Origin of the sequence: Pseudoalteromonas sp. RB2-MNA-CIBAN-0110 (assembly GCF_040309305.1) — a bacterium.
Classification (GTDB): Bacteria; Pseudomonadota; Gammaproteobacteria; order Enterobacterales; family Alteromonadaceae; genus Pseudoalteromonas; species Pseudoalteromonas arctica.
Genome location: NZ_JBEOOQ010000004.1, coordinates 57,672 through 142,645 on the forward strand (window position 1 = coordinate 57,672; position 84,974 = coordinate 142,645).

Below are 84,974 nucleotides of genomic sequence, written 5' to 3' on the forward strand. Positions count from 1 at the left end.
AATAATTGATATCGATGAAAAGAGCATGCAAGAACAAGGACGCTTTCCTTGGAGTCGCTCAAAAGTAGCTGACCTTGTTACAAAGCTTACTGATGCAGGTGTTATTGTTATTGCATTCGATATATTTTTTTCTGAACAGGAAGAAAACCCTGTTACAAAAATTATGTCTGAAATTCCTGATTTATCAAAAAAGTACACCATCCCCTTTGCTGAAATTACTAAACAAGTCGATGCAGACACAAAACTAGCAAGCGCATTATCTAAAAATGATACTGTTCTTGGTTTTTTATTAATTGATGAACAACTCACTAATCAAAACTTGCCAGCTAAAAGCAGTGTTGTATGGGCAAATGCGGATCATACTAATTCACAGATAAACCAGTTTCCTGGTGCTATTGTAAATATTCCTCAGTTACAAAATGCTACAACGGGTACCGGTTTTATCAATGCACATAGCGATGAAGATGGCTTTATACGTAAAGCAGCTCTTATAAATCGAGTTGGCAATAAGCTCTACCCTTCTTTAGCACTTGAAGTTGCTCGACTTTATACCCTTGCTGAAAACATAGAAACTCGTTCCAATATATTAGATGGTATAACGTTATTCGAAGGTATAAAGTTTCAAGATAAGTGGATTCAAACTGATGAATATGGGCAAATATTAATTCCTTACAAAGGGCGTGCACATAGCTTCCCTTATTATTCGGCTACCGATATTTTGACCAAAAAAATTGGTTTAGAGGAATTAGAAGGCACAGTATCCTTTATTGGCACATCGGCAATTGGACTCGCTGATTTAAGATCAACACCTGTTGGTTTACAGTATCCCGGTGTTGAGGTACATGCCAATATATTTGAAGGGTTAATGCACCCAGAGCTACTGCCATCTAAACCTAATTGGTCACTGGGAGCAAGCTTACTCATCATTGCATTAACGGGTAGCGTACTGTCGTTTTTTAGCCACGGTAAGAGCGCACGTTTTATTATTGTTTTGTCTCTTACAGTCACAAGTGTCGTTATATTTTTAAACGTTTATTTATGGTCAGTGCAAAAAATTAGTTTACCTTTATTAATGCCCCTTTTACTCATCATTATATTAGCGGGTTATTACATCATTGTTGGTTCTATCGCTGAAATGAAACATAGCCGAAAAATAAAATCTATGTTTGACCAATATATGCCTCCTGAGCGTATAAATCAGATGATACTACAGGGTAAAAGTTTATCTCAAAAAAGTGAGCGAAAAAATATGACGGTGTTGTTTGCCGACATTCGTAGTTTCACTTCAGTATCAGAAAATATGTCGCCTCATCAGTTAAGTGAATATTTAAACGAATATCTTACGGCTATTACCAAAATCATATTTGATCATAACGGAACTATTGATAAGTACGTAGGCGATATGGTGATGGCATTTTGGAATGCTCCACTAAAAGATGAAAACCACGCTCGCCATGGTGTTGAAGCCGCAATGGGTATGATTAACGGGTTAACGCAAGTAAATCAGTTATTTGCAGAAAACAATCAGCCTGCAATAAAAATAGGTATCGGTTTAAGTACTGGCGATATGAATGTAGGTGATATGGGTTCGGTTTACCGTAAAGCCTATACAGTTCTTGGTGATACTGTTAATTTAGGTGCTAGAGTAGAAAGCTTGACCAAGTTTTATGGCGTAGCTATTCTTGTTACAGAAGAAACGGTGAAGGAATGCCCTCATATTTCATTTCGTTTAATAGATAAAGTGCAAGTTGTCGGAAAAACAACGGCTGTACTGTTGTTTGAGCCTATAAACTTTACAGATAAGCTCGATGAAGAACAGTTAAATGAAGTTAAAAAATCACAGCAGGCCATGACGCTTTTTTATAATAAAAACTGGCCACAAGCGCTTAGCTTATTTAAAGAACTACACAGCACGACCCTATTTAGCTCTGACGTTTATACCATTTTTATCGAACGTATTAAGGGCACTGATTTGCAAACACTAGCTAAGGATTGGAATGGTGCCTTCAAACATACTAAAAAGTAGTAAACATATGCGACAGCACATTAAAGACAAAACAAACCTTCAGCATTTTATCGATATTAGTATTAGGCTAACAACAGAAAAAAACTCGTCTAAGTTACTTGATGAAATACTGCAAGTTGTGATGTCGATAGCAAATTCTGATGCTGGCAGCATTTACTCTATTACCCCAAACAAACAACTCAAGTTTGAAACGGTAATAAATAAGTCATTAAATCTTTATTTAGGTGGCACTTTAGGGAGCCCTGTAGATTTTCCTAATATAGATCTTTTTATTGATGGCAAACCAAACGAAACAGCTATTGTTGCCCACTCTGCAAATTCTGGCGAAGTGATTAACATTCCTGACGTGTATGATGCCCTGCCCTTTGATATGAGCGCAGCTCGCAAAATGGATGCCCGCACGGGTTACCGCTCTGAGTCCATGCTAACAATTCCTTTAAAAGATCACGAAGATGACATTATTGGTGTAATCCAGCTTATAAATGTAAAAGATGCGCAAAATAAAAACATTCCTTTTAGTGAAGAGCTTGTCACTCTAATTCGATCTTTTGCCTCTTTAGGCGCTATTTCACTAACTAACTCAACACTAATTAAGGGAATGGAAGATCTTTTTTCGACCTTTGCTGAAACAATTGCGATGGCAATAGATGAAAAGTCTCCTCATACCGGTGGCCATTGTAAACGAGTGCCAGCACTCACGTTAATGCTAGCTGATGCCGTACATGATATAAATAAAGGCCCTTTGGCTTCATTTTCGATGAGTGAGGCCGACCGGCATGAACTTGATATAGCAGGCTGGTTACATGACTGTGGGAAAATCGCGACTCCCGATCACATTATGGAAAAGTCGACAAAACTAGAAACTATTTTTGATCGAATAAAATATGTAGATGCTAAATTTGAAATAATTAGCCGAGATTTAAAAATAGCGTATCAGCAAAAAATCATCTGTGCGATGAAACTGCAAAAACCTATCGAAGTTCAACAATTTGAACGCCTACTTGATACCGAGCTTAAACAGTTAGCATTAGACCGTGCATTATTACAGCGTGTGAATGTAGGGGGCGAGTTTTTAGGTGATGCAGAACTTGAGCACATTGAACGCATTGCAAACAAATACCAACTCGTTATAAATGATATTAATACACCATTGCTCTCAGCTGATGAAGTTGAAAACTTAACAATACGAAGAGGCACGTTAACCGAAGCCGAACGTGAAGTAATGAAACGTCATATGGATGTAACTAAAAATATTTTAGATGCCCTGCCGTTCCCTAAACACTTAAGCAATGTGACTGAATATGCTTTAGGTCATCATGAAAAACTTGACGGTACTGGTTACCCAAGAGGTTTAACCAAAGAGCAAATGTCGGTGCCTGCAAGGTTAATGGCTATTACGGATATTTTTGAAGCGCTATCTGCAGTAGACAGGCCCTACAAAAAAGCAAAACCGGTCAGTGAGTGTTTATTTATTTTAGGGTCAATGGTTGCTAAAAACCATCTTGATGCTGACATTTTTGCTATTTTTATTGAGTCGCAAGTCTATAAAAATTATATCAATGAATATGCTAACCCAGAGCAGCTAGATGAGGTAGATTTTGATAACTTACCCGGTTACACACCTATAAGTTAGCACCTATAAAGCCATGCCTTTATTCAAAATACGCTTATTACAGCCTATACCTATCCAAACAAAAAAATGCCACCTTACGGTGGCATTTACACACGGGGTTATTTCTACTTATAGAAATCCTTTTACTTTTTATTTGTTTTTTTATGTTGTTTTATTAACAAAAAATATGTTCCCAAAGGTAGCATTTAGCGCTTTGGGTAGCAATAGTAAAAGGTAAAGTTCATATATCTGCCATATTAACGTCATAAAAAAGCGCGAAGTAAATTCGCGCTCGTATACTTAACTGCCGTTATATTTTAATACACACGTATTTTTCTTCTAGGTACTCATCCAGCCCTTGATGCCCACCTTCTCGGCCCAAACCAGATTGTTTAACGCCACCGAAAGGCGCTACTGGGTTTGATATAACACCTTCATTTACGCCGACCATACCAAATTCAAGCCCTTCACTAATTCGGTAAATTTGCTTAATATTTTGGCTGTAAAAGTAGGCTGCTAGACCAAATGGTACATCGTTAGCAAGTGCAAGCACTTCACTTTCTTCATCAAAAGGAATAACCGTTAATACTGGACCAAATACTTCTTCGTGGTAAATATCCATCTCTGTCGTTACGTTGTTTACTATTAATGGGTTTTGAAAGCTGCTACCTAAGTCACTATTATCGCCAATCAACGTCGCACCTTTATCGAGTGCGTCTTGTACTAACTGTTGTACTTTATCTTTGGCTTTAGGGTAAATGAGTGGGCCAATATCAACATCGTCTTCAAAACCATTTGCCACTTTTAGCGCTGCAACCTTTGGCGTGATTTTTGACAGTACTTTGTCGAGAATATTACGCTGTATAAAGATACGGTTTGCAGCAACACATGCCTGCCCACTATTTCTAAATTTAGCCGCCATTAGCCCTTCTACAGCTTCATCTAAATCTGCATTATCAAAAATGATAAAAGGCGCATTGCCGCCAAGCTCCATCGAGGTGCGTTTAATTGTGTCTGCACATTGAGATAGCAACTGCTTACCTACACCGGTAGAGCCGGTAAATGTAAACTTACGCACGATTTCTGAGTCAGTCAGCATTTTACCTACTGTTTTGGCATCTTGTGAAACCAGTACATTAAATGCACCTTTAACAAAACCAGCTTGATCGGCCAAATAAGCAAGTGCGATAGCGCATAGTGGCGTATGTTCAGAAGGTTTAAGTATAAAGCTACAGCCCGCAGCGTAAGCTGGAGCTACTTTACGAGTAACCATAGCAACAGGGAAGTTCCATGGCGTAATACCGGCAACAACACCTACAGGCTGCTTAAAGCTAGTTAAACGATGCGAGTCATCTGTTGGCGGAATTACATCTCCGTAACTACGTTTGGCTTCTTCTGCAAACCATTTGATAAAACCTGCACCGTAGTTAATTTCGCCAAGCGATTCTTTGAGCGGCTTGCCTTGCTCTTTGGTCATAAGCTCTGCAAGTGTTTGTTTGTGTTTTATAACTAGCTCATACCAGCGCATCAACGTTTCGCTTCGCTCGGTCGCATTTGTCGCTTTTAACTTAACAAAAGCCCCTTGAGCTGCGGTTATTGCGCTATTTACACCCTGCTCGTCAATATCGCTTACATCAACAATACTTTTTTCGGTCGCGGGATCGTTAACGCTAAAGTGCGTATCAGTTTTATAAAATTCGCCGTTAATAAATGAGTCTGAGAAAATAAGATTACTCAAAATAAACCTCCGAAATAGATTTTAGGGATTGGGTTGAACTCGTAGCAGCGGGTTTACCCCGCGTTTATATAATCTGAAAAATACGTGATCATTTTGATGTTCAAGTTTGAGATTAGAAAAATTTAACTTAAAACGTTTGAGATTTAAAAACGCGACATAAAGTCGCTGCTACGTGTTTATAAATGCTTTTTTGAAACAAAAAAGCCGCTGTATCAAACAGCGGCTTTTAATATATACATCGTTAAAAACTAGTGCTCTTCATTAACGATATTGAGATTGTACTTAGGTATTTCAACCACTAAGTCTTCATCTCTTATAATTGCTTGGCAACCAAGGCGTGACTCAGGCTCTAAGCCCCATGCTTTATCTAGCATGTCATCTTCTAGCTCATCACTCTCTTGTAGTGAATCAAATCCTTCACGAATCACTAAATGACACGTAGTACATGCACACGACTTTTCGCAGGCATGTGCAATGCTAATGCCATTTTTAAGTGCAGCGTCGAGTACCGTTTGGCCTGTAGGAGCTTCAATTGCAGCGCCGTCAGGACATAATTCAGGATGTGGAAGAAAAACAATTTGTGGCATTCTAATCTCTCTTAAATGTTGTCTACTGACTGCCCTGTAAGGGCCTTTTTAATTGATGCATCCATTCTACGCGATGCAAAGTCGCTACTCGCATTATCGACTTTTTCGATAGCTGCTTTAATTTCGCCAGGCTCTTGTGCATTTTCGCGCACTTTTACCAGTTCTGCAATTTCAGCGCGTAAGTTAGCAAGTTGCATATCGTCAAGTAATGCAGCATCGGCTGCAAGTGATGCATTAAGCGCTTCTATTACACGCAGTGCTTCTACTTGTTGCTCTTTAAGCATACGTGCTTGCATATCGCCTTTAGCGTTGCTCATTGACTCTTTTAGCATGTTAGCTACTTGGTCATCAGATAAACCAAACGAAGGTTTAACTTGAATTTCAGCTTGTACACCTGTTGATTTTTCCATAGCTGAAACACTTAATAAGCCATCTGCATCAACTTTAAAGGTTACACGAATATGCGCAGCGCCTGCCGCCATTGGTGGAATACCTTTTAAGCTAAACTTAGCAAGCGATCGACAATCATCAACAAGCTCACGCTCGCCTTGCAGCACATGTAATGACATAGCTGTTTGGCCGTCTTTAAACGTTGTAAATTCTTGCGCGCGAGCTACCGGAATCGTCGTATTGCGCGGAATGATTTTTTCAACCAAACCACCCATAGTTTCAAGGCCTAGCGATAACGGTAATACATCAAGCAATAGCATGTCAGAATCTGGCTTATTGCCAATTAACACGTCGGCTTGAAGCGCAGCACCTAAAGCGACAACACGATCAGGGTCGATTGAAGTTAGCGGCTCTTTATCAAAAAAGCTTTGTACTTGGCTACGTACCAGTGGCATACGGGTTGAACCGCCTACCATAATAACTTGCAGTACTTCGTCGTTTTCTATGCCAGCATCTTTTACAGCACGACGACACGAACGCAGTGTTTTTTTAACGAGAGGCATAGCCATTTCGTCAAACGTTTCGCGTGTTACTTCTACTGTGTATTTTTGATCGTCAAACTCAAGACCCACGTTTACTTTAGCGTATTGGCTTAATGCTTCTTTACACGCTTTTGCTTTATTGATGAATAAACGTAAAACTGAAGGTGACAACGCTGACACACCAGTTTGCTGCTTAAAGTAATCAACAAGTAGTGAGTCAAAGTCATCACCACCGAGACTTGAGTCGCCGCCAGTTGCCATTACTTCAAATACACCTTGGTGTAATCTAAGTACTGATATATCAAATGTACCACCGCCTAAATCGTAAACAGCAATAATACCTTCTTGGCCAGAATCTAAACCATAAGCAACGGCTGCTGCTGTTGGCTCATTTAATAAACGTAGTACGTTAATACCAGCCAGCTCTGCGGCATCTTTAGTACTTTGGCGCTGTGCGTCATCAAAGTACGCTGGTACTGTGATTACAGCCCCTAAAATTTCTTGGTTGCCAAAACTTTGCTCAGCTCGTGCTTTTAATGCAGCTAAAATATGGCTTGATGCTTTAATTGGACTGATTTTACCTGCCGCAGTTTCTATTGCTAGCGCACCATTGTGCTCACAGAACTCATACGGTAGTTGCCCATAACTTTGCTCTATTTCAGCCTGAGTTTTACCTAAAAAACGCTTAACCGAAATAAGTGTATTAGCAGGGTCTTGCGTTGCTGCTTGTGCAGCCTCTGCGCCAACAGTAATACCGCCTGCTTGATAACGAACAACCGACGGTAACATAGCCGCGCCAAGATCATCAGTTAACGTGCGGGCTTCGCCACTTTGTACTGTTGCAACTAATGAGTTAGTTGTACCAAGATCAATACCAATCGCTAGTTTATGTTCGTGTGGTGCCGCGCTCTGCCCCGGCTCAGCAATTTGCAATAATGCCATAATGCTCTTTAAACTCGTGTTGCTCGCTTTGCAGCAAGTAATTAATCGTCAAATAAACTGTCTTCAATACGCTCTAGTTCGTCACGTAACTTATAAACAAACTTCAGTTTACGAATATTATCTGCGGCAAGTTGATATTGCTGCTCATCGTTACTTGCTAGTTGTTCGGCAAGTTGTGCACTGTACTGCGTGTTTAGTTGCTTAATTTGTTTTTCAAAATTTGCAATGGCGGTATCAGGATCGCGCGACGATGTTAGCTCTTCAAGCTCTTCGCGAAGTTCCATTTGCTGCATTAAAAACATTGGATCTTGCAAGGTTTGTTGCTCTGCACGAATATCAACGCCTAGCTCGCTCAGCATATATTCAGCACGTTTTACTGGGTGCTTTAATGTTTGTAGCGCATCGTTAATTTCGGCGGCGCTTTGCACTGCCATTAACTTATCGCGGCTGCTCGCATTCGCGTGGCGATCTGGATGTACAGTACGCTGTAATTCCAAGTAGTGCTTGTTAACCGTTGCTAAATCAATATTGTAATCAACGGGGACTGCAAATAATTCAAAGTAACGCATAACTCAACCAATAAAATTCAGAAATTAATTTCAAAAATAACAAAGCCCTACATTTACTGGCAGGGCTTATTTATACTACAAAGATATTTTAAGCTTAAACGGTAAAGCTTTCGCCACAACCACACTCATCTGCTTGATTAGGGTTTCTAAATTTAAACCCTTCATTTAAGCCTTCTTTAGTGTAGTCGAGCTCTGTGCCATCGATGTAAACTAAGCTTTTAGCGTCAACAATTAATGTTACACCTTTAGCCGCAAAAGTTTCATCGTCTTCGTTTAAATCGTCAACAAACTCAAGTACATAAGCAAGACCTGAACAGCCCGTCGTTTTAATGCCAACGCGCAGGCCTAAACCTTTACCGCGGTTTGCTAAAAATGATTGTACGCGGTTTGCTGCCGCATCTGTCAATGTCACTGCCATGAGTTTCTCTTCTTACTTCGCTTGTTTGCTTTTGTAGTCTGCAATTGCTGCTTGAATTGCGTCTTCGGCTAAAATTGAACAGTGAATTTTCACTGGTGGTAATTCAAGCTCTGCACTGATATCAGTGTTTTTAATTGTCGCTGCTTCGTCTAGCGTTTTGCCTTTAACCCACTCTGTTACAAGTGAAGATGAAGCAATTGCGCTACCACAACCGTAGGTTTTGAATTTTGCATCTTCAATAACGCCTTCGGCAGATACTTTAATTTGCAATTTCATTACGTCACCACATGCTGGTGCGCCTACCATACCCGTTGCCACTGACGGATCATTCTTATCTAGAGTACCTACGTTACGTGGGTTTTCTACGTGGTCGATTACTTTATCACTATAAGCCATTATTCTATCCTCATTACCTGCTAGGGTATGTGCTCACACTATTAGTGGTGAGCCCATTCAACTGAATCTAAATCAATACCTTCTTGATGCATCTCCCAAAGTGGAGACATCTCACGTAGGCGACCGATAGAGTTTTTCATTAATTCGACGGTGTAATCAATCTCTTCTTCGGTAGTAAAGCGACCAATACTAAAACGAATTGAGCTATGTGCTAATTCGTCGTTACGGCCAAGTGCACGTAATACATAAGAAGGCTCTAAGCTTGCAGATGTACAGGCTGAACCTGACGATACTGCAATGTCTTTTACTGCCATAAGTAACGACTCACCTTCAACAAAGTTAAAGCTGATGTTTACAATGCCAGGTACTGATTGGTCTTGCGTGCCGTTAAAGTATACTTCGTCCATATCAGCCATAATGCCGTCGATTAAACGATTACGTAAGGCGCTGATGTGTGCGTGATCTTTTTCGAAATCTTGCTTAGCAATTTTAAACGCTGTACCCATACCCACTAATTGGTGAGTAGCTAGTGTACCAGAACGCATACCACGTTCATGTCCGCCACCGTGCATTTGCGCTTCAAGGCGAGCGCGTGGTTTACGACGAACGTAAAGTGCACCAACACCTTTAGGGCCATACACTTTATGTGCAGAGAACGACATAAAATCAACTTTAAGCTGTTGCACGTCGATTAGTACTTTACCCGCGCTTTGCGCTGCATCTACGTGGAACATAATTTTACGTTCGCGACACATTTCGCCAATAGTCGCGATATCTTGAATTACACCTAGCTCGTTATTAACGTGCATGATGCTTACAAGTACTGTGTCGTCACGCATTGTGTCGGCAAGTTTTTGTAAATCAAGTAGGCCGTTTTCTTCAACGTCCATATAAGTTACTTCAAAACCTTGGCGCTCAAGCTCACGACATGTGTCGATTACAGCTTTATGCTCAGTTTTAGCGGTAATAACGTGCTTACCTTTTTTCTTATAAAACTGTGCTGCACCTTTAATAGCAAGGTTATTTGATTCTGTTGCACCCGATGTGAAAACAATTTCACGTGGGTCTGCATTAATTAAATCAGCAATATCTGTACGTGCTTGGTCAACAGCTTCTTCTGCTTGCCAACCAAAACGGTGTGAGCGTGACGCAGGATTACCAAACTTACCGTCCATTGTCAGGCATTGCATCATTTCTTTAGCAACACGTTCGTCAACAGGCGTGGTCGCTGCGTAATCTAAATAAATCGGTAACTTCATTTCTCTCTCCGCTGCAGGTCAACCTTAAAGTTGACAGCTTACTTGAATGTTTTCCAACTGCTTAATTGCATTATTAATACTGTTATCTTGGCGCGATGCTATTTCTTTCACATCTGATTTTTCCACCAATTCAGCAAGGGTAATATTATTCAAAAATTCTTCTATGCGTGCGCTTAGGTCTGACCACAAATTATGTGTTAAACAACGCATACCACTCTGACAGCCGGTATCGGCACCTTGGCAACGTGTTGCATCGACCGATTCGTCTACGGCGCTAATAATATCGCCAACAGAGATAACGCTCGCTTCACGCCCTAGTAAATAACCACCACCAGGTCCACGAACAGAACTTACTAGGCCATTTTTACGTAAACGAGCAAATAATTGTTCAAGGTAAGACAAAGAAATTTCTTGTCTTTGTGAAATATCAGCAAGGGCTACAGGACCTACACCTGTGTGTAGTGCAACATCCAGCATAGCTGTAACGGCATATCTGCCTTTTGATGTTAACTTCATAACGCCCCCTGCACAAAAGAGTGCAAATTTTAATTACCAGAGTAAATTAGTCAAGTATTATCACTTGATAAAAATTTGATTTAGAAACTCTTACTTTTAAATTGTAGAGTTAACAAATTTTCAATACTTGACCTCTTTGGTCAAGTATTACAGCCATTGTAATTACCTGAGTAATTTAGTCAAGTATTAGCGCGTTAATTAGTCTAGGTCTTTTATAACTAATAGCTATACCTAAGTTACTTAGGGATAGCCTTATTAATTGAGGTGAGAATACCGCGTAAAATATTCATTTCAGCATCTTCAGGGTGAGCTCGGTTGAACAAACGGCGCAATTTAGTCATAACTAAACCAGGGTGTTGCTTGATGATAAAGCCTGTTTTAAACAACGTGTCTTCAAGATGATCATAAAACAGCTCAGTTTGCTTTGAGCTTGGGTAAACTGCATCGTCTTCTTCAACCTTTTTAGGTTGTTGATTTAAAAATGCCATGCGAGTTTCGTAGCTAAGTGTTTGTACGGCCATAGCTAAATTAAGCGAGCTGTACTCTGGATTAGCAGGAATACACACATGGTAATTACAAAGCTGTAATTCTTCATTAGTTAAACCACTGTTTTCACGACCAAATACTAGCGCTACAGGACCATTTACGGCTTCAGCAACGAGCTTTTCACCACATTCACGTGGTTCAACCATTGGCCACGAAAGCGTACGAGAACGCGCACTTGTGCCAATCGTTAATGTACAGTCAGCGATAGCTTCTTCAACGGTACCTACAATAACTGCATTGCCTAAAACATCAGTTGCGCCTGCAGCTAATGCACTTGCTTGGCTGTCTATTTCGCAAGCAGGATCAACTAAATAAAGTTTTGATAAACCCATGGTTTTCATGGCGCGAGCCGCCGAACCAATATTGCCGGAATGTGACGTGTTAACTAAAACAATGCGAATATCATCTAAGATCATTACTGTGCTACTTTGCTATGCCAAAAAATTGCGCAAATTCTAACATGAAAATGTAATAAGATCCTAGATTCAAAAGGCTAGATCCTATGATCAAACCCAATATAACGATTCTTACATGGATAAGTTTGTCGCTGCAAGCAAAGCGTGACATACACTGGATAGACATATCAGCAACTTACAAATAACCTGCAACCATTCACTGACATAAAATACAACCATACAATGACATAGTGAAGTTAAAGTTATTACACTAAAAACAAAAAACCAGCCTTCAAATATAAGACTGGTTTTTTCAATTACTACTCACTGCCTTTTCGGCAGAATTACATTAACTTAAACATCGAATCGATTGTTTTTATCTTCAGCTGCCTATACGGCAGGTCACAGTAAATGTTCGTTTGGCCAGACCTATCAAGATATTCTCAGCTGCCTATACGGCAGGTCACAATGTCGTTTTTTTATGCCAAAATGCTCTTCATTCTCAGCTGCCTATACGGCAGGTCACACGCCCCTCAAGTTCGTATGCTTCACACATTCATTCTCAGCTGCCTATACGGCAGGTCACTATAAAAATAGCTGACCTTATTTATATAATTCATATAATTAAAAAGCAAACTCAATTTTACCCATATTTTTATATGCTTGCCCAGAGCGTTTTAATATCAATGACTTATGATAACGTTATAAATAAAGGTTAATTACTCTCTATTAAGGGTGATAAATCAGGAACCGTGCCTTTAAACTTTTCATTTGAGGCAAAACCATAATTACTAAATACTGGCTCTGCTTGGCAGTCGGCATTTTGCTTTTGAATATGAAGAATATAATCTTCTTGTGAACTCTTACTAGTCATAGCTACCCTATGAAATATATCAATTTCTCGGGGAGCTTCGAGCTTTTTAGGATTAAAATCTTCACCTCTTGCTAATGCTCTTTTTTGCAGGCGCTTTAACCTTCTTCTACTTTCCCCTGTAAATATTTTTGCTACCGCCTGATTACGTATAAAACGTATTTCTTTGCAGCTCTCAGGTACGGCTAAAGCTTGGCTTAATTTAAAAAAACCACAATCTTGCATATCTACAAAATAAGCTTGCTCTTTAAGGGTGTTTAAAATCTCTTTTTCCGTATGAACAAAAGCAATTACATTACCAATTGATGAGTCCGACCATGCAGGAAACGTAACTCCCATTCCTTCAATATTATGCTTTAAAATAAACCCATGCATGATAGAAATACAACGGCCAGTTAGCAGCGCTAGATTAGCTTGTTTAGGTAAAAAGTGGGCTGTGAAGTAATACCTTTGCATAACTACGCCTTTTTAGACTCTGCTTTTTTCTGGAACATTCCACCCTTAATCAATACAGAAAATAAATAATAAATAGCTGGGTCTATATTTTCATTTTTATTAGTAATGCAATTTTTAAGGGCTGACAAATACCATTCAGTATTTTTGAAAATAGAATAAAAGTTCTGCTCAGAATCGGGAGGACGCCGGGCAATGCCTATTTCTTTATCTGCACCAAACTCATGCACACGTAACCTTTTACTTGCATCCTCATCCCACCAATCATCAATTGACTGAAGCGCTGCACCTATTTTTACAGAATTAAAACTTACAGCATAACGGCCATCTGCACATTTAGCTTTTACAAACTGTTTAGAGGCCTCTCCTTGCTTAACTTTGTCGTTAAGAATTTGGCTTGGGTAAATTTCTTGGCAAAATGAGGCTTCTATTTTCGCGGTTATATCGGCACTCCAAAACACATTGGGATCAGTTAATGCGCTCTCAATTTCATCACTTAGTTCTTCTAATACTTTTTGAACATCAGAAGTCCATTTACTTTCCCAAGCCAACTTACGGGTGTTATCGATTAAATAACAATTTCCTTTACTAGTTTTAATTTCAATTTGAGTGTTACCCGTGTTTTGATTACGCCAAAGCCATGTACCTAATAAAATATTTCTGCAATAACGAGTAGCTAACTCTTTATAACCACCACACTCTTTAAATGTTTCTGCCAACTCTTTTAATAAAGAAAAAACATCTGGATCACTACAGCCTGAAGGGGCCAACGAGTTCGCTTGCACCCTCAAAGAAAACCGACAAAATATATGTTCCACATTTGGAGGTACATAACACTCTTCTAGAGTTAATATATTATTATGTGTTAAGTCCTGAGGTGAGATGTTTTTTGGTAAAAACTGCGGGGTGAATGCTTCAGTAAAACCAGATTTAGGGCCTCTAATTTTATTAATATCAGCTTCTAGGGGAACAAAGTTAGAGTCAGCCGTTTTATAAAAAAACACAGCTTTACCAGGATAAAGCGAGCGATCATATTTTAATATATTACATAGTTCCATTGAGCACCTTCCGGTCAAACCTTTTTCATTAGCATAAACTTTTCTCGCGCATCTAGCATCCAAAAAGATGTTTTAAAATAATTGCTAATACCTTTTAACCTAATGCTAATGGCCGTTTCGTATTTCACCACTCCTATTGCTGGTTCAGCATAACAATGTAGTTTTTCAAGCGCTCCTACTCTAGCCATCGGTTCAGTAAGTAACATATACCCCATCATAGATGGGCTCAAGTTAGAGTCACTATTTAATAATAATAGTAGCTCATCTAAATCCTCTATTTTGTGGTCAGTTGGCATTACCCAACAACCTGATAAAGGGAGTCGCCTTAACTTTTCAAATAACTGATTTTCATTACTATACAAACAGCACCAATCTATATTTGAATTAAGCTCAGGCTGATGCATAACACCACCTGCAAAGTTAGATGGAAAATGCGCTTTCAAAATGTCAGGCTCACTATCTACTGCCTGTAAATCATCTTCATAACCATCAATGTGTATTATTAAATCAAATATCAAATCACAGTATTTGCCGTCAATAATTCCTGGTCGCTTAAGCTTATTTTGCTGAGCGCCTTGAAGGCTAAGTTCAGGAAGCTTTTTTCCGGCTACAGTAGAATAATCTCTAATAAACCAAGAAAAAGATGTGAACCGTACATTTGTCCCTAGCGCTTCATTAAGCTTTCTTTGGTAGCTATGAAGCATGCCCCAAACAGCAGTTAAAGATGGAACACCTGAGCAGTAAGGGTTCGATAACGCTTGTGCATCAAACACGCGTATACCGCTTAAATGTAGATAACGATAATGTTCATCATCTTCTTCAATCAGTTCGTTTTTTTGATTTGTAAGATTAATAAGTAGCCATTGTAAAGCTGCTTTCAAAGGGCTCATTAATTTAGGGTGGAAAGCATACCTTTGTGTCATGCTCACACTGCCAAGCATTTCATTTAGTAACCTAAATAAAGGAATCGTTAGCGAAGAGAGTTCATCGTCGGGCAGCGATAGTATTTTATACTCTAGTTGGTCTGAAGTACTCTCAAGTTCTTCTAAGTCACCTCCATTCTCAATAAAATCTAATCGCCACTCAAATACAGGTGAAAACCACTCTAAAAGCGTACTTCTTACTTCTTTAATGCTCTTAACTTTTTGTTGTCTACGCTGTTTAAGAGCCAGCGCATTATTACTAAATATAATACCTTCTAAAGCTTTAATTAATTCCGGCTTTAATAGTGCCTCAACATTAAATACTGTTTGCCCATTCTTTAATTTAAATTGCCGTGAATTACTTAAACCATGATATTTAGTTCGTATATCAGGAGGGTAGTTGAGCACATTGACAACCCCACCTAAGGAGGCAGCTAACATACTGACAGAAGCTGGACGGGTAAACTCTAGTTTGGTAAATCGAGCTTGTTTTTCAATTGCCGCCTGTTGAATTTTTGATTGAACAACATGGCTAATTACAGGCGTAACAGCCACATAACCATCATAATAAGGTATTCTTACTTGGCGAGAATAGCGGTCAATTGAGTCAGGAATGACTTCTTCGTATAACTCCCCCTTAACTGTTCCACATAAACTTTTATAGGCCTTAACGGATAACCCTAGAGAGGTAAATGCGGCTTTCCAGTTATTCGAGTACGTAGCCAATGCTTGTGCCAAACAACAATCTTCATCTTCCCATTTAAAGTAACTAATAAATAGTTTAGCCACATTCACTTTAGCTGAGTCATGTGACCAGCCATAGGCTTTATGATAGTTAGCACTACTCAAAACATAAGAGTGCAGTAGTGGAGGCTCAACAGCTAAATTTTGCTTACTTACTCTAATATCAGGGTACTTTAAATTATGAGTATGAAACCACGCTATTTCCTTAATACATTTATTAATATGATCTTCACTTTTTAAAGCCTGTTTTGCTAATTGCTTATCCAGCAAGTCATCAACTTGGTTTTTTCGGTAAGTCAGGTTTAACAAAATAATCAGAGCTGTGGCTTCGCTGCCTGTTATATCAATCATTGCCGTATAAGGGCTAAAAGCACGACGTAACAACCTATCTCGCTCAGTGATGTCTGTAATTTCTAACAGTTCTTTTAAATGCATATACTCACCATGCCGACAAATACATTCTAGCTTTATCATTTCCAAAACTAGTTTTGTACTCTATTACTTGCCTTAAAAAAAATACGCCCTTGTAAGGGTTGATTCGCTGGTTCATTTTATGACGAAATGCCGTTTGCAATATACCATCCTGATACAATCTATAAACCTGCTCTACTGAAGTGCCTAACAAAGTTGCAGCCTCCAATACACTTACTAATAAATCGGCTGCGTTTGGTTTTTTAGCTTTAGGATTACTCTCAACCAAAGTAACTAAATAATCTAATAGAGCCCTATAAATAAAGTGAAGTTCCCTCTGCTTTTGATTAGGGCACGACAAAATAGCATCACCAAAAATAAACTTAAACTCAGTCTTATTAAACAGATCTATTAGCTTCATTTCTGCATTTTCACTTAACTCATCAAGCTCCTTGTAAAAGACTGTGGGCCACTTATCAAAATAACCCACAACCTCGTCTAAACAAAAGCTATCAGTTTGAGAATACCGCTCCTGATACCAAAGAAGCGCAGCAAAGCGTTCTGTAAGCGTGGTATTGTTAAATAGCGGGTTACTATCGTTGCGCTCACCTTTATCCAGTAATTTATTTAAATGCTCAATACTTAACGTATTTACAGGCGAGGTACTAGCGCAAGAAAGCTCAAAACCGCATGAACAATGAGTAATTGACTCATTCTCGATATAGTTAATTGGAGCGCAGCATTCTGGGCAGTTATGTAGCAAAGCACACTGATGTTTAGTGCACGCATTTACCCACTTTATGTGCCAGCTTTGTTTTATGTAAGCTTCTTCTGCAAGACATTGTGGACATACTGGAATCGAATCAATGGAATCTACTGCATGGTAACGAATAAATCTTTTTGGGATGTCTACGCCATTGTTATATATGGCGGCTGAGGTGTTGAATTTAAAATCTGACTTTAGCAAAGCCAGTTTTTGTAGCTCGTATCGAGGTAAATCTAATAATGTTTCGAGTAAGCCTAAAGCCCGCATTCTAAAGTGGCTATTGTGCTTGGCGTGGTAAACGTTGAGTCTTTTTAAATCTATCGGGAATGCGCCATGCGCCTCAAAGTCAAGCTCATGTAGTTCTTCGCGAATAGCTAAACTTAACCCTTCATACGAGTCAAAAAAATTCTCTGAAACCACCCGTAACAAGTAACTTTCCAACGACTCATCAGAAGATGCCCGAGCCTTGGGAGAAAATAGAAAAGCCATAAACGCCTTAAAACTTAGAAATCCTAAGCTAAAAGATAAAGCCATCCCATTTAATATGCAAGCCACATCATAAATAATATTATTGTATAGCTGCCCTAAATACTATTACTGACTCTTATTAGCGCTATATAGGTTTATGATTTTTCTGTTAGATTAACAGTTCTAATAAATCCTCCATTTTCAATCTCATAACTGACTTCACGCACATGATTAACTACATAACAGCTACAATTCCATCTTTCATAAGAAACTGAAATTATTTTTCCCTCAAGATAACGCTCATTTTCAGAGCCTACCGACATTAGAACTTCTACATCGTCCCCATTTCCAAGATCCTCTCTATCACACTTCATAGGATACAACTTACCATTTGGCGATAGTTGAACAAATGCTATTCGCTGTAGTTTGGATCTTGTCATTGGATAACCTTTATTATCTTTTATAGTGTTTCTCTAATTATCTTTTACTCTATTAATTTTAAAACTCTGCGCTTGATCAAATATTTCTTTATACACTTCATCGTGGCTGATGGGTGGGTATTTAAATTTAGCGAGTATTAAAATCAGCTCTACTTTAAGTGATGATTTAATATCGTCGCGGTGATTCCAATCAACAAATTTCACCTTGTCATCTACAATTACTTTTACCGCTTGGGCCAGCTCAATGAGCTTATCTTCGGGGTAATCAAAGTCGTATTTGATCGCTAACATTTTTAGGGCGTCGTAAAAGCCTTTTTCTTCAATATCAATGCCTAGCTCGTCGCCGGCGTTCATTTCGTCGCGTACGCTGTAAATCATATCAACCATACTTTCTGAAAAGTCATCAAGTACGCTACTTACCAGTACGTCATCTTCTTTTCGCTCATTGTAGCGCTGTACCAGCGACTCAAAGCGTTTAGTAAAATCGATACCTTGGGTTTGATTTACTTTTTTAAGCTCACCAATGGCTTTGGCTAGCATTTGTTGCAGTATTTTAATTTTGGTATTGGGGAGTTTTATTTTTTCTACTTTGGCGATGTAATCGTCATTAAAAATGTCGATTTCGCCGCCGTCTTCATTACCGAGTTTAAATATTTCCTCAACGCCGTCGCTTTGTAGGGCCTCGCTTATCATTTCACGCACTTTGGCGTTCATTTGCGCAGTATCGGGCGCTTCGCCTTTGGTTAGTTTGTAAATAATAGAGCGAATGGCAAGGTAAAAGTGAATGTGGTTACGCTCACTTTCGTTAATTTTTTCACTGCCACAACATACATCGTAAGCGGCTTTTAAACGCTTAACTAAATCCATAAAGCGCTTTTGCCGCTTTTCGGTAATAAGTGCAAACTCAGCGGCGTGGTTTAAACAGTTTAATTGGGCAACAGCTTCACCGGTAAAGTACGGGCTGCTGTCAAATTTATGAAATAGCTCGGCAAGTAGCGCTAAGTGGTTTTTTACTTCAATAACCGAGGCGGTTATATCTTCAAAATTGGTTTCGTCTGTTTTTGAGTACTGCGCTAAGGCTTTATTCATTTCAGATTTAATACCAATGTAATCAACCACCAAGCCTTTATCTTTGCCTTCAAACTGGCGATTAACCCGCGAAATAGTTTGTATTAAGCTGTGCTTTTGCAGTGGCTTATCTATGTACATGGTATCTAAAAATGGCACATCAAAACCGGTTAGCCACATGTCTACCACTATGGCTATTTTGAAGTTTGAATTTTTGTTTTTAAATTGCTTATCAAGCTCTTTACGTTCGTCTTTACTGCCAAGTAAATTATATAAGCGTTCAACGTCGTCTTTGCCACGCGTCATCACCATTTTTACTTTTTCAGAAGGCGCAGCAATACGGCCTTCGCTAATGGCGCGCTTTCGCTCGGTATCTGATAGTTTTTGGGCGTCATCAGTATCTACTACATCAAACCACTGTGGGCGTAGTTCTTCTAGCTCTTGATACAGCTGATAAGCAATTCCTCGCGAGCTACACACAAACATCGCCTTTCCTGCGACCGTAGAGCCTTCCTCAACGCGTTTTTCATAATGTTCAACAAAGTCCCTTGCTAAAACTTTAATACGGTCAGGATCGCCTAGAATGCTATTCATGTTAGCGGTGGCTTTTTTACTGTCTTCTATTTGCAGCTCGTTACTGCCTGCATCGGCGCATTCTTTGTAATAGGCTTCAATTTCAGCCAACTTGCTGTTGTTTAAACACACCTTGGCGGCGCGGCCTTCGTATACAATGCGCACGGTTATTTCATCTTTAACCGACTCAGTCATGGTGTAGGAGTCAACCACTTCACCAAATACATCTAAAGTAGCGTCTACTGGGGTGCCAGTAAAACCAACATAAGTGGCATTAGGCAATGAGTCATGCAGGTATTTAGCAAAACCAAAGGTCTTTTTTACCCCCTTTTCGGTAATAGTAATTTTTTGATCAAGATTAACTTGGCTACGATGCGCCTCATCAGAAATACAAATAACGTTAGTGCGATCGGTTAAAAGCGCAGTGTCTTCGGTAAATTTATGAATGGTCGTTAAAAACACACCACCACTGTTACGGCCTTCTAGTAATTCACGTAAGTGAGTACGGCTGGTAACAGTTTTTACCGTGTCGTCGCCAATGTAGGTTTTTGCATTACCAAACTGCTGCGAAAGCTGATCGTCTAAATCGGTTCGGTCGGTAATTAAAATAATGGTTGGGCTTTTAAGTTCAACGCTTTTCATCAACAAGCGTGTTAAAAATTGCATGGTGTAACTTTTACCGCAACCCGTTGCGCCAAAGTACGTACCGCCTTTACCATCACCTTGTGGCTTTAAATGCAGTTTTATATTTTCAAACAGTTTATTAGCCGCATAATATTGCGGGTAACGCGGCACAATTTTTACCTCTTTTTTGCCCGCGTTTTTATTATCAGAGTCGGGAAAAAATACAAAGTTGCGTATTACATCGCGTAAGCGTGCTTTATCAAACAAGCCCTGCAATAACGTATGTAACGAGTTAATCCCCTCTTGCGCGGTGAGCTCTTGCCCCGTTACTTTACCCCACGAGTAAAAAAACTGATAAGGCGCAAATAAGTTACCCATTTTATTGTTTACGCCATCGCTTATAACGCACAAGGTATTAAACACAAATAACTGCGGAATAGCACGACGATAGCGAATAGTTAACTGCTCAAACGCTTCAAAAATAGGAGCTTGCTCGCGTATTGCGCTTTTAAATTCAAACACCACCAATGGCAAGCCATTTACATATAAAATGCCATCGGGAATACGCAGTTCAATATTGTCGTAAGTTGTGGGGCTTTCTATTTCTAACTGGGTAACAAAGCGATAGATATTGCCATCTTGCAAGTAGGTTACGCTTGCTTCATTCACATTATCTAAAGCAGCTTGTGCTATTGCACTACCAACCGTTAAGCTACTTTTAATACCTTGCTCAACGTTGTCGTAATCAAGCAGCTGAACATACAAATCTTTTTGCGCCGCGCTGCCTGCTACCCTGCCTCGCTCGCGGCTCAATAAAAAACCATCACTTAGCCACTTACAAAAGGTTTTATTACTCTCGTATAAGTCACTATGAGGTAAATCGGTTAGTTGCTTTACAATTGAGTCTACTTCGCCGGTGGTAATATTATTTTTAGCGTAACGCTTAGTTAAAAAAGCACGGAGGTCTTCTTTTATTAATACGTCGCTGTTACTACGGGTGAGCTCACCGCCTAATAAATGCGGGTAACCTTGCTCGCCTAATAGCTCAACCACCGCTTGTTCTAATTTGGCTTCAGTAAATTTCATCAAACATCCTTATTCTTTTTATTTTGGCCTTTAAACGCACTGATCAGGTTATTAATCTACTATTTCTTCATCAGTGGCTACATCAGGTATTTGTAATTCGCCAGAGATGAGTTTGGGTAGTAACGTGTCACGGAGTTTGGTTAACTCGTTAATTTGACGGCTATTGAGAACTATTTTTTCACTAATACTAATTAATTGAGAATTTAAATGGTTTAGTGCTTTGCTTTTAGGTACTAAAACCCACTGTTCAGAAACAGTTTTTCTGCTGAGCTCTGTTTGGCCTGTACTCCCATGACCAAGAGCTTCTATTTTGTCTTCAATTGATAACATCATCTGTGCAAATGAGTACACCGGATATATTTCACTATCGGCTCTTACAACTGTCACATGGGAGTCAACAACAGTTACTTCATTTAAGTACTTTACTTGAGCCATTCTTCCAAGTGTACCAACACCTGTTGAGTTAATAAGTAAATCACCAACATTGAGTTCTCTACCAGTAATTTTGCGTAACTCGGTATTATTTCTCCGACACGGAGTGAAGTTAACCTCATGATTACGGATGCACTTTTGATTTATTACCTGAACACCACCTTCTTCTATATATTTAGGTGAAATGCCACGTCTTAATTCAGTCGTAATTTCTGAAAGCTGATTCACTTCCCAACCCTTTGGTATCCAGCCTAGTTGTTCGTTGTGTTCGAACTCATTGGGGAAGTGAGCGTGGGTGTTGGCGTGTTGGACTAATATTTTAGGGTTGCCGTTAAAGTTTGCTTTAACAGGTGTTTCAGCGGCTTTTTCTGATACTTGCACTGCTGCTTGAGTTGCTTCTTTTGTTGGTAGCTGTGCTTGTAACTCGTGAGCGAGCGCACTGAGTGATGCTTTGTATTCTGTAGCATTTTTTAAACTGTCCAGTACCGCTAAGCGGCGCTGTGCTTTTTGTTTTAACTCGTCAGGCAGACTAGTTTCAAGGTTGTCTAAGTTAAAATCAACGCTGGCAAGTAGGTTGTCGAATACAGGATCAAAATCAACAAACCAGCTTTTAAATAACGCCTGCGCCATCTGTTCTAAAGTTTGGTTTGTTTTTTGGTTTAGCTCGATTTTTTCGTTTATGGTAATAAGTGACGATGATATTTTCTTCTGCGTTTTCTTATCAGGGCAGTAGAATGGATAATGAGAGATAGCCTCAAATGTAATTTGTGGAAAAGTCCCTGACCGAGACTCTGCAATTCTCTGAAATTCAGCTAAAGTTTCTGTACTTGTTAATTGAAGATAAAAGTAGTCACTGTCCATTAACTCATGATTTAACACTAAAATCATGAACTTAGTAGATACCACAAAATCATCTGCTATCTCAAAATTAACTCTTGCATAACGGCCATTGCCAGGTCTTATTTCTGAAAAAAGTATATCCCCGTTTAAAATTGCTTTCTTCGCTTGGCCAGGTAAACCAGCTACATTACTATAATTTTGATGTAAAAAAGCCCCCTTTGAAACATCACCAGTATTTACAAAAATGGCTTTTTCTTTCTTTTTTAAAGGGAAAGGTCTAGATATATTATTGGATATTTCATCCAACCTAACTTTGGGGTACTTATTTGTCATAACCCAGTGCCTCCAAATTTTTACGGATAGCTTTATCAAGCTCTTCCGCTTGATTCATTTGGCTGTACAGGGTTTGGCTAAGCTCGCTCATTTTAGTTTCGAAGGGAATGCCATCGTCTACAATATCGGCAGCGCCTACATAGCGCCCTGGGGTAAGTACGTAGTCGTTTGCTTTTATATCGGCAAGGGTGGCTGATTTACAGTAACCGGCGATATCTGCATATTCCTGTTCTTGCTCTTTATTTGCGCTTTCTCGCTCAGTACTTTCAATGGCAAGCTCTTCGCCGCGCCAAATATGGTAAGTTTCGGTTATTTTAGCTATGTCGTCGTTGGTGAGTTCTTTTAAAGTGCGGTTAACCATAGAGCCCATTTCGCGAGCGTCTATAAATAGCGTTTCGCCTTGGCGGTCGCGGCGTTTTAGTAGGCCTTTTTCGTTATTACCGCGTTTGTCTTTACTTATAAACCATAAACACACCGGAATTTGCGTGGTGTAAAACAGCTGCCCGGGTAGGGCTATCATACAATCGACTAAATCGTTTTCGATTATTTTTTGGCGAATATCGCCCTCGCCACTGGTGTTTGAACTCATTGAACCATTGGCCAATACAAAGCCTGCGGTGCCATGCTCGCTCAGTTTTGAGATCATATGCATGATCCACGCATAGTTGGCATTACCTGTAGGCGGTGTTGGGTAACCTGCCCAACGAGCATCGTCAACTAGTTCGTTATCGGCGCGCCACTGTTTTTGGTTAAACGGTGGGTTTGCCATAATGTAATCAGCTTTTAGGTCGGGGTGTTGGTCTTTAAAAAAGGTATCGCCCGCTACATCGCCTAAGTTGCCCGAAATACCGCGCACGGCTAGGTTCATTTTAGCCAGTTTATAGGTGGTGTTGGTGTACTCTTGCCCATAAATAGATATGTTTTTTTGATTACCGTTATGGCTATTAATAAACTTAAGCGATTGCACAAACATACCGCCCGAGCCACAACATGGGTCGTAAATTTTGCCTTCAAATGGTTCAATCATATCGGCTATTAGGGTAACAATTGATTTTGGCGTATAGAACTCGCCCCCACCTTTACCTTCAGATGCGGCAAACTTACCTAAAAAGTATTCGTACACACGGCCAACTAAGTCTTCTTCTGTTTTTTCGTTTTGGTTGGCAATAGTGTCGATATTATTAATGGTATCGATAAGCGCTGAAAGCTTACTAGCATCAAGCCCTAAACGAGAAAAGTAGTTATCGGGCAATGCGCCCGCGAGTGATTTATTGTTTTTTTCAACCGCGTGCAGTGCGGTATCTATTTTTACAGCAATATCGCCTTGCTTAGCGTTGATTTGAATAGTCGACCAGCGTGCGTCTTCTGGGAGGTAAAACACGTTATCCATCGCGTAAAAGTCGACCATGTCGATGTATTCATCACCGTACTCAGCAACGATAGCCTTTTTACGCACTTCAAATTTATCACTAATAAATTTAAGAAAGATTAAGCTTAAAACAATGTGCTTATATTCGGCTGATTCAACACTTCCGCGCAGTTTATTGGCGGCGTCCCAAAGGGATTCTTCAAACCCGACTTGTGTTTTTTTTGCGGCTTTTTTAGTAGCAGGCTTTTTTGATGCAGCGTCCATGTGGTCTCTCTTTGCAAGAATATCAATATAAATTATTGGCTTATCATACCGCAAAGGTCGTGGTTTTTTGAGTGTTAATTAGTAATAAATTGGTATTAAAAAAAGAGATATAAAATAATTTTTAAAAAGGTATGTTTGTTAAAAAACGACTACTGTAAATCAGGCATATATTTACGCCCGATTATACGTGTATTTTACTGTTTTAATTCTAATAATTGAATGAGCTTACGCTTACCTTCGTCATCAAGCTTTTCGATTAAACACGCCAGTGTTGCGCTTTCTTCTGACTCACAAAAAAAATAATTTACGGGAACATTTAGCTCGGTCGCTAGATTTTTGAGTGTTGCAAGATCGGGCATATGACGACCTGTTTCGTAATGGTTCATTCTGCCACTGGCAGAACTTGGGTCCATCCCCATTTTAATACCTAACTCTTTTTGGCTTATTTTCATTCGCTTTCGAGCCTCTTTAAGACGCTCTGTAAAAAAGGATTTAACCTGCACCGTTGCTTCATCTTGGTAACTCTTACATTTAAATGATTGTCTAGTTTTTACATGAGCATGTATACTTAGGAATCCTAAGTTTATGGTGAGTGGTAAAGTTTAGCAATGAGTAAGAAAGCGAATATGAATGTATTTTTACATTTTCTTTTGGTAATCAAACAGATGGATAACTTCACTGTAACAGAAGCTAAAGACGCTTTATTACATGAACAATCTGCGTTTACTGATGCAGTAGAAACCCGAAAGTTTATATACCGTCAATTAACTCGTAATGTTGAAAAAGGACTATTAAAGCGAACCAATAAATTAAACAATGGAGTTAAAGAAGTTATTTACTCAAAAACGGAGTTATTTTTAAATTTAGAAATTGTGCCTAATTCTAGAGGAAGTAGAGCAAAAAAAATTTATACTTCTAACAGTAACTCTACTAACACCACAGCTGAAAATCTTGGAATTACTGAGTACCAAGAAGAGCTTAAAAAAGACTTACTAACATATGAAATTGATTTAAGTACTTTGCTTGAAGAAGCTAAAGAGTACAAACGCCTTAAAGCACGTTACCCCAAACTACATGAACAATTACAACTACACCACAATCAGGCTAAGGAAAAATCGATTAAATTACTTGGCAAAATAAATGCTTTGCAGACTTTACTGGGTAATAAAATAACAGAAAAACAGTCATGTTAAGGGCTTGGCAAACAGCCTGCTTATCGGCAGTTAAAAAACATTACTCTCAAAACCATAAACACTTTTTTTGTTTAGCTACACCTGGGGCTGGTAAAAGCGTGTTGGCGGCAGAAGTTACTGCTTATTTATTTGATACAAAGCAAATAGACTTTGTGATTTGTTTTTCACCCTCTAGTGAGGTTGCAAATGGCATTAGAAAGACGTTTGCTAAACGTTTAAATTGTAATTTTGACGGTGTTATTGGCTCAGTTGGTTGCTCGTATACTTATCAAAACATGCGCTTTTTTAGTGACGACTACTGGAAACTATTAAAGAACAACCGCGTGTTAGTGGTGTTTGATGAAATACACCATTGCGCTGGTTCAAGCATTGAGGATGCTAATGTATGGGGGCAAGGTATTGTTAAAAACATTCAACAGCAAGCTGCTTTCACGTTAGCTTTAACAGGCACACCTTGGCGCTCTGACCTTCTCCCTATTGCATTAGCAACTTATAGCGACCCTGATAATAAAATTCAATGCAATTACACTTACTCGCTGCAACAGGCGGTAAATGATGGCGTTTGCCGTAACCCTAAAATTGTTTTAATTGATAATGAAGAAATTTCGGTAACAACCACGAAACAGGAAACTAAAACCTATAACTCATTAAAGTCTTTGCTAAAAGATCCATCGATTTCCTACCAAGATCTAATTAAGCACGAAGCTGTAATCAATTACATTGTTGCTCAAGGAGTAAGTAAGCTCGCCACTATTAGGCTGCAAAACAGCAATGCAGCAGGGCTAATTGTGGCCTCTTCTGTTGAACATGCAGAGCAAATAGTGACTGTACTAACCAACCTTTTTCATCAATCAGCAACCATAGTTACTTACAAAGAAAGTGATGCTGGCGATAGAATCAGCCATTTTCGCTTTAGCAACACGCAATGGATTGTAAGCGTTGGCATGGTGTCGGAAGGTACTGACATACCAAGGCTACAGGTATGCTGCCATTTAAGCAGAGTTAAAACCGAGCTTTATTTTAGGCAGGTACTTGGCCGTATATTAAGAGTAAACAGTTCCCCCAACCAAGAAGCTTGGCTATTCACCCTAGCCGAAGAAACACTAAGCACTTTTGCAAATAGAATTGACCAAGAGCTACCTGACACTTGTGTACTGATAAGAAATAACGCCATAGCGAATGAATATTTTGGAACAGAGACTCATAAAAAGACAAGCTCCACTAGGCCCGATAGTCAGCCGATTGCTGAAATTGATGATTTATTATTTTCATGGGGATCAAACGAATCAAGTCAGCTGCAAATTGAACCTAAAGAAGCAAGCTATTTACAGGCCTTTGGCGGATTTAGAGAGCGGGTAATAGAGACGTTTTTAGTAAGTTAATTTCAAGTAATTCAATCAGTTCAGAGAGCTTTAATTATTAGGCTTAGGTTTCATCTGGCAGGCCCCTATGAGCGATAACCAGTCATTGAGATTAGCTAAATATAATAGTTAATTGGTTGGTCAAACTGCTCTTTGCTCATATATTCATGGAAATGAGCGGCAAGCGCATATTGTTCTATTTAACTTTACTTTAAAGTGGTAGAAAACTTAGAGATAGTAATACCTTAGGTTATTTGTTAAAACTATATAATGTAGAAAAATGAGCGTTAAGTCTGCAAAAATATGCGCGATGAGCGCACTATTAAATTGTTAACTGAAAAGGAAAGTTAGTGCGAATTTTAAATTACTGGCTGATTAAGCAAGCGCATTTAGTTTGGATAGCTTCAATAATTAATATTGGGTTGGGTATTATCATTCCTGACTTCGACTTTTTTTCTAAAAGTATTAGCCATGTTGCGCTGGAAGCTCCTGTGTTCGCTTTTACTCATCGGGCAGCAGACATCATTATTGGCTTGTCGATGTGTGGATTTGCTTTTGGTATACATCAAACTTCGCAAAGTCGTTTTTCTGCGGCTACATTGTCGGCTTTTTTACTTGGTATAAGTATGATAAGTGCGGGTATTTGGACACTAGAAACTCCACTTCATCTTTTGTACAATTTATCGATTTTTATGATAATTGTGCCAATGGCCTTTGCCTTAGAATTTAAAAATATTGTTAAATCAGGCCTGTTTGAAAGCTTTTCTGTAGGGGTAACTGTATTGCACGTTTTTATGTTTTGGCTTATTTACGCAGGATTTATACCGCAGGAACTTAACGGTTTAATTCAACGCTTATGGGCAGTCCCAACAATGGGTTGGTTTGGTGTTGCAGCTCACATGCTAATTTTGCATCAATTTTCAGTTAACAAGTCAATCCAGCCGACCGCTCACGCGTCGGCTGATTGAGGCGTTAAGTGCACTAAGGGAAAGTATGAAGCTACATGATGTATTTCAAAAACAATCAATTACTAATAAATTTGATTGCAACATAGAATTCGAACAATTGGGTATCGAAAGTGTATTAACAATAGCAGAAAAAGACCCAAATATTCTTTTTGAAATTGGCGCTCAAGCTTGGATGTTATTTGTTGAATCTGGGGCTAAAGTAAATCCACAAAAATTAGCATCTGATTTTGATCAGAGAAATCCTCTAATTTATCAAAAAGTAGAAAAAGTCATTAAACGTAAAGTTATACAAGATTTGTCTTTCTCGTACGCTTTACTTGATGATCCGAAGGTTCATTCACGAGGTTGTATTCAGCTTTTACTTTGTAGAATGTACCCTAACGATTTATTTATTGCGGACGTTGCTTTTTATAATCCTTATAAACCTGTTGTATCTAAAGATAAAAAATATGATTTACACCACTTTAGATCACTTAACCTTTTTGGTATCCATTTGGACCAAATTAAGCAGTATTGTCGTGCAAACAAAATTTCAAGAATCACATTAACCACTTCATCAAATGAGCAAATCCCTTACTTTGAATCGCATGGCTTTAAAATTGAGAATAATACATTTGCTAAGTCTGCTTTTGAACATGGGTGGAGTGTACCAATGTATTTAACGTGCACTTAACAAGTGCCTAAACCAAAGGACGCAAAACAGCAGGCTTGCGCTCCTTCGTCGCTAATTTTAGCCTGCTATTTCGCGCCGGTTAGGCAAGCGTTACCACTGTCTGCAATTGGCACATATGCGACTGTCAGGCTTAATAAAATCACCACTACACTGGTACTTGAAGTTAAGACTTTCCCGTTTGAATCTCCTTAATCAACCTTAGGCTAGTACAGCTTACTTTACTATTGTAAACGTTCGGCCTGTAAGCATATCTTCTGGATCTAATGCATTTGGGTTGTATGATGAGCTTTTAATTACCTCATAAATAACAATATCTTTAGCATCTTGTTCAAAAGGGTTTTTTAACTTTTGTTTTTCTTTATCATTAAAAAAATCAAACTTGTCATAAGCTGCAATAAAATGTTTATTTTCAAGATACTCGTTACAACTCAATGCTAATTTTAAAGCCTCCAACAGTAGATGTTTAAGAGCTCGATTCTCACCTCGACATGCAGCAAACAACGCTATTGTGGTATTTTTACTTTCAAGCTTAGGAGGCTCATCAAATGGCATTTTCTTAGCTAGCCCCATTAAATATTGACGAAAGTACTTCTTGCTGTCATTTTTTAAGCTAAAGTATTCAAGTTTTCTTTTTCTAACTAAGCGAGAAGCCCATTGTGGTTCTTCAGCTATTGTTGCAGCCCAAGGCATACCAACCAGTACTATTGGCACTTTGGCTTCTTCACTAATAAACTTTAACCCATTTGCGATTTGTTGCCGCTCTTGTATGCTTTTAAACTCTATTAACTCCTGAAACTCATTAATGATGAGTAACTCAACTTGAGCTTTAATTAAGCTTTCTACAAGCTTTTTAGTAAGATCTGTTTTGTAGCCTCGCTTTTGAATTTGACTACTTCCAAATAGCTCCAGATCTGCCAGCATTTGAATTAAAGTAGCATCTAAGCCTTTTCCCCTAGATATACGACTTATTAAGACTGGCATAGTATTTCGGCTATAATCCTGTGTAGCTAGAACTCTTTTTTTGTAGTGATTAATGGTATGGCTTTTTCCTACGCCTGTATCACCAATTAATAGCATACACTGCTGGTCTGACTGAAATATACGGTTTAATCTCAGCTCATCAAAGTCATTAAAAATTGTTTTGATTTGAGTGTGCATAACAATGCAATCGCTAAAGTTGCGCAACTGTTCGATCTGTAATTCTGTTAAGGCATTCATTCAAATGCCTCTAAGTCATCATCCCAATCATCAAAAATATCGTTGCTTATATTTTTTTGCACAGGGGCTGCACTTTTTTCAGAAACCTTAATAGTGCCCGTTCCTGTGTTGCTTACATCAGCTATTTGAGCTTGCTTTTTGACAGTTGTAATTTTTGCTTTAGTTTTTGATTCAATGAAAGCTTCTTGCTCTTGTTTTACTCGCTCATGAATAGCCATGCGTGCTTTAGCTAAGCCCAAACTATCTTTAGACTCCCGTATGATTTCCCTGTTAATTTTTTTTATTATTTTATGTTCATAGATACTTAACCCGTCCGTATAACCGGTAGGGTCTGTACACGGTACTTCTAGGTAGCTTTCCAGCTCTTCTAAGTAAACATAAATTTTTGAAATATCATCAGGATCAACTTTAATAAGTTTTTTTATAGTTTCTTTTGTTTGTGGATAATGTTTACGGTAATCAGCCAAAGCTGTTGAGTCATACATTAACTCTTGATATTTAATACCATTTCTCGTTAACGTTCTTGAGTCTGAGATGCGCATTAACATATCAAAGCGCGCTTCATCTTCTTCACTCATAGTTAAAGGGGGATATGCATCAAATCCTTGTTGCCAACGTTTAATTGGGATTCGAGTTTCACGTGAATTACTATCTTGATGATATACATCCACGATCCAGCGGTGAAATTCTTCAACAAAAGTTGAGAAGCGCATAATTGCATCTTTCTCAGGTTTATATTCTTCTTTTTCTAAAATATTTGAAAATGTCTTTCCTGGTAATTCAGGTAAAAAACACTCATTAATCACCCCAAAAAAACGCTCTATAAAGGGTTTTAACCAAGGCTTGCGTACAGGGTTATATTGGATATTTACTCCTGCTGACTGACAAGCATGCTCTAGGTTTTTAGACCAAAACTCAGCACCATTATCTACAACTAAATTTTCAAATTTACCAAAGCAAGGCCAATCATTTTGTAGTTCTATATTCAGAGCATCAAGAGACTTTGGTTTAATCGCATGAGTAATAGCCTTAGCCGCAGATACGTACGAAGGAGATTTATAGCTAAGATGAAAACCAAGAACACAGCCACTAAATACATCAATAAGTAATGTTAGGTAAGGTCTTCCTATAGGGATAAGTAACTCATCATCAAGTAGGATTAAATCAAGTGGTGTATGATCAATCTCTACACGCTCTAATATTCTTGTAGGGGGTACGTGCGCAGCGCAGTAAGCAAACCATTGATCTGCTTTAAATTTACCATGCCTTGCGACCGCTACTGCATATGGGGGTATTGCTTTGATTCTTTTATTAAAGGCATTGTAGGATATTATTGGAATCTTGCCTTCAACAATACTCTCATTTTCAATAACAATAAGGTCTTTATAGTACTGATATGCAGTTGCTACAGTAGGTCTTTTAGCATCTAAAAATCGTTCTAATGCTTTATCAAAAAACTTATCATCCCCTTCTATACGGCTGGTTCTGTTTCCCATTTTATGGTTTTTATCAGCAAGGGAGGCAATATCACCGTTGCTTTCGATGTATTTTTTACGCCAACGAGCAACAGTCCGCCAATTTGGCCGAACTTCGTCACTCCCTTTAAAAAGCTCATCTAAAATAGGATCTAAATTTCGTTGGGTCCACCCACGTGAAAGTTTTTTATCTATAGAACTAATTAGCTTATACCTTTGTAGCGCTTGGTTTTTAAAGGTATCTGGAAAGGTATCCAAATCACGCTTGATTAAGTTGGCATCATCTAATTTGACATATTGTTTGGGTGTTTGTGGCTTTAATGGAATTAGTGACCCATCAAACTCATTAAAAAAGTCAGTCATAGTCTAGCCCATAAAGTTGGATTATTAGTTAAATTATCATGCCCTAGGTCAGCTTCTATCAACCCTTTATGCATTAGCCCAAAGACGAAGGAGCGTGTTTCACCAATAGGTAAACCAACCTGAGAGCTTATATCATTTAGCTTAATTGCCCCTGACTTATGAATGAAACTGAGCAACTCATTTTGAATACTACTTATACCGTAAACACCTGAATATCGGTGTAATAATTTTAAGTTGTTTAATATTGGGTTTACCCTAATTTGTCTATCAGTCACTAAAACAAGGTCTATTCCCATTTTTAATGATGCAGCCCTTTTGGCAGCAAACTTTGCTCTAAATAATGGAGAAGTGATTTTTGAGTAGGGTTTATATTCGTGGTATTTTTGAGTTTTATCTGTATATGAAATAAGTGTATCTGGTGTGTAAGGCAAGGTTTTACCCATAAACTCATATTTAAAGCCTTCAGGCTGACTTCCAAAGCTCTCTATCAAGTCGTTATATTCATGATGAAAACATACATCAAACTCTAATGTACTTTCACACATAATTACATTACTAACTTTAGTGCTAGCAAATTTGAATACATTTTTATTCGGAGAAGGCTTTCTTAAGTTACGTATATACATGAGTAAAATAACCATTTTCATTAATTTAGTACACATACTATACAAATAAAAACAACTATGTCACTCTATGGCTTAATAAAATTACAATAAATTGATTATACTCAATTTAATTTTTAAACTTTATTTTTAAAGAAGGTTTTATGTCAAAGTATGATTGTATTATGTCAAAGTATGGTTGTATTATGCCAAGCTATGGTTGCAGCGACAAAGTTCTAGGGATATAACGCCGATTTGTTTTGATGCTTAAACCATTGCCGCTTTTACATAGACATCAAAACGGTTCTTTTTGGTTTTGATCTGCATACTTGGGGTTTTTTCGTTTAAGAATGGGGCGTAATCGGGGCGCTTTACAACGACACGCTTACTGGCAAGTGGATAGGCAAAATCAAGTAGGTCGTCAGCGTCGTTGTCTGCACCAACAAGCTCTTGGAATACGCGCATTTCTTTTTTAACTAATGCTGATTTTTCGCGATGCGGGAACATGGGATCTAAATAAACAACATCAGGCATGCTTTCGCATTGAGAGAGCAAAGTATGGCTTGAGCCAAATATTAGGCTCATGTTTTCTTTCATCCACAAACCAATTTCAATATCGCTATAGGCTCGCTTTAAACCATCGTATAAAAGTGCAGCTACAACCGGGTGACGTTCATGTAATATAACTTTGCACCCTAGCGAGGCAAGTACAAAACCATCTCGCCCTAAGCCTGCGGTAGCATCAAGTACAACAGGTGTTGCACCTTTGTTTAAGCCAACCGCTTTAGCTATAGCTTGCCCTTTACCACCGCCAAACTTACGCCTATGGGCGGCAGCACCGGTTACAAAATCAACATTAATTGCGCCTAGTTTAGGCTCGTCGGTTTTAAATAGGCTTAACCCTTTATCGTCGTAATGTAAGCTAAAGCCACTGCAATTTTGCGCCCATTGGGCTAAACCAAAGCGTGTTTCTAATTCATTTAAATAAGGGCGTAACTCTTTAAAAGCACACTGAATAACCACAATAAACTCCGACGATAAAATACGCCTGTAGTATATCAACCGCTTTACTTTAAAGCACTAAAATAGCTCTATATCACTATGATGATTCGTATTGACCTTTGCGGCTTCCGCTTTAGTACGTAAATTGGATATAAGTTCATTGCGGCTTTCGGCAACTTGTTTAAGCTGATATTTGATAAAGGCTAAATCACTATTAGCCGATACAAATAACTGCATTGTTTGATCCAATTGAGATATATATAAAGTGAGATCCGCAGGATTTGCTTGTGTTTGTTGTAGCTTAATAGCGCAGTCAAGTTCATGTAGCTGCTCTATAAACTCTTTAGTACTTTTGTTTTGCTCTACATTTTGAGTAGTTAACTGCTTAACAATATCTTGAAGGGCTGTACTTATTTGAGCTGCCTGCTCATAACTGCTTTCGCTTCTTTCCATGGTAACAACCTTCTCGTTGGTTACTTCTAATATATGCGGGAACAGATCTTTGTAGCGCCCATACAAAGCATCGTTATCAACTGGCATATTTTTTATCAAAAGGGACACTTTGGGGTAATTAATAATAGTGCTGCTACCAATATCAACAAATCGTTGAGCATTTCGATGTTGCTCAAGCAGCTCTTGCTCTAACGGGCAAACACCACTTTGCTGGCTGTAAAAAATACCTTTTCCTTGATACCAAAACACCACCACAACATCTAAATTTAAAGGAGCAAAAAAGGTAAAAAAGTATTCACTCAACGATTGAAAGTTATTAGCGTGATAACTTTGTCCAACGTAGCGCATTATACGCCCCATATCGCCTGACTCTGTCATTGCCATTTCAGCTGTTTTATTCGCTTTTACTATATCCAATTTTAGTTTTGCGCATTTTTGCCTATATTCGTAAAGTACCTTTATTCGCGCTATTAACTCTTCTGCATTAAAAGGTTTTGTAATGTAATCAGATGCGCCGACGCTATAACCTTTTACCCGATCGCTTAGCTCTATTTTAGATGAGAGAAACATAACGGGAATATCCTGAGTATTTTGACTTTGCTTTATTGTTTTACATACGTCATAACCTGACATACCTGGCATTTCAATATCTAGTAAAATAATATCTGGGTTGTATTTATTGGTTAGCCTTAATCCTTCATCGCCATCTTTTGCATGAATTATTTTACAAAACCCTGCTAAAGACTCTTCAATTATATGATGAACGTACTTGTCGTCATCAATTGCCAATACCAACTTTGCCATGCCTTAGTCCATTTTATTAGGTGTGCTAAAAGCATAGTACGGTAGGATGAAATTACTAAAAATTATTAGATAATAATTTTAAAATAATAAAAAAGCGCCATATAGGCGCTTTAATTTGGTTTGTGCTAAATATTAATTTTTAAACAGCAATACCGCTATGGCGTAGTAACGCGTCGACATTTGGCTCACGACCACGGAACTTTTTAAATAATTCCATTGGCTCTTCGCTACCGCCTTTTTCTAAAATATTTTGCATGAAGGCTTGCCCTGTTTCAGCGTTAAAAATACCTTCTTCTTCAAATTTAGAAAATGCATCAGCAGAAAGTACTTCAGCCCATTTATACGAGTAGTAACCTGCACTATAACCACCGGCAAAAATATGGCTAAAACCATTTTGAAAACGGTTAAACTCAGGCGGTTTAACGATTGATGTGCGGCTACGTACATCGTTTAGTACTGCTTGAATTTGGCATTGCTCACCCACTTTGTAATCGTTATGGATTTTAAAATCAAATAACGAAAACTCAATTTGACGTAGCATTTGTACGCCTGAGTTATAGTTTTTAGCAGCAAGTAACTTATCAAGTAACTCTTTAGGTAACGGCTCACCCGTTTCATAATGACCTGAAATAAAGCTCAGGGCTTCTTCGTCATAACACCAATTTTCTAAAAACTGACTAGGAAGCTCTACCGCATCCCACGCTACACCATTAATGCCAGCCACTGGCGCGGCATCAACTTGTGTAAGCATGTGGTGAATACCATGACCAAACTCATGAAATAAAGTAGTTACTTCGTCATGAGTAAACAGCGCCGGTTTATCGCCAACCGCCTTATTAAAGTTACACACTAAATAAGCCACTGGAGTTTGTAGTTCGCCGTTAGCGCGTACTTTACGACCCATACAGTCGTCCATCCACGCGCCGCCACGTTTGTGGTCGCGTGCATATAAATCGAGATAAAAACGTCCGCGTAGAGTATTGCTACTATCTACAATTTCAAAAAAACGTACATCTTTGTGATAAGTATCAAAGTCAGTAACTTCTTTTACGCTAATACTAAATAAGCGATTAACGGTTTCGAATAAGCCGCTAAGCACTTTATTTGCTGGGAAGTAAGGACGTAGTACTTCGTCTGAAATTGCATACTTTTCTTGCTTAAGCTTTTCGCTGTAGTAACCAAAATCCCATGCTTCTAATTCAGAAATACCGTGTTTTTGCTCAGCATACGCTTTTAGCTCGGCCACTTCTTGCTCTGCTTGTGGTTTTGATTTAGCTGCTAGGTCTTCTAAAAATGAGAATACTTGTTCTGGTGTTTCGGCCATTTTAGTCGCGAGTGACTTTTCAGCGTAGCTGTTAAACCCTAGTAACTGTGCAAGTTCATGACGAAGCGCAAGCTCCTCACTCATAATGTCAGAGTTATCAAACTCACCGGCGTTAGGGCCTTGATCTGATGCGCGCGTAGAAAACGCGGTGTAAGTTTCTTTGCGTAATTCGCGGTTATCTGCGTAAGCCATTATTGGTAAATATGATGGAAAATCGAGTGTAAATAACCAACCCTCTAATTCTTTACTTTTTGCTGTATCAGCTGCAAGTGCAAGAGCCGATTCTGGCAAGCCTGCTAAATCACTCTCATCAGTAATATGCTTGTGCCAAGCAAGTGTGGCATCCATTACGTTGTTACCAAATTTTGAGGCAAGTTCTGATAAACGCGCGCTAATTTCGCCGTAGCGTTTTTGCTGCTCTGCCGCCAGAGCAATACCCGATAATTTAAAATCGCGTAGCGCATTAGTAATTGTTTTTTGTTGTGCTGTAGTCAGCGTTTTAAATTCGTCACTGTTATAAAGCGTATTATACGCGTTGTATAAACCTTGGTGCTGACCTACAAATGTTGAATATTCAGATATTAACGGTAAGCACTGCTCGTAAGCTTCACGTAATTCGTCGTTATTCATTACTGAATTTAAATGCGATACAGGGGAGAACATGCGCGATAATTTATCGTCGGCTTCTTCAAGGGGTAATACTAAGTCATCCCACGTATACGAGCCTTTAGCTAGCACGTCATCAATGGCTTTACGACAAAGCTCAATACCGTCTTTTAGTGCTGGTACTACGTACTCAGGCTTTATTTTTGAAAATGGTGGTAAGCCTTCAAGGCCAATTAGTGGGTTGCTCATAAATACTCTCTTTGCGTTAATGCATTACGTTTTAAATTGGGTCTAAAAGTAAAAAAACAACTCAGCCGCTTTTAAGTTGTTTAATTTTAATATGGTTGCTCCAGAGCAAAACACAAATAACCCATTAATGAGTCGGCCACCTTATAACGTTCTAACACCATATCAACTAAATTATTACTGCATACTTGTTTTTTAGTAAGTGGGCTCATGGCTATAAAGTCTTTTCGTTTGAGCTCATCTATTAAGGGATGCTCTTTTTCAAAACCTCTTGGTGGGCGTTTTAGCGACTCTCCTGACATTTCAAAAATAGATTTAAATTGCTCATCATAAATTGCTTTTTTATAGCTATTTGGGTTTTCATCTATGCAGGTTCTAATTGCATTAAGCGCCTTTGATTCTGGTCGCCAAATACCAGCACCTACAAAACATTCGTCATTTGCTAAGTGAAAGTAAAAACCAGGGGCGTGTACGTCTTTTCCCATAAAATGGCGAAATTGAATTCCTACATTAATTTTATATGGGGTTTTATCTTTACTAAAACGCGCGTCTTTATGGATTCTCATTAAACTACCGCCCACTTTTTTATCTGATGCGACAAAATGGCTAGAAACCTCAGCAAGTGGTGCTTGCATTTGCCTAATGAAATCTAAAGCGGGCTCTCTTACGTATTCCTCATACTGTGATTTATGGTCGTTAAACCAGTCTCTATTATTGTTTTTATCAAGCTGAGCAAGAAATTCGAATGTTTTTTTACTAAACATAGGTCACCTAAACACTCTTTATTTTTAAAACTTAATGTTATGCTAATGCGCATAAAACTCAACGCCTAAGGACATAAAATGACACAACACTTTGATTATATTGCAATCGGTGGTGGCAGTGGTGGTATTGCCTCTGCAAATAGAGCGGCAATGCGTGGCGCTAAAGTAGCACTTATAGAAGCAAAACACATGGGCGGCACGTGTGTAAACGTGGGCTGTGTACCTAAAAAAGTAATGTGGCACGGTGCTCAGGTTGCTGAAGCAATTAATTTATATGCCCCAGATTACGGCTTTAATGTTGAAGTAAAAGGCTTTGATTGGAGCAAACTAGTAGAAAGCCGTGAAGCCTACATTGGCCGAATTCATAAAGGTTATGACAGTGGCCTTGCTAGCAATGGCGTTACTGTAATTAAAGGCTTTGCTAAATTTGTAGATAATAAAACAGTTGAAGTAAACGGCGAGCACTACACAGCCGATCATATATTAATTGCAGTAGGCGGCCGCCCAAGCATTCCGCATATTGAAGGCGCTGAACACGGTATCGATTCAAATGGCTTCTTTGAGCTAAAAGAGCAACCTAAGCGCGTTGCAGTTATTGGCGCAGGCTACATAGCCGTTGAGCTTGCTGGTGTATTACATGGTTTAGGTACTGAAACACATTTATTTGTACGTAAGCATGCCCCACTTCGTAGTTTTGACCCATATATTGTAGATACGCTTGTTGAAGTAATGGCTGCCGAAGGCCCTACTTTACATACTCACTCTGTACCAAATAAATTGGTTAAAGAAGATGATGGCTCTGTAACACTGCATTTAGATAACGGCAAAACTCATAATGTTGACCAAGTAATTTGGGCCATTGGCCGCCAGCCAACAACAGACGCAATTAATGTCGCTGCTGCCGGCGTAGAAGTTAACAGCGATGGTTTTGTAAAAGTTGATGAGTATCAAAATACCACAGCTAAAAATGTATACGCGGTTGGCGATATCATCGAAAATGGTATTGAACTTACACCGGTAGCAGTAAAAGCAGGGCGTACTTTATCTGAGCGTTTATTTAATAAAGAACTACCTGATGATTTAAAAATGGATTACAGCTTAGTTCCTACTGTTGTATTTAGTCATCCACCTATTGGTACTATTGGTTTAACTGAGCAAGAAGCTATTTCTCAGTACGGCGAAGAAAACGTTAAAATTTATCAATCTGGTTTTACGGCTATGTACACAGCGGTAACTAAACATCGCCAGCCTTGTAAAATGAAACTTGTATGTGCCGGCCCTGACGAAAAAGTAGTTGGCCTACATGGTATTGGTTTTGCGGTTGATGAAATGATTCAAGGTTTTGCCGTTGCCATGAAAATGGGCGCTACTAAAGCTGATTTTGATGCCGTTGTTGCGATTCATCCGACAGGCTCGGAAGAATTTGTAACGATGCGCTAAGCTCTAAGCTCTAAGCGCTCAATTATAAAAAGCCCTTACTAAGTAATTAGTAAGGGCTTTTTAATGCTTGTTATATTTTGCACAACAAACCACTTAAAACGTCACATTAAAAACATCCATTCAACATTAAATAAATATCTAAGCCATTATTTTAACAGCAAAAATTTTAGACCGATAAAAATATTAAAAGTTTAAATTTTGTTTTGGCTTTAAGGCATTTTTACAATTAGAATCTCGCGCATTTATAGTTTCTCTTGGTTATTTATGTTTTTACTGCGATCTTTTATTTATTTATTATGCCTAGCGGGTGTTGCTCATTTAATTCAACTTGAAGGGTTTGAATTAAAACAGTATGCACTTTACAGTGAAGAAACTCTTACCGAACATATGCAAGATGTTTTAACTTTTTTAAGTTGTATTTTATTTTTTTATGCTTCGCGAATTAACTTTCAACTCAAAATACCAGCTGTATTACTAGCTGCGTTATCGGCAATGATGTTTGTGAGAGAGTTTGATACCTACCTCGACTTATACTTTTTTGATGGCGCTTGGCAAAGTATCGTCTATTCAATTTTAGCTGGCGTGTTTGTTTATTTAATAACAAACAAAGGAAGTATTTTTAACGCTTTAAAAGCCTATAGCTTCACTCCTAGTTATGGAATTTGCTTATCAGGCATGGTTACTTTACTCGCATTTTCGCGAATGATGGGCAAAGGCGCATTTTGGCATTCAGTAATGGGTGATGACTATGTACGTGCGGTAAAAAACATTGTTGAAGAAGGTATAGAAACGCTTGGCTATACTTTGATTTTTATTTCAGCCATTGAGCTTGTACTCATATGCCGAAAAAGAATGGCTAAAAATCACAAACATTGCACTGATGAAGTAACTCAATAGCGTTTCTCCATTTTTATTGGTTACTTTTTTTGCACTAAATTTGCTAATTGGTTTAATAAATCAATATACTGAGCCTGTTTTTATCAACTCGCGTTTAATTGGATATTATGACTAAAGATATATTGCTGCATCCGTTTCTTCTTTCAATTGTAATGATCACAATTGCATTTGTACTAAAAGTACTTGTTGATAAGCTGGCTAAAAATCGCGCAGAAAAAAAAGAAAAAGATATTCGTTACATCGCACACAATATTAAGCATTTTATTAATTTTGTAATGATGATATCGCTGCTATTTGTGTGGTCTACCGAAATTCAAAACTTTGCACTTTCTATTGCTGCTTTTGCTGTAGCGATTGTGCTTGCAACGCGTGAGTTTATTCAGTGTGTAATAGGCTTTTTTTACCTAGTAACAACTCGCCCGTTTAGAGTCGGTGATTGGATACAAGTTGGTGATTACTTTGGTGAAGTAGCTGAAACGGATTGGATAAAAACAACCATGCATGAAATTGATATACATACTTATCAATTTTCGAGAAAGACCATATACATACCAAATAATAAGCTGATTACCAGCTCTATTAAAAACTTAAACTTTGTAAAACGCTTTGTTACACATCATTTTATTATTGTCCGAAGAGAAAGCTTTAATCCGTACCCTATTCACGACACATTAACTGAGCAAGCTAAGCTGTATTGCGAAGAGTTTCAAGAAGTAGCAAGCCGTTATAATTCGATGATTGAGCGTAAACTTGATGCAAAAATATCTGGCCCAGAACCAGTAATTCACTTTGGTACAACCGATTTAGGTGAATTTAAAGCAAGCTTTACCTTGTTTTGCCCGACAGAAAAGGCGCTTGAGATAGAGCACAAATTAACAGAGTGCTTTTTTGCGTTATGGTACAAAGAGGCTGAAAAAAATAAAGAGGATGAAGGAGAGGCATAAACCCCGCCTTCATTAAAACAAAAAGCGCGAACTTACTTCGCGCTCATATTGTTTATGCTGTACCGCCCACTGTTAACTGATCTATTTTTAAGCTTGGTTGGCCTACGCCTACGGGTACGCTTTGACCATCTTTACCACAAACACCAACACCTTTATCAAGCGCTAAGTCGTTACCAACCATAGATATTTGCTGCATTACTTCTGGGCCGTTACCAATAAGCGTTGCGCCTTTAATTGGTTGGGTAATTTTACCATTTTCGATTAAATACGCTTCTGATGCGCTAAATACGAACTTACCAGACGTTATATCAACTTGTCCGCCGCCAAAGTTAGGCGCGAATACCCCTTTTTTAACTGAGCTTATAATATCGGCTTGGCTGTGCTCACCACCTAACATGTAGGTGTTAGTCATGCGAGGCATTGGTAAATGTGCATACGACTCACGACGAGCGTTACCGGTAGGGCTTACACCCATTAAACGCGCGTTTAGCTTATCTTGCATATAGCCTTTTAAAATACCGTTTTCGATGAGTACGTTGTAAGCGGCTGGTGTGCCCTCGTCATCTACATTAAGTGAGCCACGGCGATCGGCCATGGTGCCATCATCAACAACTGTACACAGCTCAGATGCTACTTTTTGGCCCACTTTACCACTAAACGCAGACGCGCCTTTGCGATTAAAGTCGCCTTCAAGTCCGTGCCCTACCGCTTCGTGTAAAAGCACGCCAGGCCAACCATTACCAAGTACAACTTCCATCGTGCCTGCAGGTGCATCAATAGCCTCAAGATTTACTTTAGCTTGGCGTACTGCTTCTTCGGCAAACTCCATCCAACGCGGTTTACCGTCAACAATTTCTTTAAAGTAACCATAATCTAAACGTGCACCACCACCTGCTCCACCGCGTTCACGGCGACCATTTTTTTCAAGCAGTACTGAGCAGTTTAAACGAATAAGCGGGCGAATATCGGTGGCAAACGTACCATCACTTGCTGCGATTAATACTTCTTCGTATACCGCTGACATTGAACTAATTACTTGCTCTGCATCGGGTGCTAGCTCACGAATATAGTTTTCAAGTTCGCGTAATAAGCTCACCTTGTCGGTATCGCTCATACTCGAAATTGGCTGGTGCGGTGCAAACTGCTCTTTAGCTTTAACATCACTAAATACTTTAATCGCTCTATCTTCGCCGGCATCTGCAATACTACGAGCCGCTGTAGCCGCTTTATTAAGTGCTTCAAGATTTATTGCATCAGAGTAAGAAAAACCTGTTTTTTCGCCGCTTACAGCACGTACACCAACGCCACGTTCAACGTTATAAGAGCCTTCTTTAACTAAGCCGTCTTCAAGCACCCATGATTCGTGGTGGCTAGATTGAAAATATAAATCGGCGTAATCCACTTTATGCTGATGTATGTAAGCGAGCGTTTTTTCGAGCTCTTCTCTATTTAGCTGGCTGTCGTGTAGTAAATGCTGTTCAACCGAATTCATAATAAATGCTCTCTAAATCGTTGATGAGACTGCACGGGCATATCTCGTCTAATTTTTTGTAACTGGTCTAAATCTGCGTTGCAGCTTATAAAACCGGTGCCTGTTGGCAATTCACTCAGGATACTTCCCCAAGGCGAAATAATAATACTGTGGCCATATGTTTGTCGGCCATTTTCATGTGTACCGTACTGAGCTGCTGCAACTACATAACATTGTGTTTCTATTGCGCGAGCTGCTAATAATGGCTGCCAATGCGCTTGTCCTGTGACGACTGTAAATGCACTTGGTACTAAAATAATATCGGCGCCTTGGCGTACTAGTTCGTTGAATAAGCCACTAAAGCGCAGATCATAACATACTGTTAAGCCTATTTTACCAAAGGGAGAATCAACAACAACCACATCGCTACCTGCTTGGGTAAAATCTGACTCTCGGTAGCTACCGGTTTTGTCATCTACGTTTACATCAAATAAATGTATTTTGTTATACGTTGCAACCAGCTCGCCTTGATTATTATATAAGTGCGATGCTGCATAATATTTATGTTCGTTAAATGGCTCAGGCATTGTCCCTGCATTTAACCAAATATTATGGTGTTGGCACAATTCACTAAGTTGTAGTTTGTATCGCTCAACTTGCTTAGCAACACGTAACGTATCGTTACCACTTTTACTAAACACTAAAAAAGCCTCAGGCAAACAAACAAGTAATGGTCTTGTTGCGGGGAGTGTTTTAAGTGCACGCTTTAAGCTTGCTATGTTGTCATCAGGGTTTAGCCCTGAACACATTTGCAGGGCAACTATTGTGGGAGTGCTTAGTATTTCAGTTTTGTTCATTGCGTTACTGTTACTTGTGCATCTTTAAGTTTTAAATCGACTGATGCTTGTGGCTGATTTTGCGCAGCTTGAGGAAGCGTAACTTCACGACTTTTTCTGTCGAGTTCTTGAACAATAGGATCGTTCATTTTACCCGTTACTTTAAAGTTGATCTCTGAGATGACGCGCGCAGAATGAATAACTTTATCAATTGCTAAGGCAGCAAGCCCTGTTACTGGGTTTACCATCCATGCAACTATAACCGGAATACTCGAGGTTACCTGCGGCGCAACAGCAAGGTCATAATCTATATCAAGCGTGTTTAAATTTGCATAACCTTTAATGGTTAAATCGGCAGGTACGCCGTCCATTTTGGTATCTTTAGTGTAAGCAATACCGTTTTCTAACTGCATAGTGCCTTGCATGCTGTTATAAAAAAAGCCCTTTGAAAATACATCTCTAAAATCAAGTTTCAGCTTGCGTACTAATGAATCAAGGCTCAGTAACGAAAATACGCGTGCCCCGCCATCGCTAACTTCAGTTAAGTGACCTTCTCCTAAATCCCAAGCTATCTCGCCACTTAAACTTTTCACATCAAAATCATAAGGTGCTGCTTGCCAAGTAAGATCATAATTTAGATCGGCTTTTGAATCTTTAATGGCGGAGGTTATATCAAACTCACCAAACAGTGCGCCTATGTCATCACTTTTAAGCTCGCCACTTAGCGTTGTTAATCCATTTTGCCACTGCCCTTTAGTGCGTAGTACATGATCGCCTTTATCGACTACAAGTTCTGATATTGATAAACGCTCTCCATCTCCTAATAATGACGCACTCACTTTATCAAGTTGGTAGCGGTCAATTTTGCAATCACTACATTCAAACTCAATAGCAGGTATTTTAGTAAGCCAGCTCAAGTCTTTCTCAGGAAGTACATCTGTTATTTCAAGTGCTTGCTCATTGTGCGGTGCAAAATTAAGCCTTAAGTAATCGGCATCAATTCGTATGGGCTGGCTAGGCTGTGATGTAGGAATAAAAACCCCAGCTCTAAGTTCTTTAGCATTTAGCTTTAGATATAGATCGTCTTTTGATGGTGCTAAACGCATTTCAAAATCATTAAAAATGATGTTACTCGCATCAAGTAAACCTATATTTGCGACCACCTCATTAAGCGGTGGCATAATCCCTTTTGATTCTTGATCTGGGTTTGCTTTACCAGCTTTAATTATTTGATCAATCAGATCAAACCAAGGCACTAATTCACTCTGTTCTAGATTTATATTTACGCTTAAATCTTTTTGGTTTAATCCTAAATCTTGTTTTCCGAGCACAAAATGGACATTGCTAAACTGTGATTTACCATTTTCTAAAATAGCATTAAAGTAAAACTGTTGATTAGCGTTTGCTGTAATGAGATTAGAAATGTCATCACCTTGTACTATTGCATCAAGCGCCCACACTTGTTCACTATTTTTATTATAAGGTGCAGGTAGATTACTTGTTAAACCAAGTAGCTCCGAAGTAACTTGGGCGCGGTAATTAAAACCTTGTTCTTCAAAATTAAGTACTAAGCCAATATCAACATCACTTTGCCCGCTTAAATAATTTTTTAATATACCTTGTCCACTATCTATTAGTGTATCGGCGTCAATTTTGGCGTTTATATCTATGTTTGCTTGGTAATTTTTTGCATCACTTTTACTGCTGTAATTAATAGTTAGCGGCATGCCCAACCATTTCGCAGTCGCATTTTTAAGTGTGATATTGTCGTTTTTAAAATTAAGCTCGCCAGTTAGATTTTTAAACTCAATTCCTGGCGTTGCTATAAATACTGGCAAGTCATTTAAATTAACCTTGCCGCTAACACTGGCCCCGCCTTTAAACTTTGAGCCTACTAAAAGCTCAATACTGGCATCGGCTTCGCCTTTGCCCTGCACAACTTTAAAAATTTCAGCAAGAGGTTTGGCAATAGGTGTCGCTACAAAAAAGTCATGTAACTTTTCCATTTGTGCTTTTTTATCAATTTGCACAATAAGTTCATCAGCATGCATTAAATCTGCAATGCTTACCTGTACACTATTACCAATATCTAAATTAACCAACTTACCTTGCTGGCTATATATGTCCATACGCTCATTATCAAAATGTAGCTGTACGTCGGCATTGGTGACCATAGGCCAATCAGGATCAAACTCATAGGTTGCGTTGTCTATTTGCGCTAATACACCAAACTGGCCACTGCCATCGGTGAATGGAAAACCAGATAAAGGTCCTGCAAATAAGACTTGTGCTTTAGATATTTCTCCGCCTTTAATTGCGCCATTTAAATAGCTAACGAGCTCAGGGCTCATCGCTTTTAATGGGAAGTAATGACCTGCAATTTTGGCATCTGGGGCGAACGCTTCAGCATAAAGATCTAATCGAGGATCATCTGTTAGACTAATTTGTAATTCTGCAGCAAGAGTAACTTCATCATTATCAAACCATATATTGTCACTACTTATATGCCAGCCATCATCTCGCTTAGCTAAATCTAGCTCTACATTTAGCTGATTATAATTTATGTCGTTGCTAAAGCTTTCACCTGTAACTAATGTGCCATTTTCACCAAATAAATTTATTCGACCACTACTTTGATTAAGTAAACCATTTACTCTAAGTCCTTGTGCTGCAGGTACCGACCTTAATTCTTGCCAACCAATATTGTCAGCCTCAAACCATAATTGCCATTGCTGTGCATTAGAGAAATTTAAATAAGCTTGATCTATTTGCCCGCTAGGTTGGCGCTCTAAAAATGGTTCAAGTGCATTAAAATTACTTAGCCCTGCTAGGTTACTCAGTAATTCAAAATCAACTTGATGGAGCCACACTTCATTTTTTGGCCCTAGTTGAGCTTCAAACTCTAAACTTGGCCATGCTTTATCGTTACTATTAAATGTTAAACCGGTGCTTTTTAAGTGCCAGCTATTTTGCTCGGGATATAGATGGAATCCACCTTCACTCAAGCTAACTTGTTGGCTTTGCTCTTCTCGCTGCCAACGCACAAAGCTTGGTAGCCACTGCATTTTTATATCGCTTACAAAACCTTTATCTAGTTTTAGCCACGCTTGTAAATTAATATCGCTATGCAGTTGTTGCTTTTGCGTATTTATATATTGCGCTAACCAGTTAGATACATCGACTTTGTTAGCCTGCACATAAATGTCGCCCGCAACTTGCTCTAGGGTATCGCCAGTAAGTGCTATGCGCGCATCAAAATCACCGACCGAAATACCCGGCAGTGCTAAGCTCCCACTACCAAGATGCTGCTCATCTTCATTTTGCCAAACAATATTTTTGAGGAGTAATTTACGTTCTTTACCGTCTTCTAGAACAAAGTTAATACTGGAATTTTCTATTGCAAAATGACCCGTTTTACCCAAAAACAGCTCTTCAATTAGCTCTTTTTGCTCAAAAGAGACTTCGTCGTTGTCACCGGTTTTAAATAAGTTGGTAATATTTACACTGGTATGAAAACCATTAATAACAAAATAATTAGATCTAAGTTGTAGCGCTTTTAAGCTTTCCCATAAGTTTAGCTCTAAGCTGGTTTTAGCAATGGTGAGTGATATTGGTGCAGTTTCGTTATCTTTAAACGATAAATTCTCTAGTACTAATGCAGGACCACTGCCCTGCCAACTTGCTGATATTTCACCAATAGATAAGCTTATTTCAAACTTTTCGTGTAAATAGCTTTCTATATTACCTTTGTATTCGTTTGCATACGGGAGGGTATATTTTAAAATTGAAACAATAACGGCCAGTAATACCAAAATTATGGCGCAGGTCTGCCATAACTTTCTAAAACAAAAAAAACAGACCGCTTTTGCTTTCATTACATCATTACCACATCAAACTGTTCTTGGCTGTATAAGCTCTCTGTTTGAATATTGACTTGCTTACCAATAAATAGTTCAAGCTCGGCAAGGTTATGGTACTCGTCGTTTAGTAAGGCTTCGCTCACAGCAGGCGCTGCGTACACCATAAACTTATCGGCAGCGTATGCTCGGTTAACACGCACTATTTCACGTAGTATTTCGTAGCAAACCGTTTCAACTGTTTTTTGTGAACCACGACCAGAACACGCAGGACATACATCACATAAAATATGCTCTAAGCTTTCGCGTGTACGTTTACGCGTCATTTCAACAAGCCCAAGTGCTGAAAGCCCATTGATATTTGTTTTAGTGCGATCTTTTGCAAGTGCTGATTCAAGTGAATGTAATACTCGGCGCTTATGATCCTCACTTACCATATCGATAAAGTCGATAATGATAATACCGCCTAAATTACGCAGCCTAAGCTGGCGAGCAATTGCAGAGGTTGCTTCTACGTTGGTATTAAAAATTGTTTCTTCTAAATTACGATGTCCTACAAATGCACCAGTATTAACATCAACAGTCGTCATTGCTTCTGTTTGGTCAATAATTATATAACCACCAGATTTTAGTGTGACTTTACGATGTAGTGCTTTTTGAATTTCGTTTTCAACGTCAAACAAATCAAATATAGGTCGCTCACCTGGATAATATTCGAGTACTTGAGACAGTTGTGGAACAAACTCTTCAGTAAATAACTTTAGCTCTTCATGAGTAAGTTTAGAGTCAACGCGAATGCGCTCCATATCTTCGCCTACGTAATCACGTAAGGTTCTAAAGGCAAGCGTTAAATCTTCGTGAAGGATGCTGGCCTTACTGGTTTTTTTGCGACGAGCTGTAATTTTTTCCCACAGTTTTCTTAAAAAACCGGCATCGTGTCGTAATTCTGCTTCGCTAGCGCCTTCGGCTGCTGTACGCACAATAAAGCTGCCATTTTCATCGCCATATTCTGCGACTATTTTTTTAAGGCGTGAACGCTCTTCTTCAGTTTCAATACGCTGACTAACCCCTACATGGGTCGCATCTGGCATAAACACTAAATAGCGAGAAGGAATAGTTATATCAGTGGTGAGTCTTGCGCCTTTAGTGCCTAGCGGATCTTTTACCACTTGCACCATAATGTATTGGCCTTGACGAACTAACTCTCTAATATCTTGTACTTTTTTTATTGGTACGTCATCTACGCCTTCAACAATAGAGGCACTATTTACAATATCGGATGCATGCAAAAATGCCGCTTTTTCAAGGCCGATATCAACAAAAGCAGCCTGCATACCCGGAAGTACACGGCTTATTTTTCCTAGGTAAATATTGCCTACAATACCTAGATTACCAATTCGCTCTAGCTGTATTTCTTGCAGTACACCGTTTTCTATTAGGGCAACACGGCTTTCGCTCGGTGTGACATTGATCAGTAATTCTGTACTCATGTTACCTTCTTAAGAATGTTTTTAATAATTGTTCGGTTTCATATAAAGGTAAGCCTACAACAGAAAAATAGCTACCCGCAATGTGAGTTACAAAGCGACCACCTAAGCCTTGGATACCGTAGCCACCGGCTTTATCTTGTGGCTCATTAGAATCCCAGTAGGTATTTATTTCTTCATCAGTTAAAGTTTTAAAGGTGACATCTGTGCTTACAACACAGCTAAGCACATCATTTTGCGTCGCAAATGCAACTGCGGTAAGTACTTGATGTGTGTTACCTGATAAACGTTTTAATGTGTGTATAAAATCGTTTTTATCACGAGGTTTACCCAGTGATTCATTATCGATAACAACCACGGTATCACTACCAAGTACAGGGCGATCGGTATATCCAAGCTCTACACCGCTTTGGGCTTTCAAGCGAGCTAAACGCTCAACAAGTGCTCTAGGTTGCTCGTTTGGAAGTGGACTTTCATCTGCATCAACACTAAATTGTGTAAATTCGACACCTAATTGGCTTAATAACTCTTTACGACGGGGAGAGGCTGATGCCAAATATACTGCGGTAGTCATTACCTGATCCTAAAATGTCTGCGATATTTACGAAGTAGTAAAAACACCCAAAACCAACTAACCATTCCGGTTGCTACTGGCCATAAATACTGTGGATTAAAGTAAACCCCTAACAAAAAGTGATTTAGCCAAAACTGCATTAAATGATACAGCGTTAAAAACAAACCAATTAATAAGCTTTGTTGCCAAAGCGAAAAGTTACGAATTTTTTGAAAGTTGCTCGCAGTTACAAATATACATATTGAAAATGTAAGCGAGTTCACACCTAGCGGTGAGCCAGATGCTAAATCTATTAATAAACCAACAACCCAAGCAGTACCAATATTTAAACGATGCGGTACTGCCAACGACCAATACATAAGTACAAGTAAAACCCAGTCAGGTCTAAATGGTTCAAACGAAAAAGGGAGCGGCATTAATGCCATTATTAACGCAAAAAAGATGCTTAGCGCAATTAACAATGAATAACGGTTAATCATCGCTGATTTGCTCCTGTTGATTACGCCATAAAATAACCAGCAAACGAATGCGATCTAATTGCGCAATAGGTTCTGCAAAAACTTGTGCAAACGGGCGGCCTTCATCACGATTTATTTCGGTTACTACAGCCACCGGGTATCCCTCTGGGAATGTGCCACCTAATCCTGATGTAACAAGTACATCGCCAATTCGCACATCTAAGCTGTGCGGAACGTGAGAGAGCTTAACGACGTTAATTTTACCTATGCCCTCAACAACCGTTCGTACATCGTTACGCAGTATACGCACAGGTGTGGCATGCGTAGTGTCGGTCATGAGTAATACGCGTGACGTAGTTGACCCTACTTTAGTTAATTGCCCTACTACACCCATCTCATCAATGACGGCTTGGCTTTCACTAAGTCCATCGGTGGTACCACGATTTATAACAACTTGATGGCTATACGGGTTTGAATGCACAGAAAGTACTTGAGCAATAATTTTACGATTTGATTGCTTTGCAGATGAGCCTAATAAGGCGCGTAGTTTTTGGTTTTCTCTGGCTAGAAATTGATACTGCTGAAGTTGCTCGCTTTGTAGCATTTGCTTTTTTTTCAGCGCTTCGTTTTCAGTAAGAAGTTGCTCCCGCGTATGCAGGCTTTTAGCACTTAAGCTAAATAATTCGTAGGGTAAATTAGCAACATAAATTAGTGGGCTAACTAAGGTATTGAGGCTGGTACGAACAACGGTACCACCTTGCGTATATCTGTCTCCAACAATGAGTACGATACTCAAAAGCACTGCGACAAAAAGTCGCAGTTGCAAAGAGACTGTGCGTCCAAACATTAATTTCATTAGTCGTAACTAAAAACGTCACCACCATGAACATCGATCATTTCAAGTGCTTTACCACCACCACGTGCAACACATGTAAGTGGATCATCAGCAACAACAACCGGAATACCCGTTTCTTCCATTAATAAACGGTCTAAATCTTTTAACAATGCGCCACCGCCAGTAAGTACCATACCGTGTGCAGAAATATCTGATGCCAGCTCTGGTGGTGATTGCTCAAGCGCAACCATTACTGCACTCACAATACCCATTAATGGCTCTTGTAGAGCTTCTAGGATTTCGTGTGAGTTAAGTGTGAATGAACGCGGAACACCTTCAGCAAGGTTACGACCGCGCACTTCAATTTCGATTGGCTCATCAGTTTTAAACGCAGAGCCAATTTGATGCTTAATATTTTCAGCTGTCGCTTCACCAATTAAGCTACCAAAGTTACGGCGTACATAATTAATGATAGCTTCGTCAAACTTATCAGCACCAATACGAACAGATGATGAGTAAACAACGCCGTTAAGTGAAATAATAGCAACTTCAGTTGTACCACCACCAATATCAACAACCATAGAACCTGTTGCTTCTGATACTGGTAAGCCTGCGCCAATAGCTGCTGCCATTGGTTCTTCAATTAAGTAAACTTCACGAGCACCTGCACCCATTGCAGATTCACGTATTGCACGTTTTTCTACTTGAGTAGCACCACACGGTACACAAATTAGTACACGCGGACTTGGACGCATAAAGTTATTGTTATGCACTTGTTTAATGAAGTGTTGTAACATTTTTTCTGTTACAAAAAAGTCAGCAATAACACCGTCTTTCATTGGACGAATCGCTTTTATATTACCCGGTGTACGACCTAACATAAGCTTTGCTTCTGTACCTACAGATGCAACACTTTTAGGTCCACCAGCACGCTCTTGGCGGATAGCAACAACAGAAGGTTCATTTAATACAATGCCTTCGTCTTTTACATAAATTAGGGTATTGGCTGTACCCAAGTCGATCGATAGATCGTTAGAAAAAATACCACGGAGTTTTTTAAACATGAGGCTGGATGACCTTTGAAATACGTTCTTATATTAGCTGCCTCACTTTAACATGCTCAACTATATGAGCAATATAAAGCGCAGCGCCTTTGTGAATTTGTGAAAAAAGGAAGCAAAGCTTCCTTAATTGAGTTTTATCGTTCGCGAACTAAGCGAAAACCAATGTAGTTAGATCTAAAATCAGGCGCTAAAATTAAACGCGTAGATGCACGAGCAAGGCTTGGTGCAAAGTTCCACGCTCCGCCTCTTACTGCTACATCAGACTCACCTGATTCTTTATCGGTCCATTCCCATACATTGCCTACGGTATCGTATAATCCAAATGCATTTGGAGAAAAAGAACCTACTGGTGATGCACGTCTGTTTGACCATTCACTACCACACCAACCACAGTTAGCTAGGTTTTTACCAATTTCGTTACCCCAAGGGTATTCTGTTTCAGTTCCTGCGCGTGCTGCGTATTCCCACTCAACTTCGTTAGGTAAACGAAATTGCTGTCCTGTTTGACCAGATAACCACTCAGCGTAAGCTTTTGCATCGTTATAAGTTAAACATACAGCAGGAAAGTCACTGCCTTGCTCAAAACCAGGATTACGCCAATTTAAATTTGCTTCCCATACTGGTTCGCCATTTAAATAATACGCACACCCTTTATTTTTTTCCGCTTGAGTTTTATAACCTGTATTTGCTACAAACTTTTCGTAGGCACCCACGGTTACTTCTTTACTTTGCATAGCGAAAGAATTTGCTATTACTTTTTCAATTACTGGACGTTCATTAGCTAAACCATTGCCGTTAATATCGCCCATTTTGAATTTGCCTGCAGGAATAACGACAACCGGCGTTTCAACGTTTGCATTTAATACATTAACGTTTTCACTAACCTGGCGTATTGTTACTTCTGGTTGCTCTCGAGTATAGGTCGGTGCAGCAATCGACTTAGGCTTTTTTACTAAATTTGCATTAATTGTTTGCGCTTTATTCAAATCAACACGTGCTTGATAAGGTTTATAACCAAGTTTACGTATTTCAATGTTATGAATGCCCGGCGGTAAACGTGTAATCAAGCGTGTTGAGCCAAAGCTTACACCATCGATAAACACTTCATCGTCGTATACGTTTGATCGTAATGTTAGCTCTACTGATTGATCCTTCTTCTTATTAAGGATAGAAGGGTAATCTTTTTTCACCGATGCAGGTTTAACTGAATAATCACGTACTGGCTGCTCATTTAAACGAGAAACCGACACCGTGTTGCTATTATCCGCGCTATTACTGAATGTTAACTGACTATCAGTAAATGTATTGTTATACGCTGGTTGATAAGCAGCCGTAAGTGGCGTGCCGTACTCAGAACAATAGCGGTTATCTATGCTTAATAAGCTACATAAACGGCTGCTATTAACTTCGCCGCGCATAGTTACACTTAAGTTAACGTTGTAATTACCTTGGCCGCTAAATGCACTGTTAACTACATGGCTACTTAATATTTGTACTTGAGCGCCCGCCAAATTACGTTTTGGCTCAACAATGCGCTCTTCTGTTAGATTTGCAAAAATTTGATCAACGAAGCGTTTAGTTGCTTTTTGTAGACCCATTTGCTGACCGCGTTGCTCACATGCTGCTAGCGTTTCTGTTCGCTTACAGTTAATAGTGTGGTTAACCTCTAGCGTACCTTCACGTGTAAACTCGTTACGTAAACGCTCTACGCGGGCTGTGGTTAACTGCTCTTTTAAACTTTCTAATGTATTTAAAAGCGTATGCTTAGCAACACGAATTTGTTCTATATCTTTACGGTGGGATGCAATTGCCGCCAACTGCATAGAAATGTCATCTTTATTTTGCTTATGATCAATCACCGCTTTTTGATAGCGTGATTGAGCCGCACTAATATTAATAGTGGGATCGTCAATTAAACGACGGTACATTTCGTTCATCGCATCGAGCGCTTGGTTTTTTTCTTTATCTAGCTCTGTAGAACGAGAACGAAGTAGCTCTAATTGATTTTGTAACTGACTTTCTTCTTTAAGATGTTTTTCAAGTATTCTTGTCGAGTTATCGTATTCTGTCTGTTTAACACTAATCTCTGAGTCAATTCCAGTCACTGTAGCTGTGTCTTGTGCAAATGCACTACTAGCTAACAAACTAGCTGAAATTAACAGAGATAAAGGAGTAATTCGCATATATTCCAGTCCCAAAAAGCGGCAATTATTTGGTCGTTATTATTTTTTATAATTAAAGCCTTATGCTATGTACTTGCAGCACAAAACACAAGCTTTGTTCAATTATTATATTAGTTTACAACTATTCGCGTGTTTCACGCCAGTAAATAACCCGATCATTTCCTCTAAAGCGTCCAAATTGTAAAATAGTACGAGGATCAAGCTGTGTTCCATCGCCCTGCCAATCCCACTTTAACCAATCATAAGTATTATATTCTAAGGTAAATTCACCCAAACCATTTGGCTGTGCATAAATACCGTTATCTGCCGGATACACTCCCGCTTCTAGCTGGCCAGATACACCAGTCCCATATTTATAGGTTAATTGTGGGCTGCTAGGTGATATTTGAGTGATTTGGGTATGATCAAATACACTACAGTTATCTTCAGCGTTATTTACAAATCCACTGCCGTTGTAATACTGAGCCTGCATAGGAATAAGTAAAGGGTCGAGATCAGAGCCTGCGTTATTGCCAAGGACTAAACGTCCAAATCTAAACTCTATTGGTAATGCATTTAGCCGTACGCTATTACAACCACCCGAGCATGCTGTTTGTGTATTAGGTTTATCATTTGCATCAATAAGTGTTGCCCCTTCTATGTTAGAAAGCATTGCCATTAAACTCACCATAGCGAACGGTCCATCTGCTTGCCCTACACCTAATCTTTTAAGTGTCGTGTTGGGTTGGCTCATTTGCCATTGGCCGTCACTTATATCTCCCCAGTTGTTATTTCCTAGGTTTACTAAGCGGCTAGTAAAATTAGTTGCAGGTACATAGTTACCTACTTCATTATTTTCGGCATTAACGCCTACACTCGATTTATTAAAGCCCTCTTTATAATTAGCCATTAGCTCACCATTTTGATTTTGTGCTTGTACTGTAAAGCCAAGTTCAAAAGGTTGATCAAGGTAAGTTAAATTACTGCCGTATTGCGTGCATTGCGCGGCAGCTTGAACCCCCACTACCTGAAACTGCGAAGGTGCAAAACGACCAACGTTATATAGCTCACCTTTTACATCTCCCGCACCAAAATAATCGGCATCTTGAAGGCCTGCTGTTAAATCAATGATGCCAACTTGGTCGTAATTATATTGCGATATAGATTCACTCAAACTACCTGTGTCATTAAAGGCAACAGTACTCATAGCTTCAAGCGTACCTTGAATGCCTGGCGTAGGCGCTTTAAGTAATGCCTCTACAAGTGGTTGCTCTGTAATAAAATGCTTGGCAATGGTGTTATTTGTAATATTGCTGTAGTTGTCTGGGAAACCATCGTTGTTAGTGTCTTGCCCTGTTTGCCACTGCACCGCATTCATTTTTAAATCAAATGCTTCGCCCGTTAATCTAAATAAGCTCCCATTGGCATCTGCTGCATAACCATCACTTGCTACCTCCATGGCTAATCCAAATGGTTTTACGACATATTCATTTGAACTACCCGTTAAATTTACTGATAAATTAGTTAGTGGGTCTAAAATTAAATTGGTATTTACATTTAAACTCAACTTTCCTGCATCGGGGTAATTTATAACAATCGGGGCTTTAGACTCACTATCAAAGTTAAGTATGAATGATTTAGAGGCTTGCTCTATCGCAAAGGTATTATTGTTATTACTAAGTGAAACCGTATCGGAGCAACTTGCACCAGCACTGCATGTATACGATAAATCTAAGCTTACATCGCCACCAGCGGGAAATGCAGCTTCGCATACGCCCGTAGTGGTATTTGTTTTTACCGCTTGAATAGATAGCGCTTTTGCATTAAATCCAGTATTTGAAGGCTTTGCTGATAACTGAGTAGGAATTGTAGTATTTCCATCTGTATCATTATTAAAAATAAATCCAGCATCAGAAAACGTAACTTTACAGCCACTCAAACCAACATTATTACCACCGATATAACAACGAAGAGGTGCAGAAGGGTCAGCAGTGTTATATCCAAATGTAACACTGCCTGTGGTGCGTTTAGCAAATTCGACAACCGCTGATCCTGTAAAATTAATATTCTCCCCCGTAACCCAACTTTGCTGACCACTATTATCTGGAGAAAGGTTTAAACTAGAGGGTTCCGCAAATAATAAATCGCAGGCATCATTAGCGCAGGCTGTTAGTGTCATTTCTTTAGCTTCACACGTTAGACCTTTGTTATCGCTTATTGTTAAACGATAATGATCCAGTGTTTCTGGTGTATAAATACCACAAAAACCAGGGATACTTTCGGGTACTGGTAGAGCGTCAAACGTTGAGCTCCCTTCGGTAATAATTTGAGTAGCCGATGTAATTGATCCCTGATACGTTACATTTTGAGCGATTCTTACCTCTCCAGTTGCAACAATATAGCCCGCAATATTTGCATCGGCTGCAATAGCAACCGCACCATCCACATAAATAGCCAAGTACGCGCCAGTTTCTACTACTATATTTGTTTTACCTATATTCAAAAATGAAGTTGATAGAAGTGAGGTTGTGTCTTTTAAAAAAATACGTGTAGGCGCTGTTACTCTGTACTCTGTTTCCAGCATACTTAACTGCAACTCATCGTAATAATAGTCGCCAGCTAAAGAAGTAGGTACGGGTCCTGTTGAGCTACCATCATTTGTAACCGTTGGCACCTGCGCCGCTTGATTCGGTTCTAAAGAATTATAACCACCAGCAACACACGCCTGACCATTACACAAAGGAGGGCTTGTCAGCGCTGTAGAAATTAAACTTGTGGTGGTGACAAACTGCGCATTACCATCGGTTATTTCTACTCCCTGCACTAGCTGCACTTCACCATTGTTATAAGTAGAAATAGCGCCCGGGAATAACGTATCACAATCTAAAATATCACCATTAAATACAAAGGTACTGGTCATGGCGAGTATTGATGCTTCCTCGTTTACGTGACGGCGCTCGTTATCGCCATCACGATCTTCGTCAACAACAAGCCCTAACCTGTCGGTCCTTAGGTTACAGCTGCGTAGCCACCCGCCATCATCTTCTTGGCGTGAGTTTTTACTTGCTACAACTAACGGAGCCACACTAAAATTATTAGTAAAACTAAAGTAATTACAGCCATTGCTCCAGCCGTCAATTTCAAAGCCTGTGAAAAAAGTTTCCCACGATACCTCAACGCCATTATCGTCAGAAAATGTGCGATTACTTCCAGGCTCTACGGCCATATAGGCAACAGTTTCGGTTTTTATAAGCCCAAGTGCTGTTTCAGATGCTTCTAAAGCAATATTAACGCCGCTGGCAGATAGAGAATTACTTTCTACTGCAACTGTTAAAAATGGTATTAATGCTTGCGTTGGTGGATTGCTGTCTATGCTATTGAGTGTTTGTAACGAATGGAAAAAGTTTGGCCTTTGAGTAAACGGTTCAGCAAATGCTAAAGGCTTATAGCCTTTAGGTGTTAGTGGAGCAAAGCCAGACTTAGAGCCATACTGTAATTCGAGTAATAGATCAGTATTACCTACTTCCATAATTGTGCCGTCTGGAAATTGATGCACACCATACTCAATAGCTAAATAGTGCGCTCCCATACTAATATGCCCGCCATCCTCTCCTGAAGGTTCAAGCGGTAAGGCCTCAAAGCTAGTTGTGGTTATATTACGTATTCTTATTATTGCAGGGTTTCCGCCTTGGTTTGTTGAGAGCATAAAAACAGCAGGAGGCGTTATATATTGCTGTTGAAAATTAACTTTTGTCCAAACAGGCGATGTATATGTATCTTGCAGTTCTATATAACGGCCTTCGATTTTTGGAGGCACTGCATTTGCGTAATTACAAAGTAACACGCAGCTAAAAAATATAATGACCAATGCATTTTTCATCATGGTAAAGTTTTAGCCTCCACACTGAGCGTTCTTTGTGTTTGCCAATAATCTTTTCTGCAGCTACTCCCTGCAGGGCAATCAATTGCGGCGCACGTTGCACTGCTTTGTAAGTAATATATATTCACAAGCCCGTTGGTTGTACTGCTATCAGGTAAGTCTATATATTCATCGCAACTCACCACTACTTTACAGTTAGCTAAATATGCAGCTTGGAAGGTTAAATCAGTAGTAACTGATGTACAGCTTTGAACTGAGCTATTTATTGGAAATAGTTGCGTTAAACCACTTTCTAGGCCGCTTTGTGCTGCCATAAAAGCGCGAGCCCCATAGTACTCAATTGTATTTTGTTGAGATGCACCAGAAAGCACTTTAACTAATGCTAATCCTAGTGCTAATAAAGCAACAATAATTACCAAAGAAACAATTAGTAAGTTCCCTTTTTGTTTACTGGGTAAGGCTTTTCCGTGAGGATTTTTTTTAAGGTACATTAGGAATATGTACCTCATGGTTAAACCTCATTACTTCAGTATTGTTAAATTGCATTTGCGCATTCACATTAAGCACAGCGTTTCTTTGTAGGGAGAGCGCATCAAGTGTAAAAAATAAATCGATCGCTAAATTATTGGCAATGTAAATACCTAATAAATCACGTTTAACACCACTGCTTATTTGTAAGCTCACGGCATCTAATTGATTAACAGTAAAACCGTAATTGGTATATCTATATAAATATTGCCCTTCAACGCAAAAACTTACAGGTTCTGAAAGTAAATAAAGGCGTTTACTCGGCGACTCTTGGGCAAATGCTTTGCTAAATTGCCACTCATCAATTTCGCTCGCTGAACTATTAAATGCTGATACTTGCAAGCGCTTACTATTATTCTCATTGTATATATCAGCACTGCTTAATGGGTATATCGTTGCCCAATCTCCAGCTTGCGGCTGCGTTAAGTTATTAAGTTCAAAATCAACAGCGCTAACATTAAAAGGCGCTACGGTAGGTAGGTAATTTGTATAGTGAGTCGCTGATAAAAACGGCGTGAATTCTAAGCACTGCTGCGCACTACACGCTCCGCTAGTACTGTTATCGCAAGAGAGCCTTAAAGAGTTTGGCGTAGCGTGGCGAAGCTCTTTACTAAGTCGCGTTATTAAAAAGCGAGCCTGGGCTACTGCTTCTTGACGTTCAACCCCTTGCGAATAAATACTGACGCCAGCACCAATAAACGAAAATGCACTTACGGCTAAAACACCAATAATAACCATGACAAGTAATAGCTCTATAAGGGTAAATGCATTTTGGTATTTAGCTCTTTGCATTAGTAATTCCCTTTATATGCACTAAATCCATAAACTTCGCCTAAGGGTGATGTTACTTCAATAGTAATACGCTTAAAGGTTGTGCCATCGTTGATGGTCAATTCGTTAAAATCGCTATCGTACTCAACAGTAACAACTAAGTTAAAGTCACTGTATTGGCTTAACACCTCACCTAAGCTATTAGTAATAGGCTGGTTAGACAATGCAATATAGTCATCTACATCGTTATAACTGGTTCGGGTTTCTAGGCCTGCCCCTAAGTTATCGACGCCTAAATCACCCTCTGCGGTACAAGGCTCTGCACCTAAGGTTGTTTCGCCGCAACGTCTAAAAGGTGCGCTTCTATCGCTGTGCTCATCAAACGATTTACTTTGAATTTCGTTCATTAATGATTGACCAAATTCAGAGGCTCTTAAAGCAATAATTGGCTCTGCACTTTTTTTGGCTTGTGGGGCAATTAAAGCGGTAATAATGCTTAATGCAATAGCAAACATGACTATGCCAATAATAAGCTCAATTAAAGTAAAACCTTTTATTTTAAGGGCACGCATATATAAGCCCTTCACCACTTATGCATACGCCAGCTAATCCAACGTCTATTCGACACTGCGTAGTACAGGTTTGATTTGATTTACCTAGAGGATCAAAACTAATTTGGGTAAATATATTCGCGTTACTATCTAAAGCGCTAAATGTTATATCACTTCTTTGCGTGTTTATTTGTACCACTAAATGATCGGTGTTGTTGGTATCAGCGCCACCGATACATGTATCAGGTGTGGGGGGAGCAATAAGTGTGGAGGTTATATAAAGAGTATGGCAACTTGTTGTCGCTGTATTTTGCATTGCACGTAACTGCACTGTTCTCAGTGCATTTAAAGTACGGTCTCGATATGAGTATGCATCTTCTGTTGAGCTGCCCAGAAATTTGGGAACTGCCGTTACCGACAGTATTCCCAATATCACTAGAGTAATAATTAACTCAATGAGTGTGAAGCCACGCAATCGTTGCTTACTACTGCTTATCATTTAATATTAATTAACATTCATCAGTAAAAATATTAATTGTAGGAGCCGTTACTACAACAGGCCCTGTAGTTGCAGTTGCTTGTATGTATTCAATTCTGCACTCATCATCAGCAATGTAACTATTAGGGTATATAATAACTGTTCCTGTTGTTGTCGCATCAATATTAAAGTCATCTGTGTCTGGTGCTGTAGATGGAGCAAAGCTAACATCTAAAAATGCTTCAAATGCAGCAAGTGTTGCTGCTGGGTAACCATAAACAGTAGGTACTGGTACACCAGTATCTACAGTAACTGTAGCCGTTGCCTTTTTGTGATCACTAGCAATAATAGACTTACCATTTACAATATTCATACCACTGCGAATCGACCCTTGTAAGCCTTCAAGTGTTGAAGCATTCGCATCACCTTGCAAGTTTAAAAAACGAGGGGCTGCAGTAACGGCTAAAATGCCTAAAATAACAATTACGATGATCAATTCAACAAGTGTAAAACCTGCTTGTTTATTCATTGGTAAACTTTTTAACGATTGCGTTTTCATAAATAAGCCTCTTTTTAATTACTTAATTTTTAAATATTTTTACTTTGCCTGTTTTAGCAAAGTATGAAAAACCTGTTAAACCTGATATTTCACCCGTATTGGTTGGTATACTTTTAATATCAATGGTATGAGTTAAATAATAGACGCATTGCGTACTTTCTGCATTGTACCTAACTAAAAAACTTACACTTTTTATTATCGATATTTCACTACTTAAGGTACTGCTTGGTGCATCTTGTAAAATTACATTTAATACTTGGCGGCATTTATGAGCATTTATAGACTCTGCGCGAGTATCTTTTTTTTCTGTTCCATCACCCGTTGGTGTACCTAGCGATCCATCAACACCAACTATTACTCCTCCATAATTAACAAATGTTTTATTTGACTTACTATTTGGTCTCCCTTCTAACTCCCATTGACCTCTAACCATGCCAACAGCCGATGAAAAACTACCCGCAATAGCATCTGCGCTTGCATTATGCGCTTGATTTTTAATACCTATATATTGAGGTATAGCAAAGCTCAAAATTACTGCCAGTAAAATAACAACAATAACTAACTCAAATAATGAGAAACCTTTTGAGTAAGCTGTGGTTGTGTTCACCTTAATTCCCTTTAATTGCCGACATCATGTTCCACATAGGCATAAAAATACCCAATGCTAAAATCAGCACCATAATGGCAACAAACACAGTTAAAATAGGTTCTATTTTTGCAGTTAAGCTTCGTAAGTCATAATCAACTTCACGCTCATAATAATCAGCTGCTTCTTGAAGTAACTCATCAACCCGACCGGTTTCTTCACCTACAGCGACCATCTGTAATACAAGCTGAGAAAACAGCTCAGAACTTTTTGAGGCTCTAAGTAAGCTATCGCCTTTTTCTATATCTTGGCGCATAGTAATAATCGCTTTTTCCATATAGCTATTATCTACGGCATGCGCTGTTAGCGATAACCCCGTGGTCATAGGTACGCCAGAGCGCAATACCATAGCTAGACTTTGGCTGTAGCGCGCAAGCAATGTGCGTTTTAAAATATCGCCAATAAATGGAATTTTTAATTTATATTGATCCCACTTGAAGCGCCCGGCATCTGTATTTAAATAACGCTTCCACGCAAATACCGCTCCAATACCCATTACCAACAATAACCACCAGTAATTAACAAAAAAGCTGCTAGTACCAATTAATATTTGAGTCATTAACGGCAATTCGGCATCGAATTTGGCAAACATGCTAGCAAAGGTAGGAATTACAAAAATATTTAAAATAACCATAGCTGCTACAAGAGCCAAAATAACAAAAGTAGGGTAGCGCATAGCTGCTTTTATTCGTTTGCGAGTTTCCTGTTCTTTTTCAAAGTAAATAGCGAGTTGATAAAATGCATCTTCTAATCGGCCAGAACCTTCACCAACCATTACCATTGACACGGTTAAGCGGCTAAATACCTCGTTATGAATTGCCATTGCACTGGATAAGTCCCGGCCTTGCTCAAGTTGCCTGGTAACTTCCATCAATACATTTTTAAATTCTTTATTTTGTGTTGTATCTGCCAATCCAATCATTGCTCGTATAATTGGAATACCCGCTTTTAGTAGCGAATACATTTGCCTAGAAAACATAATCATGTCGTCTAGCGTTATTTTTTCGACAAATAAATTATCAAAAATTTTAATATTATTTTTTGTTTCAACTAAAGAAATTGATATTGGTATAAATTGACGCTTCATTAAACTATCAGCTACGCCAGCTTGGTTACTCGCTTCTAATTGGCCTTTTACCAAAACACCTTTGCTGTCTTTCGCTTTATAGCTATATAGTTGCATCAATATCCCCTACTATTTCAGGGATATATTCAGCCACTTTAAATACTTCATCTAAAGAGGTAATACCTTTCTTGGCGTAATTTAATGCCATTGCTGAGAGTGGCGAAAAGTTTGCGCTATTTTTAGCGGCTTTCGCAAAACCTTGTGTGTCGTTAGCGCGTAAGGCATCCATCATTGCATCATCCATTTCGAGCAACTCAAAAATACCTACACGTCCTTTATAACCAGTGTGATTACATGCTGTGCAACCTTGCCCTTTAGAAAATTGAGCATCTGTAATCTCTTCGCCTAAATATTTTAACCAACTTATTTCTTGGCGATCTGGCAAGTACGGTACTCTACAGTCATTACATACTCGCCTTACTAATCGCTGAGCAATAATCGCTCGCAGTGAGCTTGCCACTAAGTAAGCTGGTGCACCCATGTCGATTAAGCGCATAGCGCTGGTAATTGCATCATTGGTATGTAACGTTGATAGTACTAGGTGGCCTGTTAAAGCGGCCCTTAATCCAATATCTACGGTTTCTTGGTCACGCATTTCGCCAACCATTATGATGTCAGGATCTTGCCTTAGAGCGGTCCGTAAAATACTGGCAAAACTTAGCCCTATTTTATTATTTATTTGTACCTGGTTAATACGGCCAATACGATACTCAACGGGATCCTCTACTGTAATAATTTTACTTTCTTGTTGGTTTAACTCACTTAATGCACCATAAAGTGTGGTTGTTTTACCCGAGCCTGTTGGCCCAGTAACTAAAACCATGCCATGTGGACGCTTTATAATGCTGCGCACACGTTTTAATATGTGTGCCGGCATACCCGTTTCATCTAACGATAGTAATCCTGCAGATTGATCAAGCAAACGCATTACAACTGATTCACCATGCTGAACCGGCATGGTAGATAGGCGCACATCAATACTATGGCTGCGCACTTTTATATTAAACCGGCCATCTTGAGGGAGGCGTTTTTCAGATATATCTAATCCCGACATAAGCTTTAAACGTAGCACTAGTGCCGATGCTATTTTTACTTGGTTAAGAGTGTGCTCTTGTAATATTCCATCTACACGTTGACGAATGCGAAGCAAACCTTCATCTGGCTCAATGTGAATATCAGATGCGCGAACTTGCACAGCGTCCTCAAATATTGATTGCAGTAACTTTACAACGGTTGCATCAGATGTCTCATCACCTAAAGAGTTTAAATCAAACTCTTCTACGTCTTGATATTCTTCATGGAGTTGTGCTGCAAAGTTGGTAATTTCATCTGTGCGACGATATACGTTATCAAACGCAGCCATGATTTGGCTTTCTTGTACAACAGCTAAATCTATTCGTTTAGGAGCAAGCATAGTAGCAAGTTGATCAAGCCCCCTTAAATCAGCAGGATCGCTCATCCCGACCAAAACAGAGTCACCATTATCTTCGATTACTAGTGCTCTGTAACGACGCGCATATACCTCAGATAAAAGCTTAGATACATCGTGTGATATTTTTCGCTGTGATATATCTAAAAAAGGTACCTGTAATTGCTGCGCTAAAAAGCGTAATAACTGTGGCTCACTAATAAACTCAAGTGTAATAAGTGTCGAACCTAATTTACGGCCCGTTGCAGCTTGAACGTTTAATGCTTCACTTAGTTGCGCTTCGGTGATCATGTGTTCGTGGACAAGTAAATCGCCTAAGCGCATTTTTAAACTAGGTCTCATACGGCCTCCTTTAGTGCAACTAAACGCTGTAATGCATGCTGGGTCATAGCGGTATTTAACCCACCTAAATCTAGAGCCACCTTATAAAGCTGTTTAGCATCGAGGTACTCTCCTAGTGCATCTTTTGAAGTTGCAAGTGCCAGCCACCACTTGGCTTGACTAGGCTGGAGCTGTGTAAGATGTTTAAAGCTTTCAAGTGCTTTATGGTGCTTACTCGCACTTTGCGCAGCAGTACCTTGCAGCACCCAAAAATCAAGATTCGCCTGGGATTCAAATTCATCACTTAAAAGCAGTAATACTCCCTCATACTGTTGTTGCATAATGAGTATTTTGCTTAGCATTACACGCCATTCAAGTACGTTAGGGTTTTGGCGAATACCTGATTGCAAAACCTGTTGCGCAGAATTTATATCTTGTTGTTTAAAGTAAGTTGCAGCCAGTAAGTTTCGGGCCTCAACATGTAAAGGCGATTGCGCTAAAATAATGTTTAAATCACTAATAGCTTCGTTGTATAAGCCAAACTGTATTGCCTGTTTAGCTGCTGCTAATTGCTCGACCAATAAAGCCTGTGGTGACTTAGTTTCTGCTGCGCTTTTGATCATAGTATTTTGTGGCTTAGTTTTAGTCACTGAAGTAGTTTTTGGCTTGCTGACAATAACTTTGCTAGCCACTAACATATTATCTTTAGCTAGTGCAGGGCTTTGTTTAACCTCGGCAATTACAACCGGCTCAGCCGTTGGTTGAGAAACCAGTGATGTTGCTTCACTCAACTTGGATTCAGCTAAATCATTCACTTCTGGTTTTATTTGCTCAACTTGCACAGCCTTCTTCACAACTTCTTGCTCAACTAAAGGCTCTACAGTGCTTTTTTCATCTTGAGAATCAGATAAATTAGAGCTCAAAACCGCGACCATTTTTTGCTGTGGTAAAACAGACTCACGTTGAGTTTCTTTTTTGTCGGCGGTCGGTAAATACAGGTATGCTAAAAAAATGACACTTAGCATAATAAGTAAAATTGCGGCTTTAAATACAATGTTTTTTACATCATATATTGGCTTTACGCTTATACCTTCTTGAATATTCACTTGTTTAGCTTCACGTTGCTCAATATTTTTAAGCATATTATTTATAACGCTCATAACCACTGCCTCCATACCCATATGGCAGCAATAGCTAAAACACTAAACATTAACGCGCTGTAGCTCCAATATTGACCGGTTCGATATTTTGCGCAGTCTTCGGTATCTTTTATGGCAAGCTGAATATGGCGATTTGTTATTGTATTTAACCCTTCACCGTAAGCTTGTAATAGTGCTTTGTGGCATAAAATATTAACTAATCTAGGAATTCCACGGCTTGCTCTGGCAATCTTAAACCCCATACTATTATTAAATAAAGGAGGTCTATTAAATCCTGCAACTTGTAAGCGATGATTAATATAATAAACAACCTCAGCGCCAGTCATCGCCCGTAATTTATACGAAAAGCTAATACGTTGGCGCAGCTGCCTTACTTTATTGTTTGCCAGTTTTTCATCAAGTTCAGGTTGCCCAAATAACACAACTTGAATCAGCTTTTCGCTTTCTGTTTCTAAGTTTGTAAATAATCTCAGCGCCTCTAGTGTCTCCCAACTCAAGCATTGCGCCTCATCTATCAAAAGCACTACGCGCTCATTATCTTCTTGTAAGTCGAGTAAGTGATGATTTATAAGTTGCCCTAGTGCTTGTTGGTCCAATGCTTTATCTACATCCATACCCAGTTCAATTGCAATCGCCCATCTAAGCTCTTCAGGGCTTAAATAAGAGTTAGGTAAATAAGCCACAATGTAATCTGGCTCAAGTTGGTTTAATAGCTTTCTACAAAGCAACGTTTTACCTGTCCCAACTTCACCGGTGACTTTAATAAACCCTTCACCCATTTCAATGGCTGTTGTTAGCACTTGCATCGCTTCGTGGTGCGGTTCAAGTGCACAAAAAAATTGTGTGTTAGGGGTTAGCGTGAAAGGCATTTCACTTAAATTAAAAAAGCTTAAATACATAGTTAGTTTTCATACCATGTTTTTAAAAGCTGACGGCTTTCACCTTGTTGTTTTTTCCAAGTATCGGGCATAACAACGGTTGGTTTGATTAAAATAATTAGTTCTTTTTTCTCCTGGCGTTTACGAATACTTTTGAATAAGTTGCCAAATATGGGGATATCACCCAGCACGGGTGTTTTTGATTCTTCATCCTGTGTTGACGTTTGCATCAAACCACCAATAACCACTATTTCGCCACTTTGAGCGCGAATAACGGTATCTGACTCTCGAATGTTGCTTTGCGCTAGAGGTAACTCAAAACGTTGATCGTCTAAAGTAATTACTTTTAGCTGCTCTTCTGTTTCAGTTACTGAAGGGTGAACATGCAAGATGACTGAGCCGTACTTGTCAATTTGCGGCGTTACATCAAGGGCAATACCAGAAAAGAACGGCGTTAAATCAATCTCAGGCGAGGTAGTTGTAGCAGTACCAGTTACCGTCGTACTTGATACATTAGTAACAAAGTATTCGTCTTGCCCTACTTTTATAACTGCTTTTTGGTTGTTTGTAGCCGTAACGCGAGGGTTAGATAACATTTGCACATCACCTTGGGTTTCTAGCAAATTAATAACCCCGTTAAAGTCACCCTTTTGAATTGTCAGCGATGACGCTCCGCCAATGGCAGCCGAAATACTATTACTAATTGTAGAACCCGCTGTTGTAGCAAACGAAATACCGCCTTCTAAACCACTGGCTATGCGCTCCCAGTTGACCCCTTGTTGGTACTCATCTTTTAAGGTTACTTCTATTATTTTTGCTTCTAGAATAACTTGGCGTTGCAGGTTTTCTTGGCTTTGACGTAAAAACTCTTTTAGCTGACTAATTTCGCTTGGTAATGCATTTACGGTTACCAAACTAGCTTGTGGGCTTGCAACAACATAGCGCCCATCGCTTGCGCCAATTAAAGACTTAAGGGCAACTTCTAATTCCTTCCAAAAATCGTTTTTATTAATTGTTTGGATTCGAGAACCATTCAAATCTAAGCTTTGATTATCGCCGCCAAATTCACTATTTTGCTGGTTACTATTACCTGAACTTGAACCACTCGAACCACTGCCACTTTGTGCAAATTGACTCACCCCACCAGCAACAACACTCACTGTAGACTGACCATGGCGTTGCATCATTAAATAATTTACAGGTATTGTTTCTGTGCGCATTTTGGCTGGTAGTACTTGTACAATTCGTCCTTCATTAACAATATCTAAAGGATACATACGCTTAATAACATTAATGACTTCATTAAACGTAACGCTTTTAAGATTTAAATTAATTGTGCCATTTACCTCAGGATGCACAGCAACACTAAAAGGGGTATCGTCTGTTAAGCCTGCAAAAAAAGCGCCTATTTCGACATCATTTGCTGCGACATCAAAACGCTTTATAGATAAATCATCACTTATAGTTTGCTCATTATTTATAGATGACAATAAGCTTTGTGTAAGTTCGCTTGGCATTTGTAAAGGCGCAATTACTTTAGCCTCTGTAGGTCTTTCAGATAACTCTTGCTCTATATGATTTTTAACCTCTTTACCTGGTTTAAAGCTATGGCACGCAGTTAAAAATGTAGGTAACAATAGAAGAACAAGCCACGGATGAGATAAATTATTTTTTAATTTCATAGTCATATAATTCTAATTTTATTTGTTTATCATCATTTGCTAACACAACCTGTTTTGAGTTAATGCTTAGCACCCGAAAATCATCTACAGCATCACCAACTCGATAAATATGGCCTGAAATAATGGCCTTAAATGCTGTACTGTTTTTAATAATAGATTGCAATTTAAGTTCTGTACTTTGCTTAACTGGGCTATTGTTACTCACAAACATATTTGGCTGAGTCGGATCGCGAAGTTGCGCAAGCGCACTCGGCGCAATAATGTAAAAAGCCAAAGTACAAATACTATAACGCGATAAATTTTTCATTAGCGCTCACTGTAGCAATTTGTAAAGTTAATTCAGCCTGAGGGTACTCTAGTACCTGATAACTAAACTCTTGTATTAATAACTTATCTTGATTATTTTTTAATGCGGCTAAATATTTTTGTAAGCTAAAGTAGCTACCTTGCAAAGTAACTACCATCTGATGCTCAAAAAATAATGTTTGCGTATCATGTTCACCTAGTTTTTCTACATCGATAGCCCGTGCTGGTTTTACATTAAAGCTACTCACTTTTACGTCGCTACTATCTACGAGCAAATCTTTTAAAACGGCAGGTACATTTTTAGCAGCTACAAAGCCTTGGCTAAAACTATTAAGTTGATTATTTATTTCGGCTAATTCATCTCTGGTTTGCGCAATTTGACCGCGTAAAACCTTAGTGTAGTCGTAGTTTAGTGCTTGGTTTAACATGGAGAGTTGCGCATTTATCTGCTGTAACTCTTGCAGCGTTGTATTGTGCTTTGAACGTATGTTGGCAACTTCATCTTGCTGTGGAAAAATAACGAACCAGAGACCGAGGTAAATCACTATAAACAAACCAACAAATAAGGTGGAATACTTCTCACGTTTTTGCAACGATGCAAACTGAGCTTGGTATTTGACCCATAATGGCCAACCTTTATTTTTATTATTCGGGCTACTTGTTGTTTGGCTCATGGTTTATCGCCCTCATCACTAAGGTCTGTCGCTACATTAAATTCACTCACACCTGCTTGCGTAGATAACTCTAAAACTGAAAACTCTTTATCAATAAAAAATGGCGACTGTTTTAAATTATCAAACCAAATTGGTAAGAATTTTGATTGCGATGTTTGACCTTGAAGCGTCACACTCTGCCCTACAAACTTAATGTGGGTCAGCCAAATATTAGGTTCATGATACTTCGCTAAATCGTGCATTACCTGTGCGTAGTCGGTTGCAGACTGATCTGAACTTTGCTCTAAATAGCTAAATATTTGCTGCTTGTGCAAAACCTCTTGCTGAAGTGTTTTTAGCTCATTAATAAAGAGTGTTTTATTTTGTTTCTCTGCTAACTGTTGTTTTACAACTTCTAACTGAGCTTTTCCTTGTTTGAGGTATTGCCTATTTTGTTCTAAATCAAGCTCACTAGAATATGTTTTATAACTGTAAAAAGCCCACGTGATTGCAATAATTAATAGCGCACCTAACCACAACGTAATCATTCCCGATAAAGGGACTGGGTCTCGCCGTACGCGTAAGGTTTTTTGATAAAAGTTAATCCGGGTTTTCATAACACAGACTCAGGATCTGTTAATTGATAGGCTGCCCCAAGCGCATAATAAAAATTTGGCTCTAATTGCTGCGCTAATTCTAAGTTAGGCTCAAAATCTACAACTTTTACTTGTAAAAACTCTGCAAGCCCGGCTCTAAGAGTTAATGAAGATAAATCATCGCACTGTAACTGAATGCTGCGAATTGGTGGTTGCTTGAGCTGGCTTTCAAAAAAGTCCATAGAACGCTGAATTTCTAATCCTAACGCTTCTACCAATTCTTGATTTTGATCTTTATCCGTAATACCTAAAAAACCATTTAAACGCCTAACTAACACTAACTGTCCATCTCTGATTATTAATATACGAGGTTCACTATTAATATGCTGAACGATGAGCATATGTGCATCTTTATGATGCCCAAACAGAGTAACCAAAACCATTTCTTCTGATGTCATAGCGCGCAGAACAGGTTTTGTTTGTGCAAAACTATCAATAAAAGGTAGCAACTGCAGTTTATTGCTTATAAACACATTCATTTTGCTACTTTGCATAGACAAAGTAATAGGATAATCAATAAAATCAGCCACTATATTTTCAGGCGCTATATCCACAAAATCTTTTGTAATCCATGGTAGTGATTGGATAATTTCGTCATCACTAAGCGCTGGTTTATCTATCTGTACTATTTGGTAGAAAAAGTGAGGAAGCACTAAATTAACTGAACATATGTCAGTACAAACTTCATTTGTGCAAGCAACGATAGCGGCTGTATAATCATCTTGTTCAGAAACATTTACACTATGCGAACTGTGTAATTGCCATTGTCCTTGTTGTTTTTTTAAGCACACGGCATTAACTGTATGCGCATACGTAGCAACACCAATAACTGTATCTCGGTCTAGACTGCGATTTAACCATGAAAAAATCTTTTTTTTCATATAGATACTATTGTTAATAAAATATAAAATAAGTGTCGTACATTTTAGTTAATTTGCCAAGTTAATAAATGAGATAAAATGTCAATATCATTCAATATAAATGAAAATAACTATATTCAACAAATAGATACGATGTTTCTAAAAAAGAGAAATATTTATTTAGGAGTTAAACGTGACGATTTACTTCATCCATTAATAAGCGGTAACAAATGGCGTAAATTAAAATACAATTTAGCCCATATGAAGAAGCTAAAAAAAACAGAATTACTGACCTTCGGTGGTGCTTTTTCAAATCACATTCACGCTTGTGCAGCCGCAGGTAAAGAGTTTAATTTAACAACTCATGCCATTGTTCGAGGTCCTGAACTTGATCACAACAACCCAACAATTCAATTTGCGAAGCAATGCGGAATGCAACTTCATGTTGTTAATCGCCTTGAATACCGCCTACGTAACGATCAAGACTATTTAAACTCACTACAAACTCGCTTTCCTAATGCTTATATTATTCCAGAAGGTGGAACTAACTCGTATGCATTATTGGGTTGTGAAGAATTAGTACAAAGCCTCCCTGCACACGATTATTTAATTTGCCCTACGGGAAGTGGCGGTACATTAGCGGGATTAATTGAAGGAAGTGAAACGGCAACCCAAGTCATAGGTATTGCAGTATTAAAACAAGCTGAATATTTAAAGGATGAAATATGTAAGCTCAGCAACAAAGCTAACAGCCAAAATAATTGGCAGCTACTTACTGACTTTCATGGTGGCGGTTATGGTAAATTTACGCCTGAGCTGTGGAGATTTTGCCAAGATATGAACATTAACCACAACCTACCTTTAGAACCTATTTATAGTGGTAAAATGATGTATGCATTGTTTCAATTAATAGAGCAAGACTACTTCCCTGAAGGGAGTAAAATTATTGCAGTTCACACAGGTGGAATGCAAGGATTAGACGGTCTTAAATATAGAGGTTTAATTTAATGAAATGCAGCTTGAGTAAGCTCTTGTAATGGCTCTGAAAAATAAAAACCTTGTGCGCCAACCACTCCAAGTTTTGCCAACATCAATAATTCTTTTTGAGTTTCAACCCCTACAGCAAATACAGGTATATTTAATAAGTTGCTTGCATCAACTATTTTTTTTATTTGTTTTTGATTCTGTGTATTTTCGTTCACCAAATGAACTAACTCATAAGATAACTTTAATCCACATACCTCCTGGCAATTACTTAGTTTAGATATATTTTGACTACTTTGAATATTATCAATTACAACTTGTGACCTGCTTTTCTTAATTATACTAAATATATCTATTAAACTACTTTGATGAATAAAAAATTCGCTTTCACTTATTTCAAATTGTAATTTGTTACTCAATTTCAAATCATTTATTTGTGATGAAACCCATTGCCAAAACTCTTTATTGAGCCAGTTTTTAAGATATAAATTAATACTAATAGTTAAAGGTGAAGACTCAGCCAGTGCTAACTTTTTAATTTGAGTAAAAACAGCTTTATCTAATATTAGCGCATCTTGGCTACTGTAGAGCTGATTAATAAAATAACGAGCTGCAAGTAAACCATGCGTATTATGCCTAACTCTAATTAATGCCTCGTGTTGTAAAATGTCACCAGTGCTTATTTCAAATAAAGGCTGGAAAAAAAGTATAAATTTATTCTTTTTAATATTTTCAATTACTTCCTCTCTAGAAATTACTTTTTCTTGGCTATGGTTTAAAGCTAACCGGTGAGAATGTTGTAATAAGCTAGATTGAGATAAAGTTAAAGCAGATTTTGCTAACTGATAAACAGTTTCTTGATCAGCTCCAAGTCGATAATCACATGCGCCTATTTTGATATTTTTCCTTGTAATATTTTCTTGATAATTTTGGCACACCGTAAAAATACCTTTATGTAAACGTTCTATATACCGATCAAGCTCTGTAATAGGCACATTACACAGTGTTATAGCAAGACGTTCGTTACTTAATAACGTTACAGATAACCCTTTTAATTCAGGAAAAATTTTAATAACTAATATTTTAAAAGTAATCTCTTTATCTATACGTTGAGCAAATCTGCAATCACATTCTATAAGCATATATAAACCATGGTATAACGATGCTACACCATAAAAAGTACTTAATTCATTGTTTTTAGGTTGGTTAATATTAAGCAGTTTTGATTTGTTTGACTGATAACTTGGCTTCACGATGATTTTTGAAGGGATAGATGAGTTAGCTGCTTTTATGATACCCCACCAGCGATAATACCAACTAGCAGCACCTAAAATAACCAAGTTAAGCAATATAAATAAATAACTTTCCATTACCCATATCGGCGGATGATAAAGGCTCAAACTGAGTGTTTTATATTTAAAGTCTTCACGCTCTTCACTTAAAAAACGCTCAAAATTGGTAGGAGAAGGATTTGGTTTTAACATGAATTTTTGGCTTTTTACCAACGCAATTAAGACCTTATTACTTAATGAGGTATCTATTTTCAAATCAAAAATCTGCTTAACAAGCTGTTGTCCCGAACGATCAGTTTTTTGGTGTAATGAATCATTCAAAAAAACATTTAAACTCACTGTTAGCAATGTAATTAAAACAAAGTAAATTCCCTTTGATGGTATTAAATGCCAGTCTTTAGGTTGCAACATAACCTACTCACCCGTTAAATTAATAACTAAAGTGTTGTTCAGTATCTTAATAAGTACAAGGTCGTAAAGTAAGTTTAAATATTTACGACTTCATTAAATAAAAAGCCTCGCATAAACGAGACATAATAATTTAAATTAGTTAGATATTAGATAACAACCTACATGAGGGCTGTTTAAAAATCTGCGTCATTTCAACATTATTAAATAGATGAACTGATAATTAATTTAATTGCTCATACATAACTTTACTTCGCACTAATTGAGCGAGTGTTTTAGCACCTAATTTTTCCATTACATGAGAGCGATGAACTTCAACTGTGCGTTCACTAATACTAAGATCGCACGCGATTACTTTATTCATTGCCCCATCAGTCACTCGCTCAAACACTTCACGTTCTCGACTCGACAGCGATTCAACATTAATCTTATTTTTATGCTTATCGAGTGATTTTTCATGTTGCTTTTCATCAAGTACCAATGCTTCATTAATACGGTCAATCAAGTGCTGTTCATTAAATGGTTTTCTAATAAAATCAATTGCTCCTAAACGCATCGCTTCTACAGCCATCGGGATATCACCATGCCCGGTAATAAATATTATTGGTAATGAGCAATTTAAATCTTTGAGTTTTTGTTGGAGCTCTAAACCACTCATTTTAGGAATACGTATATCCAATACTAAGCAACCAGCCATGGTTTCATTATATACATCCAAAAACGCAGCGCCTGAACTAAAGCTCTGAGCGTCAATATCAATAGAGTCTAGTAGTATTTCAAGCCCTTCTCGAATACCTTCATCGTCATCAATTATAAAAACGCTTTGCTTATCACTCATAAACGACTCCTCTATTATGTGTTGGCAAAGTAAACATAAAAATAGCTCCTGTTGGCTTATTGTCATAAAAGTGAATATGCCCACCATGTTCTTCAACAATGCTTTTAGATATAGATAGACCGATACCTGTGCCATTTTCTTTGGTTGACGAAAATGGTTTAAATAACTTCTCTCTCATTTCTTCAGGTAATCCTGCACCGGTATCAGCAACTGATATCTCAACATATTTATCTCCATTCAATTTTATTTCGAGCTCTATTTTTGAATCATTTTTATAAGCATTTAACTGCATAGCTTCCATACCATTACGTAATAAATTAAGAATAACCTGCTCTATTTGCACCCGATCAACAAACACATCAATTTGTTCATCACATGTAATTATTCTGACAGTAATATTGCGAAGTCGCGCTTCTGATTCTGCTAGGTTTGTTACTTCTTTTATTAAAAATATACAATCAATGACTTCTTTTGTTCGTTGCCCTTTTTTGGTCATTAACTGCATACGCTCAATAACGGCTCCCGCTCGACGAGAGTGTAAACTTAGTTTTTCAAATATTAAGGGGAGTTTGTCAAATCTCCCCTTCTCACAAAAGTTTTTTGCCGTCTGAGAAAAAAGAGAAATAGCTGTCAGAGGTTGATTTATCTCATGTGCAATCCCTGCTGCCATTTCACCCAATGCATTGACCCTTTCGGTATGCGCTAATTGCTCAGTATGAAGCCGAGCTTGGTCTTCTGACGCACGTTGCTTGGTAATATCTCGAATCAAACCTACAAACATTGTACTTTCACTTATCTGTATTTCACTTACAGATAAGTGAATTGGAAATGTTGTGCCATCTTTATGCTTAGCTACAAGCTCACGACCCACACCAATAATATGCGTCTGCTTCGTTTTTAAATATTGAGCTAAATGCTGGTCATGGTGTTTACTAAATGATGTAGGCATTAATATTGTTACGTTTTTATCTTTTACTTCATCTGAGGTATAACCAAACATAGCTTGCGCAGCAAAATTAAAACTTTGTATAAGCCCGTATTGATCAATGGTAATAACGGCTTCAACAACTGAATTTACTACTGCATCAGAAAAAGCGTAACTACTAATTAGGTCAGCTTCAGCCTGCTTAATAGAGGTAATATCATTAATAAATCCTTCAATTATAACTTCACCATTAAAAATAGAACTAACCGGTCCTCCTTTTTCCCACACTAATTTGATCCCACTATTTTTGGTATTAATTCTATATTCAAGTTCAAAGGAGCGTTTTTCTTTGACAGCTTCTGTAAGTGACGCCTGTACTCGCTCATAATCATCTAAATGTATTATTTCCCTCCACAGCATTCTATTTTTTTTAAACTCAGCTCGAGAATAACCAGTTAAACTTTCACACCCATCACTAACCAGTATCATAGGCCAGCTCATAGTATTAAAAGACTGATATGCCATGCCGGGAAGGTTTTTTAATAAATATTCAATCTTATATCGCCCGTCTTTTATTTTACTGCGTGCAAATAAATAAGTATAAGCAGCCAACACAATTAAAAAAGCAATAAAAATACCAAGTGAAATTAAAATTCTCATGATTTTATAGTGAGCAATATACAAAAACTCATCACTAGGCGATATGCTTATCTCCCACTTATGACTTTGTAAATCATAGGATGCTTTTTTATCCCAAATGCTTGTAACAGGAAATGAATTTGCTTGATCTGAATATACTTTTTGCCCATCAATAAACAGCGTAAAATGATATTCCTTAAGTAAAAAAGCAGGCACAACTGTTTTAATGTAAGGTTCAAAAATCAACGCACTTGCAATAAAACCTTCTAGTTTTTTACTCCTTGCATTGGTGTTAAAAACAGGAATATATATTCCAAGCCCCTCTCCACCATGAATAGATTGCAAAGGTGTTGTGACTACTGCTTGCTTTGTATTTTGTGCTTTTATTGCAGCTAACAATGCAGGCGGATTTAATGCCAAATTAAAATCAATGGCTATTTCATTACCTTGCTTTGGTATTATTTTTCGCACATGTAATGATCTATCAATCCAACCTATGGCTTGATAGCCATATTGCGAATCATACAATGTTTTACTGATTATTTCCCAGTCACCTTGTGGCATATCGCTTGATATCGAAGACAACTTAGATAACTCTGACAGTGATGTTATTCGCTCTTCCAAGTCATCTTTAAGCAGTGTTTTAATACCTTCAGCTGTACTTTGCGTTACTCGTTCAATATGGATTCGCTCTTGGGAATCTATGTGAAATACTATAATAATCATCAAACACGTAACCAGTATTCCTACCATTATTGCATACAATAAAATAGCTAATTGGGATGAGGAAAATACTTTCGATTTTTTATCACTGTAATTCATGATGAATTTAAACTAGCGCCTCGTTGATTAATAACTAGTGCGTTTACCCACTACGCACTGCATTATTTTATAATCCTTTATCACTCCCATCCGCGTCAAGAACTAACTGAGTGATTAAAAATAAATAAAATCAAATAATTACACTTTCAAGATGTGGATTCCCACATGTATTTACGTAGCATCACGAATAGCCTCACTTTAGTACTTGTTTTACCATAATTATACACGCAGCTTCTAAGCGTTATTCATTTTAAAATAAGAGTCTTATTTAATTTAACTGAGGATATTATCATGAGCTATGCAACAACAAATCCATATACAGGTGAGGTTGTAAAAACCTTTCCTGATGCTACTGATGCTGAAATTACTCAAGCAATAGAAAATGCCGATTCTGCCTTTCAATCATGGAAAAAAACACCTTTCTCTTCTCGCGCTAAAATAATGCAAAAAGCGGCTGACTTATTACGTAAAGATGTAGTTAGTTACGCCAACTTATTAACTTTAGAAATGGGTAAAATAACATCAGAAGCAAAGGCTGAAGTTGAATTATCCGCAGCCATTTTAGAGTACTACGCGAATAATACTGAGAGGCTTCTCGCATCAGAAAAATTACCCGTTGCAGATCCAGCTGAGGGCGAGGCAATTATTATCCATGAACCACTTGGTGTATTGCTTGCCATTGAGCCATGGAATTTTCCGTATTATCAAGTTGCTCGTATTATTGCGCCGCAATTGTCAGCGGGTAACACTATGCTACTAAAGCACGCGGGTATTGTTCCACAATGTGCAGCAGCATTTGAAGCACTTATGCTCGAAGCTGGTCTGCCTAAAGGCGCTTTTAAAAACCTATACGCCGCACATTCCCAAACAGAAATGATCATTTCTCATCCATTAGTTCGTGGTGTTGCACTTACCGGTTCTGAAAGCGCTGGTGCAATCGTTGCTTCTACCGCTGGTAAAGCACTTAAAAAGTCTACATTAGAGCTTGGTGGTGCAGATGCATTTGTTGTACTTGCTGACGCTGAAATGGAAAAAACGGTTAATTGGGCAGTATTTGGTCGTCACTGGAACGGTGGGCAAGTATGTGTATCGTCTAAGCGAATGATCATCGAAGATGAAGTTTATGATGAGTTTGTTGAACTTTATACTGCTGGTGTTGCTAAGTTGCAAGCAGGCGATCCGCTTGATCCAACTACAACTTTGGCACCATTGTCATCACAAGGTGCAGCTGATGAACTAAAAGTTAAAATTAACGAAGCAATAAAGCTTGGTGCAACAGCCACTGAAGTGGGCCCTAAAGTACCTAGTCAAGGCGCCTTTGTACAACCCACTATTTTAACGAATATTAGCGAAGATAATCCGGCTCGAAACTGGGAGTTTTTTGGTCCTGTGTCTATGTTATTTCGTGCAAAAAATGAAGAAGACGCAATTAGAATTGCGAATGACTCTCCATTTGGCTTAGGTGGTTCTGTATTTACGTCAAACCCTGATCATGGCTTAGAAGTCGCTAAAAAAATATCTACCGGCATGGTGTTTGTAAACCATCCAACAATGGTAAAAGCCGACTTACCATTTGGCGGTGTTCGTCGTTCTGGTTATGGTCGTGAATTAATAGGCTTGGGTATTAAAGAGTTTGTTAACCACAAACTAATCGACGTTGTTGACATTAATGCGCCTTTTTAAATAGCGCAGTTCAATAAAAATCCCTTAAATATTAATAGGAAAGATTATGAATAACAAAATGAAAGCAGCCGTTGTTGAGCAATTTGGCAAACCTTTAGTTCTACGCGATTTAGATATTCCATCACCGAATGCAGGGGAAATATTAGTTAAAACAGAAGCCTGCGGTGTATGCCACACAGATTTACATGCAGCAAACGGTGATTGGCCATTAAAACCAACTCCACCATTTACTCCTGGCCATGAAGGCATTGGGCTAGTTACCAAAATTGGCGAAGGTGTTACAAGCGTAAAAGTAGGCGATAGAGTCGGTGTTCCGTGGCTATATTCAGCTTGTGGACACTGTGAATTTTGCTTAAGTGCTTATGAACCAGTATGTCCTGATGCTGAGTTTGGTGGCTACACTAAAGATGGTGGTTTTGCCGAGTATATTATTGCCGATCCTAATTACGTTGCACTTATTCCTGATGGCTTATCAGCAGTACAAGCGGCCCCTATAATTTGTGCTGGTATTACAACTTACAAAGGTATTAAAGAAACCGATGCTAAACCAGGTGAATGGGTAGCAATTTCAGGTTGTGGTGGACTTGGTCATTTAGCGATTCAATATGCCAAAGCGATGGGTCTTAAAGTGTGTGCGATAGATATTGATGACAGCAAGCTTGAACATGCAACCTTACTTGGCGCCGATGCAATCGTAAATGCTAAAACAGATAATGCAGCAGACACCGTCAAAGAAATAACGCAAGGTGGCGCCCATGGCGTACTTATTACGGCTCCTTCCCTACCAGCATTTGAGCAAGGGGTTAATATGACCCGTAAACACGGTACATGTGTTTTAGTTGGCTTACCACCTGGTGAGTTTCCGACGCCATTATTTGATGTAGTAGCAAATTGCATCACCATTAAAGGATCATTTGTTGGGAACCGCAAAGATATGGCCGAAGCGCTCGCTTTTGCGGCACAAGGCAAAGTTAAGGCGGATATTGAATTACAGCCTTTAAGCGCTATTAATGAAATATTCGAAAGACTCGAACATGGCAAAGTACCATCTCGTGTAGTTATTGATTTTACACTTTAGCTAGCAATAAATACGGTGGAAACATGTTAGTAAATAACATATTTCATCGTATCGCTAATTCCATAACGCCTAGATACATATTAATTCCTCTTCATGGCATTTAAATCGAGGTTCGACAATGAAAATTGGTGTTCCAAAAGAAATCCACACAGGCGAGCGACGAGTCGCGACGACCCCAGATGTAGTAAGTAAATTAACAAAGCTTGGTTTTGATGTCGTCATTGAAACTGGTGCAGGAATGGCGGCTAATTACGCCGATGATGCGTATGGCGAAGCTGGTTGTAAAATAGTCAACTCAGCACAAGATGTATGGGCACAATCTGATATTGTACTAAAAGTACAAGCACCTGAAGGTGATGAAAATACATTACTAAAAAGCGGACAAACATTAATCTGTTTTTTATGGCCGGCACAAAACCCTGAGATGCTAAAAGATTTAACTCAGCGTGGTATCACCGCCATTGCAATAGATAGTATTCCTCGTATTTCTCGAGCACAAAAAATGGATGCTCGCAGCTCAATGGCTAATATATCAGGCTATCGTGCAATTGTAGAAGCAGCTCAACATTTTGGTCGATTTTTTACCGGACAAATTACAGCCGCAGGAAGAGTTGCTCCTGCTAAGGTACTTGTAATTGGTGCAGGTGTTGCAGGCTTGGCCGCAATAGGAGCGGCAAAAAGTATGGGCGCAATTGTTCGCTCATTTGATACGCGTGCTGAAGTAAAAGAGCAAATTGAAAGCATGGACGCTGAGTTTTTAATGCTCGACTTTAAAGATGAAGACGGCTCAGGCGAAGGCGGTTACGCTAAAGTAATGAGCGATGAATTTATCGAAGCCGAAATGGCATTGTTTGCAGCGCAAGCTAAAGACGTTGATATAATTGTTACTACCGCACTCATACCCGGAAAACCAGCGCCTAAATTGATCACCAGCGAGATGGTTGCATCAATGAAGAGCGGCAGCGTAATAGTCGATCTTGCAGCCGAACAAGGTGGAAACTGTGAATTAACAGTCCCGGGTAAGGTTGCCGTATGCCATGGTGTATCGATTATTGGTTACACCGATTTACCAAGTCGCCTTGCTGCACAATCGAGCCAATTATACAGTAATAACTTATACAACCTGTTAGCCGAAATGACCCCAGAAAAAGACGGCAAACTCTTTGTTGATATGACAAACGATGTTGTTTTAGGTGCAACTATATGTACTGAAGGAAAAACAACTTGGCCGCCACCAGCACCCACACTATCTGCAACCCCTAAAAAGGTTGCGGCTACACCTAAACCCACGGTTGTTGAGAAAAAGAAATCGGTATTTGGACCTATAATTGGCGCCGCTATCGGTGCATTAGCATTGCTTGGGCTTGGTGGCGTTGCACCCGCTGATTTTATGTCTCATTTTACCGTTTTTGTCTTAGCCTGCTTTGTAGGTTATATGGTTATTTGGAGTGTATCGCCTGCACTACATACGCCTTTAATGAGTGTAACCAATGCCATTTCAAGCATTATTGTTATCGGTGCTTTAATTCAAATAAGCTCAACAGACGACACCATTAAATGGTTTGCCGTTTTTACCGTGTTAATTGCGAGTATTAATATTGTTGGCGGCTTTGCTGTAACACATCGCATGCTCAAAATGTTCCGTAAGTGAGGTTGTCATGATTAGTACTGGTATTGTAACCGTGGCATACATTGCTGCGATGGTTCTTTTTATTTTGGCTTTAAACGGTCTATCCAATCAAGAAACTGCCCGTAAAGGTAATTGGTATGGTATTTCAGGCATGGTGATAGCACTTTTGGCGACTGTTTTAGGTGTTGTTACCAATAACTATATTGAGTTGATGATTGCATTATTAGTGGGTGGCAGTATTGGTTTACTTGTAGCAAAACGAGTGCAAATGACTGCAATTCCAGAGCTGATTGCTATTTTACATAGTCTAGTCGGGCTCGCGGCTATAATGGTTGGGTATGCTAACTTTGCGGATGCTTCTAGTCATTTTACAGGAATTGACTTAACCATTCACGATATTGAAACCTATGTAGGTGTTTTAATTGGTGCTATTACACTTTCAGGTTCAATTACCGCTTTTGGTAAATTATCTGGTCGAATAGGCAGTAAGCCTTTAACACTACCAGGGCGACACATATTTAACCTTGTTTTATTAGTTGCTGTAGCGTGGCTTGGACAGCAATTCGTTGTGCAGTCTGCTGTTGGTAATGGCATGTTGCCGCTGGTTATTATGATAGCGCTTGCTTTAGTTTTTGGTGTTCATATGGTTATGGCAATTGGCGGTGCCGATATGCCGGTTGTTATATCTATGCTTAATAGTTATTCAGGCTGGGCCGCTGCCGCGACAGGCTTTATGCTAAATAACGATTTACTCATTGTAATTGGTGCATTAGTTGGTTCAAGCGGAGCTATTTTGAGCTATATAATGTGCAAAGCTATGAACCGAAATTTCTTATCGGTAATTGCCGGTGGATTTGGTAGTAGCAATGTAAAAGCTTTACCTGCTGGGGATCAAGAACAAGGTGAAGTACTAACAATCAGTGCAACCGAAACAGCAGAGCTGCTCATGAACGCAAAAGAAGTAATGATTATTCCTGGATACGGAATGGCCGTTGCAAAAGCGCAGCAAATAGTCTCTGAACTTACAAGTAAATTACGTGAAAAAGATATTAACGTGCGCTTTGCAATACACCCTGTTGCAGGGCGAATGCCTGGACAAATGAATGTGTTATTAGCTGAAGCTAAGGTTCCTTACGACATTGTTTTTGAAATGGATGAAGTAAACGACGATTTTCCACAAGTCGATGTTTCACTTGTGATTGGTGCAAACGATATTGTAAATCCGTCAGCACTTGATGAACCAAATAGCCCTATCGCCGGCATGCCGGTACTTGAGTGCTGGCATGGTAAAGCGTCTATCGTTTTAAAGCGCAGTATGGCAACCGGTTATGCTGGGGTGCAAAATCCACTATTTTTTAAAGAAAACACACAGATGCTCTTTGGAGATGCCAAAGACACGTTAGTCGAAGTTGTTGCTGCACTATAAAAGTAACATTACAAAGCCGTGGAGGATTCCATGGCTTTGTTGCTAGTTATTAGTATGTATATGCCCTATCAATACCTTTTCAAACTAAAACAAACTGCGGTTCAACATTAAAGCTCACTTCTATTATGAAAATTAAGTTATTGCCCACAGTAGGCTCAAAACATAGGAATAAATATGGGCTAAGTAAAGTATTCAAATATATAGGACCCGGATTACTCATAACCGTTGGCTTTATTGACCCTGGTAATTGGGCTTCAAATATTGCGGCTGGCTCAATGTTTGGTTACACATTATTGTGGATGGTAACATTATCAACCCTAATGCTAATTGTACTACAGCACAATGTCGCGCATCTGGGTATTGTTACGGGTGATTGTTTAGCTGAATCAGCAATGAAAAACTTGAATATTCATGTTGCTAGGTCAGTTCTTTTTACCAGTATTATTGCCGTTATATCTACCGCTTTGGCTGAGATACTCGGTGGGGCAATTGCCCTGCACCTTCTTTTTGATATTCCTATACTCATCGGCTCTGTCATTATTTTAGTTATTGTTATTGTATTGCTGTTTACCAACACTTACTCAAAGCTTGAAAAGCTTATTATTGGTTTTGTTTCTATTATTGGATTTTCATTTTTATATGAAATGAGCATTGTTAGTATTGATTGGTCCAAAGCACTTACAAGTTGGGTAACGGTTAGCATTCCTGATGGATCTATTATGATTGTAATGGCAGTACTTGGTGCCGTAGTTATGCCTCATAATCTATTTTTACATTCAGAAATAATTCAAAGTCGAAAATGGAATAATGAAAATGAAGCCGTTATTAAAAAGCAATTAAGGTATGAGTTTACAGACACATTAGTATCTATGATTATTGGCTGGGCTATAAATAGTGCAATGATAATACTTGCCGCAGCTGCATTTTTTGATAAAAAAATAATCGTTACTGAATTAGAACAAGCCCAACATCTTCTTACGCCAATGCTTGGCTCAAAGGCCGCATTAGTTTTTGGAATCGCATTACTATTCGCCGGAATATCTTCCACAATAACGGCGGGGATGGCAGGCGGCTCTGTTTATGCTGGAATATTTAAAGAACCTTATAATATAAAAAATAACCACACTAAGGTTGGTGTGGCGGGTATATTAATTATCTCGACATTACTTATATTTTGGATTTCTGACCCATTTAAAGGTTTAATCATTTCTCAAATGGTATTAAGCATTCAATTACCCATTACCGTCTTTTTACAGATTTATTTAACATCATCGCAAAAAGTAATGGGCAAGCATAAAAATTCAAAAGTGATGCGTTTATTATTGTTATTAATTGGCTTAATTCTAACTATTTTAAATATTATGTTGTTTGCCAGTTTTTTGTAAGATCGCTTATTTAAGTCGCGTTTAAATTTAATGCTATAAAACGGACTCACTCATAATTATTAAATATAACGGCAATTAAAATCAGCCTATATATTATCCGCTTTTCTAAAATTTTTTGATTACTGTATTTTATCCAAATAATCTGAGTTGCTCTTTAAACACTGAATAATAGTACTATGCAATTTTTTTATTTTTATAGGCTTAGCTACATGAGCGCTTATACCTATTGATAAATAATGCGTAATATCTTCCTCAATCACATTTGCCGTTAAGGCTATGATTGGAATATTAGCAATCCTTTTGTCAGGATCCCTTCGGATTATTTTTGTTGCCTCAACACCATCCATAACAGGCATATGAATATCCATCAGTATCATATCGAACTCTCCTGATTTAACAGTTTCAGTACATTCGAGCCCATTCTCAACTAAATGAACTATTACACCTCTTTTCTCTAAAAGATCAGCAATAATTAATTGGTTAATTCCGTTATCCTCTACAACTAAAACTTTTAAGCCTGCCAAAGAGTCTTGGTTGGATGATAGAGCCAATTTTGTTGAATCTAAAATATTTGTTTCAATTACATTATGCAAAACACTTGTTGAAACAGGCTTTTGTAAAATTGTATTTATATTTAATTTTTTTGCTAAATGATTTATTGAATCTTTATCGTAAGCTGTAAGTACAATAATAACGTCGCAAGGTTTAGAATCCATATAATTTATACGTGTTAAAAAATGCTCGCCATCTATAATTGGCATAGTCCAATCTGTAATAATAACTTTAAACTTACCCACTTCTTTTTCAAGAATATAAAGTGCCTCTTGCGCTGATTTACACAAAGTACACCTTAACCCCATTAAAGTGAGTTGTATCTCAATCGCGTTAAGCGCTAACATATTGTCATCAACAACTAACACATCAAAAGCATCTGGAAACGTTAAGTTGTGTTTATCCGATATAATCACTTGATTATTAGGTTTTATTTTAATCGATGCTATAAATTCACTTCCAATATTTAATGTACTTTTTACAGAAATATCACCATCCATTAGTTTACATAAACGCTTACTTATCGTTAATCCCAAGCCTGTCCCTCCAAAATTCCTGGTGGTAGAGGTATCTTCTTGAGTAAAGGCCTCAAATAGATGAGGTAAGTTTTTTGGCGCGATCCCTACACCTGAATCTTTAACAATAAAGTGCATTTGTATTGGTTCATATTCATTTAAATTAGTTTCTGCTTCAATGCTAACTGACACTTGTCCTTGAGATGTAAACTTAATCGCGTTAGAGCATAAATTTAACAGAACCTGATTAATTCTAACAACATCACCCATTAAATCAGGTGTTACATTCGGTGAAACATTAACTACAAACTCTATTCCTTTTTTTTGCGCCTGGTTTTCAAATGTTGTTTTTATATAGTCCACTACAGAGTTGATAGAAAAAGGATATTCTTCTAAATTAATATTGCCAGACTCAATTTTGGAAAAATCTAAAATATCATTAATTACAGAAAGTAGCTGATCAGAGGAGTATTTTATCTTATTTAAATATTCTTTTTGCTCTAGGGGCTGTTGATCTTTGTAGTATATATATTAATCAGCCCACATTGGTAGCCACATCATAGTAAATGCTAAAGCG

General features: G+C 38.6%; 69 protein-coding genes and 1 pseudogene (1 of these 70 only partly in view). 15 read left to right on the forward strand and 55 right to left on the reverse strand.

Going from position 1 to position 84,974, the window contains the following annotated elements; all coding sequences use genetic code 11:
- Together AAEY68_RS04045 and AAEY68_RS04050 are read left to right on the forward strand one after the other, a co-directional pair.
- A protein-coding gene (locus tag AAEY68_RS04045) for a CHASE2 domain-containing protein (RefSeq protein WP_350585541.1) crosses the window boundary here: on the forward strand, positions 1–2,026 show its 3' portion. 86 nt of this gene lie to the left of the window's left edge; 2,026 of the gene's 2,112 nt are visible here — the last part of the coding sequence; its start codon lies beyond the left edge, outside the window; it ends in the stop codon at positions 2,024–2,026.
- The gene (locus AAEY68_RS04050; RefSeq protein ID WP_007586383.1) at positions 1,998–3,659 is read left to right on the forward strand and encodes an HD domain-containing phosphohydrolase; all 1,662 of its coding nucleotides are present in this window, start codon (positions 1,998–2,000) and stop codon (positions 3,657–3,659) included. The genes AAEY68_RS04045 and AAEY68_RS04050 overlap by 29 nt, the downstream gene beginning before the upstream one ends.
- Before the next feature lie 289 nt (positions 3,660–3,948).
- Here AAEY68_RS04050 and AAEY68_RS04055 read toward each other — a convergent pair whose 3' ends face one another.
- The 18 genes from AAEY68_RS04055 to AAEY68_RS04140 form a co-directional block, all read right to left on the reverse strand.
- On the reverse strand, positions 3,949–5,376 hold the full coding sequence (locus AAEY68_RS04055) for an NAD-dependent succinate-semialdehyde dehydrogenase (protein WP_024593756.1): 1,428 nt from the start codon (positions 5,374–5,376) through the stop codon (positions 3,949–3,951).
- A gap of 248 nt (positions 5,377–5,624) precedes the next feature.
- Positions 5,625–5,963, reverse strand: a complete 339-nt coding sequence (gene fdx, locus AAEY68_RS04060) for an ISC system 2Fe-2S type ferredoxin (protein WP_007586379.1) — start codon at positions 5,961–5,963, stop codon at positions 5,625–5,627.
- 11 nt (positions 5,964–5,974) lie between these two features.
- A complete protein-coding gene (gene hscA / locus AAEY68_RS04065) occupies positions 5,975–7,837 on the reverse strand; it encodes a Fe-S protein assembly chaperone HscA (RefSeq protein WP_121953550.1) in 1,863 nt (620 codons plus the stop codon).
- A gap of 41 nt (positions 7,838–7,878) precedes the next feature.
- Positions 7,879–8,406 carry a co-chaperone HscB gene (gene hscB, locus AAEY68_RS04070; RefSeq protein ID WP_007586374.1) on the reverse strand — a complete coding sequence of 176 codons (528 nt, stop codon included), beginning with the start codon at positions 8,404–8,406 and terminating at the stop codon, positions 7,879–7,881.
- 94 nt (positions 8,407–8,500) lie between these two features.
- A complete protein-coding gene (iscA, locus tag AAEY68_RS04075; protein ID WP_007377674.1) occupies positions 8,501–8,824 on the reverse strand; it encodes an iron-sulfur cluster assembly protein IscA in 324 nt (107 codons plus the stop codon).
- A 12-nt stretch (positions 8,825–8,836) separates the two neighbouring features.
- Positions 8,837–9,220, reverse strand: coding sequence for a Fe-S cluster assembly scaffold IscU (gene iscU / locus AAEY68_RS04080; RefSeq protein ID WP_007377675.1), 384 nt, complete (start codon positions 9,218–9,220; stop codon positions 8,837–8,839).
- A 41-nt stretch (positions 9,221–9,261) separates the two neighbouring features.
- The gene (locus AAEY68_RS04085) at positions 9,262–10,479 is read right to left on the reverse strand and encodes an IscS subfamily cysteine desulfurase (RefSeq protein ID WP_002958425.1); all 1,218 of its coding nucleotides are present in this window, start codon (positions 10,477–10,479) and stop codon (positions 9,262–9,264) included.
- 24 nt (positions 10,480–10,503) lie between these two features.
- Complete coding sequence (iscR, locus tag AAEY68_RS04090; RefSeq protein WP_007586371.1) at positions 10,504–10,995, reverse strand: Fe-S cluster assembly transcriptional regulator IscR; 492 nt, start codon at positions 10,993–10,995, stop codon at positions 10,504–10,506.
- Between the two features lie 236 nt (positions 10,996–11,231).
- On the reverse strand, positions 11,232–11,957 hold the full coding sequence (gene trmJ, locus AAEY68_RS04095) for a tRNA (cytosine(32)/uridine(32)-2'-O)-methyltransferase TrmJ (RefSeq protein ID WP_024589846.1): 726 nt from the start codon (positions 11,955–11,957) through the stop codon (positions 11,232–11,234).
- Between the two features lie 694 nt (positions 11,958–12,651).
- On the reverse strand, positions 12,652–13,263 hold the full coding sequence (gene cas6f, locus AAEY68_RS04100) for a type I-F CRISPR-associated endoribonuclease Cas6/Csy4 (protein ID WP_350585542.1): 612 nt from the start codon (positions 13,261–13,263) through the stop codon (positions 12,652–12,654).
- Positions 13,264–13,265: 2 nt separating this feature from the next.
- Entirely contained in the window at positions 13,266–14,318 is a 1,053-nt protein-coding gene (csy3, locus tag AAEY68_RS04105; protein ID WP_350585573.1) for a type I-F CRISPR-associated protein Csy3, read from the reverse strand.
- 14 nt (positions 14,319–14,332) lie between these two features.
- A complete protein-coding gene (locus AAEY68_RS04110) occupies positions 14,333–16,420 on the reverse strand; it encodes a type I-F CRISPR-associated protein Csy2 (protein WP_350585543.1) in 2,088 nt (695 codons plus the stop codon).
- Positions 16,421–16,424: 4 nt separating this feature from the next.
- A complete protein-coding gene (locus tag AAEY68_RS04115; RefSeq protein WP_350585544.1) occupies positions 16,425–17,651 on the reverse strand; it encodes a TniQ family protein in 1,227 nt (408 codons plus the stop codon).
- Positions 17,652–17,785: 134 nt separating this feature from the next.
- The gene (locus AAEY68_RS04120; RefSeq protein ID WP_350585545.1) at positions 17,786–18,070 is read right to left on the reverse strand and encodes a hypothetical protein; all 285 of its coding nucleotides are present in this window, start codon (positions 18,068–18,070) and stop codon (positions 17,786–17,788) included.
- 33 nt (positions 18,071–18,103) lie between these two features.
- Positions 18,104–21,421 (reverse strand): type I restriction endonuclease subunit R, encoded by a 3,318-nt coding sequence (locus AAEY68_RS04125; RefSeq protein WP_350585546.1) that lies wholly within the window; start codon positions 21,419–21,421, stop codon positions 18,104–18,106.
- Positions 21,422–21,472: 51 nt separating this feature from the next.
- Positions 21,473–23,026 (reverse strand): restriction endonuclease subunit S, encoded by a 1,554-nt coding sequence (locus tag AAEY68_RS04130; protein ID WP_350585547.1) that lies wholly within the window; start codon positions 23,024–23,026, stop codon positions 21,473–21,475.
- Entirely contained in the window at positions 23,016–24,659 is a 1,644-nt protein-coding gene (locus AAEY68_RS04135) for a type I restriction-modification system subunit M (protein WP_350585548.1), read from the reverse strand. The genes AAEY68_RS04130 and AAEY68_RS04135 overlap by 11 nt, the downstream gene beginning before the upstream one ends.
- 194 nt (positions 24,660–24,853) lie before the next feature.
- A complete protein-coding gene (locus AAEY68_RS04140; RefSeq protein WP_350585549.1) occupies positions 24,854–25,162 on the reverse strand; it encodes a helix-turn-helix domain-containing protein in 309 nt (102 codons plus the stop codon).
- Positions 25,163–25,267: 105 nt separating this feature from the next.
- Here AAEY68_RS04140 and AAEY68_RS04145 point away from each other — a divergent pair, with 105 nt between their 5' ends.
- The 4 genes from AAEY68_RS04145 (at position 25,268) to AAEY68_RS04160 (ending at position 28,854) form a co-directional block, all read left to right on the forward strand.
- Positions 25,268–25,852 (forward strand): VspR family transcription factor, encoded by a 585-nt coding sequence (locus AAEY68_RS04145; RefSeq protein WP_350585550.1) that lies wholly within the window; start codon positions 25,268–25,270, stop codon positions 25,850–25,852.
- Positions 25,846–27,234, forward strand: coding sequence for a DEAD/DEAH box helicase (locus AAEY68_RS04150; RefSeq protein WP_350585551.1), 1,389 nt, complete (start codon positions 25,846–25,848; stop codon positions 27,232–27,234). The genes AAEY68_RS04145 and AAEY68_RS04150 overlap by 7 nt, the downstream gene beginning before the upstream one ends.
- A 329-nt stretch (positions 27,235–27,563) precedes the next feature.
- Positions 27,564–28,181 carry a DUF998 domain-containing protein gene (locus tag AAEY68_RS04155; RefSeq protein ID WP_350585552.1) on the forward strand — a complete coding sequence of 206 codons (618 nt, stop codon included), beginning with the start codon at positions 27,564–27,566 and terminating at the stop codon, positions 28,179–28,181.
- Between the two features lie 25 nt (positions 28,182–28,206).
- A complete protein-coding gene (locus AAEY68_RS04160; protein ID WP_350585553.1) occupies positions 28,207–28,854 on the forward strand; it encodes a hypothetical protein in 648 nt (215 codons plus the stop codon).
- Positions 28,855–29,067: 213 nt separating this feature from the next.
- Here AAEY68_RS04160 and AAEY68_RS04165 read toward each other — a convergent pair whose 3' ends face one another.
- The 7 genes from AAEY68_RS04165 to AAEY68_RS04195 form a co-directional block, all read right to left on the reverse strand.
- Positions 29,068–30,072, reverse strand: a complete 1,005-nt coding sequence (locus tag AAEY68_RS04165; protein WP_350585554.1) for a TniB family NTP-binding protein — start codon at positions 30,070–30,072, stop codon at positions 29,068–29,070.
- Entirely contained in the window at positions 30,069–31,910 is a 1,842-nt protein-coding gene (locus tag AAEY68_RS04170) for a TnsB C-terminal domain-containing protein (RefSeq protein WP_350585555.1), read from the reverse strand. Before AAEY68_RS04170 ends, AAEY68_RS04165 begins: the two co-directional genes overlap by 4 nt.
- On the reverse strand, positions 31,907–32,557 hold the full coding sequence (locus AAEY68_RS04175; RefSeq protein WP_350585557.1) for a TnsA endonuclease N-terminal domain-containing protein: 651 nt from the start codon (positions 32,555–32,557) through the stop codon (positions 31,907–31,909). Before AAEY68_RS04175 ends, AAEY68_RS04170 begins: the two co-directional genes overlap by 4 nt.
- A gap of 222 nt (positions 32,558–32,779) precedes the next feature.
- Positions 32,780–33,535, reverse strand: a complete 756-nt coding sequence (locus AAEY68_RS04180) for a class I SAM-dependent methyltransferase (protein WP_010554084.1) — start codon at positions 33,533–33,535, stop codon at positions 32,780–32,782.
- Between the two features lie 57 nt (positions 33,536–33,592).
- Positions 33,593–34,771 (reverse strand): response regulator transcription factor, encoded by a 1,179-nt coding sequence (locus AAEY68_RS04185; protein ID WP_007586368.1) that lies wholly within the window; start codon positions 34,769–34,771, stop codon positions 33,593–33,595.
- A 139-nt stretch (positions 34,772–34,910) separates the two neighbouring features.
- Positions 34,911–36,950: an oligopeptidase A gene (gene prlC, locus AAEY68_RS04190; RefSeq protein ID WP_024594476.1), complete on the reverse strand. Its 2,040-nt coding sequence runs from the start codon at positions 36,948–36,950 to the stop codon at positions 34,911–34,913.
- Positions 36,951–37,036: 86 nt separating this feature from the next.
- Positions 37,037–37,711 carry a DUF2461 domain-containing protein gene (locus AAEY68_RS04195; RefSeq protein WP_024594475.1) on the reverse strand — a complete coding sequence of 225 codons (675 nt, stop codon included), beginning with the start codon at positions 37,709–37,711 and terminating at the stop codon, positions 37,037–37,039.
- 78 nt (positions 37,712–37,789) lie between these two features.
- Between AAEY68_RS04195 and gorA the strand changes: the two genes are divergently transcribed.
- The 3 genes from gorA (at position 37,790) to AAEY68_RS04210 (ending at position 40,992) form a co-directional block, all read left to right on the forward strand.
- Positions 37,790–39,151, forward strand: coding sequence for a glutathione-disulfide reductase (gene gorA / locus AAEY68_RS04200; protein ID WP_024594474.1), 1,362 nt, complete (start codon positions 37,790–37,792; stop codon positions 39,149–39,151).
- A 264-nt stretch (positions 39,152–39,415) separates the two neighbouring features.
- A complete protein-coding gene (locus tag AAEY68_RS04205) occupies positions 39,416–40,048 on the forward strand; it encodes a hypothetical protein (protein ID WP_024594473.1) in 633 nt (210 codons plus the stop codon).
- Between the two features lie 107 nt (positions 40,049–40,155).
- On the forward strand, positions 40,156–40,992 hold the full coding sequence (locus tag AAEY68_RS04210; protein ID WP_024594472.1) for a mechanosensitive ion channel family protein: 837 nt from the start codon (positions 40,156–40,158) through the stop codon (positions 40,990–40,992).
- Between the two features lie 52 nt (positions 40,993–41,044).
- Here AAEY68_RS04210 and tldD read toward each other — a convergent pair whose 3' ends face one another.
- The 25 genes from tldD to AAEY68_RS04335 form a co-directional block, all read right to left on the reverse strand.
- Positions 41,045–42,484: a metalloprotease TldD gene (gene tldD / locus AAEY68_RS04215; protein ID WP_024594471.1), complete on the reverse strand. Its 1,440-nt coding sequence runs from the start codon at positions 42,482–42,484 to the stop codon at positions 41,045–41,047.
- A complete protein-coding gene (locus tag AAEY68_RS04220; RefSeq protein WP_165739309.1) occupies positions 42,481–43,320 on the reverse strand; it encodes a carbon-nitrogen hydrolase family protein in 840 nt (279 codons plus the stop codon). The genes tldD and AAEY68_RS04220 overlap by 4 nt, the downstream gene beginning before the upstream one ends.
- Positions 43,317–47,174, reverse strand: coding sequence for a YhdP family protein (locus tag AAEY68_RS04225; protein WP_024594469.1), 3,858 nt, complete (start codon positions 47,172–47,174; stop codon positions 43,317–43,319). The genes AAEY68_RS04220 and AAEY68_RS04225 overlap by 4 nt, the downstream gene beginning before the upstream one ends.
- Entirely contained in the window at positions 47,174–48,646 is a 1,473-nt protein-coding gene (rng, locus tag AAEY68_RS04230) for a ribonuclease G (protein WP_007586345.1), read from the reverse strand. The genes AAEY68_RS04225 and rng overlap by 1 nt, the downstream gene beginning before the upstream one ends.
- 1 nt (position 48,647) lies before the next feature.
- On the reverse strand, positions 48,648–49,217 hold the full coding sequence (locus tag AAEY68_RS04235) for a Maf family protein (protein ID WP_007586343.1): 570 nt from the start codon (positions 49,215–49,217) through the stop codon (positions 48,648–48,650).
- Entirely contained in the window at positions 49,217–49,696 is a 480-nt protein-coding gene (gene mreD, locus AAEY68_RS04240) for a rod shape-determining protein MreD (RefSeq protein WP_007586341.1), read from the reverse strand. The genes AAEY68_RS04235 and mreD overlap by 1 nt, the downstream gene beginning before the upstream one ends.
- A complete protein-coding gene (gene mreC, locus AAEY68_RS04245) occupies positions 49,689–50,531 on the reverse strand; it encodes a rod shape-determining protein MreC (protein ID WP_010553767.1) in 843 nt (280 codons plus the stop codon). The genes mreD and mreC overlap by 8 nt, the downstream gene beginning before the upstream one ends.
- A complete protein-coding gene (locus tag AAEY68_RS04250; RefSeq protein WP_350585559.1) occupies positions 50,531–51,574 on the reverse strand; it encodes a rod shape-determining protein in 1,044 nt (347 codons plus the stop codon). The genes mreC and AAEY68_RS04250 overlap by 1 nt, the downstream gene beginning before the upstream one ends.
- Positions 51,575–51,708: 134 nt before the next feature.
- Positions 51,709–53,757 (reverse strand): SUMF1/EgtB/PvdO family nonheme iron enzyme, encoded by a 2,049-nt coding sequence (locus AAEY68_RS04255; RefSeq protein ID WP_024594467.1) that lies wholly within the window; start codon positions 53,755–53,757, stop codon positions 51,709–51,711.
- A 121-nt stretch (positions 53,758–53,878) separates the two neighbouring features.
- Positions 53,879–57,619, reverse strand: coding sequence for a DUF6701 domain-containing protein (locus AAEY68_RS04260; RefSeq protein WP_350585560.1), 3,741 nt, complete (start codon positions 57,617–57,619; stop codon positions 53,879–53,881).
- Entirely contained in the window at positions 57,616–58,107 is a 492-nt protein-coding gene (locus tag AAEY68_RS04265) for a hypothetical protein (RefSeq protein WP_024594466.1), read from the reverse strand. The genes AAEY68_RS04260 and AAEY68_RS04265 overlap by 4 nt, the downstream gene beginning before the upstream one ends.
- Positions 58,097–58,936: a PulJ/GspJ family protein gene (locus tag AAEY68_RS04270; RefSeq protein ID WP_024594465.1), complete on the reverse strand. Its 840-nt coding sequence runs from the start codon at positions 58,934–58,936 to the stop codon at positions 58,097–58,099. Before AAEY68_RS04270 ends, AAEY68_RS04265 begins: the two co-directional genes overlap by 11 nt.
- Complete coding sequence (locus tag AAEY68_RS04275) at positions 58,936–59,487, reverse strand: prepilin-type N-terminal cleavage/methylation domain-containing protein (protein WP_024594464.1); 552 nt, start codon at positions 59,485–59,487, stop codon at positions 58,936–58,938. The genes AAEY68_RS04270 and AAEY68_RS04275 overlap by 1 nt, the downstream gene beginning before the upstream one ends.
- The gene (locus AAEY68_RS04280; RefSeq protein WP_024594463.1) at positions 59,474–59,965 is read right to left on the reverse strand and encodes a type II secretion system protein; all 492 of its coding nucleotides are present in this window, start codon (positions 59,963–59,965) and stop codon (positions 59,474–59,476) included. The genes AAEY68_RS04275 and AAEY68_RS04280 overlap by 14 nt, the downstream gene beginning before the upstream one ends.
- A gap of 10 nt (positions 59,966–59,975) precedes the next feature.
- Positions 59,976–60,503: a prepilin-type N-terminal cleavage/methylation domain-containing protein gene (locus AAEY68_RS04285; RefSeq protein ID WP_010553772.1), complete on the reverse strand. Its 528-nt coding sequence runs from the start codon at positions 60,501–60,503 to the stop codon at positions 59,976–59,978.
- A 22-nt stretch (positions 60,504–60,525) separates the two neighbouring features.
- Complete coding sequence (locus AAEY68_RS04290) at positions 60,526–61,110, reverse strand: pilus assembly FimT family protein (protein ID WP_350585562.1); 585 nt, start codon at positions 61,108–61,110, stop codon at positions 60,526–60,528.
- Position 61,111: 1 nt separating this feature from the next.
- Positions 61,112–62,332: a type II secretion system F family protein gene (locus AAEY68_RS04295; RefSeq protein WP_010553774.1), complete on the reverse strand. Its 1,221-nt coding sequence runs from the start codon at positions 62,330–62,332 to the stop codon at positions 61,112–61,114.
- The gene (locus AAEY68_RS04300) at positions 62,319–64,046 is read right to left on the reverse strand and encodes a GspE/PulE family protein (protein ID WP_024594461.1); all 1,728 of its coding nucleotides are present in this window, start codon (positions 64,044–64,046) and stop codon (positions 62,319–62,321) included. The genes AAEY68_RS04295 and AAEY68_RS04300 overlap by 14 nt, the downstream gene beginning before the upstream one ends.
- The gene (locus tag AAEY68_RS04305; protein WP_024594460.1) at positions 64,043–65,185 is read right to left on the reverse strand and encodes a tetratricopeptide repeat protein; all 1,143 of its coding nucleotides are present in this window, start codon (positions 65,183–65,185) and stop codon (positions 64,043–64,045) included. Before AAEY68_RS04305 ends, AAEY68_RS04300 begins: the two co-directional genes overlap by 4 nt.
- Positions 65,182–66,084, reverse strand: a complete 903-nt coding sequence (locus AAEY68_RS04310) for an ExeA family protein (protein ID WP_350585564.1) — start codon at positions 66,082–66,084, stop codon at positions 65,182–65,184. The genes AAEY68_RS04305 and AAEY68_RS04310 overlap by 4 nt, the downstream gene beginning before the upstream one ends.
- Positions 66,085–66,086: 2 nt before the next feature.
- Positions 66,087–67,745, reverse strand: coding sequence for a pilus (MSHA type) biogenesis protein MshL (gene mshL / locus AAEY68_RS04315; RefSeq protein ID WP_197119307.1), 1,659 nt, complete (start codon positions 67,743–67,745; stop codon positions 66,087–66,089).
- On the reverse strand, positions 67,729–68,052 hold the full coding sequence (locus AAEY68_RS04320; RefSeq protein ID WP_007586318.1) for a hypothetical protein: 324 nt from the start codon (positions 68,050–68,052) through the stop codon (positions 67,729–67,731). Before AAEY68_RS04320 ends, mshL begins: the two co-directional genes overlap by 17 nt.
- Entirely contained in the window at positions 68,030–68,725 is a 696-nt protein-coding gene (locus AAEY68_RS04325; RefSeq protein WP_101217851.1) for an agglutinin biogenesis protein MshJ, read from the reverse strand. Before AAEY68_RS04325 ends, AAEY68_RS04320 begins: the two co-directional genes overlap by 23 nt.
- Positions 68,722–69,321 (reverse strand): PilN domain-containing protein, encoded by a 600-nt coding sequence (locus AAEY68_RS04330; protein WP_225305713.1) that lies wholly within the window; start codon positions 69,319–69,321, stop codon positions 68,722–68,724. The genes AAEY68_RS04325 and AAEY68_RS04330 overlap by 4 nt, the downstream gene beginning before the upstream one ends.
- Positions 69,318–70,241 carry an MSHA biogenesis protein MshI gene (locus AAEY68_RS04335; protein WP_350585566.1) on the reverse strand — a complete coding sequence of 308 codons (924 nt, stop codon included), beginning with the start codon at positions 70,239–70,241 and terminating at the stop codon, positions 69,318–69,320. Before AAEY68_RS04335 ends, AAEY68_RS04330 begins: the two co-directional genes overlap by 4 nt.
- Before the next feature lie 78 nt (positions 70,242–70,319).
- Between AAEY68_RS04335 and AAEY68_RS04340 the strand changes: the two genes are divergently transcribed.
- Positions 70,320–71,228, forward strand: coding sequence for a 1-aminocyclopropane-1-carboxylate deaminase/D-cysteine desulfhydrase (locus AAEY68_RS04340; protein ID WP_350585567.1), 909 nt, complete (start codon positions 70,320–70,322; stop codon positions 71,226–71,228).
- Here AAEY68_RS04340 and AAEY68_RS04345 read toward each other — a convergent pair.
- From AAEY68_RS04345 to AAEY68_RS04355, 3 genes are all read right to left on the reverse strand, one after another.
- The gene (locus tag AAEY68_RS04345; RefSeq protein ID WP_350585568.1) at positions 71,225–72,907 is read right to left on the reverse strand and encodes an EAL domain-containing protein; all 1,683 of its coding nucleotides are present in this window, start codon (positions 72,905–72,907) and stop codon (positions 71,225–71,227) included. The genes AAEY68_RS04340 and AAEY68_RS04345 overlap by 4 nt on opposite strands.
- A 220-nt stretch (positions 72,908–73,127) precedes the next feature.
- On the reverse strand, positions 73,128–73,742 hold the full coding sequence (locus AAEY68_RS04350; RefSeq protein ID WP_350585569.1) for a response regulator transcription factor: 615 nt from the start codon (positions 73,740–73,742) through the stop codon (positions 73,128–73,130).
- Positions 73,735–76,032 (reverse strand): PAS domain S-box protein, encoded by a 2,298-nt coding sequence (locus tag AAEY68_RS04355; protein WP_350585570.1) that lies wholly within the window; start codon positions 76,030–76,032, stop codon positions 73,735–73,737. The genes AAEY68_RS04350 and AAEY68_RS04355 overlap by 8 nt, the downstream gene beginning before the upstream one ends.
- Before the next feature lie 387 nt (positions 76,033–76,419).
- Here AAEY68_RS04355 and AAEY68_RS04360 point away from each other — a divergent pair, with 387 nt between their 5' ends.
- The 5 genes from AAEY68_RS04360 (at position 76,420) to AAEY68_RS04380 (ending at position 83,330) form a co-directional block, all read left to right on the forward strand.
- Positions 76,420–77,811, forward strand: coding sequence for an NAD-dependent succinate-semialdehyde dehydrogenase (locus tag AAEY68_RS04360; RefSeq protein ID WP_024612880.1), 1,392 nt, complete (start codon positions 76,420–76,422; stop codon positions 77,809–77,811).
- Positions 77,812–77,869: 58 nt separating this feature from the next.
- Entirely contained in the window at positions 77,870–78,889 is a 1,020-nt protein-coding gene (gene adhP, locus AAEY68_RS04365) for an alcohol dehydrogenase AdhP (RefSeq protein WP_197113038.1), read from the forward strand.
- A gap of 118 nt (positions 78,890–79,007) precedes the next feature.
- Complete coding sequence (locus tag AAEY68_RS04370) at positions 79,008–80,540, forward strand: Re/Si-specific NAD(P)(+) transhydrogenase subunit alpha (protein WP_166109414.1); 1,533 nt, start codon at positions 79,008–79,010, stop codon at positions 80,538–80,540.
- A 10-nt stretch (positions 80,541–80,550) separates the two neighbouring features.
- Positions 80,551–81,945, forward strand: a complete 1,395-nt coding sequence (gene pntB / locus AAEY68_RS04375; protein ID WP_166109479.1) for a Re/Si-specific NAD(P)(+) transhydrogenase subunit beta — start codon at positions 80,551–80,553, stop codon at positions 81,943–81,945.
- Between the two features lie 125 nt (positions 81,946–82,070).
- Complete coding sequence (locus AAEY68_RS04380) at positions 82,071–83,330, forward strand: Nramp family divalent metal transporter (protein WP_166109415.1); 1,260 nt, start codon at positions 82,071–82,073, stop codon at positions 83,328–83,330.
- 119 nt (positions 83,331–83,449) lie between these two features.
- On the opposite strand, the gene AAEY68_RS04385 is transcribed toward AAEY68_RS04380, so the two are convergent.
- Together AAEY68_RS04385 and AAEY68_RS21895 are read right to left on the reverse strand one after the other, a co-directional pair.
- On the reverse strand, positions 83,450–84,760 hold the full coding sequence (locus AAEY68_RS04385; protein WP_502935706.1) for a response regulator: 1,311 nt from the start codon (positions 84,758–84,760) through the stop codon (positions 83,450–83,452).
- A 90-nt stretch (positions 84,761–84,850) separates the two neighbouring features.
- A pseudogene (locus AAEY68_RS21895) lies at positions 84,851–84,925 on the reverse strand (hypothetical protein); the annotation flags it as partial.
- Between the last annotated feature and the right edge of the window lie 49 nt (positions 84,926–84,974).

What these genes read in the sequence shown, in the direction of transcription:
- AAEY68_RS04220 (WP_165739309.1), bottom strand. Translation starts at nt 43,320, where the DNA reads ATGAACAAAACTGAAATACTAAGCACTCCCACAATAGTTGCCCTGCAA.
- iscU (WP_007377675.1), bottom strand. Translation starts at nt 9,220, where the DNA reads ATGGCTTATAGTGATAAAGTAATCGACCACGTAGAAAACCCACGTAAC.
- AAEY68_RS04295 (WP_010553774.1), bottom strand. Translation starts at nt 62,332, where the DNA reads ATGCAACTATATAGCTATAAAGCGAAAGACAGCAAAGGTGTTTTGGTA.
- AAEY68_RS04250 (WP_350585559.1), bottom strand. Translation starts at nt 51,574, where the DNA reads ATGTTTAAAAAACTCCGTGGTATTTTTTCTAACGATCTATCGATCGAC.
- tldD (WP_024594471.1), bottom strand. Translation starts at nt 42,484, where the DNA reads ATGAATTCGGTTGAACAGCATTTACTACACGACAGCCAGCTAAATAGA.
- adhP (WP_197113038.1), top strand. Translation starts at nt 77,870, where the DNA reads ATGAAAGCAGCCGTTGTTGAGCAATTTGGCAAACCTTTAGTTCTACGC.
- AAEY68_RS04285 (WP_010553772.1), bottom strand. Translation starts at nt 60,503, where the DNA reads ATGAAAACGCAATCGTTAAAAAGTTTACCAATGAATAAACAAGCAGGT.
- AAEY68_RS04265 (WP_024594466.1), bottom strand. Translation starts at nt 58,107, where the DNA reads ATGTACCTTAAAAAAAATCCTCACGGAAAAGCCTTACCCAGTAAACAA.
- csy3 (WP_350585573.1), bottom strand. Translation starts at nt 14,318, where the DNA reads ATGGAACTATGTAATATATTAAAATATGATCGCTCGCTTTATCCTGGT.
- AAEY68_RS04275 (WP_024594464.1), bottom strand. Translation starts at nt 59,487, where the DNA reads ATGCGTGCCCTTAAAATAAAAGGTTTTACTTTAATTGAGCTTATTATT.
- mshL (WP_197119307.1), bottom strand. Translation starts at nt 67,745, where the DNA reads ATGAAATTAAAAAATAATTTATCTCATCCGTGGCTTGTTCTTCTATTG.
- AAEY68_RS04160 (WP_350585553.1), top strand. Translation starts at nt 28,207, where the DNA reads ATGAAGCTACATGATGTATTTCAAAAACAATCAATTACTAATAAATTT.
- fdx (WP_007586379.1), bottom strand. Translation starts at nt 5,963, where the DNA reads ATGCCACAAATTGTTTTTCTTCCACATCCTGAATTATGTCCTGACGGC.
- AAEY68_RS04165 (WP_350585554.1), bottom strand. Translation starts at nt 30,072, where the DNA reads ATGAATGCCTTAACAGAATTACAGATCGAACAGTTGCGCAACTTTAGC.
- trmJ (WP_024589846.1), bottom strand. Translation starts at nt 11,957, where the DNA reads ATGATCTTAGATGATATTCGCATTGTTTTAGTTAACACGTCACATTCC.
- AAEY68_RS04115 (WP_350585544.1), bottom strand. Translation starts at nt 17,651, where the DNA reads ATGGCTTTTCTATTTTCTCCCAAGGCTCGGGCATCTTCTGATGAGTCG.
- AAEY68_RS04320 (WP_007586318.1), bottom strand. Translation starts at nt 68,052, where the DNA reads ATGAAAAATTTATCGCGTTATAGTATTTGTACTTTGGCTTTTTACATT.
- mreD (WP_007586341.1), bottom strand. Translation starts at nt 49,696, where the DNA reads ATGATTAACCGTTATTCATTGTTAATTGCGCTAAGCATCTTTTTTGCG.
- AAEY68_RS04195 (WP_024594475.1), bottom strand. Translation starts at nt 37,711, where the DNA reads ATGTTTAGTAAAAAAACATTCGAATTTCTTGCTCAGCTTGATAAAAAC.
- hscA (WP_121953550.1), bottom strand. Translation starts at nt 7,837, where the DNA reads ATGGCATTATTGCAAATTGCTGAGCCGGGGCAGAGCGCGGCACCACAC.
- AAEY68_RS04175 (WP_350585557.1), bottom strand. Translation starts at nt 32,557, where the DNA reads ATGAAAATGGTTATTTTACTCATGTATATACGTAACTTAAGAAAGCCT.
- AAEY68_RS04235 (WP_007586343.1), bottom strand. Translation starts at nt 49,217, where the DNA reads ATGACTACCGCAGTATATTTGGCATCAGCCTCTCCCCGTCGTAAAGAG.
- iscA (WP_007377674.1), bottom strand. Translation starts at nt 8,824, where the DNA reads ATGGCAGTGACATTGACAGATGCGGCAGCAAACCGCGTACAATCATTT.
- AAEY68_RS04145 (WP_350585550.1), top strand. Translation starts at nt 25,268, where the DNA reads ATGAGTAAGAAAGCGAATATGAATGTATTTTTACATTTTCTTTTGGTA.
- hscB (WP_007586374.1), bottom strand. Translation starts at nt 8,406, where the DNA reads ATGCGTTACTTTGAATTATTTGCAGTCCCCGTTGATTACAATATTGAT.
- AAEY68_RS04120 (WP_350585545.1), bottom strand. Translation starts at nt 18,070, where the DNA reads ATGACAAGATCCAAACTACAGCGAATAGCATTTGTTCAACTATCGCCA.
- AAEY68_RS04325 (WP_101217851.1), bottom strand. Translation starts at nt 68,725, where the DNA reads ATGAGCCAAACAACAAGTAGCCCGAATAATAAAAATAAAGGTTGGCCA.
- AAEY68_RS04270 (WP_024594465.1), bottom strand. Translation starts at nt 58,936, where the DNA reads ATGCAAAGAGCTAAATACCAAAATGCATTTACCCTTATAGAGCTATTA.
- AAEY68_RS04225 (WP_024594469.1), bottom strand. Translation starts at nt 47,174, where the DNA reads ATGAAAGCAAAAGCGGTCTGTTTTTTTTGTTTTAGAAAGTTATGGCAG.
- AAEY68_RS04170 (WP_350585555.1), bottom strand. Translation starts at nt 31,910, where the DNA reads ATGACTGACTTTTTTAATGAGTTTGATGGGTCACTAATTCCATTAAAG.
- AAEY68_RS04050 (WP_007586383.1), top strand. Translation starts at nt 1,998, where the DNA reads ATGGTGCCTTCAAACATACTAAAAAGTAGTAAACATATGCGACAGCAC.
- cas6f (WP_350585542.1), bottom strand. Translation starts at nt 13,263, where the DNA reads ATGCAAAGGTATTACTTCACAGCCCACTTTTTACCTAAACAAGCTAAT.
- gorA (WP_024594474.1), top strand. Translation starts at nt 37,790, where the DNA reads ATGACACAACACTTTGATTATATTGCAATCGGTGGTGGCAGTGGTGGT.
- AAEY68_RS04185 (WP_007586368.1), bottom strand. Translation starts at nt 34,771, where the DNA reads ATGGCAAAGTTGGTATTGGCAATTGATGACGACAAGTACGTTCATCAT.
- AAEY68_RS04305 (WP_024594460.1), bottom strand. Translation starts at nt 65,185, where the DNA reads ATGAGCGTTATAAATAATATGCTTAAAAATATTGAGCAACGTGAAGCT.
- AAEY68_RS04340 (WP_350585567.1), top strand. Translation starts at nt 70,320, where the DNA reads ATGTCAATATCATTCAATATAAATGAAAATAACTATATTCAACAAATA.
- AAEY68_RS04125 (WP_350585546.1), bottom strand. Translation starts at nt 21,421, where the DNA reads ATGAAATTTACTGAAGCCAAATTAGAACAAGCGGTGGTTGAGCTATTA.
- AAEY68_RS04330 (WP_225305713.1), bottom strand. Translation starts at nt 69,321, where the DNA reads ATGAAAACCCGGATTAACTTTTATCAAAAAACCTTACGCGTACGGCGA.
- AAEY68_RS04280 (WP_024594463.1), bottom strand. Translation starts at nt 59,965, where the DNA reads ATGATAAGCAGTAGTAAGCAACGATTGCGTGGCTTCACACTCATTGAG.
- AAEY68_RS04130 (WP_350585547.1), bottom strand. Translation starts at nt 23,026, where the DNA reads ATGACAAATAAGTACCCCAAAGTTAGGTTGGATGAAATATCCAATAAT.
- AAEY68_RS04300 (WP_024594461.1), bottom strand. Translation starts at nt 64,046, where the DNA reads ATGAGACCTAGTTTAAAAATGCGCTTAGGCGATTTACTTGTCCACGAA.
- AAEY68_RS04205 (WP_024594473.1), top strand. Translation starts at nt 39,416, where the DNA reads ATGTTTTTACTGCGATCTTTTATTTATTTATTATGCCTAGCGGGTGTT.
- AAEY68_RS04255 (WP_024594467.1), bottom strand. Translation starts at nt 53,757, where the DNA reads ATGCGAATTACTCCTTTATCTCTGTTAATTTCAGCTAGTTTGTTAGCT.
- AAEY68_RS04085 (WP_002958425.1), bottom strand. Translation starts at nt 10,479, where the DNA reads ATGAAGTTACCGATTTATTTAGATTACGCAGCGACCACGCCTGTTGAC.
- AAEY68_RS04350 (WP_350585569.1), bottom strand. Translation starts at nt 73,742, where the DNA reads ATGAGTGATAAGCAAAGCGTTTTTATAATTGATGACGATGAAGGTATT.
- AAEY68_RS04380 (WP_166109415.1), top strand. Translation starts at nt 82,071, where the DNA reads ATGAAAATTAAGTTATTGCCCACAGTAGGCTCAAAACATAGGAATAAA.
- AAEY68_RS04335 (WP_350585566.1), bottom strand. Translation starts at nt 70,241, where the DNA reads ATGAAAAAAAAGATTTTTTCATGGTTAAATCGCAGTCTAGACCGAGAT.
- AAEY68_RS04345 (WP_350585568.1), bottom strand. Translation starts at nt 72,907, where the DNA reads ATGTTGCAACCTAAAGACTGGCATTTAATACCATCAAAGGGAATTTAC.
- iscR (WP_007586371.1), bottom strand. Translation starts at nt 10,995, where the DNA reads ATGAAGTTAACATCAAAAGGCAGATATGCCGTTACAGCTATGCTGGAT.
- AAEY68_RS04260 (WP_350585560.1), bottom strand. Translation starts at nt 57,619, where the DNA reads ATGATGAAAAATGCATTGGTCATTATATTTTTTAGCTGCGTGTTACTT.
- AAEY68_RS04110 (WP_350585543.1), bottom strand. Translation starts at nt 16,420, where the DNA reads ATGCATTTAAAAGAACTGTTAGAAATTACAGACATCACTGAGCGAGAT.
- AAEY68_RS04150 (WP_350585551.1), top strand. Translation starts at nt 25,846, where the DNA reads ATGTTAAGGGCTTGGCAAACAGCCTGCTTATCGGCAGTTAAAAAACAT.
- prlC (WP_024594476.1), bottom strand. Translation starts at nt 36,950, where the DNA reads ATGAGCAACCCACTAATTGGCCTTGAAGGCTTACCACCATTTTCAAAA.
- AAEY68_RS04135 (WP_350585548.1), bottom strand. Translation starts at nt 24,659, where the DNA reads ATGGACGCTGCATCAAAAAAGCCTGCTACTAAAAAAGCCGCAAAAAAA.
- rng (WP_007586345.1), bottom strand. Translation starts at nt 48,646, where the DNA reads ATGAGTACAGAATTACTGATCAATGTCACACCGAGCGAAAGCCGTGTT.
- AAEY68_RS04370 (WP_166109414.1), top strand. Translation starts at nt 79,008, where the DNA reads ATGAAAATTGGTGTTCCAAAAGAAATCCACACAGGCGAGCGACGAGTC.
- AAEY68_RS04210 (WP_024594472.1), top strand. Translation starts at nt 40,156, where the DNA reads ATGACTAAAGATATATTGCTGCATCCGTTTCTTCTTTCAATTGTAATG.
- AAEY68_RS04360 (WP_024612880.1), top strand. Translation starts at nt 76,420, where the DNA reads ATGAGCTATGCAACAACAAATCCATATACAGGTGAGGTTGTAAAAACC.
- AAEY68_RS04355 (WP_350585570.1), bottom strand. Translation starts at nt 76,032, where the DNA reads ATGATTATTATAGTATTTCACATAGATTCCCAAGAGCGAATCCATATT.
- AAEY68_RS04310 (WP_350585564.1), bottom strand. Translation starts at nt 66,084, where the DNA reads ATGTATTTAAGCTTTTTTAATTTAAGTGAAATGCCTTTCACGCTAACC.
- mreC (WP_010553767.1), bottom strand. Translation starts at nt 50,531, where the DNA reads ATGAAATTAATGTTTGGACGCACAGTCTCTTTGCAACTGCGACTTTTT.